Origin of the sequence: Streptomyces sp. NPDC021356, from assembly GCF_040641015.1 — a bacterium.
Lineage (GTDB): Bacteria > Actinomycetota > Actinomycetes > Streptomycetales > Streptomycetaceae > Streptomyces.
Genome location: NZ_JBFACU010000009.1, coordinates 1 through 112,307 on the forward strand (window position 1 = coordinate 1; position 112,307 = coordinate 112,307).

Consider the following 112,307-nt stretch of genomic DNA (forward strand, 5'->3'; position numbering starts at 1 on the left):
AGCGCCCCCGCGTCCCGTCAGTACCCCGTGTCACACCCCCAGCCCGACCGCCGGGGGGCCCCCCCCTACCCCCCGCCCCCCCCCCCTCGTCGTACGACGTCATCGCGTACGTCATTCCACGTCTTGCTCCACGCCACGCGGACGTCCGGCTCGTGGACGTCCGGCTCGTGGACGTCCGGCTCGTGGACGTCCGGCGCGTGGACGTCCGGCGCGTGGACGCTACATCCGCACCTCGACCGTCCCCGCCAGCCGGTCGTGCAGACCGCGGCCGTCACGGTCCCAGATCAGGGCAGGGAGCGCGACGCACAGCAGGACCGTGCGCAGCAGGGCGCGCAGCGGCTGGACGCCGCCGGTGCGCAGGGCGACCACGCGCAGGCCGAACAGGCGCTTGCCGGGGGTGCAGCCGACGGTGCCGACGGTCAGGACGCCGAGCAGGAAGAAGATGAGCAGGCCCCAGTTGCCGGTCGCCTGCTCGTAGCCGTGGGTGATCAGGCCGTATGCGATCAGCATGCACAGCGCCCAGTCGACGGCGACGGCGCCGAGGCGCCGACCCGGGCGGGCGATCGAGCCCGGTCCGTCCTCGGGCAGCCCCAGTCGTTCGCCCCGGTAACCGAGGTCGGCGCCCGCGTCTTCCATGGCTGCGCGCGGCCCGGAGAGCCACGATCCCACTGCTTGCCTGTTGTCCACCCGTCCACGGTACTGCGAGGCTGGATGGAGGAAGGCCGCCGGGGTGTCCGCGGCGTGACCCCGCCCGGGCCGGTTAACTTCTGCGAAACAAATGGGTCACGCCCGGGAAATCACCCGTCCCTAGGGTCGAGGCACCGTGTGCCACCGCACTGGCCGCACGCACGATCTACCACCCCGGCGGGACGGTCGGGAGTAGGAGGAGCTGGATGTTCCAGAACGCCGACGAGGCCAAGAAGTTCATCGCGGACGAGGACGTCAAGTTCGTCGACGTCCGCTTCTGCGACCTTCCGGGCGTCATGCAGCACTTCACGTTGCCCGCCGAGGCGTTCGACCCCGACGACGAGCAGGCCTTCGACGGATCCTCGATCCGTGGTTTCCAGGCCATCCACGAGTCGGACATGGCCCTGCGCCCCGACCTGTCCACCGCGCGCGTGGACCCGTTCCGCCGGGACAAGACGCTCAACATCAACTTCTTCATCCACGACCCGATCACGGGCGAGCAGTACTCCCGTGACCCGCGCAACGTGGCGAAGAAGGCCGAGGCGTACCTGGCCTCCACCGGGATCGCCGACACCGCGTTCTTCGGCCCCGAGGCCGAGTTCTACGTCTTCGACTCCGTCCGCTTCCGGACCGCCGAGAACGAGTCCTTCTACCACATCGACTCCGAGGCGGGCGCCTGGAACACCGGTGCGGTGGAGGACAACCGCGGCTACAAGGTCCGCTACAAGGGCGGCTACTTCCCGGTCCCGCCGGTCGACCACTTCGCCGACCTGCGCGCCGAGATCTCCCTGGAGCTGGAGCGGTCCGGCCTGAAGGTCGAGCGCCAGCACCACGAGGTGGGCACCGCCGGGCAGGCCGAGATCAACTACAGGTTCAACACGCTGCTCGCCGCCGCGGACGACCTCCAGCTCTTCAAGTACATCGTGAAGAACGTGGCCTGGAAGAACGGCAAGACCGCGACCTTCATGCCGAAGCCGATCTTCGGTGACAACGGCTCGGGCATGCACGTGCACCAGTCGCTGTGGAGCAACGGCGACCCGCTGTTCTACGACGAGGCCGGGTACGCGGGCCTGTCGGACACCGCCCGCTACTACATCGGCGGCATCCTCAAGCACGCCCCGTCGCTGCTGGCCTTCACCAACCCGACGGTGAACTCCTACCACCGTCTGGTGCCGGGCTTCGAGGCCCCGGTGAACCTGGTGTACTCGCAGCGCAACCGCTCCGCCGCGATGCGTATCCCGATCACCGGTTCGAACCCGAAGGCCAAGCGCGTGGAGTTCCGCGCCCCCGACGCCTCCGGCAACCCGTACCTGGCGTTCTCCGCCCTGCTGATGGCGGGCCTGGACGGCATCAAGAACAAGATCGAGCCGGCCGAGCCGATCGACAAGGACCTCTACGAGCTGGCTCCCGAGGAGCACGCGAACGTGGCGCAGGTCCCGACCTCCCTCGGCGCGGTCCTCGACCGCCTGGAGGCCGACCACGAGTTCCTCCTCCAGGGCGACGTGTTCACGCCGGACCTGATCGAGACGTGGATCGACTACAAGCGCGCCAACGAGATCGCCCCGCTGCAGCTGCGCCCGCACCCGCACGAGTTCGAGCTGTACTTCGACGTGTGATCGACCCCGGCACCGGTGCCGTCCGGTGCCGCCGCAGAGCCGCCCCCCGTGCATTCCTCGCACGGGGGGCGGTTCTCGCTGGTGGTGCCGGTCGTGGGCCGCTCGCCGGCGTCACGGCACGATCACGATCACGGAGCCCGGGTTGTAACCGAACCCGTAGCCGTACCCGTACCCGGGGCCGTAGAGGGCGCCGCGGCCGCTGCGGTGGCCGTAGCAGTTGCTGCTCCACCAGCCGCAGCCGTGGTGGGACGTGGCCGAGGTGGTCCGGGGCGTGGCCGCCGAGGCGGTGCCCGCCGTGCCGATCGCCGCGCCGCCCGCCAGCAGGACGCCGGCGGCGGAGAGTGCGAGCAGACGCCTCGCGCGTGGTGCTTTCATGGAATACCTTCCTTCCACCCACTCCTGCAGCTTCTCGGGGAACGTGACGGAAGGCCGCGGCCGCAGCGCGATCACACTCACTGAGGCTAGCGGCCCCCCGACGGCTCAGCATCTTGAGCCGAACGGGGGACGTCCCCGCACAACCTTCCGGCGTCTCGCGGGTCTCCTACTGACGGGAGTCGGCCCCGGCCGGGCCCCAGGAGCCAGCCAGAGGCAGGAAGGGTCAAGAGGATGACCGGACACGACGAATTCGAGCGTGAGTTCGATCACCACTGGGTGGGCGCCGCCGAGCACAAGGAGCCCTCCGCGCGGGCCCGGATGCTCGCCGCCCGCTGGAAGGACGACCCGCCGGGCCCGGTCCCCTTCCGCGGCGATCCCGGCCCGGCGGCCCCCCGCCGCTCCTCGTGGATGTCGACGGCCGTCGTCCTCGGCTGCGTGGCCGCCCTCGTCCTCCTCATCGGCTACGCCCGGACCCGCTCCGTGTACTGAGCCGAACAGGACCGGACCGGGCCGGTCCGAGGCGGCCCCGCAGGTGCACACTGGATGGCGGGACGAGTGCCTGACTGCGGGGTGATGCAAGATGCAGAGCCGCTTCCGGAGCGACCGGCGGCTGACCGTGCGCATGGGGCTCACGCTGTTCCTGCTCGGGTTGCTGTACGTGGCGTTCGTGGCCGCGCTGATCGTGCTGCTGAAGTCGTGGGTGCTGGTCGTGGTGATCGCGGCCGGGGTGCTCATCGCCCAGTACTGGTTCTCCGACCGGATCGCGCTGTTCGCGATGCACGGCCGGGTGGTGGAGCGGGAGGAGTTCCCCGAGCTGCACGCGGTGGTCGACCGGCTGTGCGCCATGGCGGACATGCCCAAGCCGGTGGTCGCCGTGTCCAACATGGACATGCCGAACGCGTTCGCGACCGGCCGCAACCCGGACAACGCCGTGGTGTGCGTGACGACGGGCCTGCTGCGGCGGCTGGAACCCGCCGAACTGGAGGGCGTCCTCGCGCACGAGCTGTCGCACGTGGCCCACAAGGACGTCGCCGTCATCACGGTCGCGTCCTTCCTCGGCGTGCTCGCCGGACTCGTCGTCCGGTTCGCCTTCTACTCGGAACTCCTCGGCGGCCGGGGCCGCAAGGACCAGAACACCCTGGCCGTGTTCGCCATGGTGATGGGCGTGTCCGCGGCCGTGTACGCGATCAGCTTCCTGCTGATCAGGGCGCTGTCGCGGTACCGGGAGCTGGCCGCGGACCGGGCGGCGGCCCTGCTGACCGGGCGGCCCTCCGCGCTGGCGTCCGCGCTCACCAAGGTCACGGGCGACATCGCCCGGATCCCCTCGGAGGACCTGCGCACCGCCCAGGCCTTCAACGCGTTCTACTTCACGCCGGCGCTGGGCTCCGACCCCGGCATCGCCCGGCTCTTCTCCACCCACCCGAGCCTGGAGCAGCGTCTTGAGCAGCTGGGGCGGATCTCCGCCGAGCTGGGCGAGGCCGCCGCGCCGGGGAAGGCGGGCTGAGGATGGGTCTCTGGGACATCCTGCTCGGCCGCACCAGACCCGCCCCGCCCGACCTGGACCAGCTCTTCGCGCTGCCCTCCGCGGCGGTGACGCTCCAGGCGGCGGCCGGTTTCACGCCGACCGGGCAGGGCGCGGTGTGCTTCGCCACGGTGGAGGGCGCGGCCTTCGAGCAGGCCCACCGCGAGGTGCAGGCCCTCCTGGACGCGGACGCCGACCGCCCGGGCCCGCCGGTGGAGCTGAGCCGGGACTCCTACGGCTACTCCTGGCTGCTCTCCCGCCGCACCCCGGACCAGCTGCCCGAGCTCGTCAACGACCTGCACGCCGTGAACAGCGCCATGGAGGTGGACGGCTTCGGCCCCCAGCTCCTGTGCTCCCTGGCCGCCTTCGAGGACGACACGGGCCGCCGGCTGGCGCTGGTGTACCTGTACAAGCGGGGGACCTTCTACCCGTTCGCCCCGCTGCCCGGCCAGGACCGGCGCCGCGACAACGCCCTGGAGATCCAGGTCAGGGCCGCGCTCGCGAGCGATCTGCGCGTCGAGGAGGACCTGAGCCGCTGGTTCCCGGTGTGGGGGGCCCCGGGGCTGTGAGCTGCCCGGCCGGGCCGCGCAGCCGCCGGGACGCCGGTCCCCCGTCGTCGGCGGGGCGGACCGCCGGCCCCGAGGCGGGTGACCCCGCGTTTCCGCACGCCGCCGAAGAAGGAACCGGCGACGGCGGTCCAGGCGGTCGGCGGCGCCCCACCGGGTGCCCCGCACGGCGCGGGGCACCCGGTGGGATGCGGCGGGCGGGTCAGCGGGCGTAGCGCATCAGGGCGCGGACCATGTGGCAGGTGGTGTCCGACGGCGGGTGGACGCCGATGAGTTCGGCGGTGCTCCGTATCGTCTCGTTGCGCGCCTGGTTCGGCATGTGGACGCCGGAGTCGAGCAGGGCGATGGCGAGTCGCATCGCCTTCAGCCGGCGGTTGTGCGTGACGTACCACTCGCGCGGGCGTCCGGGCGGCAGCGGGCGCTTGTGCACGGGTGCGTAGGGCTGGTCGAGCTGGACGGGGCGCTTGGCGGTGGACTGGGTCGGCGACGGCTTCGGCTTCAGTGCGGCAGCGGGCACGGGCATCCTCCTGTCGCGAGGGGCGCCGGCCGGAGACGGAGTCTTCCGTGACGCCCTCGAACACTGCCTCCATTCTACTGCCGGGCACTGACAACGGGATGGCCCCAGCACCCCGCAAATGCCCAGGTGAGCAGGGAAATTGTCGCCCTGTCAGCCGAGGTTCGCACGGGGCTGACGGGACGGAAGAAAATCGAACAGAGTCTCATCGGGCGGGCGGCTGGACGTAGTCCTCCAGCCGGGCCACGGCGAACCCCTGCTCCTGGATGCGCTTGAGCAGGTTGGCGAACATCGTCGTCATGCTGGTGCCCTTGAGTTCGGAGGGCCCGCGGAAGTGGGCCAGGATGATGTCGCCGGGGCGCAGCTTCTTGTCCGCGGTCTGGTACTGCATGTTGCGGATCTGCATGGACTCCCGCCACCACACGATCGCCCGGGGGCCGCACGCGTCCACCGCGGCCTTGGTGGCGGCGTCGTACGCGCCGTAGGGCGGCCGGAACAGCAGCGGGGCGGTGCCGTAGTTGCGGGTGAGGATCTTCTGGTCGCCGCAGATCTCCTGCTTCTGGCGGGTGAGCGGGAGGGTGTTCATGACGGGGTGGTGCAGGGTGTGGTTCTGGATGTGGTTGCCCATCGCCTGCAGCGGCTTGAAGTAGGCGTAGTCCGACTTCACCGCGTCGTTCATCAGGAACATCGTGACGGGGACCTTCAGGTCCCGCATCATCGCGATGAACCGGGGGTCCTTCTCCTGCCCGTCGTCGAGGGTGACGAAGACGACCTTCTGCCGGGTCGGTATGTGGGTGAGGACCGGCACGGTGCCGTGCGCGGAGAGTTTGACGGGCTTGTCGGCCGGGGGCGCCGGCGCGGCGGGCAGGGGCTTCAGCCCCCACATGTGCCAGGCGGCGGCGGGGGCGCCGGACGCCTCCCGGTGGGTCCCGGCCGTGGGGGCGGGGCGCTGGGCCCCGGTCGTGGGCGGGACCGCGCCGTCCGTGCTCCCGCCGTCGTCCCCGCCCGTGCCGCAACCGCCGGCCGTCAGCGCCAGGACGGCGGTGCCCGCCAGCGCTCCGTAGAACCTGCTGCCCCTGTGGTGCCGCTTCACCGCGCCGTTCTCCCTCTGATGTGTGTCGAGATGTGCCGTACCGGCGCCCATGAAGACGTGTCGTACGCACGTTCGGTGCCGTTCCCGGCCGAGGGGAACGCTGCGCGGGCCGCCGGCGGGAGTTCGGCGGCTACCGTGGCCCTATGGAGATCTGGATCAACCCGGCCTGCTCGAAGTGCCGCAGCGCGATCGGCCTGCTCGACGCCGAGGGCGCCGAGTACACCGTGCGCCGCTACCTGGAGGACGTACCGACTCAGGACGAGATCCGGGCGGTGCTCGGCCGGCTCGGGCTCGAACCGTGGGACATCACCCGCACCGAGGAGGCCGCCGCCAAGGAGCTGGGGCTGAAGGAGTGGCCGCGGGACGCCGGGGCACGCGACCGCTGGATCGCCGCGCTGGCCGCGCACCCGAAGCTGATCCAGCGCCCGATCATCACGGCCGACGACGGCACGGCGGTGGTGGCGCGGACGGAGGAGGCGGTACGGGACGCGCTCGACCGCGGGTGAGCGGACCGCCGGGCGCCGCTCGCGCTCGCGGTCGCGGTCACGGTCACGGGTAACACGGGGTTCACACTCGGGCAACGGCCGGGAAACCGGCCGTTGACAGGCTGCGGGCATCCACCGCGGCGCCCTGCCGCAGCGCCGCCGGTCGCGCCACGCACCGCGAGTGCGCCCGTGACACCCCGAAGGATGTGACCCCCGTGAGCTTCAAGGCCGAGTACATCTGGATCGACGGCACCGCGCCGACGGCCAAGCTGCGCTCCAAGACGAAGATCCTCGGTGACGACGCCAAGGGTGGCGAGCTGCCCCTGTGGGGCTTCGACGGCTCCTCCACCGACCAGGCCGAGGGGCACTCCTCCGACTGCGTGCTCAAGCCGGTCTTCTCCTGCCCGGACCCGATCCGCGGCGGCGGGAACGTCCTCGTCCTGTGCGAGGTCCTCGACATCGACCTCGCCCCGCACGCCTCCAACACCCGGGCCGCGCTCGCCGGGACCGCCGAGCGGTTCGCCGCGCAGGAGCCGGTCTTCGGCATCGAGCAGGAGTACACCTTCTTCAGCGGCGGCCGCCCGCTCGGATTCCCCGCGAACGGCTTCCCCGCCCCGCAGGGCGGCTACTACTGCGGGGTCGGCGCCGACGAGATCTTCGGCCGCGACATCGTCGAGGCCCACCTGGACAACTGCCTGAAGGCGGGCCTGGGCATCTGCGGCATCAACGCCGAGGTCATGCCGGGCCAGTGGGAGTTCCAGGTCGGCCCGCTCGCCCCGCTGGAGGTCGCCGACCAGCTGTGGGTGGCCCGCTGGCTGCTCTACCGCACGGCCGAGGACTTCGGTGTCCGCGCCACCCTCGACCCCAAGCCGGTCAAGGGCGACTGGAACGGGGCCGGCGCGCACACCAACTTCTCCACGAAGGCGATGCGCGAAGGGCCCGAGGGCTACGCCGCGATCATCACGGCGTGCGAGTCGCTGGGCGAGGGCTCGAAGCCGCTGGACCACGTCAAGAACTACGGCGCCGGCATCGACGACCGCCTCACCGGCCTGCACGAGACGGCACCGTGGGACCAGTACTCCTACGGGGTCTCCGACCGCGGCGCCTCGGTCCGCATCCCCTGGCAGGTCGAGAAGGACGGCAAGGGCTACATCGAGGACCGCCGTCCGAACGCCAACGTCGACCCGTACGTCGTGACACGGCTGCTCGTCGACACCTGCTGCGCCGCGCTGGAGAAGGCCGGCCAGGTCTGATCCACCCGGGGCGACCCGGCTCTTTCCGCAGGGCGCTCACCGTCGGGTGGGCGCCCTGCGGGCTGTCCGGGACCCGTCCAAGCTGTGAGAGGAGGGTCCTGTCCGGGCGCGGTGTCTGCTTCAATGGACTCATGGCCGGCTTCCAGCAGAACACCTCGACAGGTCGCCATGACCTCGAGCCCTTCTGGCCTTCCCGTCAGCACCACGACTTCGACCGGGTGTGTTGCCGCGCGACGAACGCGCGGGCCCTCTGAAGCCGTACACCCCGGCCTTCGGCCAGCGCGGAACGACGTACGTCCCCCGGCGCGCCCGACCACGAACTCGCGGCCGCCGCCTCGTCCGACGAACTCCTCGCGCGAAAGAGCTGACCTCTCATGGCGACCACTCGTTCCCTGACCACCGCAGCCCTCCCCGCCGCATCGGCCTCCCCCTCCCCCGCTCCCCCCGCAGCACGGCACCGGCTGCGGGCCGTGGACCTGGACGAGGTCGTGGAGGTGGCGGACCTCCTGCCGCCGGGCGCCACCTGGCTGCCGGCTCCGCCGCACGCCCTGCCCGCGCTGCCGGGCCGGCCCCCGATGGTCGGCTACCTGGTGCTCGTCCCGGCCGACCAGCAGCCGCCGTTCGCCCCGGTGGCGGCCGTGCCGGACCAGCCGCAGGACCTGCCGTCCGCGGGCACCGCACCGGCCGCGACGGCCGCCGACGGCGGTGACAGCGCCGACAGCCCCGACAGCGGTGACCCGCTCGTCCGGGTCGACCCGGTACGGCGCGTCGCCGACGTGGGCGGGCGTGAACTCGACCTCACCTACCTGGAGTTCGAACTCCTCGCCCACCTCGTCGCCCACCCGCACCGGGTGCACACCCGCGACCAGCTGGTCACCACGGTCTGGGGTTACGGCCACGTGGGCGACGGCCGCACCGTGGACGTCCACGTGGCCCGGCTGCGCCGCAAGCTCGGCACCGAACACCGGGGCGCCATCCAGACGGTGCGCCGGGTCGGCTACAGGTACGCGCCGCCGACCGGCCGTTGATCCGCCGGGCCGCTCTGCCGACAGCAGAGGCCTGTTCCCTCCCGCCGCCGGGCCGGGCACAGTCACCGGTATGAGACTTCTGGTGCTGGGTGGTTCGGATTTCGCGGGGCGGGCCGTCGTCGAGGCGGCGGTCGGGCGCGGCTGGGACGTGACGGTCCTGAACCGGGGGCAGCGGGCGGAACCCGTCCCCGGGGTGCGGTCGCTGCGCGGCGACCGCACCGCGCCCGACGGGTTGGCCGCCCTCGCCGCGCACGACGGCGACTGGGACGCGGTCGTCGACACCTGGTCGGCCGCGCCCCGGCCGGTCCGTGACGCGGCACGGCTGCTGCGGGAGCGCGCCGGGCGGTACGTGTACGTGTCGACGTGCTCGGTGTACGCCTGGGCGCCGCCCGCCGGGTACACCGAGGACGCGCCGCTGGTGGAGGGCGCCGCCGCGGACGCGGACGCCACCGACTACGCCCGGGACAAGCTGGGCGGCGAGCTGGCGGTGACCGGCGCGTTCGGGGCGGACCGTGCGGTGCTGGTGCGCTCGGGGCTGATCCTCGGGCCGTACGAGAACATCGGCCGACTGCCCTGGTGGCTCGGCCGGATCGCCCGGGGCGGCCCCGTACTGGCGCCCGGTCCGCGGGACCTGCCGTTGCAGTACGTCGACGCCCGCGACCTGGCCGAATGGATCCTCGGAGCGGTGGAGCAGGAGCTGAGCGGCCCCTACAACCTGATGAGCCCCCAGGGCCACGCCACCATGGGCTCCCTGCTGGAGGCGTGCGTGGAGGCGACCGGCGCCGACGCCGAGCTGCGCTGGACGGACCCCGAGGTGATCGTCGACGCGGGCATCGAACCGTGGACGCAGCTCCCGGTGTGGGTCCCCCCGGGCAGCGAGGGCCACGACGCCCTGCACGGCGCGGACGTCTCCCGGGCCGTCGCCACGGGCCTGCGCTGCCGGCCCGTCACCGAGACGGTCACCGACACCTGGGACTGGCTGAGCCGCATCGGCGGCACCGCACCCCAGCGCCCCGACCGGCCCCCCGTGGGACTCGACGCCGCCGTGGAAGCGAAGGTGCTGGGGCTCGGGCAGGTGTAGTCGCGGGCGCCTCACCGGCACAGGGGTGGGGCTGGCGACACCCCCGGTGCGGGGGACCGGCCCCGTGACGTGCGACCGCGGGCCGGGACAGACTGGCGGCATGGACACGAAGAACGGGAGCAGCACAGGCGTCCGGGCCACCGGGGACGGGGACGCGGCCGGGCGGGCGAGGGCGGTCGGGACGGCCGGGCTGCGGGGGCTCGTCCTCGCCGTCGTCTCGCTCGCCGGGTCGCTCACGCTGTTCGTGCTGTCCGTCCTGTCGCTCGCCTTCATCCTCCTCGGTGTCGGTGTGCTCACCACCCCGGTGGTGCTCGGCGCGGTGCGCGCGTTCGCCGACCGGCGGCGGGTGGCGGCCGCCGAGTGGGGCGGCGTACGCATCCCGCGCGCCTACCGGCCGCTGCCCGAGGGCGCCGGCCCCTGGCGCCGCACGGTCGGCATGCTCGGCGATCCGGCGACCTGGCGGGACCTCGGATGGCTGGCGGCCGACATGACGGCGGGGTTCGTGACCGCGCTGCTGCCCGCCGCCCTGCTGTTGTACCCGCTGGAGGGCCTCGCGCTGGCAGCGGGCCTGTGGCGGGTGTTCACCGACGGCACGCACATCGGGTACTGGTACGCGTTCGTGCCGATCTCGGGCCAGGGCTCCGCCCTCGGCGCGGCCGCCCTCGCGGTGGCGTTCCTCGTGGCCGCCTGGTTCCTCACCCCGCTCCTGCTCCGGGGCCACTTCCTGCTCACCCGGGCCGTGCTCGCCGGTGACGGCGGCGAACTGGCGGAACGGGTGCGGGTGCTGACCGAGACCCGCCGCGACGCCGTCGACACCTCCGCCGCCGAACTGCGGCGCATCGAACGCGACCTGCACGACGGAGCCCAGGCCCGGCTGATCGCGATGGGCCTGGACCTCGGCACCGTGGAGACGCTCATCGACCGGAACCCGCAGCGGGCCAAGGAACTGCTGGCGCAGGCCCGGAAGAACTCCGCCGACGCCCTGGTCGAACTGCGCGACCTGGTGCGCGGCATCCATCCGCCGGTGCTCGCCGAGCGCGGCCTCGGCGACGCGGTCAGGGCCCTGGCGCTGCGGATGCCCGTCGGCACGGAGGTGACGGTAGACCTCCCCGGCCGGGCCGACGCCCCGGTGGAGTCGGCGGCGTACTTCGCGGTCAGCGAGGTGCTCACCAACGCCGTCAAGCACTCCGGCGCCGACCGCGTCTGGATCGACCTGCACCACCGCGAGGGGACGCTGCGCATCGCGGTCACCGACAACGGCGGGGGCGGCGCGGTGGCCGGGGCGGGTTCGGGTCTGTTTGGCGTCGAGCGGCGGCTCGGTACATTCGACGGCGTCCTGGCCGTCAGCAGTCCCGCGGGCGGCCCCACCATGGTCACCATGGAGATTCCGTGCGCGTTGTCCTAGCCGAAGACCTCTTCCTGCTGCGTGACGGGCTGGTCCGCCTCCTGGAGGCCCACGACTTCGAGATCGCGGCGGCCGTCGGGACCGGCCCCGAACTGGCCCGTGCGCTGGCCGAGCTGGAGCCGGACGTCGCCGTGGTCGACGTACGCCTGCCGCCCACGCACACCGACGAGGGGCTGCAGTGCGCGCTGCGGGCGCGGCAGGACAGGCCGGGGCTGCCCGTGCTGGTCCTCTCCCAGCACGTGGAGCAGTTGTACGCGCGCGAGCTGCTGGCCGACGGCAACGGCGCGGTGGGGTACCTGCTCAAGGACCGGGTGTTCGACGCGGCCCAGTTCGTGGACGCGGTGCACCGGGTCGCCGCGGGCGGTACGGCCATGGACCCGCAGGTCATCCAGCAGTTGCTGGCCCGGCGCTCCGGCGCGGACCGGCCGCTGTCCCGGTTGACGCCGCGCGAGCTGGAGGTGCTGGAGCTGATGGCGCAGGGGCGTTCGAACACGGCGATCGCCACGCAGCTCGTCGTCACCGAGCGGGCCGTCGCCAAGCACACCTCGAACATCTTCGCCAAGCTCGGTCTGGAGGTCTCGGACGACGACAACCGCCGCGTGCTGGCCGTCCTCGCCCACCTCGACCGCGACCGCTGATCCCGCCCGGACCCGGGCCACCGGGAGGCGGACGGTGTGCGACAGCGATGGCCGACGGTGTGCCACTGGCGGAGGCTGTGGTCAGTGGCCGCCGCTCGGGGGCTCGCAGGCGGTGCCGTCGGGATAGCCGCCGAAGGCGTCGGCCCTGGTGGACTCACTGTTCATCGTGCCCTCCACACACCAGGGAGAGGCACCGATGTCGATGAGGAAGCCGGCCCCGGACCCGTTCTGGTACGCCTGCACCTTCCCGGTGGGGTAGCCGAGGCGGGTGAGCGCGTTGCGGATGCCGGCCGGGGTGAAATCACCTCGCCGGCGCAGCGGTTCGAGTGCACTCCTGACGCGTTCGACGGCGGTGAGTCCGTCGCAGCGGCTCTGGCCGTGGAGCGGGATGGGAACCCTGAAGCCGTGGTTCTCGGCGTAGTGGTCGGTCGGCGGCGCGGTCGAGCCGGGGGAAGCGGCAGCCGTGGGCGCCGTCGGCCTCGGGCTCTCGCCGGGGCAGGGGAAGTCCGCCGGCGTACTCGGCGTCGATATGCCGGTCGGCGTCGGATGCGAACGCCGGTACGCGTCGGCGGTGTCTCCTGCCCGCTGGGTGCCGCACCCCGCCGCCGCCAGCAGAGCCACCACCGCCAACGGCAGCATCCCGAGACGGGCTCTCGTCTTCCTCGCCGTAGTCATCCCCCGATCCTTCACCGCGGCTCGGTGGGTGTCATGAGTACTTCTGCTCATCGTGCCCCAACTCCGAAGCCGACAGCCCCGGTCGGATCTCCTGGCGGGTCAGCTGAACACTTCCGCGAGGGCTCGTCTGCCGCTCCTCCGGTCGCTGGGGCAGGCCGCGGGCCCGGCCGGGCCCGCCCTTCGATACGGCCGCACCGCACGCCCCGCTCACATCCCCCGCCCCCGCAGCACACGTGTGCGAAAGTGGGCCGATGAACCAGGACTGGGAAGACCGCGTGGCCGCCGTCTGGGCCCGTATCGGCGAACTCCCCGAGAGCGAGGCGCCCGCCTTCCGCGCGCGCATCGACGCGCTCGTCGCGGAACTGCCCGCCGACAGCCCGATCGGGCCGTTCGAACAGGCCGGCGCGTGGGATTCCACGGGTCACCCGGACCGGGCCGTGCCGCTGTACCGCCAGGCGCTGGAGCGCGGGCTGGGCGGATACCGGGGCCGGCGCGCGAAGATCCAGCTGTCCAGCTCGCTGCGGAACCTGGGCCGGCCGGAGGAGGGAGTCAAGCTGCTCACCCCCGAACTGGACGCGCCCTCCGACGAGTTGGACGACGCCGTACGCGCGTGCCTGGCGCTGTGCCTGTCGAGCCTCGGCCGCGACCGCGAGGGCCTCTCCCTGGTCCTGGGCGCCCTCGCGCCCCACCTGCCCCGTTACCAGCGGTCGATGGCCAACTACGCGCGGCTGCTGGTGGATCCGGGCGACTGACACCACCGGGTGGCGGTGACCAACGGCCGATTCGCTCGTTCTGCTGAACGTGCAGTCACAGGATGTCGCCCCGCGCCGCCCCTCGTCCTCCTCCCGCCCCGTCGTCGACGTCGAACAGGCCGAAGCCGCGCTCGTCGAGCACTACCCCCGGCTGGTCCGGCTCGCCTACCTGGTGCTGCCGCCGGGCGCGGGCCGGAGCCGGCGTGTCCTGGCCGCGCACTCCCTGGTGCAGCGCGCGCTGCCCCGGGGCCGTTCCTCGGCGCCCGCGATCCCCGCGCAGGCGGCCGGCCACGACGGCGACCCGGGCTACACCTACCTCCGCCTCCAGGTGCTCCGTACGGCCCTGGAGGCCGGCCGGGCGAACGGGCGCGGCCGGCGGCGCGGACGCCGCCCGCTGCCGCCGCTGCTCCCGCAGGTGTGGGGGTTGCGGCTCTTCCCGCGGTCGGGCGGGACCGAAGAACTCGCCCTGGACCGGCAGCTCGCGTCGCTGGCCGCCCCCGTCCGCGCCGCCTACGTCCTGCGCGGTCTCGAACGGCTCCCGGACGCGGCCGTGCGCCAGGTGCTGTCGGCCGCGGGCGTGGCCGACCCGGGGGCCGCGCTGCGCGAGGCCGACCGGCTGCCCGCCCGGCACGCGCTGCTCGACTCCCCCGAGTTCGACCCGTGCTCGCTCCAGGCACGGCCCACCGATCTGGTGCGGCGCAGGCAGCACACCCGGGCCGCGCTCGCCGCCGCCGCGGCGCTCGCCGTGTGCGGTGCGCTGGTCGCGCTGCCCGGCGGCGGCTGGGGCCCGGACGGCGCCGCCGCCCCCGCCTACGCGCGAAACCCGTCCGCCGAGGCGGCCCTCGACCCGGCCCGGCTGACCCGGATCGACCCGGCCGCCTGGCGGACCTCCAGCCGTCTGGACTTCTCCGTGTGGCCGGCGCGCGGCAACCTCACCGGGGACGCGGCCCTGCTGCGCCGGGCGCTGGCCGTCTGGGCCCGCCCCGGCGGCTCCGTCCGGGTCTCGGCGACGCCCGGCACCGCGTCCGGCGGCCCCGCCGGACCGCCGCAACTGCTCTACGCCGGTGACGTCGACGGCGCGCACGTGGTGATCCTCTACGACGGTCTGCGCATCGCCCGCTACGCCGAACCGAAGGACTCCACGGCCGGTGCGGCCCTCGACTTCGCCCGGGTCGACGGTGCGAGCGGCGCGGAGGCGTCCGCGGTGGTCCTGGACCGCTCCGACGGCAACGTCCGTTATCTGACAGCGCCCTGGGTCCGCAAGGCCGCCCAGCGCGACCTGCTCAAGCCCGCGTCCGCCGCGCTGGACCTCGCTCTGGCGGACGGGGTGACCGGGCCGCTGGCCAGTGCGGTCCAGCAGACCGGGGCGTGCACCTCGTGGCGTGGGCTCCAGCTGACCGGCGACGGCGGCACGCAGGTGCTGAGCGATCTGGGCGAACTGGTCCCCGCGCTCCTCACCACGGGCAGGCCGACCGCACCGCACGGGGCGGCGGGCGCGGCGGGGCTGCGCGCGTGGGCGCCGTTCGCCTGTTCGCTGGGCGCGGTGCGCGGGCAGGGCGTCCGCTCGGTCAACGCCTGGCGGTTCGCCGAGCAGCCGCTGCCCGGGGCGAGCGGCACGGCCGCGTGGGCGTGCACCCGGGCCGAGACCTGGCGCGGCGGCGACCCCCGGGTGCTCGCCCAGGTCCGGGTGCCGGGCGGGACGTACGGGGCGGTCGCCGCCAAGGGCGAGGACGTGCCGGCGTGCGGCGCCCGTGACCCGCACGTCCTGGCCGGAGTGCTGTGGAAGTCGCGGGCCGGCACCTGGTACCTGCTCGCGGCCGGCGGCAAGGGCACGGCGTCGATCACCGCGACGGGCGGGGTCACCGCGTCCGCCCAGGGCAACCTGCTCGCCGTCCGGGCGAAGCAGGGAGCGCGGGCGGAGCTGAAGGGCACGCTGGCGGACGGCGGCTCACTGGCGGCACTGCACTAGACCTGCCAGGACCCCCGCGCCGGAACTGCGGCATCTCCCCCTCGGGCCTCGTGCTCGACATGTGACGGCCGGCGCCCCCGGACGGACGGCGCAGCGGGCCGCCGGGACGAACACCTCGCCCGGACCTGACCGTTCGCGGCCGGATCCGATCGGTAGGGTGGGCGTATGACTACCGGGGTGCGTCGCAGAATGGGAGTGGAGGAGCGGCGGCAGCAGCTGATCGGCGTCGCCCTCGAACTGTTCAGCCGGCGCTCGCCCGAGGACGTGTCCATCGACGAGATAGCGTCCGCGGCGGGCATATCGCGCCCGCTGGTCTACCACTACTTCCCCGGCAAGATCAGCCTGTACGAGGCCGCGTTGCAGCGCGCCGCCGACGACCTGGCGGGCCGGTTCGCGGAACCGCGCGAGGGGCCGCTGGGCGCGCGGCTGCTGCGCGTGATGCGCCGGTACTTCGACTTCGTGGACGAGCACGGGCCCGGTTTCGCGGCCCTGATGCGCGGCGGACCGGCGGTCGGCTCGACCACGGCCAACGCCCTCGTCGACTCCGTCCGGCAGGCCGCCCACGACCAGCTCCTGTCCCACCTCGGCGTCCAGGACCCGCCCGCCCGGCTGGACCTGGTGGTCCGTTCCTGGATCTCCCTGGCGGAGTCGACGGCGCTGATCTGGCTGGACGGCCGGCGCATCCCGCGCGCCGAGCTGGAGGTCCAGCTGGTGCACGACTTCGCCGCCCTCGTGGCCGTCGCCGCGGCCCACGACGAGGAGCTGACCGCGCTCCTGCGCGGCGTCTTCACGACGGAGCCGGCCGACGGCCCCTTCGGGGACCTGCTCGGCCGGCTCCTGAGACTGGCTTCCTGACTTCCCGGGCTTCCTAGGCGTCGAACTTGCGGTAGGAGGCGTCCAGGTCGCGTGCCTCGGCCGAGGCGTGCAGGGCCAGGCCACCGACCGGTTTCACATGGTCGCGCAGCGCGTCGAGCACGGCCTCCGCCAGCCGTGCCTTGGTCTCGTCGCTGCGCCCGGCCAGCAACCCGATCGTGACGTGCACGATCGCGTGCCCCTCGGCATCGGGACCGACGGTCGTGTCCTCGGTCCGCCGGAACTGCGTCTTGCACGCCGCAGGCTTGGCGTCCGCGATCTCGACGGTCCGCGCATGCACGTCCCGGGCGAAGGCGCCCCGGTCGAAGGCGTCCGCCAACTGCTCGGAGTAGTCGACGGTGATCTGCGGCATGAGCGCTCCTGTTCTGCTTCTACGACGACTTCCATGACGACGGGGTCACCCTAGTTCGTGAACACCGCCACCGTCCGGGCCGGGACCGTGAAGGTGCCGGTCCTCGGGGTGTACGTCGCGGTCTTCACCACCGGGTCCGTGCCGTGGGCCTGGGCCGGGTGCAGGCGGTAGGGGGCTCCCGTGAGGCCGGGGACGTGCTGGCTCCGCTGTTCGGGCGTGGCGTTGAAGACCACGATCAGGTTGCCGAGCTTCATGGTGATCACGCCGGGGGTCTCGTCCTTGCCGGACAGCGGGAAGGACAGCCGGGACTGCACCTGGGCGGCCGTGGCGAGGGAGAAGGCCTTCTCGCTCGTACGGATCCGCAGCAGGTCCCGGTAGGCGGCCGAGGCGCCCTGGATCTGCGGGCAGCCGACCTTGACGGAGGTGAGCAGCGGCTTGGCGTAGGGCCATTTGGCCTGGTTGCCGGCCGCCATCGGCAGGCCGCGGCCGAAGCCGTTGCCGTCCGCGCAGTTCCAGTGGATGGCGTTGAACCAGTCACCGCTGTCGAAGGAGTCCCGGTCCAGGGACTTGGAGCGCAGCAGGTCGGTGCCGGCCTGGGAGAGCGCGGGGCCCTGCGAGAGCGCGGCCGTGGCCATCGCCAGGACCTGCATCCGGGCCCGGTCGGCGGCGGAGGTGTCCTTCGGCAGTTTGTAGGCGAGGGTGTCGAACAGCGTCTCGTTGTCGTGCGCGTCGGCGTAGGCGACGGCGTCGCCGGGTGCGTCCGCGTAACCGGCGGGCGCGCCGTTGTAGTCGACCTGGGCGCCGGTGACCTCCTTGCCGTCGGAGTCGGTGAAGCGGTACCCGGCGAGGCTGCCGCTCAGGCCGACCTTGATCAGGTCCTGGTAGTGCAGCAGGCGGGCCTTCTGCTCGGCCTTCGTGCCGTTGGCCGTGGAGGAGTTCGGGTCGGTGTAGAGGCCGGATGCGAAGCCCTGGACGCCGGGGTCGGCGTCGAAGGGGCTGCCGCCGCGCACCGCGTCGCGGGCCCGGTCGGAGAAGGTGGCGATGCCGGTGCCCGCCATGTTCTTCTGCGTGGCCTGCACGAAGCGGGCGTCGTCGGCGACCTCGCCGAAGTTCCAGCCCTCGCCGTAGAGGATGATCTTCTTGCCGTCCACGCCGTCCTTCTTCAGCGTGAGGGCGTCCAGTGCCTTCCTGACCGCGAGGATGTTGGCCTTGGGGTGGTGGCCCATGAGGTCGAAGCGGAAGCCGTCGACCTTGTACTCCTTGGCCCAGGTGACGACGGAGTCGACGACGAGCTTGCCCATCATGGCGTTCTCGGGCGCGGTGTTGGCGCAGCAGGTGCTGTTCGCGACGGAGCCGTCGGCCAGCAGCCGCTGGTAGTAGCCGGGCACGACCTGGTCCAGGACGGACGTGGCGGCCTGGCCGCTGGCCGCCGTGTGGTTGTAGACGACGTCCATGACGACCCTGAGGCCGTCCTGGTTGAGGGACTTGACCATCTGCCGGAACTGGAGCGTGCGGGCGGTGCCGTCGGGGTCGGTGGCGTAGGACCCCTCGGGAACCGTGTAGTGGAAGGGGTCGTAGCCCCAGTTGTAGGCGTCCTTCGCCGCGGTGGCAAAGACGCATTTCTGCTGCTGGTCGGAGTCGGCCGGGTAGGAGGCGAGGTCGCAGGCCGGGGTGGCCTGGTCGGTCTTCTTCTCCGGGACGGTGGCGATGTCGAAGGCCGGCAGCAGGTGGACGTAGGAGGTGCCCGCCTTCGCCAGCTCCCGCAGGTGCCGGGAGCCGTCGCTGCCCTGGTCGGTGAAGGCGAGGTAGGTGCCCCGGTCCCGGGCCGGGACGGTCTTGTCGGCGGTGGAGTAGTCGCGGATGTGCAGTTCCTGGATCTGCGCGTCGCGCAGCGGTACGGCCTCGGGTTTGGCCAGGTGCGACCAGCCGCCGGGGGCGAGCCGGCGGTCGTCCAGGTCGACGACGAGGCTGCGCCCGCTGTTCGCGGTGAGGGCGAGCGAGTACGGGTCGGTGACCTTGTTGGTGACGATCCGCCGCACGCTGGGTGCCCACACCTTCACGACGTACCGGTACGGCTTGCCCTTCCAGGACGCCGGGCCGGTCACCGACCACACGCCGGTGGTGTCGTCGCGGCGCATGGCGACGGCCCTGCCGTCCAGTTCCAGGGCGACGCTCTGCGCGGTCGGCGCCCACACGCTCAGGGTGGGCCGCCCGTGGCGGAAGACCGGGCCGAGCCGGGCCGAGGCGGCGGCGGTGGCGTAGACGTCGTCGAGGACGCCCGCGAGCTGGACGCCGGTCGCCGTGAGCACGGCCCCGTCGGCGGCTCGCTGCGAGGCGACGACCTGGCCGCGCAGCGCCTCGCGGACCCGGCCGCGGTCGCGCGGGTCGACGGACCAGGCGGTGTAGTCCTTCAGGTGCGGGAACTTCGCCTTCTGCGCATCGCTCAGCGTGGTCTGCGTGAGCCGCAGCCAGCGCTCGTCGTCGCTGGTCAGCGTCCCGTCCTTGACGGTGATCGAGCCGTCGTGGGAGTAGACCAGCTGGGTGGAGGCGGCGCCCGCGGAGCCGTTCAGGGCGACCGTGTCGCGGTCGATCCAGACGGCTTCGGAGGTGGACAGGTCCAGGTCGGCGGCGCTGCCCGCGGGCTGCGGCAGCAGGGGTTCGGCCCGGCCGCCGAGCAGCCACACCTCGTGGCCGTCGGCCGCCTTGAGGTCGAGCGCCCCGTCCTGGGACACGTCCTTCTCGTCGCCCTTGTGGACGATGTAGCTGAGGCTGGTGGCGCCGTCGGCGAGCGGGACCTCGAAGACCGCGCCGTAGGCGTCGGTGCGCACGGGTGCGAGGGGCTCGGACCAGTCGGTGGGCTGCGCGGCGCCGGTCCACACGTGCAGGCCCCAGCCGTCGTAGTTCCCGTCGGCGCGGTGGTAGTGGATGACGGCCTTGGTCTGGTCCTGCGCCGGGTAGTCGGCGGTGGGCCGCTCGGTCCGTACGGTGTCCTCGCCCTGTTCGATCCAGACCTCGCCGGTCTTGGTGACGTCGATGGTCCGGTCGGCGGCGACGTCCTTGTTGCCGTCCTTGTCGATGACGAGGAAGCCGACGCCGGAGGCGCCCGGCTTCAGCTTGACGTAGGCGAAGGCGCCGTAGGCGTCGCGGCCGGTGAACGGGTGGGCAGCGGGCCAGGTGGTCGCCTCGCCGTCGGCGAGGTCGCCCCAGGCGTACAGGCCCCAGTCCGCGTAGTCGCCGTCGGCGCGCTTGTAGTGGACGATCGCGTAGTCGCGGGAGGATGCGGTGGGGACCTCGGGGGACGGCGGGGTGCCTGCGGCGGAGGCGGCGGTGGCGCTCGCGGTGTGCCCGGCCGTGTCGACGGCGACCGCCTTGTAGCGCAGCGCGGTCCCGGCCGGTACGTCCGTGCCGAGGGTCTGGGTGACCTTGTACGGCGCGTGGTCGGCGGAACCGAGCACCTTCCAGGGGCCGTTGCCGACCTGGGCGGCGAAGACGACCCGGTTGAGCCGGCCGCCGGTGACGTCGGCGCTCAGGTCGACGGTGCCGGTGGCGCCGGCGGCCGGGGCGGTCAGGGTGACGGCGGGCTTCGCGGCGGGGGCGTCGAGCCGCCCGGCCGCCTTGAGGACGACGGCGGACCCGGCCGGGACGGTGACGGTGACCCGGTTGTCGGCGCCGGAGGTCACGGTGGCCCGGGTGCCGTAGACGCCCCGGTAGGTCATGTCCGCCGAGCCGGTGGCGAAGCCGGCGGTCTTCGCCTCGCCCGCGTTGTTGAAGGCGACGACGTACTCGGCGCCGCTCTTGGCGTCGGTGCGCGTGAAGGCGTAGACGCCGGGGCCGTCGGCCGCGTACCGCTCGGTCTGGACGCCGTCCGCGAGGGCCGGGTTCGCCTTGCGGAGCCGGGACAGTTCGGCGATCTGCCGGTAGAGGGGCGCGGTGGTGTCGTAGGAGTCGCTCGCGTGGGTGCGGTCGGTGCCGATCTCGTCGTCGGCGAGGTAGTCGGGGACCTTGGAGGCGAACATGGTCTGGCGGGCGTCCTTGTCGCCGCCGGCGCCGGTGAAGCCCTGTTCGTCGCCGTAGTAGACGACCGGGTTGCCGCGGCTGAGGAACATCAGCTCGTTGGCGAGCCGGTCCCTGCGCAGCAGTTCGGCGTCGGAGGCCTTCGGGTCGTCCTGCTTCAGGAAGGACCCGATGCGGCCCATGTCGTGGTTGCCGAGGAAGGTGACCTGCTCGTACGCGTTGGCCTTGTCGGTCGTGTACTCGTAGTCGTCACCGAAGACGGTCGCGAGTTTGCGGGCGCTGCCGCCCTGGGAGGCGTAGGCGCGGGCGGCGTCCTGGAAGGGGAAGTCGAGGGTGGCGTCCAGGCGGCCCCGGGTGACGTACGGGGACGTCACGGAGGCGTCGGCGGAGAGGACCTCGCCGAACATGAAGAAGTTCGGGCGGCCGTGCCGGGCGGCGTAGGCGTCCAGTGCCGTGGCCCACTGGGTCCAGAACTGCATGCCGACCTGTTTGACGGTGTCGATGCGGAAGCCGTCGACGTCGAAGTCCCGCACCCAGCGTTCGTAGATCTTCTCCATGCCGCTGACGACCTCGGGGCGCTCGGTCCACAGGTCGTCCAGGCCGGTGTGGTCGCCGTAGAGGGCGCTCTCGCCGACGAAGGTGGAGTCGCCGCGGTTGTGGTACATCGCCGGGTCGTTGAGCCAGGCGGGGACCTTGAGGTTCTTCTCGGCGGGGGCGACGGCCGGGGGGTGCGGGAAGGAGGAGGTTCCCACGGCGGGGAACTTCGCCGTGCCGTCCGCGTAGTCGGTGTCGTCGAAGGGCCGACCGTCCTTCGTCAGGTACGGGAAGGCGCCCTTGGAGAGGTACGCGTGGGACTGGTCCGTGGTGGTGAGGACGTCGGCGGTGTGGTTGGTGATGACATCGAAGAAGACCTTCATGCCCTTGGCGTGCGCCTTGGCGATGAGGGTGGTCAGGTCCGCGTTGGTGCCGAAGTGCGGGTCGACCTGGGTGAAGTCGGTGATCCAGTAACCGTGGTACCCCGCGGAGGCGGCGCTGCCGGTGCCCTGCACGGGCCGGTTCTTGAAGATCGGCGCCAGCCAGATGGCGGTGGTGCCCAGGCCCTTGATGTAGTCGAGCCGACGGGTCACGCCCTTGAGGTCGCCGCCCTGGTAGAAGCCCTTGTCGGTGGGGTCGTAGCCGGTGGCGAGGCGGGAGCCGGTCAGTCCGCCGCGATCGTTGGACCGGTCGCCGTTCGCGAAGCGGTCGGGCATGACGAAGTAGAACTGCTCGCGCGTGGCCTCGTGCCGGGCAGGCACGGCGGCGAGCCGCGCGTTCGAGGGCGGCGCGGGGGGCGCGGCGGGTGCGGCGGCCCTGGCGGCCTGCGGCTGGACGAGGGTGGCGGCGAGTGCGGCGGCGGCGAGGGCCGCGACGCGTCTGGCCCGTCCGCCGGGACCTGTCGTCAGGAAGCGGCGCCTGAGGGGCGCCGGCCATCTGGGTATCACGAGCGTGAACTCCTTGCGGTGACGGCTCGATCGGGTCCGTGCCCGCGCCGCGGTTCGGCTTCGTGGCCGGACGCCGGGCGTGACCGTAACCCCGACGAATCGTTTACAGCAAGGGTCTTGAAAACCGTGGCAAGAATTTTCACGGCGGAGGCCCGACACCCACCCTCCGCCCGCCGTGCGGGTCCCGACGCCCGGCAGAGCGGTACGGCAGCCGCGGGCAGCCCGCCCTGACGGAGCGTCCGGTGACGGCGGCCGGCCCCTCGTTCCCGGGCGCCCGCGGCGCGAGCCGGACCGCGCCGGCGGGGCGGTGTGGGCGCGGCGGGGAAAGCGGAGGCGGGCGAGGAGCAACCCCTCCCCGACCGGCCCGCCGCCCGCTAGGGTGCGAGGCGGTACGTGACCGCCCGCGACCGACCACGACACCTGGCGGTAACGAAAACGTCACGCTTGCAGGATCTTGCGGAAATTTTCTTGCAACGTCTTTCGCAAGGGATTGCAGCCTTGCTACGTTCCTCCCGCGCCCGGCGGCCGTCGATCGGGACAGACGGCACCCGCGGTCTCCCAAGGGATGATCCGGGCACCCATATCTAGGGAGTTCATATGCGACGTGGCATATCGATCGCCGCCGCGGTCACCGTGGTCGCGCTGGCCGCCTCGGCCTGCGGCGGGTCGGGCAGCGACTCGTCCAGCAAGCCGAAGGACCCCAAGGACATCTCCGGGACGATCACGTACTGGGACACCTCGGACGCGGCGACCGAAGCCCCGACGTACAAGGCCCTGGTCAAGCAGTTCGAGGCCAAGTACCCGAAGATCAAGGTGAACTACCAGAGCGTTCCGTTCACCGACGTCGAGCAGAAGTTCAAGTCGGCCGCCAAGAGCGGCAAGGGCGCGCCCGACGTGGTCCGCACCGACGTGGGCCTGATGGCCGAGTACGCCTCGCTGGGCTACATCGCCCCGCTGGACGGCACCGCGGCCCTCAAGGACACCTCCGACTTCAACGCCACGCCGCTGAACACCGCCAAGTACAACGGCAAGACCTACGGAGTCCCGTCGGTCACCGACACCCTCGGCCTGCTCTACAACAAGAAGCTCCTCAAGCAGGCCGGCATCGACAAGCCGCCGGCCACCTGGGACGAGTTCGTGGCGGACTCCAAGACCATCAAGCAGAAGACCGGGGCCTACGGCACCTACGTCAACCCCGACTCCTACTTCCTGCTCCCGCTGCTCTACAGCAACGGCGCGGACCTCGCCGACCCGTCCGGCAAGAAGATCACCATCAGCAACGAGGCCGCCGTCACCGCGCTCACCACCGCGAAGAAGATCAACGACGAGGCCTCGATGAAGGTCGACTTCGCGAACGCGTACCAGAACATGCAGACCGCCTTCAAGAACGGCAAGGTCGCCATGCTGATCCAGGGTCCCTGGTCGGTCAGCGACGACCTGACCGGCTCGGCGTTCAAGGGCGACGAGGCCAACCTGGGCTTCGCGAACGTCCCGGCCGGCGCCGGCGGCAAGGCCCAGGCACCGACCGGCGGCCACAACCTCACGGTGTACCAGGGCTCCAGCAACCTGGACGCCAGCTACCTGTTCACCCAGTTCATGACCTCCACCGAGAGCCAGATCGCCATCGCCAAGGGCACCGGCACCCTACCGACCCGCAAGTCGGCGTACACCGGCGAGGTCACCGCGAACGCCAAGATCGCCGGCTTCAAGCCGATCCTGGAGCAGACCGCCCGCCCGCGCGTGGCCCTGCCGCAGGTCGGCTCGCTCTTCACCCCGCTCCAGCAGAACTACGTGAAGATCCTCCAGGGCGACCAGTCGGTCAAGAGCGGTCTCGACTCCACCGCCAAGGAGTTCCAGAAGCTCCTGCCCGGCTTCTCCATCGGCTGACCCGCGCCCGCCGCAGGCCGTGCCGCCGCCGTACGGCAGCCGGCCATGGCCGTGCGGCGGCCCGCCGTAGCCCTACGGCAACCGAAGGACACGCAGCCCCGGGGGAAGAAACTCCCCGCTGCCGCCCCGACCGGGGCTCCCCGGGGCTGCGGAACCACCCGACTTCGTCCGCGAAAGAGCCGATGAGTATGACGACCGCAGCGAGCACCGGACAGACCCACAAGACAGCGAGCGGCGACAGGTCCCCGCGCCCCGCACGTGCCTCGGCGCTCAGGCGATCCTGGGACAAGTACTGGTACGCCTGGGCCATGGTGGCCCCGGTCGCCATCGTCATCACCCTGCTGGTCCTGTATCCGCTGGGGTACGGCTTCTACCAGTCGCTGACGAACGCGAACGAGTCGAACGTCGCCACCACCATCGGCGCCTTCCACCGCCCGGCGACCTACGTCTTCGTCGGCCTCGACAACTACTGGCACGTCCTGTCGGGCGCGGACGGCGACTTCTACCCGCGCCTGGTGTGGACGGTCGTGTGGACCGTGTGCTGCGTGGTGCTCCAGGTCGGCCTGGGCATGGCGCTCGCCGTGCTGCTGAACCGCAAGATGCGGCTGCGGGGCTTCTACCGCGCGATGCTGGTCCTGCCGTGGGCCGTCCCGTCGTTCATCGGCGTCTTCGCCTGGCGGCTGATGCTCAACTCCCAGTACGGCGTCTTCAACGACGTCATCACGGCCTTCGGCCTGCCTGCGCAGAACTGGCTGGGCACCCCGCTGGCCCAGAAGATCGCCGTCATCATGGTGAACGTCTGGATCGGCATCCCCTTCAACATGGTCGCCCTGCTCGGCGGTCTCCAGTCGATCCCCAAGGAGCTGTACGAGGCCGCCGAGATGGACGGTGCCTCCCCCTGGCAGCGCTTCGTCAACGTCACGCTGCCCGGCCTGAAGCCGGTCTCCAGCACGGTGATCCTGCTGGGCTGCATCTGGACGTTCAACATGTTCAACGTCATCTACCTGCTGCTGGGCAACAACACCACCGGCGACACCGACATCCTCGTCACCTTCGCCTTCCACAAGGCCTTCAACGGGATCTCGGACTACGCGGGAGCGGCCACCTACGGCATCATCATCCTCGCTCTCCTGCTGGCCTTCTCGACCTTCTACCGCCGCAGCACCCTGAAGTCCGAGCAGGCGTAAGGAGCCATCGCCATGACCGCAGCAACGCACGAGACCGGCGCCGCCACGCCCGCTGCCGCCCCCGCCCGCCCCGCCGTCGCCGCCGCGCGCCCGCGCAAGGTGCGCGGCCGGGAGGAACGCAGCCCCTGGGCCTCCGTCGTCCTGCACTGCACGCTGATCCTCGCCACCGTGATCGCCGCGTTCCCCGTGGTGTGGATCCTGTTCATCTCGCTGGGCCCGAAGAACGCCTGGCAGGAGCCGGGGCAGGTGCTCAAGCACCTGAGCCTGCACAACTACAGCGACGTCCTGGCCCATTCGGACCTGGCCAAGTGGTTCCTGAACACCGTCATCGTGGCGGGCGGCACCACCCTGCTCGGCGTCTTCCTCGCCTCGACCGCCGGGTACGCCGTGTCCCGCATGAAGTTCCCGGGCAGCCGGCAGCTGATGTGGACGTTCCTGGTCACCCAGATGTTCCCCAGTATCGTACTGATCGTGCCGCTGTACCTGCTGATGTCCGAGTTGCACCTGCTCGACAACTACTTCGGGCTGATCCTGGCGTACGCGACCACGGCGGTGCCGTTCTGCGCCTGGATGATGAAGGGCTACTTCGACACCATCCCCAAGGAGATAGACGAGGCGGGCCGGGTGGACGGGCTCACCCCGATCGGCACGTTCTGGCGGCTGATCGTGCCGCTGGCCAAGCCGGGCCTGGCGGTGACCGCGTTCTACAGCTTCCTCACCGCCTGGGGCGAGGTCGCCTACGCGACGCAGTTCATGCAGTCCGACCACTACACGCTCGCCGTCGGTATCCGCACCTTCGCGCAGGACCAGCGCCCCGACTGGGCGTGGACCTCCGCCACGGCCATCATCATCACCATCCCGGCGGCCCTCGTGTTCATGCTGGTCCAGCGCAGCCTGGTCTCCGGGCTGACGGCCGGCGGCACCAAGTCCTGAGCGCACCCGGCTCCCCGGCCGGCCCCGCGGGCCGGCCCCCGGCGCCCGGCCGCGACCCCGGCCCCGCCCGCCGGACCAGCGCCTTCGTCGTTCCCCTCGTACCCCTAAGGGAATCCATGACCCAGCACGTCACCGACACAGTCCCCACCGAAGCCTCCGCCGCCGCCCCCGGGCGCCGGGAGTGGTGGCGCGACGCGGTCATCTACCAGGTCTACCCGCGCAGTTTCGCCGACGGCAACGGCGACGGCATGGGCGACCTGCCCGGCATCCGCGCCCGCCTGCCGTACCTGAAGAAGCTCGGGGTCGACGCCGTCTGGCTCTCGCCGTTCTACGCCTCCCCGCAGGCCGACGCCGGGTACGACGTCGCCGACTACCGGGCCATCGACCCGATGTTCGGGACCCTCACCGACGCCGACGACCTGGTCCGCGACGCCCACGCGCTGGGCCTTCGGGTCATCGTCGACGTCGTCCCCAACCACTGCTCCGACCAGCACGAGTGGTTCAAGCAGGCGCTGCGCGAGGGCCCCGGCTCGCCGCTGCGCGACCGCTTCCACTTCCGCGCCGGCAAGGGTGAGAGCGGCGAACTGCCGCCCAACGACTGGGAGTCCATCTTCGGCGGCCCCGCCTGGACCCGGGTGACCGAGCCGGACGGCACCCCGGGCCAGTGGTACCTGCACCTGTTCGCACCCGAGCAGCCCGACTTCAACTGGGACCACCCGGCCGTGCACGACGAGTTCCGCTCCATCCTGCGGTTCTGGCTGGACCTGGGCATCGACGGCTTCCGCATCGACGTGGCGCACGGCCTGGTCAAGGCCGCCGGGCTGCCCGACATCGGCCACGACGAGCAGGTCAAGCTGCTCGGCACGCAGGCCGTCCCGTACTTCGACCAGGACGGCGTGCACGAGATCTACCGCAGCTGGCGCCGCATCCTGGAGGAGTACGCCGGGGACCGTATCGCGGTCGCCGAGGCGTGGACGCCGACCGTGGAGCGCAGCGCCCTGTACCTGCGCCCCGACGAGCTGCACCAGGCGTTCAACTTCTCCTACCTGACCACCGGTTGGGACGCGGACGAACTGCGTGACGTCATCGACCGCTCGCTGCGCGCCATGAACGCCGTGCACGCGCCCGCCACCTGGGTGCTCTCCAACCACGACGTCGTACGGCACTCCACGCGCCTCGCGGAAGGGGACGAGGCGCGTGGTCAGCGCCGGGCCCGGGCGGCGACGCTGCTGATGCTGGCGCTGCCCGGCTCGGCGTACCTCTACCAGGGCGAGGAACTGGGCCTGCCCGAGGTCGTCGACCTGCCCGACGAGGTCCGCCAGGACCCGGCGTTCTTCCGCAGCTCGGGCCAGGACGGCACCCGCGACGGCTGCCGGGTGCCGCTGCCCTGGTCCGGGCAGCTCCCGCCGTTCGGTTTCGGTCCCGTCGAGGGCGGCCCGAGCTGGCTGCCGCAGCCCGCCGACTGGCGGACCCTGACCGTCGAGGCGCAGGAGGGCGACCCGGGCTCCACGCTGGAGTTCTACCGCAGCGCGCTCGCCGTCCGCCGCGAACACCCGGCGCTGGGCGCCGGCCGCCAGATCACCTGGCTGGACAGCCCCGAGGGCGTGCTCGTCTTCCGCCGCGACACCGACGAGGGCTCCTTCGTCTGCACGGTCAACCTCACCGCCTCACCCGTCACCGTGGCCACACCCGGCACACTCCTGCTGGCCAGCTCCGACGTCGAGCCCGGGGCCGACTTGACGCAACTTCCCGGGGACTGCGCCGTCTGGTGGGCAGCCTGACATGCAACCGGTACAGTCCACTCCTGTGACCACACGGCTTGCCGACATCGCTGCGCAGGCGGGGGTGAGCGAAGCGACCGTCAGCCGCGTCCTGAACGGGAAGCCGGGCGTCGCCGCCACCACCCGCCAGTCCGTGCTCGCCGCACTCGACGTGCTGGGCTACGAACGTCCGGTGCGGCTGCGCCAGCGCAGCGAGGGGCTGGTCGGCCTGATCACCCCGGAGCTGGAGAACCCCATCTTCCCGGCGCTCGCCCAGGTCATCGGGCAGGCGCTGACGCGGCAGGGCTACACGCCGGTGCTCGCCACCCAGACCCCGGGCGGGTCCACGGAGGACGAGCTGACCGAGATGCTGGTGGACCGCGGGGTCGCGGGCATCATCTACGTCTCCGGGCTGCACGCGGACACCACGGCCGACATGGAGCGCTACGAGCGGCTGCGCGCCCAGGGCGTGCCGTTCGTCCTGGTCGACGGCTTCTCGCCGAAGGTGCAGGCGCCGTTCATCTCCCCCGACGACCGGGCGGCCATGACGCTCGCCGTCACCCACCTCGTCTCCCTGGGCCACAACCGGATCGGCCTGGCCCTCGGGCCGAAGCGGTTCGTGCCGGTGCAGCGCAAGATAGAGGGCTTCGTCCGCGCGATGCAGGACCAGCTCGGACTGGCCCCCGACGCCGTCGAGACGGAGCTGGTCCAGCACTCCCTCTACACGCTGGAGGGCGGTCAGGCCGCCGCGACGGCGCTCATCGGGCGGGACTGCACCGCGATCGTGTGCGCCAGCGACATGATGGCGCTCGGCGCCATCCGCGCGGCCCGGCAGCAGGGCCTGGCGGTCCCGCGGGACTTCTCCGTCGTCGGCTTCGACGACTCCCCGCTGATCGCCTTCACCGACCCGCCGCTGACCACGGTCCGCAAGCCGGTCCCGGCGATGGGACAGGCCGCGGTGCGCACACTGCTGGAGGAGATCGGCGGGACGCCCGCGCCGCACAGCGAGTTCGTGTTCATGCCCGAGCTGGTGGTCCGCGGCTCGACGGCGTCGGCGCCGGGGGCCCGGTCCTAGCAGGCGGCTCCCGGGGCGCTCCCCCGGGGCGGCTCCCGCGGGGAACATGCGGGCGGGGCCCGGCCGGGGGATGAGCGGCGCAAGAGGGCTTTTCTGGCAGACTCTGTGCCTATGGGTGATACGGCCGTGACTCGACCGGAGGGTACCGAAGAGGCCCTTCCGTACCCCGTCACGGTCGACGAACGCACCCCGCCCGCCCGGCGGCCGCACGCCCCGCGCCGGCCCCGCCTCTGGTTCGAGATCCTGCTGATCGCGGTCAGTTACTGGACGTACTCGCTGATCCGCAACGCGGTCCCGGAGCAGAAGGCGGCGGCCCTGCGCAACGCCCGCTGGGTCTGGCGCACCGAGCACCACCTGGGCATCGCCGTCGAGCGTGCGGTCAACCACGCCGCAGACTCGGTGACTTGGCTGATCGTCGGCATGAACTACTACTACGCCACCCTGCACTTCGTGATCACCGTGGGCGTCCTGGTGTGGCTCTACCGCGTCCATCCGGGCCGGTACGCGGCGGCCCGCCTCGCCCTCTTCGCGACCACGGGCGTGGCCCTGCTCGGCTATTACCTGTATCCGCTGGCGCCGCCGCGCCTGATGACGGGCGGCCGCTTCGTGGACACCGTCCAGGTCCACCACACGTGGGGCTCCATGGCCTCCGGCGACCTCAAGCACATGTCCAACCAGTACGCCGCGATGCCGTCGATGCACATCGGCTGGTCCCTGTGGTGCGGCCTGACGATCTTCGCCCTGACCGCGCTGCCCTGGGCACGCGTCCTGGCCGCCCTCTACCCCGCGGCCACCCTGGTCGTCATCATCGCGACCGCCAACCACTTCTGGCTGGACGCGGTCGGCGGCGCGGCCTGCCTCGCCTTCGGCTTCGCCGTCGCGCGGGCCTGGTACGGCGCCCTGCCGCACACCCTGCCGAGGGCGGCCCGGCAGGCGGCGGCACGGGCGTAGGCCCCTGCCCCGGCCGCTCACGTGCCGTAGAACAGCGTCTCCACCACACCCCTGGCCCGGCGCGCGGTGCGCCGGTAGGCGTCCAGCATGTCGCCGACGTGACCGGGCCCGTAGCCGAGGTAGCGGCCCACGGCGGCCAGTTCCCGCGGCTCGGTGGGGAACGTGTCGCCCGCCCGCCCGCGCACCAGCATCACCGCGTTGCGCACACGGGTGGCGAGCACCCACGCCTCGTCCAGGACGACGGCGTCCTCCTCGGAGACCAGATCGGCCGCGCGGGCCGCCGCGAGCGCCTGCCGGGTCCGTGTCGTGCGCAGCCCCGCCAGCTCGGCACCGTGCCGCAGTTGCAGCAGCTGCACGGTCCACTCGACGTCGGACAGCCCGCCGGGCCCGAGCTTGGTGTGCAGCTTCGGGTCGGCGCCGCGCGGCAGCCGCTCGGACTCCATCCGGGCCTTCAGCCGCCGGATCTCGCGCACCGCGTCCTCGCCGAGGCCGCCGCGCGGGTGGCGCAGCGGGTCGATCAGCTCGGTGAACCGCCGCCCCAGCTCCTCGTCCCCGGCCACCGGTTCGGCCCGCAGCAGCGCCTGCGACTCCCACACCAGCGACCAGCGCCGGTAGTAGGCCTCGTACGCCTTCAGGGTGCGCACCAGCGGCCCGGACTTGCCCTCGGGGCGCAGGCCGGCGTCGATGAGCAGCGGCGGGTCCGCGCTCGGGATCTGGAGCAGCCTGCGCATCTCCGCGACGACCCGGTTGGCGGCGTCCGCGGCCTCGCGCTCGTCGGCGCCCTCCCGGGGTTCGTGCACGAACAGCACGTCGGCGTCGGAGCCGTAACCCAGTTCGTGACCGCCGAAGCGGCCCATGCCGATGACGGCGAACCGGGTCGGCAGCGTGTCCCCCCAGCCTTCGCGCACGACCGCCCTCAGGGTGCCCGCGAGCGTCGCCGCCGTCAGGTCGGAGACGGCGGCGCCCACCCGGTCCACGAGCGGGCCCGGGTCGGTCTCGGCGGGCTGGGCCTCGGTGCCGTAGGAGGCGACGATGTCGGCGGCGGCGGTGCGGAACAGTTCCCGCCGGCGCACCCCGCGCGCCGCCGTGACGCCCTGCTCGGCGCTCTGGGCGCGGCCGACGGCGGCGAGGATCTCCTGCTCCAGCTGGGCCCGGCCGCGCGGTCCGAGGCCGCCGCCGTCGCCGCCGCCGTCCCCGAGCAGCGCCACCGCCTCCGGCGCCCGCATCAGCAGGTCGGGGGCGAGGCGTCCGGCGGACAGCACGCGGGCCAGGTTCTCGGCGGCGGCGCCCTCGTCGCGCAGCAGCCGCAGGTACCAGGGGGTCTTGCCGAGCGCGTCGGAGACCTTGCGGAAGTTGAGCAGCCCGGCGTCCGGGTCGGCGGAGTCCGCGAACCAGCCGAGCAGCACGGGCAGCAGGGTGCGCTGGATGGCGGCCTTGCGGGTGACGCCCGAGGCCAGCGCCTCCAGGTGGCGCAGGGCGGCGGCCGGGTCGGCGTACCCGAGCGCGACCAGCCGCTCGCGGGCCGCCTCGGTGCTCAGCCGGACCTCGCCGGGGGCGAGCTGGGCGACCGCGTCGAGCAGCGGCCGGTAGAAGATCTTCTCGTGCAGGCGCCGTACGACACCGGTGTGCCGCTTCCACTCGCGGGTCAGGTCGGCCACCGGGTCGGCGCGCAGGCCGAGCGAGCGGCCGAGGCGGCGCAGGCCTGCGTCGTCCTCGGGCAGCAGGTGGGTGCGGCGCAGCCGGTACAGCTGGATGCGGTGTTCCATGAAGCGAAGGAAGCGGTAGGCCTCGTCGAGCCGGCCGGCGTCGGCGCGGCCGACGTAGCCGCCCGCGGCGAGGGCCTGGAGGGCGTCCAGGGTGGTGCCGCTGCGCAGGGAGGCGTCGGCGCGGCCGTGCACGAGCTGGAGCAACTGCACGGCGAACTCGACGTCCCGCAGCCCGCCGGGCCCGAGTTTCAGCTCGCGCTCGACCTCGCCGACGGGGATGTTCTCGATGACCCGGCGGCGCATCTTCTGCACGTCGGCGACGAAGTTCTCCCGCTCGGCGGCCTGCCAGACCAACGGGGAGAGCGCGGCGGCGTACTCGGCGCCCAGCCGCTCGTCCCCGGCGACCGGGCGGGCCTTCAGCAGCGCCTGGAACTCCCAGGTCTTGGCCCACCGCTGGTAGTAGGCGACGTGGCTGCTCAGGGTCCGTACGAGCGGTCCGTTGCGCCCCTCGGGCCGCAGGTTGGCGTCGACGGGCCAGATGCTGCCCTCGACGGTCGTCTCGGAGCAGACGCGCATCATGCGCGAGGCCAGCCGGGTGGCGGCGCGCAGCGCCTCGGTCTCGTCCGCGCCGCCCTCCTCCGGGCTCTCCCCCACGAAGATGACGTCGACGTCGGAGACGTAGTTCAGCTCGTGGCCGCCGCACTTGCCCATGGCGATCACGGCGAGCCGGCACCGCGCGGCGTCCTCGGGGGCCTCGGCGGCGGCGATGCGCAGAGCGGCGCGCAGCGTGGCGGTGGCGAGGTCGGCCAGTTCGGCCGCGGTCTCGGCGACGCCGGTGGTGCCGCACACGTCGCGCGCCGCGATCGACAGCAGGCAGCGGCGGTAGGCGACGCGCAGGGCGACGGGGTCGCAGGCCTCGGCGAGCCCGCGTTCGAACTCCGCGACCCCCGGGTGCAGGTCGTGCGGCTCGTAGGTGACGAGGGCGTGCCAGTCCCCGGCGTGCCGGGCCAGGTGCTCGCCGAGCGCGACGGACGCGCCGAGGACGCCGAGCAGCCGGTCGCGCAGCGGTTTGGCCGCTATCACCGTGTCGAGCAGTTCCCGCCGGGCGGTGGGCGAGGGCTGCGCCTCCAGCAGCCGCACCAGCCCGTCCAGGGCGAGGTCGGGGTCGGCGGTGGCGCCCAGCGCCTCCAGCAGCACCGGGTCGTTGCGCACCGGCGCCAGCTCCGGGCTGTCCAGCAGCCGCTCGGCGGCGGAGGCATCGGTGAAGCCGTGCCGCAGCAGCCGAGTGAAGGTACTGCTCCTACGCCCCGGCGCCGTCATCCCGGCCTCCCGTCGAATCCCGCCTGCCCTGGCCAGAGCCTAGCGGGAGCGGGAGGGGTCGGCTGCGGGGCGTCTCCGCGCTCGCGGGTGGAACTTCCCGGTTTCCATCACTGATGGTTGCCTCCTTCTCTACGGTGAGCCACATCGCGATAGGACGCGTACGGCGCGAACGGCGCGTACGAGGAGGGGTGCGGCGGATGCCGGTGGACGGTGCGGTGGAGGAGACGGACGAGCCGGGCTGGGAGGTGGACCCGGACGACGACTGGGCGCTGGCGGTCGTGGCCACGGTGGGACGGCAGCTGAGGCTGCGGCGGGAGGCGGCCGGGCTGCGGGCCTGTGAGTTCGCGGTGGCCACCGGGTACGGCGAGGACCTCGTCTACAAGGTCGAGTCCGGCAGACGGATCCCGCGCCCCGAGTACCTGGACCTGGCGGACGAGCTGCTGGACGCGGGCGGTCTCATCGCCGCGATGAAAGAGGACGTGCGAAAGGTCCGGTACCCGAAGAGGGTGCGGGACCTTGCGCAGATGGAGGCGCGGGCGGTCGAGATCGGCGTCTATGTCGGGCTCAGCATCCACGGCTTGTTGCAGACCCCGGAACACGCCCGGGCGCTCTTCGAGGCCTGGCAGCCCGCTTACTCGCCCGACGAGGTGGAGCGCATGGTCGCCGCCCGCATGGCACGAAAGGCCATTTTCGAGCGCATGCCCGCTCCGTCCCTCAGCTTCGTCCAGGAGGAGGCCACGCTTCGACGGCCCGTCGGCGGCACAATGGTGTGGCGTCGGCAGCTCGAACACCTCCTGGAGGCAGGGCGGTTGCGCCACGTCACGCTCCAGGTGATGCCCACGGACACCGAGGCCCACCCTGGGCTCGACGGAAAGATCGAAGTACTCAAGTTCACCGACGGCACGGCAGTGGGCCGCTCCGACGGCGCGTATCACGGCCGCCCCACGACGGATCCGAGGCAACTGCGCATCCTTGAGCTGCGCTATGGCACGATCCGGGCGCAGGCTCTCACGCCCCGGGAGTCGCTGGCCTTCATCGAGAAACTGCTGGGAGAATCATGATCCGCAAGGCCTCCACAGGAGCCGGCTCCGAGCCGCAGTGGTTCAAGAGCAGCTACAGCGACGGCCCCGACGGGAACTCGTGCGTGGAAGTGGCCATATCCCCCGCCACCATCCACATCCGCGACTCGAAGAACACCTACGGCCCCCGCCTGGCCGTCACCCCGGAGGCCTGGGGCGGGTTCGTGTCGCTGGTGCGCGGGGTCTGAGTCCGGCCCCGGACCCCGCTGCACGTCCCCGTCTCCCATGGGCTGGGCCCCGGCCGCCGCTCGGCGTGCCGGGGCCCGTACCCCGTTGCGGCGTCTAGTTGTCGGGGTTGATCGGGGTGTTGCTGTCGGAGTGGTGCCAGTCGAACTGCAGGGTGGCGTCGGGAGCGGGGCTCACCCCGTGGCCGAACAGGTGGTAGGAGTTGCGCGGTCCGGGCATGCCCGTGTTCGCGATGCACGCGCCGGCGGCGTTGCAGGCGGCGCGGTCGGTGCCGAGGGTCCAGCGCTGGTGGGTGTCGTTGCCGTTGCAGTCGCGGGCGGACGCGTCCGGGTTGTCGCTCGGGCCGCTCGCCCAGTGGGCCCACAGGCACCGGCCGTCGTTGGTGCTGTGGATCAGGCCGTTCTCGTCCCAGAACCAGAACTGGTTCCACGTGCCGTCGCAGGGCCGCAGGACGACCGGGCGGCCGTTTCCGTTGACCTGCCGCAGTTCGTCCATGCAGTAGTACGTGCCACCGCCGGCCGGTCTGGAGAGCGAGGCGAGGAAGCCGTAGGCGTAGGGCTGGGGGCTGGCCGGTGTGGCGTCGGCGGTGGCCGGCAGGGCCAGTCCCAGGCCGAGCGCCAGCGCCAGTGGGGCGACGATCCTCTTGATGAAGCGCTTCATCAGGTCCCCTTTCTTACCCGGGTGTCGGACGTTCGTGTCGATCCGAGTGCGGGCCGGTGCGCGGGCGTGCGGCTCCTGGCACGCCGGCGGCGCCGGCCGACGCGGGCCAGCCTCACGCGGGGCGCCGGTCCCGGGCGAGCATCCCGAACGAACCCGAACAGCCGTACGTCCACGATGCGTTGCCTACGTGGGTTCCAGCGCGGCACCGGGCCGCCGGACCGCCTCCGTGAGCCTGGCCGGGCGCTCCGGGATCAGGCCGCGGCCGGGCAGCGCCCCGGCCGGGTCGGCGGTCGTTCGCGCGTCCTGGGCGTGGCGTTGCAGGGTCTCGGCCGCGTCGCCGTGACCGGCGTCCCTCAGGTGGCGGCCGAGCGTCCGGGACAGCGCACGCGCGTGTTCCGTGCGGCCGACTTCGGCCGCGCGGGCGGCGACGGCGACGGCGGTGGCCCACTCCCGCTCCAGCCAGGCGAGGGCGGATCGCGCATCCGGGAAGTGCGGGGGCGGAGCGGGGCGGCGCTCGTCGCGCGCGGGCCCGGACACGGCGGCGACGGCCGCCGCAGCAGTGCTGCTGTAGTGCTCGAACAGCCCTTCCAGGGCGGCGACCTGGACCGAGTACGGGTCTTCCTCGACAGTCAGGTGCAGGGCGAACTCCCGGACCAGGCACGGGTATTCGTACGTACCGTCGCCGACCGGCCGGAGCAGGTGCTCGTGGCTGAGGCGTAGCAGCGACTCGGCCGCCTGTGCGGCGGGCCGTCCGGCGAGCGCGCCCGCGGAGGCGGCGTCCGCCCGGCCTCCCGGATGCAGGGCGAGGAGCCGGAACAGCCGCCGGTCGGTCGCGGTCAGCTGTCTGTAGGAAGCAGCGAGGGCCGGCCTGACCGCCGACCCGCGTGGCAGTGCGGCCAGTCTGCGGGCCTGGTCGGCCAGTGACCAGGCCGGGGTGCCGGCGATGCGCGCCGCGTTGACCGCGAGGTCCAGGGGCAGGTTGCCGCAGAGCCTGCCCAGTTCGGCGACGGCCTCAGGCTCGGCGCGGACGCGGTCGGCGCCGACCACCTGGCCGAAGAGTTCGGCCACCTCCGTGCAGGCCAGCGGCTGTAACTCGACGCGCCGCACGCCGGCGGCCCCGACCAGGCCGTTCCGGGCGGTGACCAGCGTCACCCCGCGCCCGGTGCCGGGTAACAGCGACCGTAACTGGTCGTCGTCCGCTGCGTCGTCCAGGACGATGAGGACGTCGCGCTCGGCGAGCAGTTCGCGGTAGCGGGTCGCGCGCGCGAGGAGGGTCAGCCGGTGCACCCGCTCAGCGGGCTGCCCCAGGGCGACGAGCAGGCCGGCGAGGACGGCGGCGGGTTCGGCCGGAGGCAGATGGGGGTGGTAGCCGTGGAGGTCGACGAACAGGCGGCCGTGCGAGCCGTGCCCGGCGGCGGCCAGCATGTGGGCGGCCCTGATGGCGAACTGGGTCTTCCCGACACCCGGCATACCGGTGACCACCACGGGGCGTGAGTCCGGCACGGTCACCGCACGCAGTTCGGCGCCGCGTCCGGCGAACGGTTCGGCCGGTGCGGGCAGTTCCGTACGGATCCGGCCCCCGCTGCCGCTGCCCGGCCGGCCCAGCATCGCCCGCACAGCCCGGCGCCACTGCTCGCGCGCCGGGCCCTCGACCCCGAGAGCGGTCACGATGTCCAGCACCAGGTCCATGTCGATGCGGCGTCGGCCGGTCCGGAAGCAGTCGTAGACGGTGACCCTGCCCGGCATGCGTTCCGAGGCGGGCACCCCGCGGGCCGCGCGGACGACGCCGATCCGCCGGGCGAGTTCGGCGTACGAGGGGTTCCCGGCCCAGCCGCGCAGCGCCCGCAGGAGATCCGCGAGTTCGTCGGGCGTACGGGGACTGCCGGGGTCCGGTATCGGTAAGAGATCCATCGCCTCGTCCCGTCGGTCGGGGCCGGCCCCGACCGCCGCTGCAACCCGGTGCGGCCGACTCCGGCGTCACGGTGGCACTCCCGGACCAGCGAGCGACACCGTCGCTCCCGGCGCCCGGACATCTACGCAGAGTAGCAGGGATTGATCCAGCTCAAGGGGAATCCCCCCACGTAGTAACACGTAGTACATGGAGACTACTGCCCGAGAGTTCAATCAGAGGTCTTCCCAGATCCTCGCCGCGGCAGCGCGGGGGGAGACGGTCACGGTCACCAAGAACGGCGTCGCCGTCGCCCGCGTCGTGCCGATCAGCGAGGACGACGTCCCGCCATACCCCACGGAGCCCATGGGGGAGATAGACCTTCCCGATCTCGGACTGCCCGACCTCGGCGATGACGAGATCGAGGAGACACTCCGGGGAACGGGTTCATGAGTCTGATCGCCATTGCCGGCACCAACGCGCTGTACCGGCTGCTGGATCCCAGGCTGAGTGGCCACGCGTCGCACCGGAAGGCGCTGGCCGGCATCAGCCACCTCGTCGTCTCCCCCATGGTCCTGGCCGAACTGGACCACCTCGTCGCCACCAGGGCCGGAGCCGACAAGGCTGTCATGGCCGCACGGTTCGTGGAACGCCACGTGGTCACCCGCCGGTTCGAAGTCCCGTCCGTCGGCGAACACCTGAGCGCCGCGATCGCCGTCGCGGAGGGATACCGGGACACTGACGGCGGCGAGGGCATCGGACTGACGGACGCGATGAACGTCGCGCTCGCGGCGGCCTACCGCACCGAGGCGATGTTCACCTCGGACGCGCACTTCCGCATGATCCGCCCGCTGACCGGCCACAAGGCGTTCCGGCTACTGCCCGAGGATCTGTAGCGCTCCCCGAGCCCCGGCTCCCGCACCCCCAGCGGGCGCGGGCCCGTCACCCCTCGGCGCCGCGGGGGCTCACAGCACCGGCAGATGCTTCCGCAGCTCGTACGCCGTGACCTCGCTCCTGTACTCCTCCCACTCCTGCTTCTTGTTGCGCAGGAAGAAGTCGAAGACGTGTTCGCCGAGGGTCTCGGCGACGAGGTCGCTGTTCTCCATGAGGGTCAGGGCCTCGCCGAGGTTCTGCGGGAGGGGTTCGATGCCCATGGCACGGCGTTCGGCGTTGGAGAGGGCCCAGACGTCGTCCTCGGCGCCGGGCGGGAGTTCGTAGCCCTCCTCGATGCCCTTGAGGCCGGCGGCCAGGAGGACGGCGTAGGTGAGGTACGGGTTCGCGCCGGAGTCGATCGAGCGGACCTCGACGCGGGCCGAGCCGGTCTTGCCGGGCTTGTACATGGGCACGCGGACCAGGGCCGAGCGGTTGTTGTGGCCCCAGCAGATGTAGGACGGGGCCTCGCCGCCGGCGCCCGCGGTGCGCTCGCTGCCGCCCCAGATGCGCTTGTAGGAGTTGACCCACTGGTTGGTGACCGCCGAGATCTCCGCCGCGTGGCGGAGCAGGCCCGCGATGAAGGAGCGGCCGACCTTGGAGAGCTGGTACTCGGCACCGGACTCGTAGAACGCGTTCCGGTCGCCCTCGAAGAGGGAGAGGTGGGAGTGCATGCCGGAGCCCGGGTACTCCGAGAACGGCTTCGGCATGAAGGTGGCCTGGAGGCCCTGCTCCAGCGCGACCTGCTTCATGACCAGGCGGAACGTCATGATGTTGTCCGCGGTGGAGAGCGCGTCGGCGTAGCGCAGGTCGATCTCCTGCTGCCCGGGCGCGCCCTCGTGGTGGGAGAACTCCACCGAGATGCCCATCGACTCCAGCATGGTGATCGCCTGGCGGCGGAAGTCCATGCCGATGGCCTGCGGGGTGTGGTCGAAGTAGCCGGAGTTGTCGGCGGGCGTGGGGCGGGAGCCGTCCAGCGGGCGGTTCTTCAGCAGGAAGAACTCGATCTCCGGGTGCGTGTAGAAGGTGAAGCCGAGGTCGGAGGTCCGGGCGAGGGCGCGCTTGAGGACGTAGCGGGGGTCGGCGAAGGACGGGGAGCCGTCCGGCATGAGGATGTCGCAGAACATGCGGGCCGTGCCCGGGGCCTCGGCGCGCCACGGGAGGATCTGGAACGTGGACGGGTCCGGCTTGGCGATCATGTCGGACTCGTAGACCCGGGCGAAGCCCTCGATGGCGGAGCCGTCGAAGCCGATGCCCTCGTCGAAGGCCTGTTCCAGCTCGGCGGGGGCCACGGCCACGGACTTGAGGAAGCCCAGCACGTCCGTGAACCACAGGCGTACGAACCGGATGTCGCGCTCCTCCAACGTCCGGAGCACGAACTCCTGCTGCTTGTCCATCTTCCGCTTCCCCATCCTTGCTGGTCAGGCCGCCTGTGTCCGTATGTCTTCACGGGAGGCGGTCGGGCACGCGAGCATCACACCACATCACCGTTTCACACGCGTTGCGGACCTTGATCGTCCGGCTGTTCCGCGCCCGGCCGTGCCGCCTCGCCGGGTGTGCCGCTCTGCCGCCCATCTTGCCCCCTGAGCGGCCCCCTCGTAACGGCCGAAGCCGCACCCGCGTGCACGACATGTGAAGTGCCCGACATGTGGAGGAAACGTGAGCGATACCACGCCCGCTTAATTTGCATCTCAAATGCAAGTTTCCCTACCGTTTCGATCAGACGAGCGATCGAGCAGTCGAACCATCGAGGAGTCCAACGATGCTGTCCGAGCAGTCAGCAGCCACCGTCCGCGCCACCCTGCCCGCCGTGGGCGCGGCCATCGGCGAGATCACCGAGCTGTTCTACGCCAAGCTGTTCGACGCCCACCCCGAACTGCTGCGTGACCTGTTCAACCGTGGCAACCAGGCCTCCGGCGCCCAGAAGCAGGCCCTCGCCGGCTCGATCGCCGCCTTCGCCACCTACCTGGTGAACAACCCGGACCAGCGTCCCGACCTGATGCTGCACCGCATCGCCCACAAGCACGCCTCCCTCGGCATCGTCCCCGAGCAGTACCCGATCGTCCACGAACACCTGTTCGCCGCCATCGCCGAGGTGCTGGGCGACGCCGTCACCGAAGAGGTCGCCGCTGCCTGGACCGAGGTCTACTGGCTGATGGCCAACGCCCTCACAGCCATCGAGAAGCGGCTGTACGCCCAGAGCGAGCAGACCGGCTGGCGCGAGTGGAAGGTCGTCGAGCGGACCGAGGAGACGGCCGACGTCGCCACCTTCAAGCTCCGCCCCGCCGACGACGGCCCGGTGCCCGGCTACCGCGCCGGCCAGTACGTCTCCGTCGGCGTCACCCTCGCGGACGGCGCCCGGCAGATCCGCCAGTACAGCCTGACCGCGGCCCCCGGCTCCCCGGAGCGGCAGTTCGCCGTCAAGCGGGTGAGCGGCGACGCCGCGACCCCCGACGGCGAGGTCTCCAACCACCTGCACGCCCACGTGCGCGAGGGCGACGTCCTCCAGCTGTCCGCCCCGTACGGCGACCTCGTCCTGGAGGACACCTCCGCCCCGCTGCTGCTCGCCTCCGCGGGCATCGGCGTCACCCCGATGATCGCCATGCTTGAGCAGCTCGCCGACGCCGGGCACGGCGCCCCGGTGACCGTCGTCCACGCCGACCGCTCCCCCGCCACGCACGCCCTGCGCGGCGACCACGAGGCCTACGCGGCCAAGCTGGCGGACGCGCGCACGGTCTTCTTCTACGAGCAGTACGACGAGGACGCCGCGGGCGCCGGGCGGCCCGGCCGGGTCGACCTCGCCGAGGTCGCGGTACCGGCCGGCACCCAGGCCTACCTGTGCGGCCCGCTGCCGTTCATGCGGGCGGTGCGCGAGCAGCTCATCGGCAAGGGCGTGGCCCCCGCCGACATCCACTACGAGGTCTTCGGCCCGGACCTGTGGCTGGCCAAGGAGGCCGCTGACGCGGCCTGACGTGGTCCGAGGCGGCCTGACGCGGCCTGACGCGGCCCGACGGCTGCACGGCGCGATGGCTGCGCAACTCGATGGCGGCGCGGCTCGACGGCTGCGCGGCTCGACGGCTGCGCGGCTCGACGGCTGCGCGGCTCGACGGCTGCGCGGCTCGACGGCTGCGCGGCCGGCCCGGCCCGGCGTGAAAGCTGCCGGCCGGAGGTGGTTCCCCCGACCGCCTTCGGCCGGCTTTTCGCGTTCGCGTACGTCCTGACGATGTGGGTCACGGTCGGATGCCGGTTACGGTCCCATGCCGGTCCCGGTCGCATAACCGGCTCCGGTCACGCACCGGTCCGGTCAGATGCCGGCCCCGCTCAGAACCCGGCCCCGCTCAGATCCCGGTTCCGGTCAGATCCCGGGCCGGTAACGGTCAGATCCCGGTAGCGGTCAGATTCCGGTTCCGGTCAGTTCCCGGTTCCGGTCAGATGTCGGCCCGCTCAGAACCCGGTTCCGGTCAGATCCCGGTTCCGGTCGGCGTCACGCGCCGGACGCGCCGCGCGCGCTCGGCAGCCCCAGCAGCAGCGGGCCCGTCGGGGCGGCGACCATGTCGGCGACGGTGAGCGGGTCGAGGGCGGCGTAGAACGCCTCCTGGGCCCTCCGCAGGGCGCCGCGCAGCCGGCAGTCGGAGTTCAGCGGGCAGGGGTTCGCGCCTTCGCAGTCGGCGACGTCGCCCTCGCCCTCCAGGGCGCGCACGATCGCGCCGACCGACGCGCCGCGGCCCGCCTCGGTCAGGGTCAGGCCGCCGCCCCGGCCGCGGCGGGCGGCGAGCAGTCCGCGGTGCTGGAGTTCGGCGACGACCTTCGCGGCATGCGTGTACGGCACGCCCATGTCCGCCGCGACCTCCCGGGTCGTGGGGCTGGACTCGCCCGCGACGGCGAGCCGCATCAGGACGCGCAGCGCCATGTCGGTGGAGCGCAGCAGCCGCATGCGGCAAGCCTAAATAATGCGCATCTGCGGTTCAACTTATCTGGCGCTCACCTCTGGCCCGGCCCCCTCCACGGGCAGCCCGCGGCCCGTCCCCCTTCCCCGGCTCACCTCTGACGCTTCGAGGCCTCCCCCTCGCCCCGCCACCCCCACTACCATCAGCGCGCACCCTCTCCCCGCTCCACCCTCCCGCGCCCCCCGCGCTCCTCTCCCCGCCCCACCCTCCCGCTCCACCCCCCGCTCCTCTCCCGCTCCATCCGACCGTGACACGAAGGGCTCCCCCATGGGCTCCGCCAACCAGCCGGACAGCACCGTCGCCGGGCAGCGCAAGGCGCGCATCGAGGAGATGCGCCGTGCCGACCGGGCCCGGCAGCGCCGCGACCGCGCCCTCGCCGTCGCGGCGAGCGTGGTCGTCGTCGCGGGCCTGGCCGTCGGCGGCGTGGTGCTCGTCCAGTCGCGGTCCGACGACACGGAACCGGCCGCGAAGGCGAGCACGTCCGCGGCGGCACAGACCCCGGGCGGCATGACCGACAAGAGCGCCAAGAACGACCAGAGCGGCAAGAACGGTCAGAGCGGCAAGGGTGCTTCCGGCCACTTCGTCACCGGCGCGGACGGCGTGCGGACCTGGCAGGGCACGCTCGGCCGTACCCACACCACCGCCCCCGTGACCTACCCGATGGAGCCCCCGGTCGGCGGCGACCACAACCCCGTCTGGCAGAACTGCAACGGCGACGTCTACACCGCGCCGCTGAAGAACGAGCACGCCGTGCACGCGCTGGAGCACGGCGCGGTCTGGGTGACGTACAACGCCAAGGCGCCCAAGGCGGACGTGGCCGCGCTCGCGGCGAAGGTGCGCAGGACGCCGTACACGCTCATGAGCCCGGTGGCCGACCAGAAGGACCCGATCATGCTGTCGGCGTGGGCGCACCAGCGCACGGTGACGGGCGCGGCCGACCCGAACGTGGACGCGTTCTTCGCCAAGTTCGTCCAGGGTCCCCAGACGCCGGAGCCGGGGGCCGCCTGTACGGGCGGGGTGGGCCAGTGAGGGTCGCCGGGCTGGTCGCGGGTGCCGTGGCCACGGCGCTGGTCGCGGCCGGGGCGATCGCCTACGGGGTCGCCGCGGGCGAGGACGGCGCGCACGGCCGGTCCGGTGGCCCCGGGGGCGCCCCGGCCGCCTCGGCGCCGGCCCTCGCCGTGCCGGCCGCCGACTCCCCGGACGCCGGGTTCGCCCGGGACATGGCGGTCCATCACCAGCAGGCCGTCGAGATGTCGTACATCGTCCGCGACCGCACGGACGACACCGAAGTGCGCCGTCTCGCCTACGACATCGCGCAGACCCAGGCCAACCAGCGCGGCATGCTGCTGGGCTGGCTGGACCTGTGGGGGCTGCCGAAGGTGTCGGCAGCCCCGCCGATGGCGTGGATGGGGATGGAGACGGGGACGGGGGCGGGGGCGGGGGCGGGGAGCGCCGCCTCGGACGAGGCCGGTGCCGCCGGTGCCGCCGGTGCCGCCGGAGCCGCCGGAGCCGCCGGAGCCGCCGGAGCCGCCGGTGCGGACGGCGCGGACGGCGCGGACGGCGCGGACGGCGCGCTGATGCCCGGCATGGCCACCGACACCGAGCTGCGAAAGCTCGGCCGGCTCCGCGGCCGACAGGCCGAGGTGTTCTACCTCCGGTTGATGACGGCCCATCACCGGGGCGGTATCCACATGGCGCAGGCGTGTGCCGCCCGGTGCACGGTGGGGGTGGAGAAGAGGCTGGCGCAGGGCATGGTGGACGCGCAGCAGTCGGAGATCCGGCTCATGGCCGACATGCTCAAGAAGCGCGGTGCGGAACCCCGTTAGGCCCCGTCAGGCCCCGTCAGGGCCCTTCTGCCGGGTACTGGCCGCCGCCAGGCGTCCGCACGGCGCCCGGTTCTTGGCCACGGACGACCGGAATCCGGGGAACGAAGTCCGCAATTCATCTGCTATGCATTGCTCCTGACGGTTCCTTGGGTTTCTCTTGGCCTGCCCATTCCCCTGGCATGAACGGTTCTTCGGGAAGAGTGGCACTCGATCGTGTGATCCATTCAGGGGCCGAACCGCCGCGGCCGTCACGCGGATCACGCGAGGTCCGACCACTCATTGCGTTACATGCGATCCGCATCGCAGGGGGTTATATGAGATCCAACCGCGCCACCGTGCGTACCGGAGTGAGCCTGGCAGCGACACTGCCGATGGTCGCCGGTGCGCTGGTGCTCGGCATACCCGCGGCCCACGCCGCGGGCCACCCGGACGCCCGCAACGCGATCGCGGGCACCAAGCCCGCGTGGGCGACGGCCAAGGCGGACAAGGGCGCCACCGCGAACAGCGCCCAGGTCAACGCCCGGGTGTACCTGGCCGGCCGCGACGCCGCGGGCCTGGCGGCGTACGCCAAGGCGGTCGCCGACCCGTCCTCGCCGCAGTACGGCAAGTACCTGAGCGCCGAGCAGGCACAGGCGCGCTTCGGCGCGACCGAGGCACAGGTGGCCGCCGTCAAGTCCTGGCTGAAGTCGGCGGGTCTGAAGGTCACTTCGGTCACCGCGCACTACGTCGCCGTCTCGGGTGACGTCGCCGCCGCCGAGAAGGCGTTCGGCACCGAGATGCACAACTTCGCCAAGGGTTCGAAGACCTACCGCGCGCCGGCCCGGTCGGCCTCCGTGCCGGCGGGTCTGCAGGGCACCGTCCTGACCGTCACCGGCCTGGACAACGCCCCGCACAAGTCGAACCACGAGGACCAGTTGCCGCCGCCGGACGCGGTCTTCAAGAACTCCGGGCCGTTCTCCTCGTACTACGGCTCGAACGTCGCGAAGACGCTGCCGTCCGCCTACGGCCAGAAGATCCCGTACGCCGTCAAGGGCTACACGGGCAAGCAGCTGCGCTCGGCCTACGGCGCGGGCAAGTACACCGGCAAGGGCGTCCGCGTCGCCATCACCGACGCCTACGCCTCGCCGACCATCGCCTTCGACGCGGCCGCGTACGCGAAGAAGAACGGTGACAAGGCCTGGAAGACCGGCCAGCTGCGCCAGGTGCTCCCCGCCGACTACACGAAGACCGAGGAGTGCAAGGCGTCCGGCTGGTACGGCGAGGAGACCCTCGACGTCGAGGCCGTGCACGCGGTCGCGCCGGACGCGAACGTCACCTACGTGGGCGCCGCCTCCTGCTACGACGACGACCTGCTCGACTCGCTCAGCAAGGTCGTCGACAACCACCTGGCCGACATCGTCTCCAACTCGTGGGGCGACATCGAGGCCAACCAGACGCCGGACCTGGCCGCCGCCTACGACCAGGTGTTCCAGTTCGGCGCGGTGGAGGGCATCGGCTTCTACTTCTCCTCCGGTGACAACGGCGACGAGGTCGCCAACACCGGCACGAAGCAGGTCGACACCCCGGCCAACTCGGCGTGGGTGACCGCGGTCGGCGGCACCTCGCTGGCCGTCGGCAAGGGGAACAAGTACCTGTGGGAGACCGGCTGGGGCACCGACAAGGCGACCCTGTCGGCCGACGGCAAGAGCTGGGAGGGCTTCCCCGGCGCCTACACCTCCGGCGCGGGCGGCGGCACCAGCAAGACGGTGCCGCAGCCGTTCTACCAGAAGAACGTCGTCCCCGGCGCGCTGGCCACGGCCAACAACGCGGCCGGCAACCGCGTCGTCCCTGACATCGCGGCCATCGCCGACCCGAACACCGGCTTCCTCGTCGGCCAGACGCAGACCTTCCCCGACGGGTCGCAGCAGTACGCCGAGTACCGCATCGGCGGCACCTCGCTGGCCGCGCCGGTCATCGCGGCCGTCCAGGCCCTCGCCCAGCAGGCCCAGGGCGGCAAGGCGATCGGCTTCGCCAACCCGGCGATCTACTCGAAGTACGGCTCGAAGCTCTACCACGACGTCGTGGACAAGCCGACCGGCAAGGACCTCGCGGTCGCGCGCGTCGACTTCGTCAACGGCATCGACGCCACCGGTGGGCTGAGCGTCTCCGTCCGCAGCCTCGGCAAGGACAGCTCGCTCCAGGCCGTCAAGGGCTACGACGACGTCACCGGCGTCGGCTCGCCCGCGAAGGGCTACGTCGACTCCTACGGCCGCCGCCACTGACCCACCCCGGCACCGGCCACGCGCCCGCTCCTCTCCCGAGGGGCGGGCGCGCTCGCGTGTCGGCACCGGACCCCGGCGCACGCGAGTGCTGGTCGGCGGTGCGGGGCTCAGCGGCCCGGTGCGCGGGCTTCCTTCGGCGGCGCGGGGTGGGCCGGGGGGTGCAGGACCGCCTCGGCTACGGCCTCGGGGACGTCGAGCATGAGGAGGTGGCCGGCCGGGGCCGTGCGGAAGGCGGCGTCCAGGAGGGTGGCGAGCCGCTGCTGGCGGGTGCGCCACTGCGCGCGCCGGGGTGCGGGACGGCGCGGGTCGTCGGCGGCGAGCACGGTGACGGGCAGACCGGGCGGCAGGGGGCGCCCGCGGCGCAGGGCGGCGAGGTCGACGGCCTGGTCGCTGTAGGAGGCGTTCTCCGCGAGGGCCGCGTACAGCCAGCGGCTCGTGGAGTAGGCGCGGCGGACGAGGTCGTACGGCGCCGGTTCGCCGCCCCCGGTCCGGCCCGCCCGGACGGCCGCCCGGCGCAGCGCGGGCCCTGCCACGCGCGGGAGCCCGGTCACGCTCGCCAGCGTCGCGCCCGCGCGCGTGGCGGCGTCGCGGACGGCGCGCGCCCGGCGGGGCCGGGGGGCCTCCTCCACGCTGGCGTCCACCAGGACGAGACCGGCCGTGCGCGCGGGACACAGCCGGGCGAACGCCTCCGCGTGGAAGGCGGCCATCGAGTGCCCGACGACCGTGGCGGGCCCGGTCAGGCCGAGCGTGTCGAGGACTGCCGCGATGCGCCGGGCCTCCCCCGCGAGCGTCGGCCACGCGCGCGTGGACGCGCTGAGCCCGAGGCCCGGCCGGTCGAAGCGGACGACCGTGCGGTGCGGGGCCAGCAGCGCGACGACGGGGTCCCAGTCGAACCAGCACATGCCGAGCCCGGGGCTGAGCACGCACAGCGGTCCGCTGCCGTCGACCACGACGTGGTGGACGACGCCGTCGATGCCGACGAAGGTCATGGCCGCCTCCCCTGGGGGTCCGTGCACATCATCGCGCCTCGCGCGCGCCGGTGCGGGCGTGGGGCGGGCGTGGGGCGGCCCACACCCCGCACCACCCCATCGCGTCGCTCTGACGATTACACTGGTGCGCGTGCCTCAACTACGTCTCGCCCTGAACCAGATCGACTCGCGCGTCGGCGACCTCGCCGCGAACGCCGAGGCGGTCCTCCGCTGGACCCGGCACTCCGCCGAGCAGGGAGCGCATCTCGTCGCGTTCCCGGAGATGGTGCTGACCGGGTATCCCGTCGAGGACCTGGCCCTTCGGTCGTCCTTCGTGGAAGCCTCCCGCGCCGCGCTGCGCGGCCTCGCCGGCCGGCTCGCCGAGGAGGGCTTCGGCGAGCTGCCGGTCGTCGTCGGCTACCTCGACCGCTGCGAGACCTCCCAGCCGAAGTACGGCATGCCGGCCGGCGCCCCGCAGAACGCGGCGGCGGTGCTGCACCGCGGCGAGGTGGTGCTGAACTTCGCCAAGCACCACCTGCCGAACTACGGCGTCTTCGACGAGTTCCGCTACTTCGTGCCCGGCGACACCATGCCGGTCCTGCGGGTGCACGGCATCGACGTGGCGCTCGCCATCTGCGAGGACCTGTGGCAGGACGGCGGGCGCGTCCCGGCCGCGCGCACCGCGCGCGCGGGGCTGCTGCTCTCCGTCAACGCCTCCCCCTATGAGCGGGAGAAGGACGACACCCGCCTGGAGCTGGTCCGCAAACGGGCCCAGGAGGCCGGCTGCACCACGGCCTACCTGGCCATGACGGGCGGCCAGGACGAGCTGGTGTTCGACGGCGACTCGATCGTCGTCGGCGCGGACGGCGAGGTGATCGCGCGGGCGCCGCAGTTCAGCGAGGGCTGCTTCGTCCTGGACCTGGACCTGCCCGCCGCGGCGGCCGACGCGCCGGCGGGCGTGGTGGACGACGGGCTGCGCGTCGACCGCGTCGTCCTGTCCGAGGAGCCGCTGCCCGCCTACGAGCCCAAGTTCACGGGCTCCTTCGCCGAGCACCTGGGCGACGACGAGGAGGTCTACTCGGCGCTGGTCGCGGGCCTGCGCGCGTACGTCCGGAAGAACGGCTTCCGCTCCGTCCTCGTCGGCCTGTCCGGCGGCATCGACTCCGCCCTCGTCGCGGCCATCGCCTGCGACGCGATCGGCGCGGAGAACGTGTACGGCATCTCCATGCCGTCGAAGTACTCCTCCGAGCACTCCAAGGACGACGCGGCCGAGCTGGCCCGGCGCACCGGTCTGCACCTCCGCACGGTGCCGATCGAGCCCATGTTCGACGCGTACATGGGCTCGCTCGGGCTGACCGGCCTGGCGGAGGAGAACCTGCAGTCCCGGCTGCGCGGCACCCTGCTGATGGCGGTCTCCAACCAGGAGGGCCACATCGTCCTCGCCCCAGGCAACAAGTCGGAGCTGGCGGTGGGCTACTCGACGCTGTACGGCGACTCGGTGGGCGCGTACGGCCCGATCAAGGACGTGTACAAGACGTCGGTCTTCCGGCTGGCCGAGTGGCGCAACCGGGCCGCGGCCGAGCGGGGCCAGACCCCGCCGATCCCGGAGAACTCCATCAGCAAGCCGCCGAGCGCGGAGCTGCGCCCGGGCCAGGTGGACACGGACTCGCTGCCGGACTACCCGGTCCTCGACGCGATCCTGGAGCTGTACGTCGACCGGGACCGGGGCGCCGACGAGATCGTCGCGGCGGGCTACGACCGCGAGCTGGTCGTCAAGACGCTGCGGATGGTCGACCGGGCCGAGTACAAGCGGCGCCAGTACCCGCCGGGCACCAAGATCTCCGCGAAGGGCTTCGGCAAGGACCGCAGGCTGCCGATCACCAACGGCTGGCGCGAGCAGGCGTAGGGCACGGACGACAGGGCCCGGCCGCCGCCCACGGCAGGAGCCCCGGCCGACGGGGGAAGATCGGCCGGGGCTCCTCGGTGTCACCGCAGTGGTCCAGGTGGTGACCGCGGGGCCGGTGCGACCCCGGGGTCACGTGTGACCGCGATGGCCTAGTGGACGGAGTGCTCCTCCAGCGGGAACGTTCCGCCGACGACGTCCTGGGCGAAGGCCCGGGCCGCGTCGCCCATGACCGTGCGCAGGTCGGCGTACTTTTTCACGAACTTCGGCACCCGCCCGCCGGTCAGCCCGAGCATGTCGGTCCAGACCAGGACCTGCGCGTCCGTCTCGGGCCCGGCGCCGATGCCGACGGTCGGGATGTGCAGCACCCGTGTCACCTCGGCCGCCAGCTCGGCGGGGACCAGTTCCAGCACGACGGCGAACGCGCCCGCGTCCTGCACGGCCTTGGCGTCGCGCAGCAGTTGCTGGGCGGCCTCCTCGCCGCGGCCCTGGACGCGGTAGCCCATGGCGTTGACGGACTGCGGGGTCAGGCCGATGTGGGCCATGACCGGGATGCCCGACTCCACCAGGAGGCGGATCTGCTCGTGCGAGCGCTCGCCGCCCTCCAGCTTCACGGCGCCGACGCCCGCCTCCTTCACCAGGCGGGTGGCCGAGCGCAGCGCCTGCACCGGGCCCTCCTGGTAGGAGCCGAAGGGCAGGTCGCCGACGATCAGGGCGCGCCGGGTGCCGCGCACGACCGCGGCCGACAGCATGGTCATCTCGTCGAGGGTGACGGGCACGGTCGTCTCGTACCCGAGGTGGCAGTTGCCCGCCGAGTCCCCGACCAGCATCACCGGGATGCCGGACTCGTCGAAGACGGACGCGGTCATCGCGTCGTAGGCGGTGAGCATGGGCCACTTCTCGCCGCGTTCCTTGGCGAGGGTGATGTCGCGGACGGTGATGCGGCGGGTGCCCTTGCCTCCGTACAGCGTCTTGCCACTGCCGTCGGAGGGGCTGTTCTGCGCAGGCTGGGCAGCCGGAAGCTGCGTCATTGCAACGGCTCCTTCAGTCATCTCGAGGCGCCCTGACGGCGTCCCCGGACTCCCCTCCATGGTGGCACCTCCGCCCGCGGTGGACCAGAGCACCCCCCTGTGCCTCAAGTCTCGGTCCGTTCCCGGTCCGTTCGCACGACGGGTTCCGGCGGGGACGGCCGCGCCGGGTTCCGGGGAACGGCAAGGACACCGGTCGTAAGATCTGAGTAAAAGATTTCCGATACGAGACGGTCTCGTATCGGAAATGCCCTAGGCTCGACGGCATGACTACTCCTGCCGACAGCGCCACCGCCGGCTCCCGGATACCGGAAGCGGTGCACCGCCGCCGTTGGGCGATCCTCGGCGTGCTGATGCTGAGCCTGCTGATAGTGGTGCTCGACAACTCGATCCTCAACGTCGCCATGAAGACGATCGCGACGCCGGCCCCGACCGGGCTCGGCGCGACCCAGAGCGAGCTGGAGTGGGCGATCAACGCCTACACGCTCGTCTTCGCCGGTCTGCTGTTCACCGCGGGCCTCGTCGGCGACCGGGTGGGCCGCAAGAAGGTCCTGCTCGGCGGCCTCGTCGTCTTCGGCATCGGCTCCGCCCTGGCCGCCGAGTCCGGCTCCCCGGGTCAGCTGATCGCCTACCGCGCGCTGATGGCCCTGGGCGCCGCGTTCGTCATGCCGGCCACCCTGGCCGTCCTCATGAACGTCTTCGAACGCGAGGAGCAGCCCAAGGCCATCGGCATCTGGGCCGGCGGCGTGGGCCTCGCCATCGCCATCGGCCCGATCACCGGCGGCCTGCTCCTGGACCACTTCTGGTGGGGCTCGGTCTTCCTCGTCAACGTGCCGATCGTGATCGCCGCGGTGGTACTGATGGTGTGGCTGGTGCCCGACTCCCGCGACCCGCGCCCCGGGCGGCTCGACCCGATCGGCGTCGTCCTGTCCGTGGTCGGCCTGGTCCTGCTCGTCTACGGCATCATCAAGGGCGGCGAGCTGGCCGACTTCACCAACGGGACCGTCCTCGCCACCATCGTCGCCGGTGTCGTCGTCCTCGCGGCGTTCATCGTGTACGAGAAGCGCAGCGACCACCCGTCGCTGGACGTGACCTACTTCAAGAACAAGGTCTTCTCGGCCGCCATGGCCGCCATCGCGCTGGTCTTCTTCGCGCTGATGGGCGTGACCTTCTTCTCCGTCTTCTACACGCAGAGCGTGCGCGGCTACTCCCCGCTGGAGTCCGGCCTGCTCATGATCCCGCTGGCCGCCGCCCAGATGATCTTCGCGCCGCGGGCCCGGCTGGTCGTCGACCGCTTCGGTTACAAGGCCACCACCACGGCCGGTCTGGTCGTGCTGGCCGGCATGCTGGCCGCGTTCGCCGGGTTCGAGGCGGACACGCCGATCTGGGTCCTGGAGGTCGTCTTCTTCCTCATGGGCACCGGCATGGCGCACATCATGACCCCGACCAGCGTGGTCATCATGCAGGCGCTGCCGCGCGAGAAGGCCGGCTCGGCCTCCGCGCTGAGCAACACCTTCCGCCAGGTCGGCGGCGCGCTCGGTATCGCGGTGCTCGGCTCGGTGCTCTCCACCGCGTACCGCAACTCCATCGAGGGCAAGCTCGGGATGCTCCCGGCCGGCCTGCGGGACACGGCCGGCGAGTCCATCGAGGCCACGCTCGGCATCGCCGGGAAGCTCGGCGCGCGCGGGCAGGCCCTGGTCGGCCCGGCCAACGACGCCTTCCTGCACGCCATGCACGTCACCGCGCTGTGCGGCACCGTGGTCGCGCTGATCGGCGCGGTCGTGGTGGCCGTGTTCCTGCCGGGCCGGACGCCGAAGCAGGCAGCGGGCCAGGAGGAACCGGAACTGGTCGCGGCGGCCGACTAGTACGGGAGCGGTGGACACCGGCCGGCCCGGGAGCGGGGACGCCGACGAGCACGGCAGCGGTGGACGCCGGGCCGGCACGGGAGCGGTGGACAGGGGGACACGGGGGCAACGGGGCGGGAGCAGTCGACGGGGGCGACCGGCCGGCGGTGGGCGGGACCACCGCCCGGCCACCGGGGGACAATGACCCGGTACGACGAAAGGACGTCTCAGGTGAGCCTCGCCGACAGCCAGACCGCTCCGGAGTTCCCCGTACGGGGGCGGCCCCGCAGCGAGGCGGTGGAACGCGCCATCGTCGAGGGCGTGATGAAGCTGCTGGAGGAGGGCGTACCGCTCGCCGAACTCTCCATCGAGCGCATCGCCCGCACGGCCGGTGTCGGCAAGGCCACGATCTACCGCCGCTGGAGCGGCAAGGACGAGCTGTTCGTCGACGTCGTGCGCGCCGCCGAACCACCCGAGGCCGACCTGCCCGGCACGTCCATGCGCGACGACCTCGTCGTCCTCCTGGAGCAACTGCGCCGGCGCGGACTGGTCAGCCGCTCCTCGGCGATCCTGCACAACGTCTACGCCCAGATGAAGAGCAGCCCGAAGATCTGGTGCGCCTACCACGCCACGGTCGTCGAACCCCGGCGCAGGCTCCAGGTCGAAGTCCTGCGCCGCGGCCAGCTCAACGGAGAACTGCGCGCCGACGTCGACGTCGAACTGCTCAACGACCTCCTCGTCGGCCCCATGCTGGTGCGCAGCGTCATGCGGCCCGACGCGGACCTGCCCGAGGGGCTGGCGGAGCAGATCGTGGACACGGCGCTCGAAGGGCTGCGCCCCGACGTACGCCCCACCGCACCACCCGCCCCACGGCCCGTCAGTCCCCCGCTGGACCCGTCAGGGACCACCCCTTCGGCCCCCTAGGACCCGTCGGCTCCCAGATCTGTCCGCCTTTGGCCGCTTCGGACACCGGCGGCCCGGCGGACGCGGAGAAACGGGCCACGCCGGTCACTCCGTCCCAAGCCGGCCGCTCCCTCGTAATGTGCTCGTTTCGTCACAGAACACGCCTGGGGCACCGCAACCGGAACTCCCCCCGCCGGCTCGTTCGTCCTCGTGCCCGTACGGCCGTCGTGGACGGCGGGAACGGAACCGATCATCCCCTAGGGTCGTAGCCCACGGGGCGAACGGTGTGCACAGCAGGCAGTGAGGCGACGGTATGGCGCAGCAGGCGTACTTGACGGAGACGGACGACGACGGCTCGGGGCCCGAGCGTCCGGAGAACCGGTTTCGTCGCCTGGTGGACCGGCTTTTCGGCGGCTGGCGCGGCGACCGGCGGATCTGGCGCCGGGGCGTCGTCCCGGCCGTGCTGGCGGCGCTGCTGGCGCTGGTGATGCTGCTGCACTCGCACATCCCCAACCGCGTCGGCAACCTCGGCAGTCTCACCGAGACCTTCCTGCCCTGGCTGGGGCTGTTCGTCCCGGTGCTGCTCGTCGTGGCGCTGGCGCGGAAGTCGGCGACCGCACTGCTGGCGCTGGTGCTGCCCGTCGCCGTCTGGCTGAACCTGTTCGGCGGTCTGCTCATCGACAGGACCGGTGGCGGCGGTGACCTGACGGTGGCCACGCACAACGTCAACGCCGACAACCCCGACCCGACCGGCACCGCCCGCGAGGTGGCCGCCTCCGGCGCGGACGTGCTCGCGCTGGAGGAGCTGAAGGCGTCCGCGGTGCCGGTGTACGAGAGGGCGCTGGCGTCGACGTACAAGTACCACGCCGTGGAAGGCACGGTCGGTGTGTGGAGCAAGTACCCGCTCAGCGCGGTCCGGCCGGTGAACATCCGGCTCGGCTGGACGCGGGCCATGCGCGCCACGGTGGCGACGCCCGAGGGCGCGATCGCGGTGTACGTCGCCCACATGCCCTCCGTCCGGGTGAAGATGAACGCCGGGTTCACCGCCCAGCAGCGTGACCAGAGCGCGAGCGCGCTCGGCGCGGCGATCGCCCACGAGCGGCTGCCGCGGGTGGTGCTGCTCGGCGATCTCAACGGCACGATGAACGACCGCTCGCTGGGCTCCGTCACCTCCCAGATGCGCTCCACGCAGGGCGCGGCGGGCAGCGGGTTCGGGTTCAGCTGGCCGGCCTCGTTCCCGATGGCCCGGATCGACCAGATCATGGTCAGGGGTGTGGAACCGGTAAGCTCCTGGACGCTGCCGCGCACGGGCAGCGACCATCTGCCGATCGCGGCGCGTGTGAAGGTCACCACATCGGCAACCGGCTCGTAACCTGCCGGAATACCAGGCCCGAGAGACTTTGTTCCGCAGCTGAACATATAACGCGCACGCTGTACGGAACCCCACCCCGAAAGGTCTCTCATGCCCCTGGCCCTGCTCGCCCTCGCCGTGGGCGCCTTCGGCATCGGCACGACCGAGTTCGTGATGATGGGCCTGCTGCCCGACGTCGCGGACGACCTGCACATCTCGATCCCCACCGCCGGGCACCTGGTGTCCGCGTACGCGCTGGGCGTGGTCATCGGCGCACCGCTGCTGGCCGCGCTCACCGCGCGGATGTCCCGCCGGAACGTCCTGATCGGCCTGATGGCCCTGTTCGTCGTGGGCAACGCGCTCTCCGCGCTCGCCCCCGGCCACGGCTGGCTGCTGGCCGCCCGGTTCCTGAGCGGTCTGCCGCACGGCGCCTTCTTCGGCGTCGGCGCGGTGGTCGCGACGGGCATGGTGCCGCCCGAGCGCAAGGCCCGCTCGGTGTCACTGATGTTCCTCGGCCTCACCGTCGCCAACGTCGCCGGGGTCCCGGTCGCCACGCTCATGGGCCAGCACCTGGGCTGGCGGGCGACCTTCCTCGGCGTGAGCGCGATCGGCGTGGCGGCCATCGCCGCCCTCGCCCTGCTCATCCCCCGCGACCACGCCCACGCCGCCCCGGCCACCGGCCTGCGCGGCGAACTGGCGGCCCTGCGCTCCCTGCCCGTCTGGCTGGCCCTGCTGACGACCGTCGCCGGTTTCGGCGCGCTGTTCGCGGCCTACAGCTACATCACCCCGATGCTCACCGGCGCCGCCGGTTACGCCGAGGCCAGCGTGACCCTGCTGCTGGCGCTGTTCGGGGTGGGCGCGACGGCCGGCAACCTGCTGGGCGGCCGGCTGGCGGACCACTCGCTGCGGGGCACCCTGTTCGGCGGTCTGGCCTCGCTGGCGGTCGTCCTGTTCCTCTTCCCGCTGCTGATGCGGGCCGAATGGAGCGCGGCCCTGGCGGTGACCCTGCTGGGCATGGCCGCCTTCGTCACCGGCTCCCCGCTCCAGCTCATGGTCATGGAGAAGGCGTCCGCGGCCCCGTCCCTGGCCTCCTCCGCCAACCAGGCCGCCTTCAACCTGGCCAACGCGGGCGGCGCCTGGATCGGCGGCCTCGCCCTGGCCGCCGGGTTCGGAGCGACCTCCCCGGCCGTGGCCGGCGGTGCCCTGGCCGTGCTGGGGCTGGTCGTGGCCGCCGCCTCCTACACGGTCGACCGCCGCCGCCCGGAACCCGCGCACACCGCCCGGGTCGTCACCGGCCACGTCCCGGAACCGACGGAGGCCATGCACCGGTGAGGGCACCGGAACGGGCCATCGGCCCGGACACGGCCCCGTGCCCGGCCGGCCGCCGTGCCCCCGGCAACCCTCGTCCCCCGACAGCCGTCCCCCGGTAGCCGACACTCCCGGCGACCGCCCCCCGACGCCCGGCCGCGGCACACGCGGCCGGGCGTCGGCGCGTCGGCGGCGGGGCGGTGCGTCGGTGGCAGGCAGTGCGTCTCGGCGGCAGGGCGGTGCGTCGGCGGCAGGGGCACCGCTGAGGGCGCCGGGCCACCGGCCCGGGCACGGCCCGCGGCGGGCCGGGGCACCGCACCACCGAAAGACCTCGGGGCACCGGCCGGGCGCGTGTCACCCCGGCCGACCACCGGCAGCCGGGCCTCCCGGCCGCGGCCCGCCCGTACGAGCGTCGGAGCGTCCTCGTCCCCGGGGCCCGGGGTCCGTGGCGGGTCGTCGCATCGGCGCGATGTCGGGGGCCGGGCGCGGGCGTCGGTGGGCTGTCGGCGGTTTGTCGGTGGCGGCTGGGATCGTCTTCGGCATGACGCGAATCGACAAGAACCCCGGCGGCGCCGGCGACGCCGTCACGGTGCGGGGGCTGGTCAAGCACTACGGCGAGACCAAGGCGCTGGACGGCGTGGACCTGGACGTGCGCGAGGGCACCGTGATGGGCGTGCTCGGGCCGAACGGGGCCGGCAAGACGACCCTGGTCCGCATCCTGTCCACCCTGCTCACCCCCGACTCCGGCCGGGCCACCGTGGCCGGCTACGACGTCGTACGGCAGCCCCGGCAGCTGCGCCGGGTGATCGGGCTCACCGGGCAGTACGCCTCCGTCGACGAGAAGCTGCCCGGCTGGGAGAACCTGTACATGATCGGGCGGCTGCTCGACCTGTCCCGCAAGGACGCCCGCACCCGCGCCGACGAGCTGCTGGAGCGGTTCTCGCTCACCGAGGCGGCCCGGCGCCCGGCGAGCACGTACTCCGGCGGCATGCGGCGCCGCCTCGACCTCGCCGCCTCCATGATCGGGCGCCCCGCCGTCCTCTACCTGGACGAGCCGACCACCGGCCTCGACCCGCGCACCCGCAACGAGGTGTGGGACGAGGTCAAGGAGATGGTCGGCGAAGGGGTCACCGTCCTGCTGACCACCCAGTACATGGAGGAGGCCGAGCAGCTGGCCTCCGAGCTGACCGTGGTCGACCGCGGCAAGGTCATCGCGAACGGCGGCATCGAGGAACTCAAGGCGAAGGTCGGCGGGCGCACCCTGCGCGTGAAGCCGGCCGATCCCCGGGAACTGACCCCGCTCGCCGGGATGCTCGACGAGCTGGGCATCACCGGGCTGGCGACCACCACCGTCGACCCCGACAGCGCCTCCCTGCTCGTGCCCGTCCTCAGCGACGAGCAGCTGACCGCCGTCGTCGGCGCCGTCACCGCGCGCGGTATCACCATCAGCTCCATCACCACCGAACTTCCCAGTCTGGACGAGGTCTTCCTGTCCCTCACCGGCCACCGCGCCAGTGCCCCGCAGGACGCCCGCCCCAGCGACGACCGCGAGGAGGTCGCCGTATGAGCACCGCCACCGCCACCGCCCCGGCCACTGCCGACGTCCGCATCCCGCTGCGCGGGCACCTGCGGCACACCGGCGCGCTGATCCGCCGCAACCTGCTGTGGATCCGCCAGGACCCCGAGTCCATGTTCGACGCGCTGCTGATGCCGATCGTCTTCACGCTGCTGTTCGTGTACGTCTTCGGCGGCTCGATCGGGCAGGCGCTGGGCGGCGGCCAGAAGCAGTACGTCCAGTACGTCATCCCGGGCATGCTGGCGATGAACAGCATGACGCTGTCCCAGGGCGTCGGCACGGGCTTCAGCCAGGACTTCAACAGCGGTGTCATGGACCGCTTCCGGTCCCTGCCGATCGGCCGCGGCTCGGTGCTGTTCGCGAAGATCGCGGTGGAACTGTTCCGGATGATCTTCGCCACGGTCGTGCTGATGATCGTCGCCGTGCTGGTGGGCTTCCACATCGGCAACTGGCCCGGCCTGTTCGCGACCGTGGGCCTGTCCGCGCTGTTCGCCTCGTCGATCATGTGGGTGTTCCTCACCCTCGGCGTCATGCTGAAGAACGCGCAGTCCGTGCAGGCGATGGGCTTCCTGGTGCTCTTCCCGCTCCAGTTCGGCTCGTCGATCTTCGCGCCGACCCAGTCGATGCCGGGCTGGCTCCAGCACTTCACCGACTACAACCCGCTCTCCACACTCGCCGACGCGGCCCGCGGCATGATGCTGGGCGGCCCGGTCGCGCACGACCTGTGGGTGACCGTGGCCTGGTCCGTCGGGATCACCGCCGTCGCGGCCCCGCTCGCCATCCACAAGTTCCGCACCAAGACCTGAGGCCCGCGGCCTCAGATCAGGGCGGTGGCCTCCTGTGGGGACAGGCCACCGCCCTCGGCGTACGCCGACTCGAACTCCGCTTCGTCGAGGGTGTCCCGGATCCGCTCCACGACCAGGTCACGGACGTGGCGCTCCAGGGCGGAGACGAAGTGGCCGGGCGGCAGCAGGGCGTCGGCGACGGCCAGGCACCGCGCCGCGTCCCGGGCGCGCGCCCCGCCGTCCAGTCCGGCCAGGGCCACCGCCCCGGTGGTCAGGTACGCGGACCGCATGTGCGGCGCGATGGCCAGCGACAGCGGATCGTCGGCCCGCGCCAGCGCCTTGCGCGCCTTGGCCAGCGACTCCTGCACACGACCGTCGACGGCGTCGAGCCAGGCCTCCACACCGAGGATGAAGGCGTCGAAGACGACGAAGCGCGAGATGCCGAACTCCTCGCGCAGCGACCGCAGTTGGTCCCGCGCCTCGGGGACGCGGCCGGTCATGCCGAACCAGCCGGCCAGGCACAGCCGGGCGGCGGGCATCGCCTCGTTCGCGGCGCCCTGCCCCCCGTCGATCACCTCGCGCAGGAGCCGCTCGCCCCGCTCGCTCTCGCCCGCCTCGATCAGGCAACCGCCCAACCGGGCCTCCAGCACCGCCACCTGTGCCCGGGCACCGAGCCGTTCGGCGTGCTCCACGGCCGCCTCGTAGTCGGCGGCTGCCTTGTGGTGGTGTCCGACGCGTTCGTGGGCCTCGCCGCGCGCGGCGAGCGCCTCGGCGGTGCCCCAGACGTCCCCGAGGCGCCGGAAGATCTCCAGCGCCTCGTCCGCGTCGCGGGCCGCGCCGGCCGCTCCCTCGGCGCGGTTGGCCAGCAGGTTGGCCCGCATCTGGAGGGCGCCGCCCAGCTCCCACTCGAAACCCGGGGTGGAGCGGCAGGTCTCCACGGACGCGTCGAGGACCGCGCGCAGCCGCGTCACGTCGCCGCTCAGTATCACGGCGAAGAACCACAGCATGCCGGGGTAGCGGCAGCTCTGCGGGAGACCTGGTTCGTAGACCTCGGTGATGATCCGCAGCTTGCGTTTGGCCTCGGGGGTCTCCCACGCGTCCAGTTCGGTGTCCATGCAGGCGAGGTGGAGGAGGTGGAGGCCGCGGCGGGCTTCGGCGAGGACCTCGTCCGTCATCGGTGGCGGAGCGTCCGTGCAGCGCTGCCACACCGGGGCGGCGCGGCGCACCGGCTCGGTGAAGGGGTCGGGGGTGAAGGCCATCACGTCGGTGCACCAGTTGCGGGCCTCGATGCGCACGTCACGCATGTGCCAGTACACGGCCAGGGAGTGGATCAGGCACAGCGCCTCCTGCTCGTCGCGTTCGGCGACGGCGAGCCGCAGGGCGGTGCGCAGGTTCTCGTACTCCAGCTCGTAGCGGGCGATGGCGGCCTGCTGGCGGGGGCCGCGCAGCAACGGGTCGGTGGTGCGGGCCAGTTCGCGGTAGTGGACGAGGTGGGCGCGCTCGGCGGGGCCGCGTCCGCCGCTCTGCGCCAGCCGCTCTGCGGCGTACTCCGCGACGGTCTCAAGCAGCCGGTAGCGCATCTGGCCCTCGGCGGCGGGCGCGGCCACCACGAGGGACTTGTCGACGAGGGAGCCGAGGGCGTCGAAGGCGGCGGGCCCGCACACGGCCTCGGCGGCGGCGAGGTCGCAGCCGCCGGCGAAGACGGACAGGCGGCTCAGTACGTCCCGTTCGCCCGCATCGAGCAGGTCCCAGGACCAGTCGACGACGGCACGCAGGGTCTGCTGGCGGGGCAGGACGGTGCGGCTGCCGGAGGTGAGCAGGCGGAAGCGGTCGTCGAGCCGGTCGGCGATCTGGCGGGGGGAGAGCATCCGCAGCCGGGCCGCGGCCAGCTCGATGGCCAGGGGCAGGCCGTCCAGGCGGCGGCAGATCTCGGCGCAGGCGGCGGCGGTGTCCTCGTCGGTGTCGACGCGGAACCCGGGCCGTACGGCCGCGCCCCGCTCGGCGAACAGGCGCAGCGCCACCGGGTCGGGCAGCGGTTCGACCGGCCGCAGCAGTTCGCCGGGTACGCCGAGGGGTTCGCGGCTGGTGGCGAGGACGGTGAGGCCGGGGCAGCGGGCGAGGAGTTCCTGGACGAGGTGGGCGGCGGCGTCGACGACGTGTTCGCAGTTGTCCAGGAGCAGGAGCATGCGGCGCCGGGAGCAGTGTTCGACGAGCCGTTCGACCGGGCCGTCGTGCCGGTCGGCGACGGCGGCGCGTATCTCCTCGGCGCCCGCGCCGTAGAGCACGGTCTCGCGGGCTCCCACGGCGGTCAGTACGGCCTCGGGGACGGCGTCCGGGCCGTCGACCGGAGCCAGTTCGGCCAGCCACACCCCGTCGCGGGGCGCCGGCCGCAGGGCCTCGGCGACCTCCTGCGACAGCCGTGTCTTGCCGGCCCCGCCGGGCCCGAGCAGCGTGACCAGCCGTGCCTCGCCGAGGTCGGCGCGCAGCGCCTCGATGTCGGCCTCGCGGCCCACGAAGGAGGTGAGCCGGGCGCGCAGGTTGCTGGGGGGTGCGGCCGGGGCCGGGTGCCCGGCGGGCGCGGCGGCGCGGGCCGGGATGTCGTACCGCCGACCGCTCGCGCCACCGTCCCCCGGGTCCAGCAGCCACTCGTGCAGCGCGCGCAGCTCCGGGCCGGGGTCGGAGCCGAGGCGGTCGGCCAGCAGCCGCCGTACGTCCTCGTAGGCGGCCAGCGCCTGGGCGGTGCGGCCCGCCCCGTGCAGGGCGCGCAGCCGCAGGGCCTGGAGGGATTCGTCCAGGGGGTGGGTGTCGCACAGGGCCGTCAGCTCGGGCAGGGCGTGCTCGGCCTCGCCGAGGGCGAGGGCAGCGGCGAGGCGGGCCCGGCGCACGTCCATCCGGCGGGTCTCCCACCGGGCCGCCTCGGCGGTGCGGTCGGGCAGGTCGGCGAGGGCGGGGCCGTGCCACAGGGCGAGGGCGTCGTCGAGGGCGGCGGCGGCCTTGGCGGGGTCGCCGTCGGCCAGCGCGGCCCGGCCCTCGCCGGCCAGCCGTTCGAAACGGTGCAGGTCGATGTCGTCGGCCGTCGCGGTGAGCCGGTAGCCGCCGTCGGCGGAAGCCACCGCGTCCGTGCCGATCGCCCGGCGCAACCGCCCGACCAGCGCCTGCAGCGCGCCCGTGGCGTCGGCGGGCGGGTCGTCCTCCCACACCTCGTCGACCAGGACGGACACCGGGACCGTCCGTCCGGGCCGCAGGGCGAGCACGGCCAGCAGGGCACGCAGCCGCGCCCCGCCGACCGGGACGGCGGTGCCGTCGGGGCGGAATGCCTGGGTGGTGCCGAGGATGCGGTAGCGCACGGGGTCCATTGTCCCTGGGGACGCGGGGGCACCGCCCGGGGTTTCCCCGGTACCGGGAGCGCCCGTCTCAGATCCGTACGAACTGGGAAGAATCGAGCGCCAGCATCTGGTCGGCGACGGGAATCCGGACCTCGTCCCCGAAGACACCCGACTCCTCGTGCCGGTACTCGCCGCCGGCGGGGCGGGTCAGCAGGTCCAGCGGGCCGCGAGCACGTCGACGACGCCGGCCGTCTCCTCGGTCGACTCGATGACAGCGTGACGACAGCCGGGAACCGGACCCCGTCCGCAGGACGTTCCCTTCGCACCACCGGTACGGTCGACCCACCCGCCGATCGTGGCGGCACCGGCCCACCACCTCCAGGAGTGCCCTGCCCATGACCACCGCCACCGCCCGTCGCGGCGACCGCCGGATCAGTCCCGTCTTCCTGGGGATCCTGGCCGTCACCGCCGTCACCGGGTGGGCCACCTGGACCGGGTTCGCCGAGCGGCCGGGGGTCGCGGTGTTCCTGTTCGTGACGGCGGCCTGGATCGTCTCCCTGTGCCTGCACGAGTACGCGCACGCCCGCACCGCGCTGCACAGCGGTGACATCACGGTCGGCGCGAAGGGCTACCTGACGCTCAACCCGCTGAAGTACACGCACGCCCTGCTGAGCATCGTGCTGCCGGTGGTCTTCCTGATCCTGGGCGGGATCGGTCTGCCCGGCGGCGCGGTCTTCATCGAGCGGGGCCGGATCCCCGGCCGCTGGCGGCACAGTCTGGTCTCGGCGGCGGGACCCCTGACGAACGTGCTGTTCGCGGTGGTGTGCACGGCGCCGTTCTGGCTGCACGCGCTGGACGGCGTGCCCTCCGCGTTCCGCTACGCGCTCGCCTTCCTCGCGCTGCTCCAGGTGACGGCCGCGATCCTGAACCTCCTGCCGGTGCCGGGCCTGGACGGCTACGGCGTGATCGAGCCGTGGCTGTCGTACGGGGTGAAGCGGCAGGTGGAACCCTTCGCGCCGTTCGGTCTGCTGTTCGTCTTCGCGCTGCTGTGGGTGCCGGCGGTCAACAGCGCGTTCTTCGACGTGATCGACGCGCTCCTGCGCCATCTCGGCGTCGGGGGCCTGGAACAGGACTGCGGCCGGATCCTGTACCAGTTCTGGCAGGGCCCGGACGAGTTCTGCGCAGTCAGCCGGTGACGGACCCGCTCCTGCTCGCCGCCCGGCCCCGGCGCGCGTAGTACCAGGTCATGTTGGACGACACGCCCGCGAGCAGGATCCACACGACCCCCAGCCAGCTGCCCTGCACGAAGGAGACGACGGCCGCGGCCACGGCGAGCACGCAGACGATCAGGGCGTAGAGGGCGAGGCGGGGCATGACGGTGGGCTCCTGTCGGGAACACGGGACACTGCGGGAAGGCGGGGGCACTGCTCGGGACTGCTTCGCCGACCAGTGTCCCCCATGCGCCTCCCGGACCGGTGCCGGGGCGGCTCAGACGTCCGTGAGCCGCAGCCCGGCGTGCGCCTTGTAGCGGCGGTTGACCGAGATCAGGTTGGCGACGAGCGACTCGACCTGGTGGGCGCCTCGCAGCCGCCCGGCGAAGATGCCGCGCATCCCCGGGATGCGGCCGGCCAGCGCCTGGACGGTCTCCACGTCGGCGCGCTCCTCGCCGAGGACCATCACGTCGGTGTCGATGCGCTCGGTCTCCGGGTCCTGAAGAAGCACGGCCGACAGGTGGTGGAAGGCGGCGGTCACCCGCGAGTCGGGGAGCAGTGCGGCGGCCTGTTCGGCGGCGCTGCCCTCCTCGGGCGTGAGCGCGTAGGCGCCCTTCTTGTCGAAGCCGAGCGGGTTGACGCAGTCCACGACGAGCTTGCCGGCCAGTTCGCCGCGCAGCGCCTGGAGGGTCTTGCCGTGGCCCTCCCAGGGCACCGCGACGATCACGACGTCGCTGCGCCGTGCGGTCTCGGCGTTGTCGGCGCCCTCGACGCCGTGGCCGATCTCCTCGGCCGCGGCCCGCGCCCGCTCGGCGGCCCGGGAGCCGATGATCACCTTCTGGCCGGCCCGGGCGAACCGGTAGGCGAGGCCCTTGCCCTGCGGGCCGGTCCCGCCGAGCACGCCGACGACCAGCCCGGAGACGTCGGGGAGGTCCCAGGGGTCCTTGGCGGGGGCCTTCTGCGCCCTGTCTGCACTGTCGGTGGGGGTCGTAGAGGTCATGGGCCGACTCTACGTCCGCGGGGCGTCCCCCACCCGCCCGGGTGAGCCGCGTCACGGGCGTGCTGCCGGGGTTCCCCGGTGCGGGCGAATTGGGGCCGAACTGCACATCGGGCGGCGCCGTTTGGGGCACCATGCGCTCGTATGGACGCCGTACGGGTCGCGTTGCTGCGCGAAGTGCTCGCCGGGACCGAGTGGCTGGACGCCACCCGGCGGTTCGCGGGGGCGCTGCGCGGGTCCGTGGTGTCGCACGGGGGCGGGCTGCTCCTGGTGGGCACCCCTGACCACGAGCCGTGGCACCTGGCGGCCCACCTGGTGGACGAGGCCGCCTGGTCGGGCACGCCCGAACTGGCCCCGACCCTGGTACGGCACGGCGCGTGCCGCTCGGACCCGGCGCACCTCGCCGTCGGGCTCGGCCGGCTGGAGGCGGCCCGGCGCGGCGAGACCCTGCTCGTCGTGGCCCCCGAGGAGCCGGTGCCGCTGCTGGCCCGGGTGCACGAGGCCCGGCGGGCCGGGGCGACGGTGCTGGCCCTGGGCGCGGGCACCGGCGAACTGGCGGCGATGGCCCACGAGTCCCTGGCGGTGCCGGCCGGCGCCGAACTGGACCTGGACACCGTCCAGCACCTGGTCAGCGCGGCAGCCGGCGAGAACGCCCGGCCCGGCCCACGCGGCCGCGGCCGCTGGCGGGACCGCCTGTCGAAACTGGCGGAAACCCTCACGGCCCCGCCGCCCGCACGCTGGTAGCGCGGGAGCGGACGGCGGCGCGGTGGGCGGGGGCCGACGGGGTCCTGGCTGGGCCGGGGAGAGGCGTGGCCCCTGCGGAAAACCGGTTGCCCCCCGCCCGGTGCCCGCCCGAGCATGACCCGACGTGACCGACCACGTCCCCGCGCCTTCCTCGGCCCCCTCGGCCCCCTCGGCCTCCTCGGCCCCCTCCCCCGCCGCGCCCGTCGCGGAGGCCTCCGGGCCGCGGGCGCTGTTGCCCGATCTCGCTCCGTGGCGGGCCTCGCGGGACTTCCGCAGGTTGTGGGTGTCGGGGCTGGTCTCCAACTTCGGGACCTTTCTCACCTTCGTCGCGCTGCCCGTGCAGATGAAGGAGCTGACCGGCTCCGCGGCGGCGGTCGGGGCGGTCGGGGCCGTGGAGCTGGTGCCCCTGATCGTGTTCGGGCTGTACGGCGGGGCGCTCGCCGACGCGCTGGACAAGCGGCGGCTGATCCTGTGGACCGAGGCCGGTCTGGGCGTGCTCAGCGCCGGACTGCTGGCCGACGCGCTGCTGCCGCACCCGGCGGTGTGGCCGCTGTACGCGGTCGCCGCCCTGTCGTCCGCGCTGACCGCCGTGCAGCGGCCCGCACTCGACGCGCTCTGGCCGCGGATCGTCGCCCACGACCACCTGCCCGCCGCGACCGCGCTGAACTCGCTGCGCTGGACGGTGGGGGGTGTGGCGGGACCGGCGGTGGCGGGCGTGATCGTGGCGTACGCGGGCCTCGCCCCGGCCTACGCGGCGGACCTGGCGACCTTCGCCGTCTCCCTCGTCCTCGTGGTCCGCATCGCCGCCCAGCCCGCCGCCCACGAGGCCGCGAAACCGTCGCTGCGTGCGATCGCCGAGGGCGCCCGGTACGCGTGGGGCCGCAAGGAACTGCTCGGGACGTACGCGGTGGACCTGGCCGCGATGTTCCTGGCGATGCCGCTGGCGGTGCTGCCGTTCCTCGCGGACGAACTGCACGCCCGCTGGTCGCTGGGGATGATGTACGCGGCCGTACCGCTGGGGTCGCTGCTGGTGAGCGTGACCAGCGGCTGGACCTCGCGGGTGCACCGGCACGGCCGGATGGTGGTGCTGGCGGCGCTGCTGTGGGGACTGGCCGTGGCCGCCGCCGGGGTCGCCGGCGACGTGTGGCTGGTGCTGCTGTGCCTCACCGTGGCGGGCGGGTGCGACATGGTGAGCGGGATCTTCCGCGGCGCCATGTGGAACCAGACCATCCCGGACGCGCTGCGCGGCCGGCTGGCCGGCATCGAACTGCTGTCGTACTCGGTGGGGCCGCAGCTGGGGCAGGTCCGTTCCGGTTCTGTCGCCGCCTGGTGGGGTGTACGGGCGTCCGTGTGGTCGGGCGGGGTGCTGTGCGCGGGCGCGGTGGGACTGCTGGCGCTGTGCCTGCCGGGACTGATGGCGTACGACGCCCGGACGAACGAGCACGCGGTACGGCTGCGCGCGGCCCGCACGACCCGCACGACCACAGCACAGTCACCCGCCTGATCGGCCGCGGCCGCCCACGGCCCCGTTCAGCCCGGCGCCGTCCGTTCGGCCAGGGGTCGCGCCGCCGCGCGGGTCGTTCGGTCAGGTGCTCGCGCCGGGCGGCCGGTCAGTCCTGGGGGCCCGGCCGGTCCTCTTCCTGCTGTCCGCCGGACGTCGCGTCGTGCCAGCGGGGGTCGGTCTCCCACTGGAGGTTGCGTTCCCGGGCGGTGTCCATCGCGTGCTGGGCCTCCTGCCGGGAGGCGTACGGGCCGAACCGGTCCTTGGCCGGGCACTCGGGGCCCTCCTCGACCTTCTGGTGCTCCAGGCAGTAGAACCACTCCCCCGGCTTGCCCGCGGTGCGCTTCTTGAACAGGGCCATGACCAGCTCCTCTCGCCACCGACATGTTCCCCCATCGGCGCTCGATAGACTCACCGGCATGTCTGGCCAGTCGCTGCTCGTCCCCGGGGAGCTGTCCCCCGCCCGTTCCGTGCCCGGAAACATCCGCCGCCCCGAGTACGTCGGCAAGCCCGCGCCGAAGCCGTACACCGGGCCGGAGGTGCAGACCCCACAGACCGTCGAGGCGATGCGCGTCGCCGGGCGGATCGCCGCGCAGGCGATGGAGGAGGCGGCCAGGCACATCGCGCCGGGCGTGACCACGGACGAGCTGGACCGGGTGGCCCACGCCTACATGTGCGACCACGGCGCCTACCCGTCCACGCTCGGCTACCGCGGCTTCCCCAAGTCGCTGTGCACCTCCGTCAACGAGGTGATCTGCCACGGCATCCCCGACTCGACGGTGCTGCGCGACGGCGACATCGTCAACCTGGACGTGACGGCGTACATCGGCGGTGTGCACGGCGACAACAACGCCACGTACCTCGTCGGCGACGTCGACGAGGAGAGCCGCCTGCTCGTGGAGCGCACCCGCGAGGCGTTGAACCGCGCGATCAAGGCGGTCCGGCCGGGCCGGCAGCTCAACGTCGTGGGCCGGGTCATCGAGTCGTACGCCAAGCGCTTCGGCTACGGCGTGGTCCGCGACTTCACCGGGCACGGCATCAACACGTCCTTCCACTCCGGGCTGATCGTGCCGCACTACGACAGCCCGCACGCCACCACCGTCATGCGGCCCGGCATGACCTTCACCATCGAGCCGATGCTGACCCTCGGCACCATCGAGTACGACGTCTGGGACGACGGCTGGACCGTCGTCACCAAGGACCGCATGCGCACCGCCCAGTTCGAGCACACCCTGGTGGTCACGGAGACGGGCGCGGACATCCTGACGCTGCCGTAGGGCCGTCGCTGCCGTAGGCCGTCGCTGCCGTAGCGCCTGGACAGGCTGTCGAAGAGCCCGACGCGCGGGTCGCCGGGCCGCCCCGCCGTCAGCGTTCCAGGACCACGCGCCCGCCGACCTCCACCCACCCCTGTGGCTGAGGTGCCGTCAGGATCTGGGAACCCGCTCCCTGGGTGATGTTCAGGGCGCGGCCGAGCCGGGCCGTCAGCAGCAGGGCCGCCGCGCCGGTCGCCTCGTCCTCGTCGATGCCGTCGTCGCGGCCGGGGAAGGCGCGGGCTCGGACCCGGCCGGCGGGTTCGTCCTCCCAGGACCATGCGTAGATCCACTCCCCGGGCGGCGGGACGGGGAGGTCGTCGACCTCGGCCGGAGTGGCGTACTGGCGCAGGGTGCGGGGCGGGGCCCACTCGGGGCGCGCCTCGATCCAGGTGAACTCGCCGTCCAGGCGGGTGCCGACCCGGCCGGCCGTGGTGACCAGTTCCGGTACGTCCAGGAGCCAGGCGGTGCCGACGCAGGGGTGGCCCGCGAAGGGCAGGCGCAGGGTGGGGGTGTAGATGTCGAGGACGCCGCGCTCGGGGTCGTCGACGAACACCGTCTCGCTGAAGCCGAGTTCGGCGGCGAGCGCCTGGCGGTCGGCGCGGCCGGGGAGCAGGGTGCCCTCGCGGACCACGCCCAGTTCGTTGCCGTAGCCGCCGCGGGGTCCGCAGAAGACGCGGAGCACGTCGTAGTCAGTCACCGGGGAATTGAAGCATCACCGGGGCGGCGGCCCGCCTCCGTGCCGCCATTGCCCACACTTGCCCTTCTCTTGGCTTCTGCTTTGCGATGCCGAGACCAAGCCGTGCCTGTGACCTTTCCGTACGGGCCGGTGCGAGCTGAATCACGGACGGGTTGGGTATGAGTGAGGTAAGCCTCAGGTAAGTTAGGGTAGCCTCACCAACCGTTCTCACCTGGAGCCTGCATGCGAGCCGTCCGACTCTCCGTCGTCACCGCCGCCGCCACCGCGGCCGCTCTGACCGCCGTGACGGCCTGCACCGCCAAGAGCGACGCCGCGGACGGCGAGGCGATCCAGGTGACCGCCGCCGACTCCACCTGCGAGACCTCCGCGAAGAGCGTCCCGGCCGGCCAGGTCACCCTCAAGATAGAGAACAAGGGGTCCCGGGCGACCGAGGTCGAGATCGTCTTCCCGGACGACCGGATCGTCTCCGAGAAGGAGAACATCGGCCCCGGCACCAAGTACACGCTGACCGCCGAGGTCAAGGCGGGCTCGTACGAGATCGCCTGCCGCCCGGGCATGAAGGGCCACGGCGTGCGGCAGAAGCTGACGGTCACCGGCAAGGGGACCACCGCCGCGCGCAACCCGGAGCTGGACAAGGCCGTCGCCGACTACCGCCAGTACGCGCAGGACCAGGCCGACGAGACCCTGCCCCGCGTCGAGGCGTTCGTGAAGGCCGTCAAGGCCGGGGACCCGGCCGCCGCCAAGAAGGCCTACGCCCCCTCGCGCCTGGGCTGGGAGCGCACCGAGCCGGTCGCCGAGTCCTTCGGCGACATCGACCCCAAGGTCGACGTCCGCGAGGACGGCCTGGAGGACGGCCAGAAGTGGACCGGCTGGCACCGGCTGGAGAAGTCGCTGTTCGAGGACGGGAAGATCGGCGCGGAGGAGAAGACCCTCGCCGACCGGCTCGTCACCGACCTGAAGGACTGGCAGAAGCGGGTCGGCACCGCCGAGATCACCCCGACCTCCATGGCCAACGGCGCCAAGGAACTCCTCGACGAGGTCGCCACCGGCAAGGTCACCGGCGAGGAGGACCGTTACGCCCACACGGACCTGGTCGACTTCAAGGGGAACGTCGAGGGCGCGCAGAAGGCGTACGACCTGCTCAAGCCGGTCGCCGCGAAGAACGACCCGGCCCTGACGAAGGAACTCGACAAGCAGTTCGCCGCGCTGGACGCCCTCCTCGACGGCTACCGCACCAAGGGCTCGGACAAGGCGCAGTACGACTTCGTCTCCTACGACAAGGTCGGCAAGGACGGCCGCAAGGCGCTGTCGGACGCGGTGAACGCGCTGGCCGAGCCGCTGTCCAAGCTCGCCGCCACCGTGGTGAAGAAGTAGGGAGAGGGGCCATGGGACAGGAGCAGGCTCAGGGCGCCGCGCCCTCCCGGCGCGCGCTGATCGGCTGGGGCGGGGCCGGGCTCGCGCTCGGCGCGGTCGCGGCCGGCGGCGCGGTGGCGATGGCGAGGAACGGGGACGGCGCGGACGCGTCCGGCACCGACGGGGCCGGCGCGGTGGAGTTCCACGGCGCCCACCAGGCGGGCATCGCCACGCCCGTCCAGGACCGGCTGCACTTCGCCGCGTTCGACGTGAAGACCGACGACCGCGCCGAGTTCGTGCGGCTGCTGAAGGACTGGACGGCCGCCGCGCGCCGGATGACCGCGGGCAAGGCGGTCGGCGAGGGCGCGTACGGCGGGCTCGCCGAGGCGCCGCCGGACGACACCGGCGAGGCGCTGGGCCTGCCGCCCTCCCGGCTCACCCTCACCCTCGGCTTCGGACCGTCGCTGTTCGAGAAGTTCGGGCTGGAGGAGAAGCGGCCGGCGGCCCTGGTGGACCTGCCCAAGTTCCCCGGCGACAACCTCGACAAGGCCCGCACCGGCGGCGACCTGTGCATCCAGGCCTGCGCCGACGACCCGCAGGTCGCCGTGCACGCCATCCGCAACCTGGCCCGCATCGGCTTCGGCAAGGCCGCCATCCGCTGGTCCCAGCTCGGCTTCGGCAAGACCTCCTCGACCACCCCCGGCTCCCAGACCCCGCGCAACCTGTTCGGCTTCAAGGACGGCACCCGCAACATCGCCGGGACCGAGACGGACCGGCTGGAGAAGTACGTGTGGGCCGGGGACGGGGACGGCGGGGCGAAGGACGCCTGGATGAACGGGGGTTCGTACCTCGTGGCCCGGCGCATCCGGATGAACATCGAGACCTGGGACCGGACCTCGCTGCAGGAGCAGGAGGACGTCTTCGGCCGGGACAAGGGCGAGGGCGCGCCGGTCGGCAAGGCCAAGGAGCACGACGAGCCGTTCCTGAAGGCGATGAAGCCCGACGCGCACGTCCGGCTCGCGCACCCCGACGCCAACGGCGGCATCACCATCCTGCGCCGGGGCTACTCCTTCACCGACGGCACCGACGGCCTGGGCCGCCTCGACGCCGGCCTGTTCTTCCTGGCCTACCAGCGCGACCCCCGCAAGGGTTTCATCCCGCTCCAGCGCAGGCTGGCCACGCACGACGCGCTCAACGAGTACATCCAGCACGTGGGTTCGGCGGTCTTCGCGATCCCGCCCGGCGTCCGTGACGCGGGCGACTGGTGGGGCCGCACACTGCTGTCCGAGGAGGCGTAGGTCCGTGTTCTCCAACTATCTGATCGGTCTGCGCGAGGGGCTGGAGGCCAGCCTCGTCGTGTGCATCCTCATCGCCTATCTGGTCAAGACCGGCCGCAGGGACGCCCTGCGGCCGATCTGGACCGGCATCGGCATCGCGGTCGCCATCGCGATGGGCTTCGGCTGCGTCCTCGAATTCGGCTCCCAGGAGCTGACGTTCGAGGCGCAGGAGGCGCTGGGCGGCTCGCTGTCCGTCATCGCGGTCGGCCTGGTGACGTGGATGGTGTTCTGGATGCGGCGCACCGCCCGGCACCTGAGGTCCGAACTGCACGGCAAGCTGGACGCGGCCCTCGCGATGGGCACCGGCGCGCTGGTCGCCACCGCGTTCCTGGCGGTGGGCCGCGAGGGCCTGGAGACCGCGCTGTTCGTGTGGGCGTCCGTGCACGCGGCCTCCGACGGCACCCCGCGCCCGCTGATCGGCGTGGCCCTCGGCATCGCCACCGCGGTCCTGCTCGGCTGGCTGTTCTACCGGGGCGCGCTGAAGATCAACCTGGCCAGGTTCTTCACCTGGACCGGCGCCATGCTGGTCGTGGTCGCGGCGGGCGTGCTCGCGTACGGCTTCCACGACCTCCAGGAGGCGAACTGGCTGCCGGGGCTGACGAACCTGGCCTTCGACATCAGCGGCACCATCGCGCCGGACAGCTGGTACGGCACGCTCCTGAAGGGCGTGTTGAACTTCCAGCCCGACCCGACCGTCCTCCAGGTCACGGTGTGGCTGCTGTACCTGGTCCCGACGCTCACCGTGTTCTTCGCCCCGGTAGGGTTCGCCTCCGGGAAGGGGAAGGTGACGGTAGCTGATGAGCAGGGGTCGCGGCCCTCGAAGGCTTCGCAGGCTTGAGCGGACGGCCGCGCTGGCGGCCTCGGTGACCGCGCTGGCGCTGACCGCCGGCGGGTGCGTGGTGGTGCACGGGGAGCGCGAGGTGCTCCCGGCCGCCACCCGGGCCGAGGCCGCGACGGCGCTGGCGCAGTTCACGTCCGCGTACAACAAGGCCGACAAGGCGTACGACAGTTCACTGGACGCCGCACACGTCACCGGCGCGCTCGGCGCGATCGACGGGGCCCGGCTGAAGGCAGGGCACGTCAACAGCCCGGCCGGCAACCCCGCGCACACGCCGCTGACGCTGACGGACGTGAAGTTCACGATCCCGAAGAAAGCCGGCTGGCCGCGCTGGTTCCTCGCCGACGCCAAGGGAAACAAGGGCGGCGGCGCGCGCTGGCTGCTGGTGTTCACGCGGCACGCGCTCACCGAGAAGTGGCAGGTGGCGTACCTGACGCTGGTGGCCGACGGCCAGGTGCCGAAGTTCCGCGTGGACGCGGACGGCTGGGCCGAGGCCGTGCCCGCCGACTCCCCGGGCCTGGCCGCCGCGCCCGGCGGGCTGAGCCGGCAGTACGCGGCCTGTCTGAAGGACGGCGGCGCTACGTTCGCCCCCGGTGTGCACACCTCGGGCTGGCGCGCGCTGCGCGCGAAGAACGCGGTCCGGCCGGGCCTGGCCAACCAGTACATCGACGAGCCGCTGACCGGCGGCGACTACGCCCCGCTCGCGCTGCGCACGGCCGACGGCGGGGCCCTGGTGTTCTTCGCCACGCACCATTACCAGAAGCAGACGGCCGCCGCGGGCGCCTCGGTGCCCACCCCGAACAAGGGCGTACGGGCGCTCACCAAGGGGGAGATCAAGCAGTCGCTGACGATGGAGTTCGTCTCCAACGAGGTGGCGCTGGACCCGGCCGCGGGCGCGGGTGCGGCGGGCAGGAAGGTGTCGGTCGTGGGCCGCGTGCAGGGCATGACGTCCGCGCAGGGCGGCTGAGGCACCGAACGCCGGGTTCAGTGGTCCGAGGGCCCGCGGCCGGGTTCAGTGGTCCTGGGGCCCGCGGTCCTAGGTCCCGCGGCCGGATTCAGTGGCTCAGGGGCCAGGCCGCGTTCGTGTCGGTGGGGTCTTGCGCGGTGTGGCGGGCGCAGGCGTCGGTGAGGGCTTCGAGGAGCGTGAGGGGGTCCGGGAGGGGGTGTTCCGGGCCCTGGCCCGTGACCCAGCGCACGGCCCGGCCCGTGTCGCCGGGCAGCCGGGCGGGGGGAACGAGGACGTAGGAGCCGCGGCAGTGCCAGCGCAGCCCGGGGTGCTCGTCCATGGTCTCCGGGTGGCAGTCCAGCTCGCACGGCCACCACTCGTCCTCCTCCTCGGGGGTGCCCCGGGTGAGGGTGAAGAACAGCATGCGCCCGTCGTCGCTCTCCGCGACCGGGCCGACCTCGACCCCGTTGGTCCGCAGCCGCTCCAGGGCCTCCTGCCCGGCCTCCAGCGGCACGTCGAGGACGTCGTGGGTCATGCCGGTGGCGGTGATGAAGTTCGCCTGCGGCTGGTGCCTGGCCCAGCGCTCGACCTGGGCGCGGTCGGTCGTGGACTGCGTCTGCCAGGCGAACGACACCGGGTGCCGGGCGGGGGTGGGACAGCCGACGCGGTCGCAGGAGCAGCCGTAGCCGGACCCCGGGTGCGCGGCGGGCGCGAGGGGCAGTCCCGCGTCGGCGGTGGCGACCAGCAGGGCCTCCCGGCCGCCGTCGCCGGGGGCCTCCTTCGGGCGGCGTCCGCGCAGCCACTGGGAGAGTTTGCCCTGCCGGCCGGTACGGCCGCCGAACTCCGCGCCGCTCATCTATCCCCTCGCCTCGCTGGTTGGACAGCATGCTCCGTGGTTCTCCATGGTCCCACCATCCTGCGCCTTCGGTGACCGGAGCCCGTATCCGGGGTGGGCGGGGCGAGGCCACGGCGCTCCGCGCGGGGCGGAGCACGGGGGCGCAGCGCGGGCGCAAGGGGCGCTGCGCCGGGGCTGCGCGGGGGCTCGGCATGGGGGCCGGGCGGGGGGGCGGGCCGGAGGCGGCCCGGGGTTCGGTGCGGGGTTCGGTGCGGGGGCTCGGCACGGATGCCGGGAGCGGACCGGGGGCTCGGCACGGGTGCGGGCCGGGGGCTCAGCGCGAGGGCTCGACACGGGTGCCCGGCGCGGGAGCGGGCCGGGGGCTCAGCGCGAGGGCTCGACACGGGTGCCCGGCGCGGGAGCGGGCGCAGAGGCGGGCCTGGGCTCGGTGCGGGGCGCTGTGCGCGGGTCCGGGGGCTGGGCTCAGCGCGGGGTGAGGCCGTGCAGCGCGTAGTCGACGAGGGTGTCGGTGTACTCGTAGGAGAGGGGGCCGGTGTACTGGAGCCAGCGCTGGGCGAGCGGGGAGACGAAGAGTTCCAGGGCGATGCGCGGATCGACGTCGGGGCGTACGGCTCCGGCTTCCTGCGCGGAGCGCAGTCTGCGCACGTACAGCTGCAGCTGCGGCTCCAGCAGGCGGGCCACGAGTTGCCGGGCGAGCTGCTCGTTCACCAGGCCCTCGGCGGCGAGCGCGCGCGAGGGCGCCTCGAACTTCGGGTCGAGGAGTCCGTCGACGGTGGCGCGCAGCACGGCCTTCAGGTCGGCGGCGAGGTCGCCGGTGTCCGGGATGCTGCCCTGCGCCTCCCCCAGCTTCTCGCCGCTCTGCCGTGCGCCCTGCTCGGAGAGGTCGAGGAAGGCCTCCAGCAGGACGTCCGCCTTCGACGGCCACCACCGGTAGATGGTCTGCTTGCCGACCCCCGCCCGTGCGGCGATGCCCTCGATCGTGGTCCTCGGGTAGCCGGCCTCGGCGACGAGCGCGAGGGCGGCGTCGTAGATCGCGCGGCGGGACCTCTCACTGCGGCGGGCGGCGTCGGGGGCGGGCTTCTTGGCCATGGGCCGACGGTAGCAGGCACGTGAGACGGGCCGTCTCGCCAGTCGGCAGTAGCGGGGACGACGGGACGGTCCGGGACGGTCCGGGCCGGCCCGCCGGTCGGTGGCAGGGGGCTCCCTCTCACCGCGCGCGTGTCGCCTGTGCCACCCGCGCGGGCGAAGGCGGCCCCCCGGCCCGCGCGCGACGGCCGTGTCCGGCGCACCATGGCACCAAGCGACCCGGCCACCGAGCACGCAGGTACGACGTCCCTGTCCCTGTGGTATCTCCCCGAGGAGCCCGCCTTGGCCCGTACCCGCAGCGCCCGTCCCCGGCGCTATCTGATGTGCCCGCCCGCGCACTTCGCCGTCGGGTACTCCATCAACCCGTGGATGGACCCGGACAAGCCGGTCGACGCGCCGCTGGCGCTGGCCCAGTGGGAGCAGTTGCGCGAGGTGTACCGGTCCCTCGGCCATGCGGTGGAGGTGCTGGTCCCGCAGCCGGGGCTGGTGGACATGGTGTTCACGGCGGACGGCTCCCTGGTGGTGGACGGGCGGGTGTTCGGCGCCCGGTTCGCCCACGCGCAGCGGGAGCCGGAGGCCGAGGCGCACCTGCGGTGGTACGCCGGGAACGGCTTCGCGCACCTGCACGTGCCCGTGCACATCAACGAGGGCGAGGGCGACTTCACGGTCACCGCCTCCTGGGTGCTGGCCGGGCGGGGCTTTCGCACCAACCCGCTCGCGCACGGCGAGGCGCAGGAGTTCCTGGGCCGCCCGGTGGTCGGCCTGGAACTGGTCGACCCCCGCTTCTACCACCTCGGGCTCGCCCTCGCCGTCCTCGACGACGCGGCGGACGAGGTGGCGTACTACCCGGGCGCCTTCTCCCCCGGCAGCCGGGAGGTGCTGCGCCGGCTGTTCCCCGACGCCCTGGTGGCGACCGGGGAGGACGCCGCCGCGTTCGGTCTGAACGCCGTCTCCGACGGTCTGCACGTGGTGCTGCCGCAGGCGGCGGCGGGGCTGTGCGACGCACTGCGGGAGCGCGGTTTCACACCGGTCGGCGTGGACCTGAGCGAGCTGCACAAGGGCGGCGGCGGGGTGAAGTGCTGCTCGCTGGAGCTGCGCGACTGAGGAGGGCCTGCGCGTACGGCCCGTCGGCCGGAGCTGCACCTGCGGCCCGTCCGCCACACCTGCGGCCCGTCCGCCGCACCTGCAGTCCGTCCGCTACACCTCCGGCCCGTCCGCCACACCTGCGGCCGTCCGCCACACCTCCGGCCCGTCCGGCGCACCTGCAGTCCGTCCGCCACACCTGCGGCCGTCCGCCACACCTGCGGCCCGTCCGCCACACCTGCGGCCCGTCCGCCACACCTGCAGTCCGTCCGCCACACCTGCGGCCGTCCGCTACGCCTGCGGCCCGTCCGCCACACCTGCGGCCCGTCCGCTACGCCTGCGGTCCGTCCGGCGGCCAGGCGTCGCCCCAGTCGGTGTCCCGGGCCGCCTTGTACAGGTCGCCGTGGCGTTTGGTGACCGTACGGCGGCGCAGCTGCTCGTCCGGCTCGCACAGGTCGAGCAGGACCTGTCCCTTGCGGATCTGCGGGCGCCGTACGACGCGGGCGGGCGCGGGCGTGGCGTCCGGCAGGCGGGTGGCGGCGACGTAGCCGAACTTCTCGTCCTCGTAGGCGAGGGAGCCGCCCTTGACCTGCCGGTGCAGCGAGGACCGGCTGACCCGGGCCGAGAAGTGGCACCAGTCCGTGCCGGGCACGATCGGGCAGGCGGCGCTGTGCGGGCAGGGCGCGGCGATCCGGAAGCCGGCGGCGACGAGCCGGTCGCGGGCCTCGATGACGCGGGCGTAGCCGTCGGGGGTGCCCGGTTCGACGACGACGACGCTCTGCGCGGCGTTCGCGGCGGCGTCGACGACGGCCGTCCGGTCGGCGGCGGTCAGTTCGCCGAGGACGTAGGAGACGGTGACGAGGTCGGTCGTGCCGAGGTCGAGCGCCGCGCCGATGCGGGCCCGCTGCCAGCGGGCGCCGCGCAGGTCGGGGTGGGCGGCGGCGATCTCCCGGCCCAGGGCGAGCGCGGGTTCCGCCCAGTCGAGCACGGTGACCGGCCGCCGACCGGCCCAGGTGGCGGCGACGGCCCAGGTCGCGGCCCCGGTCCCGCCGCCCACGTCGACGTGGCTGCCGGGCGTCCAGCCGGGCACGGTCCGCGCGAACGCCGCCAGCGCCGAGCGCACCGCCTCGAAGGTGGCCGGCATCCGGTACGCGGCGTACGCGGCCACGTCGGCGCGGTCGCGCAGGATCGGGGTGTCGGTGGGGGTGCTGCCGCGGTAGTTCGCGATCAGCCGCTCCACGGCCCCGGCGGCCTGCCGCGGCGGCAGCCCGTCGAGCAGCCCCAGGAGCGCGGCACGGAGGGTCTCCGACGGAAGTACGACGTCGTTCACCGCACGATTCTCTCAGCCCGTACGGGGTGCTCGGCGCCCCGCGGCGGGTGGCCGGGGCGCGCTCACGTCCCGCGTACGGCCCGCGCGAGGCGGGTGGCCGCCGCCGCCCGCGGGCGGTTGTCGGGGCGCCGTCTGCGCGGGTGCACGGTGGTGGCCAGCAGCACCAGGAAGGTGTCCGTCGCCGGGTCGAGGACCACGGAGGTGCCGGTGAAGCCGCAGTGGCCCGCCGCTCCCCGTCCGGCCAGCTCGCCCATGAACGACGGCTGGTCCACGGCGAAGCCGAGACCGGGCGGGGCCAGGAGGAGTTCGACGAAGTCGGGGCCGAGGATGCGGGCGGACCCGTAGGAGCCGCCCGCGAGGAGCGCGCGGCAGAAGACCGCGAGGTCGGGGGCGGTGGAGAACAGCCCCGCGTGCCCGGCCACGCCGCCCAGCGCCCAGGCGTTCTCGTCGTGGACCTCGCCGCGCAGCATCCCGCGGTCCGCCTTGGCCCAGGGCCGCCGCTGGTCCTCGGTCGCCGCCGCGCCGGGGCAGGGGCCGAAGCGGGTGTCCGTCATGCCGAGCGGGCGGGTGATCCCCTCGTGGATCAGGTCGTCCAGGGAACGGCCGGTGATGCGCTCCAGGATGTGCTGGAGGAGCAGCAGGTTGAGGTCGGAGTAGGTGTAGGTGCCGGGCACCCCCACCGGCGGCTCGGCGCGCAGCCGCGCGAGCCGGGCGGCGTGGTCCGGGCAGTCGTACAGCGGGATCTCGGGCCGCAGGCCGGAGGTGTGGGTGAGCAGCTGCCGTACGGTGACGCCGTGCGCGGCGGCGGCGTGGAACTCCGGCAGGTACGCCCCCACGCGCGCGTCGACGCCCAGCGTGCCCCGTTCGATCTGCTGCATCGCGGCGACAGCCGTGAACAGCTTGGTGACGGAGGCCAGGTCGAAGGGGGTGTCCACGGTCATGGGGACCCGTGCTTCGGGCGGGAGTTCGATGCCGCGGTCGGTGTCGGGGTCGTAGGACCCGTACCGCAGGGCCCAGCCCGCCGCATGGGTCGCGGCGATCACCGGGCCGCGCCCGGCGACCACGACGGCGCCCGCCGCCCAGGGTCGCCTCCCGGCGGTGAGGGCGTGCACCTCGCGGACGAGTTCGTGCAGTTCGGCGGGGTCGAGCCCGGCCCTGGCCGGAGTGTCCCGGCGCAGTCTCGACACGCTCAGCTCTCCGCTCCCTCTGTTCCCTGCGCCGGTTCCGCCGGCGTGGACGCGTTCCACGGACGGCACATTCCCAGGAAGCAGCCCAGCGCGACCACGGCCGCCACCAGTTGGACCACGGCCATGGGCACGGCGGTGTGCTCCCCGGCGATCCCGACGAGCGGGGAGGCGATCGCGCCTATGAGGAAGGAGGACGTGCCGAGCAGCGCGGAGGCGGAACCGGCGTTGTGCTTGGTGCGCATGAGCGCGAGCGTCTGGGTGTTCGGCATGGTGATGCCCATCGCGGACATGAGCACGAACAGCGCGGCGGCCACCGGCACGAGGCCCACCGTTCCGAAGGCGCCCGCCGCCATCAGCAGCAGCGCGGTCGCCGCCACGATGACGACGACGAGTCCGGCTCCCAGCACCCGGTCCATGCGGACCCGGCCGACCAGCACCTTGCCGTTGATCTGGCCGACGGCGACCAGCCCGATCGAGTTGAGCCCGAACAGCAGGCTGAACGTCTGCGGGGAGGCACCGTAGATCTCCTGGATCACGAACGGCGACGCGGACACGTAGGCGAACAGGGAGGCGAAGGCGAAGCCGCCCGCGATCATGTAACCGGTGAAGACACGGTCGGCGAGCAGCCGCCGCATCGAGCCCAGCGCCTCGCCCACGCCGCCCTCGTGCCGTTCGGCGGCCGGCAGGGTCTCCGGGAGCTTCGTCCACACCACCGCGGCCAGCAGCGCGCCGACCACGGTGAGGACGACGAACACGCCCCGCCAGTCCGTCACCCGCAGGATCTGCCCGCCGATCAGCGGCGCGACGATCGGCGCGACCCCGGAGATCAGCATGAGCGTGGAGAAGAACCGGGCCATGGCCACGCCGTCGTACAGGTCGCGGACGACCGCCCGGGCGATCACGATGCCGGCCGCGCCCGCCAGGCCCTGCGCCAGCCGGAAGGCGACCAGGATCTCGACGTTCGGCGCGAGGGCGCACAGCGCGGTGGCGAGGACGTAGACCGCGAGTCCGGCGAGCAGCGGGCGGCGGCGCCCCCACCGGTCGCTCATCGGGCCGACCACGAGCTGTCCGAGCGCCATGCCGGCCAGACAGGCGGTCAGGGTGAGCTGGACGGTCGCGGCGGGCGCGTGCAGGGACCGGGTGACCTCCGGCAGCGAGGGCAGGTACATGTCCATCGCGAGCGGAGGCGTGGCGGTCAGGCTGCCGAGGATCAACGTCACCAGGAGACCGGCCCGGCGGGCGGCGCGGACCGGCGGCGGTGTGGGTGCCGGTGGCAGTGTGGGTGCCGGTGGTGGCGTGGGTTCGGGTCTCGCCCGCGGTACGGCCGTTTCCCCCGCGGCCGGCTTGTGCGGTGCCGACGCCCCTCCCTCGGACATGTGTCCCTCCCTCTCCGACTGGTCCGCCACCTATGCTCTCAGCTCGTACACCGTGCCGAGGAACGCATGAGCGAGGGTGGGGTCCGGTAATGCCTGGAATATCCGCTGGGGCGTCTGCTGGAACGTCCGGTGGGGCGTCCGGAGGGGCGTGTGACGGGGCGTCCGGTGGGGCACCTGACGGGGCGTCCGGTCGGGCATCCGCCGGACCGTCCGGCCAGGCATCCGCCGGTCCGTCCGGTGGGGCGGGAGGGAAAGTGCGCTGGGGGATCCTGGCCACCGGCGGGATCGCCGCCGCGTTCACCGCTGACCTGGTGGACCTGCCGGACGCCGAGGTCGTGGCGGTGGCCTCGCGCCGCGCGGAGCCGGCCGAGGCGTTCGCGGAGCGGTTCGGGATCGAGCGGGCATACGGCACCTGGGACGAACTGGCGCGGGACGCCGGCATCGACGTCGTCTACGTCGCCACCCCGCACGTCGCCCACCGCGCCGCTGCCGGTCTGTGCCTGGAGGCCGGGCGGAACGTGCTGTGCGAGAAGCCGTTCACGCTGAACCTGCGCGAGGCCACGGAACTGGTCGCGCTGGCCCGCCGCCACGGGCGCTTCCTGATGGAGGCCATGTGGATGTACTGCAACCCGCTGGTGCGGCGGCTGAAGGCCCTCGTCGACGACGGGGCGATCGGTGACGTGCGCACCGTGCAGGCCGACTTCGGACTGGAGGGACCCTTCCCGCCCGCGCACCGGCTGCGCGACCCGGACCTGGGCGGCGGGGCGCTGCTCGACCTGGGCGTCTACCCGGTCTCGTTCGCCCACCTGCTGCTCGGCGAGCCGTCGGACGTCTCGGCGAAGGCCGTGCTCTCCGCCGAGGGCGTCGACCTCCAGACCGGCGCCCTGCTCTCCTGGGACGGCGGGGTGCTGGCCCAGCTGCACTGCTCCATCACCGGCGGTACGGGAACGACCGCCTCGGTCACCGGCTCCCGGGGCCGCATCGACGTGCCGTCCGGCTTCTTCCACCCGGAGCGGTTCGTGCTGCACCGCGACGGCCGCGACCCCGAGGAGTTCACGGCCGACCCGGCCGACGGCCCGCGCTCCAGCCTGCGGCACGAGGCGCTGGAGGTGATGCGCGCCCTGCGCGCGGGGGAGACGGAGTCGCCGCTGGTGCCGTTGGACGGCACGCTCGCGGTGATGCGGACGCTGGACGCGGTCCGGGAGCGGATCGGGGTGCGCTACCCGGGGGAGGCGGCGGAACCCGGAGCTGAGCCCGCGCTCGTGTGACGTGCCGCTGCCGCACACCGCCCGGCATCCGTATGGCGGACCCGGGATTCCGTATGGCGGACCGTGCTCGTACGCTCCGGTGCCATGACTGAGACCCCATCGAAGATCGCCGTGGTGACGGGCGCGGGCTCCGGCATCGGCCGGGCCGTCGCCGTGGAGCTGCTGCGCGCGGGCTGGTCCGTGACCCTGGCGGGGCGGCGCCCGGAGCCGCTGGAGGAGACGGCGGCCCTCGCTCCCGGGGCCGCCTCGCTCGCCGTACGCGCCGACGTGGCGCGCCCCGAGGACGTGACGGCACTGTTCGCCGCGACCGTCGAACGGTTCGGCCGGGTGGACCTGCTGTTCAACAACGCGGGCACCTTCGGCCCCGGCGGCGTCCCCGTCGAGGACCTGTCCTACGAGGCGTGGCGGCACGTGGTGGACACCAACCTCAACGGGGCGTTCCTGTGCGCGCAGGCGGCGTACCGGCAGATGAAGGAGCAGGACCCGCAGGGCGGCCGGATCATCAACAACGGCTCGATCTCGGCCCACACGCCCCGGCCGCACTCGGCGCCCTACACCGCCACCAAGCACGCGCTGACCGGCCTGACCAAGGCGCTGTCGCTGGACGGGCGGCCGTACCGCATCGCGGTCGGGCAGATCGACATCGGCAACGCGGCCACCGACATGACGGTCGGGATGCAGACCGGCGCCTTGCAGGCGAACGGCCAGGTGGCACCGGAACCCGTGATGGACGTCGCCGACGTGGCACGCACGGTCCGGCACATGGCGGAACTGCCGCTGGAGGCCAACGTGCAGTTCGCGACGGTGCTCGCGACGACGATGCCGTACGTGGGCCGGGGCTGAACGCGACGACGATGCCGTACGTGGGCCGGGACCGAGCGCGGGGCCTGGGCTGAACGTGGGGCCTGGGCTGAACGTGGGGCCTGGGCTGAACGTGGGGCCTGGGCTGAACGTGGCGCGCGCTCCGGCGCGCGCGGCAGCCGTTCCACGGCCCGGTGCGCACCCCGCGTCTCGCGCGGGATCCACCCCCAGCCGGTGCCGTGGAACGGCTTCCGCACCCCTCCCCTGAATGTGGCCGAAGGGAGCACCGGACGGGTGCGGACGGCCCGGAAAGTCTGGACCGCCCGGGCAGCCCAGGCGGCCCAGGCGGCCCAGGCAGTCCGAAAGGTGCGGACAGACCGGACAGTCCGGGGCGGTGGACGCTCGGTGCTCCAACTGTGAAACTCTGGTGAAGGAGAGGTCGAGCATATGCCGTCGACCGGCTCGTACGGTACGGAGTTACCTATTCCGCTTGTGTAGATCGCGGTCCGGCCCCGGGGCCTCCGGGCACGCTCCGCTCCTCAACGGCGGTGACGGCCCCCCGAGTCCCCCGCCCGCGCCGCGGCCCGGCGCCTGCGCAGCGCCCACACGCCGCCCGCGAGCAGAGCGGCCGTGCCACCCGCCCCCTCCAGCAACCGCCAGGCCGAGGGGCCGCCGCCGGCCACGGAGTCCGTCGCCCCCGCTTCGGACCCGGCCGCGGCCTTGGGGCCGGGCGCCCCACCCGCCTTCGCCCCGCCCTCGCTCAGCGGTTCGACCAGGATGCCCACCGCCCGCGCCGAACCGCCCTGCGCGAAGCCCCAGTCGAGCAGGGCGGCGGTCTCCTCGTAGACGGCGTTGCTGCCGATCCCGGGGTGCATCACGGTGACGAGCAGGGTGCGGCCCCCGCGGACCGCGGCCCCGGTGAAGGTGTTCCCGGCGTTGCTGGTGTAACCGTTCTTCACCCCGATCATGCCGTCGTACGACTTCAGGCCCCACGAACCGGTCAGCAGGCGGTCGGTGTTCTGGATCTGGAACGTCTTCTTCCTGCCGGCCGGGAAGTCCGCGGTGCGGGTGCCGCAGTAGCCGTGGAAGTCGGCGTTGCGCAGTCCGTGCCGGGCGAACAGGGTCAGGTCGTAGGCGGAGGAGATCTGCCCCGGGTGGTCGAACCCGTCCGGGCTGACCACGTGGGTGTCCAGGGCCTGCAGGTCCTCCGCCTTGGCCTGCATCTCCGCGACCGTGCGGGCGACACCGCCGTTCATGTGGGCGAGGACGTGCACCGCGTCGTTGCCCGAGCGCAGGAACACGCCCTGCCACAACTGCTCGACGGTGTACGTGGTCCCGGCCTGGATGCCGACGAGGCTGGAACCGGAGGGGATGTCGGCCAGTTCCGCCTCCGTGACGGTGTGCCGCTCGGTGCGGTCGAACTTCTTCAGCACGGTGTCCGCGAAGAGCATCTTCAGCGTGGACGCGGGCGCGAGGCGCTGGTGCGCGCGATAGGAGGCCAGGACCTCTCCGCTCGCCCAGTCGGCGACGAGCCAGGCGCGGGCGGAGAGCTTGCCGGGCAGACCGCTCACACCCCGCACCTGGACGCCGGCATGGGCCAGCCGCTCACCGCCGATGACCGTGGCGGGTGCGGCTGGGGCGGCTGGGGCCGCCTGGGTGGCGGCCGAGGCGGGGCCGCCCGTAGCGACGGCCACGGGGGCCGCGGCGGCCAGGGCGAGCAGGGAGCGACGGGACGGCGAGGGGGGCGGAAAGGGGGACGGCCGGGGGGACGGAGAGGAATCGCGCACTCCGGGACCGTACAAAGTGAGAGCGGGCCGGTGCACGACGGGTCTTCAAAGGCTGATCAAAAGATCACCGAAGGAGGGACGCCGTGTCACTCATGTCGCTCACCGCACACGGCCTCCCACGCGGCCCCTTTCGCCCGCTCCCCCTCCCCCGTCCTCACCTGCCGAGGAGCTGGTCCACCTCCGCGAGCTGTGCGGCGGTGAGCGGCCCCTTCGCGAGGGCGCCCGCGTTGTCCTCGGCCTGGGCCACCGACCGGAAGCCCGGGATCGGCACGGTCCGCGGGCTGCGCGCCCACAGCCAGGCGAGGGCGCCCTGGGCGAGCGTACGGCCGTCGCTGCTCAGGACGGAGCGCACGGCCTCCACGCGCTCCAGCCACCGCGGGTCGGCGCCCGCCCCTGCCCGGAAGCCGGGGAGCCAGACGGGCGGGCGGCTGCGGATGTCCCCCGCCTCCAGGGGCGCGCCGCCCGCGTGCTTGCCGGTGAGCAGGCCCATGGCGAGCGGGCTGCGGTTGACGCTCGCCTGCTCCGCCTCCTCGCACAGGGCGAGCATCGCGGGCGCGTCCTGGAGCACGTTGAGCGCGTGCTGTACGGCCGTGCAGTGCCGGCCCCGGGCGAAGAGGGCGGCGCGGTCCGGGTCGTCGGTGCTCCAGGCGTACGCACGGATCAGCCCCTCGCGCACGAACTCCTCGCAGGCGTCGCGGAGTTCCGCGGCGGCTTCCGGCTCGGCGTCGGAGATGTGCAGCTGGTACAGGTCGATGCGGTCGGTGCCCAGCCGGGCGAGGGAGGCGGTGAGCGCGCGCCGGGCGAACTCGGGGGTGGCGTCCTGGCCGTCCGCGGTCCGGGTGCGCTCGTCGAAACGGTTGCCCCACTTCGTCGCGACGACGACCTCGTCACGGCGGCCGGCGAGGGCGCGCCCGAGCAGCCGCTCACTGTGCCCACAGCCGTAGACGTCAGCCGTGTCGAAGAAGGTGATGCCGAGATCGAGGGCGCGGTGGATCGCCCGTACGGACTCCTCGTCGTCGACCTTCCCCCAGCCGCAGGGCTGCCCGTCCGGGGTCTGCCACTCCCCGCCGACGGCCCAGCAGCCGAAGCCGAGCGCACTGACCTCGATACCGCTGCGTCCGAGCACCCTGGTCCCGGTGAAGGCGGTGGTCCCCGTCAAGTCGGGGTTGATGTTCTCCATGGCCGAGGAGGCTAGGAGTTGAAGCGCACACGAGCGCAAGAGCTCCCGCGCACCGCGGGCTCGGCGGACGGCCGGGGCATCGGCTCGGCGGACAGGCGGGGCGTCGGCTCGGCAGACAGGCGGGGCGCGGGATCGGCGGACAGGCGACGCCTCGGCTCGGCGGACAGGCGGGGCGCGGGATCGGCGGACAGGCGGCGCCTCGGCTCGGCGGACAGGCGGGGTGTCGGCCCGGCGGACGGCGACGCCCTCTCGGCCGACGTCACACCACGTCAGGCAGGGCCCGGCCCCTGTCCCCACCCGAACGCCACGCAGGACGGGCCGACGCGACACGGGAGTGGAAGGGTGCAGAAAAGCCCCTCAGTCCAGCTTGCCCCTCTTGACCCCATTAACCCCTTTCATCAGTCCTTCATACCTTCCGACCCTCCCGGGGAGTCACGGTGACCTGTTACGACCGGCGTGATCTCGGCCTGCTGCTGCTCCGCCTGGGGACGGGCGGCGTCCTGGCCGCGCACGGCGCCCAGAAACTGCTGGGCTGGTTCGGCGGGGCCGGCCTGGAGGGGACCGGCCGGTTCATGGAGTCCGTCGGCTACCGTCCGGGCAGGGCGAGCGCGACGGCGGCGGGCCTCGCGGAGGCGGGCGGCGGTCTCCTGCTGGCCCTGGGCCTGGCCACCCCGGCGGCGGGTGCGGCGGCGGCCGGCGCGATGGCGGGCGCCGCGGCGCTGCACGCCCCCAACGGGTTCTTCGCGCAGAGCGGCGGCTACGAGTACGCCGCCTCACTCGGCCTGACCGCCACCGGCCTCGCGGTCACCGGCCCCGGCCGCCTCTCCCTGGACCACGCCCTCGGCCACACGGTCAACCGCGGCTGGATGGTCCCCGCCGCCTTCGCGGCGACGGCCGCGGGCACGGCGGTGGTCCTGGGCGCCCGGGTCAGGCACCTGCGCCGGCAGAAGGAGGGACGGCAGGAGACCCTGTTCGAGGGCGAGGGATAGCGGCGGCGGGCTCGTCCCGCGCTCGACCCGTTCGCCCCGCGTCCGGCCCGTTCGTCCCGCGTCCGGCCCGTTCGTCCCGCGCTTCTCCCCCTCCCGGGACCATGGGATGCTGCGCCCATGACCGACCCCGACCCGGACCGCCCCACCGCCGAGCCCTGGGCATCCATCGACGCCCTGTGGGCCTGGCTCGACGGCCACCGCGCGCACGACTCCCGCGAGACCCTTCTCATCCGGATGCTGAAACTCTCCGAGGAGGTCGGCGAGGCCGCCCAGGCGGTCATCGGCGCGACCGGCCAGAACCCCCGCAAGGGCACCACGCACACCTGGCAGGACGTCGAGGCGGAGCTGTGCGACGTGGTGATCACAGCCCTGGTCGCCCTGCGCACCCTCACCCCGGACGCCCGAGAGGTCTTCGACCACCACCTGGCAAGGGTCAGGGAACGGTCCCTGGCAACCAAGGGGACGGGGAGGACGGCGGAGACGGACGGAACGGCCCAGGACTGACGCCCGGCAGCGGGGCCGGGGGCCGGGCTCTGGGGCAGGACAACAGCAGACGAGTCGGGCTGTACGCCGGGTTCTGTTCCGGAGGGTCCTCGCGGGCCCTCCGGCGACGGCCATCCATCTAGGGCCGGCGTTGCCGCCGGCCTCGTGCGGTCTACCCGCGGACTCGGGCGGGCAGCCCTCGAACGTCCGCGCAGAGCGCTTTTGACGGCGCTCCTCTTGACCTTGCTCCGGGTGGGGTTTACCTAGCTGCCCAAGTCACCTTGGGCACTGGTGGTCTCTTACACCACCGTTTCACCCTTACCGAGCACCGAAGCGCCCGGCGGTCTGCTTTCTGTGGCACTGTCCCGCGGGTCACCCCGGGTGGCCGTTAGCCACCACCCTGCCCTGTGGAGCCCGGACGTTCCTCGGGAGGTTCCCTCTCGGGAACTTCACGCGGCCGCCCGCCCGGCTCGTCTGCCGTGCCGACCATGATACCGGCCGGGAAGGGGGCCGGGCGCCGGGACGTGGTCTCGTCACGCGGTGGGGGCGGGGAAGGCGCGTTCCAGGGCGTCGAAAGCGGCGGTCAGGCGCCGGCGGTGGTCGTCGACGATGCCGGCGGCCCGCTCGCCCGCCAGCAGGCGGCCCGCGGAGGTGACGCAGACCGTGCGGTACGCGGCGACGGCCAGGGCGGCCAGGAGCCGGGGCTCGGGCAGGTCCGGTGCGGTCTCGGCGAGGGCCCCGGTCAGCGCGTCCTCCAGTTCCTCCACCGCCTCGCGGGCGCGGGCGCGCAGCGCCGGTGAGGCGGCGGCGACCCGCAGGAAGGGGACGAAGCGGTCGCGTACGCCGGACAGCGGGTGCCCGGCGTCGAGGAGGCCGAGGACGAGGCGGCGGAGCGCGGTGAGCGGGTGCTCGTCCGGCGCGCGTCCGCGCACGGCCCCCGTGACGAGGCCGATCGCCTCGGGGATGCGGTCGAGGAACAGGTCCTCCTTGCGCGGGAAGTAGTTGAAGACCGTCATCGGGGAGAGGCCCGCAGCACGGGCGATCTCCGTCACGGTCACCTGCTCGAAACCGTGTTCCAGGAAGAGTCCGGTCGCCACGTCGGAGAGCCGCTGCCGGGTCTCCCGTTTCTTGCGCTCCCTCAGGGACGGCTCCGGTGCGGACGGCTCCTTCGGGGTGGGTGCCGGTTCCGGTGAGGGCCTCTCGCCGGGCTGCTGCTGGGCGTTCATGAAGAAAATATAGCCGATATAAATTTTTAGTGGCTACAGTGACGCCATGACGGACTACGACGTGGTGGTGGCCGGCGCCGGGCCGGTGGGACTCTTCCTCGCCTGCGAGCTGCGGCTCGGCGGGGCCCGGGTGCTGGTCGCGGAGCGGCTGGCCGAGGTGGACGAGACGATCAAGGCGGGTTCGATCAACACGCCCAGCGCCGTGGCGTTCTACCGGCGGGGCCTGCTGCCCGAGCTGACCCAGGTGTGGGAGCGGACGCTGGACCGGATCCGCGGTTTCCTGCAAGAGGCCGGCCCGAACGGCGGCAACGGCGGGGACGGCAGCGGCGGTGGCGGTGGTGGCTCGGATCGGCTGCCGCCCAAGTTCGCCGGGCACTTCGCCGGGATCATGATGAGCGCGGACCTGTTCGACGACTCCGACCCGGCCTTCGCCGGCGTCGGCCCCGCGGCCGAGGCCGGGCTCGGCGTCCCGCAGGCGGAACTGGAGCGGATCCTCGCCGCGCGGGCCGAGCGGGCCGGTGTCGAGGTGTGCCGCGGTGTCGAACTGACCGGGTTCGAGGACCGGGGCGACGACGGCGTCACCGTGGATCTCGTCCCGGCCGACGGCTCCGCCCCGCGACGGGTAAGGACCGGCTGGCTCGTGGGCTGCGACGGCGGGCGCAGCACGGTCCGCAAGCTCGGCGGGTTCGACTTCCCCGGCACGCCCCCGGAGATCACCGGCTACCAGGCCGTCGCCGACCTGACCGGCGCCGAGAAGCTGGGCAAGGGCTGGAACACGACCGAGGTCGGTACGTACGTCCACGGACCCTTCCCGGGCCGGGTCCTCACCGTCGAGTTCGACGGGCCGCCCGCCGACCGGTCCGCGCCCGTCACCGCCGAGGAGGTGCAGGCCAGTCTGCGCCGGGTCTCGGGCGTCCCGGACGTGACGGTGACGAAGGTGCACTCGGTGACCCGCTTCACCGACAACGCCCGCCAGGCGAGCACGTACCGCAGGGGCCGGGTGCTGCTCGCCGGTGACGCCGCCCATGTGCACTCCCCGTTCGGCGGGCAGGGGCTGAACCTCGGCATCGGGGACGCGCTGAACCTCGGCTGGAAGCTGGCGGCCGTGGCGCGCGGCCGGGCGCCCGAGGGGCTGCTGGACACCTACACCGCCGAACGGCATCCGATCGGCGCCTGGGTGCTGGACTGGACCCGCGCCCAGATCGCCCTCATGCGGCCGGACCGGCACGCCCGCGCGCTGCGCCGGGTCGTGACCGGCCTGGCGCTGACGACGTCCGGGACGACGTACCTGGTGAAGCAGATCTCCGGCGTCTGGCAGCGCTACGACCTGCCCGGCGACCACCCGCTCGTCGGCGCGAGCGCGCCCGACCTGGAGCTCGCCGACGGCAGCCGTCTCGGCGACCACCTGCACGAGGGCCGGGGACTGCTCCTCGACCTCGCCGACGACCCGCAGCCGCGGGCGTGCGCCGAGGGGTACGGCGACCGGGTCGCCGTCGTCAGCAGCCGGTGCACCGGGACCGGCCACCCGGATCTCGCCGCGCTGCTGGTGCGGCCGGACGGATTCGTGGCCTGGGCGGCGGACACGAGGGCGGCCGGGAGCAGCGGTACGAGTACGGGAGCGGCGGAGGGCGCCGATTCCCTGTCGGCAGCGCTCGAACGCTGGTTCGGCAGGCCTGCCGGACGCGTTTGACCTTGGGCTCGCTCTGCTGGTGACCGCGGTCGGTCCGGCGGACCGCGAGCGCCTGCCGACCGGGTGCGCGAGGCCCTGGGCCCCCCGGGGCGCCGGCCAGGGCGCGTGGGGGCGTACGCGCTGCTGGACGCCTCGCCGGCGCCGGTCCCTGCGGCCCGGGCGATCCGCGCGTCACCCGGGCCGCCCGCGTCCTGGCCGGGCTGACCCCCGCCGCCCTGCTGCCGGAGGCCGCGGTCGACCACGACCACGGCTTCCTGCGCGCGATGTGCGCGGACCTCGCGCCCCCAAGCAGCCGCCGTACGCGGCGCGTTGGGCATGATCTGGAGGAACGACAGGAACGACAGGAACGACGCAGGCGGCGAGGGCGGCGGGAACGGCCCTGCTCGCCGGGGGAGGAAGCGCGATGAGGACCGCGTACGTGCTGATGCGGCACGAGCTGCGACTGCTGGGCAGTCTGGCGCTGTGGCTGGGCCGGCGCACCCACGCCGGGGGCGACGGAAGGACGTTCGGGCACGCCCGCGGGCAGGGGGCGAACATGTTCGGACTGGCTTTCGTGTGCGTGATCGAGCTGCTGGGCACGTCCGTGATGCTGCGCGACTGGCCCACGGTCGAACAGACCATGCTGGTGCTGGACGTGTACACCATCCTCCTCGTGGTGGCCCTGCACGCCGCCTCCGCCGTCCGCCCCCACGTGCTCACCGCCGACACCCTGCGGATCCGCCGGGCCGCCCACGTCGACCTGCGCGTACCGCTGGAGCGGATCGCCTCCGTACGCCGTGAGGCGTGCACCCCGAAGTCGCGGCAGGCCGACCGCGAACTGGAGCTGGCGGTGAACGGGCAGACCACCCTCACCCTGGAACTCACCGAGCCGGTCGTGCACACCACCTTCTTCGGCCGCCGCCGTCAGGTCCGCGTCGTCCGTTTCCACGCCGACGAGCCCGACCGCCTGGTGGCGGCCCTCGGGCGGGGGTGAGGCCGCGTCCGGCCGCCCGCGCCGGAAGGCCCAGCGCCCTCCCCGTACGCTGACCGGGAGCCCTACCCGAAGGAGAACCCGTGCTCGTCCTGCTGCCGCCCTCCGAAGGCAAGGCCGCTCCCGGCCGAGGCGCCCCGCTGAAGCTGGACTCGCTGTCCCTGCCGGGGCTCACCGAGGCCCGCAGGGCCGTGCTCGACGAGCTGGTCGACCTCTGCTGCGGCGACCCCGACGCGAACGACAAGGCGCGCGAGGTGCTCGGGCTGAGCGAGGGGCTGCGCGGCGAGGTCGCCAAGAACGCCGGGCTGCGCACGGCGGGCACGCGGCCCGCCGGTGAGATCTACACCGGTGTCCTCTACGACGCCCTCGACCTGGCCTCCCTCGAGACCGCGGCCAAGCGGCGCGCGGCGCGCTCGCTGCTGGTCTTCTCGGGGCTGTGGGGCGCGGTCCGGGTGAGCGACCGGATCCCTTCCTACCGTTGTTCGATGGGGGTGAAGCTGCCCGGGCTCGGCGCGCTGGGCGCGTACTGGCGCGCGCCGATGGCGGCGGTGCTGCCCGAGGCGGCCGGGAGCAAGCTGGTGCTGGACCTGCGGTCCGCCGCGTACGCCGCCGCGTGGAAGCCGAAGGGCGAGGTGGCCGGGCGGACGGCGACCGTACGGGTGCTGCACGCGCCCACCCGGAAGGTGGTCAGCCACTTCAACAAGGCCACCAAGGGACGGATCGTCCGGAGCCTGCTGTCGGCCGGGGCCGCCCCGACGGACCCCGCCGAGCTGGTCGAGGCGCTGCGCGACCTCGGGTACGAGGTGGAGGCCCAGGCCCCCGCGGGCGCGGGACGGCCCTGGTCGCTGGACGTGCTGGTGACCGAGGTCCACTGACGGGAGCGACATTCCGCCGGGCGTTGCATCATGCGCAACAGCCTTTGCGCAGGGTGTTCCGGGCGGGCAGGATGGCGCCATGCCCGCATCTCTGCCTGCCTCCGTACTGGACCTCGCCCCCGTCCTGCCCGTCGTCGTCCTGGAGGACGCCGCCGACGCGGTGCCCCTCGCCCGGGCGCTGGTCGCCGGGGGGCTGCCCGCGATCGAGGTGACCCTGCGGACGCCGGCCGCGCTGGAAGGCATCGGGGCCATGGCCGCCGAGGTGCCGGACGCCGTGGTGGGCGCCGGTACGGTCGTCACGCCCGCGCAGGTGGCCCAGTGCGTGGACGCGGGCGCGCGGTTCCTGGTCAGCCCCGGCTGGACGGACACCCTGCTGTCGGCCATGACGGCGTCCGGTGTGCCGTTCCTGCCCGGGGTGTCGACCGCGTCGGAGGTCGTGGCGCTGCTGGAGCGCGGGGTGCGCGAGATGAAGTTCTTCCCGGCCCAGGCGGCGGGCGGCACGGCCTACCTCAGGTCGCTGGCCGGGCCGCTCCCCCAGGCGCGTTTCTGCCCGACCGGCGGCATCGGGCCCGGCATCGCCCCCGAGTACCTGACACTGCCCAACGTCGGTTGTGTCGGCGGCAGTTGGATGGTCCCGGCGGACGCGCTCGCCGCCCGCGACTGGCCCCGGATCGAACGGCTGGCCCGCGAGGCGGCGGGGCTCAGCGCAGGTGGGACGTGTCGTTGAGGAGCCGGACGCTCGCGTTGCCGTCCGCGTAGTAGGCCACCGCCGACAGCGAGGCCGCCGAGAGTTCCATCCGGAACAGGGACTCCGGCGGGGCGCCGAGGGCGAGACGGACGAACGTCTTGATCGGCGTCACATGGGTGACGACCAGGACGGTGCGCCCGGCGTGGGCGGTGACCAGCCGGTCCCGGGTCGCGGCGATCCGCACGGCGGTCGCCGCGAAGCTCTCGCCGCCGCCGGTGGGTTCGGCGTCCGGGGAGGCCAGCCACGCGTTCAGGTCGGCCGGGTGGCGGTCGCGCACCTCGGCGAAGGTGAGCCCCTCCCAGGCCCCGAAGTCGGTCTCGCGCAGCCCGTCGTCGACCGTCACCGCAAGGCCGAGGCGGGCGGCGACGATCGCGGCGGTCTCGCGGGTGCGGGCGAGCGGGGAGGACACCACGGCCTGGATCGTGCCGCGCCGGGCCAGCGCCACCGCCGCCTTCTCGGCCTGCTCGCGACCGATGGCGGAGAGCGAGGGATCGGTGCCGCCGCTGCCGGAGAACCGCTTCTGCGGGGTCAGCGGCGTCTCCCCGTGCCGCAGCAGCACGAGCGTGGCCGGCGCCCCCAGGTCAGCGGGCGCCCACCCGGGCGCGGCAACGGCCTGCTGCGCTTCGGCAGCGTCCGGCCTCGGCCCGGCGACGGCGGCCTGCGCGCCGGAGACCGCCCGCGCGGCCCGCACGTCGGCGACGGCCCGCACATCGGCGGCGGCTCGCGCGTCGGCGTCGGCCTTCGCGCCGGAGGCGGCGCCTTCCGCGTCTGCGGCGACGGCGTGAGCGTCGCCGGCAGCCTGCACGTCGGCAGCGGCCGGCCGGGGTCCGGCTGCGGCCCGCGGGCCGCAGGCACCGCCTTCCGCGTCGGCGGCAACGGCCTGCGCTTCGGCAGCGTCCGGCCTCGGGCCGGAGGCGGCGCCTGCGGGCTCGGCGCCGATCGCGACGCCTTCCTCGTCGGTGGCGGGGGGCTGCGCCCCGGCGGTGCCGGGCCTCTCGGCGACGGCGCCGGGCATCGCCGTACCCGCGGCGTCCGAGGCGGGTGCCGCGCCCGATGCACCTGACGCGTCCGAAGCGTTCGTACGGGCCGTCGGGGTGGGTCGTGCCGCGGCGGCGGCCGGTGCCTGCGCCCCCCGTGTCCCCGCGTCCAGTTCCGCCGTCGACGTCGACGGCGACCACTGCTCGCCCCGGGCGCCCGCGTCCATCGCCTCGTTGGCGAGGCGATCGGCGTGCTTGTTGCGCTCGCGCGGGATCCACTCGTACGTGACCCGCTCGGCCGGGTACGCCCGGGCCGCCTCGGCGGCGAGCGGTCGCAGGGCCGGGTGCTTGATCTGCCAGCGGCCGGACATCTGCTCGACGACGAGCTTGGAGTCCATGCGGACGTGCACCGTCGCCGCCGGGTCCAGGCCGTGCGCGGCCCGCAGGCCGGCCAGCAGGCCGCGGTACTCGGCGACGTTGTTGGTGACGGTGCCCAGGTACTCCGCGGCCTCCGCCAGCACCTGGCCCGTCGTCGCGTCGAGCACGACCGCACCGTAGCCCGCGGGCCCCGGGTTGCCCCGTGACCCGCCGTCGGCCTCGACGATGAACTCCCGCACGTCCGCGGCCCCTTCGGCGCCTAGAGGCCCGACTCGGCGGTGCGCACCAGGATGCGGCGGCAGTTCTCGCAGCGCACGACCGTGTCGGCGGCGGCGGCGCGGATCTCGTTCAGCTCGGTGATGGCCAGCTCCTGGCGGCAGCCCTGGCAGGTGCGCTGGTACAGCTTGGCCGCGCCGATGCCGCCCTGCTGCTCGCGCAGCTTGTCGTACAGCTTGAGCAGGTCGGCGGGGACGGAGGCGGCGACGACCTCGCGCTCCTTGGTCACGGAGGCGGCCTCGCCGTCCAGTTCCTCGAAGGCCGCGTCACGGCGGGCGGCGGCGTCGTCGGCCTTCGCCTGGACGGAGCCGACGCGCTCGGTCAGCTCGGCGACCCGCTCCTGCGCGGACTCGCGGCGCTCCATGACCTCCAGGACGACGTCCTCCAGGTCGCCCTGGCGCTTGGCGAGGGAGGCGATCTCGTGCTGGAGGTTGGCCAGGTCCTTCGGGGAGGTGACCGCACCGGAGTCCAGGCGCTGCTGGTCGCGGCCGGCGCGGGTGCGCACCTGGTCCACGTCCTGCTCGGCCTTGGTCTGCTCGCGGGCGCAGTCGCTCTCCTCGGTCTGCGCGGCCACGAGCAGGTCGCGCAGCTGCGTGAGGTCCTTGGTCAGCGACTCGATCTCGGCGTGCTCGGGCAGCGACTTCCGCTTGTGCGCGAGCTGCTGCAGGCGGACGTCGAGGGCCTGGACGTCGAGGAGTCGGATCTGGTCGGCGGGCGCGGCGTTCAGTTGGGGGCTCCCGGTGTTTCGTCGGTGGTGGCGGTGGACGCCGCGTGGGCGGTCCAGGGGTCGGTGACCGTCTTGGAGACGTGGACGCGCAGGCCCCATCCGTGCCGGTCGGAGATCTCGTCGAGCTGGGCTGCGGCCAGCTCGCACCAGGGCCACTCGGTGGCCCAGTGCGCCGCGTCGAGCAGCGCGAGAGGACTGTGGGCGCGGGCCTCCGAGGCCGGGTGGTGGCGCAGGTCCGCGGTGAGGAAGGCGTCCACGCCGGCGGCCCGTACGTGGTCGAAGAGGCTGTCGCCGGAGCCGCCGCTGACGGCGACCGTGCGGACGACCGCCTCGGGGTCGCCGGCGACGCGGATGCCCTGCGCGGTCGCGGGCAGCCGCTCGGCGGCGCGGGCGGCCAGTTCGCGCACGGTCAGCGGGTGGTCGAGTGCGCAGACCCGGCCGAGTCCCCGGCGGCCCTCCGGGTCGCCCGGGTCCGGGACGAGGGGCCGTACGACCCTGAGGTCCAGCGCCCCGGCGAGGGCGTCGCTGACGCCCGGGTCGGCCGTGTCGGCGTTGGTGTGGGCCACGTGCAGCGCGATGTCGTTCTTGATGAGGGTGTGCACGACGCGGCCCTTGAAGGTGGAGGCCGCGACCGTCGTCGTACCGCGCAGGTAGAGCGGGTGGTGGGTGACGAGCAGGTCGGCGCCCAGCTTCACCGCCTCGTCGACGATCTCCTGGACCGGGTCGACGGCGAACAGGACCCTGCCGGCCTCCTGGCCGGGGTCGCCCGCGACGGTGCCGACCGCGTCCCAGGACTCGGCCCGCTCCGCGGGCCACAGGGTCTCCAGCGCGGCGATGACTTCAGACAGACGGGGCACGGGTGCAAGGCTACCTGGGTGTTCGGCGCGGCTGAACCGGTGCCGCCGCCTCGGGGGGAGTCGTCCCGGCCGGGGGTCCCGTCCGGGACCGGCCCGGGGTCCGGCCCGCGGTCCGGCCCGGAGGCCCATCGGGGTCCCGTCGGGGTCCGGTGGGGGCGCGGTCGAGGTCCGGTCGGAGCCGGTCGGGGGCGGACCCGCAGTTCCCGTCAGGGTCCCGTCAGGGTCCCGTCAGGGTCCCGCCCGGCTTCCGCTCGGAGCCCGCCCGGCTTCCGCTCGGAGCCCATCCAAGCCCGACCGGAGCCCGGCCGGGTCCCGGATGAGTCACGCCGCGTTCAGTCCGGGGATCCGTCCGGGTCCCGTCGGTCCGTCGGGGGTCCGTCCGGGGCTCGGGGTCGCACAGCAGTTTCGTTTTCCTTCAGCACAAACGTTCCGCTTTTCTCAGGCGAATCGTTCCTGGGCCACCCGTATGTGTGAAGCGCCCGCCCGCCGGTCCTCCGCCTGTGCGTACGAAAACTAGCGTCCTCACAGGAGGTGACCGAATAATGACAGTCTGTGCCTCTCCGGGGCTCTCGGCAGCACTTGAACAGGAGGGCGCCCCACCGCCTTCGGCGGCGGGCGAGGACGGCGCGAGACCGGCGGCGGGCTGCGCGATCACGGTGGACGGCGCCTACGCCGCCCGGCTCGCCCGCAGCGGCGGCTCCTGGTACCCCGAGCGCTGGACGCTGGACGGCCCCGAGCCGTACGCGGTGCCGCTGCCCGCCGACCAGCCCGAGGAACCCGGCACCGAGGTGCAGCCGATGAGCGACGGCCGGGTCCTCATCCGGCGCCTGGTCGAGGGCCGCCACACCTTCTCCCTGCTGTACCCCACCGACCCCGGCACCGGCGAACTGCCGCTGGGCGCCGTCGAGTGCCCGGACCGCACCCGGATGCGGCTGCTGCCCTGCGCACCCGGCGGCGAGCGGGCGTACGCGCTCGCGGTGGGGCCCCTGTCCTCTGCCGTGTGGCTGGTGGCGGGCGGCGCCTTCGGGCCCGAGCTGCTGGCCGAGGTGCCGGGCCACTGCTCGGGCGGGGTCTGGCTGGACCGGGCGGGGCGGATGCTGGCCCTGGACCGGCGGACCGGCGGGCGTACCAAAGCGGTCGTGGTGGACCTCGGAGGTGGCGGAGAGGTGTCGCCGCTGCTCCAGATCGCTCCGCACAGCGACGACCGGCTGCTCCTGGCCGACCCCGACAGCGGGCTGCTGCTGATCCGCTCGGACGCTCCCTCCCCCGGGCGTGCCCGGCTGGGGTGGGGGGTGCTCGGCAGCACGTTGCCGGTCCGGTTCCCCCGGTGCCTGCAACTGCCCGACTGCGTGGTGACGCCGTTCGCGATCCAGCCGGGGCAGGTGCTGACTCCTGAGCAGTGCGCGGTGGCGCTGCGCTGCGACGGCCCGTTCGGCGACTGGGTCGGCGTGTGGCGGCCCGCGGAGCGGCGGCTACGTCACGTGTCCGCGCCCGAGGGGTGGCTGACCGGTGCCGGGGTGTGGACGGACGAGGGCACGCTGCGGCTGCCGTTCAGCACGGGCGCGGTGCCGTGCGGGGTGGCGCGCTGGACCGCCTCGGCGAGGGAACCGGCGGACGCGCGGGCGGCCCTGCCCGGCCCCCTGCCGGCGGCCCTCCCCCCGGCCCCTCCGCCGGCCCTCCCCCCGGTCCCTCCGCCGGCCCTTCCGTCGCCTCTTCCGGCGGCTCTTGCCCCGGCCGCCCGCCCCGGGCCCATGCCTCCCGCCCTCGCGCCCCTTCCGGTGCCGCTCCCGGCGGCCCGCCGGGCGTCCCCGGGGATCCGCGGGGCGCGGTGGGTGCCGGTGCGCCGCGCGTCGGCACTCCCGGCCCCGGCGGGCGCAGCGGACGGCGGACCTGGGGGCGGGCCGGACGGCGGCCCGTGGGACACCGACCCCGGCGACGGCAACCCACACCCCGTACCGCCCGCGCAGACCCCGCAGGCAGCACAGCCCTCGCACGCACCACAGCACTCACAAGCGCCACAGCGTTCGCAGACACCGCAGGGTCCGCACCAGCAGACGGTCGGCCCGCGCACGGCGAACGCGCGGTCCCCGCACCCCTCCGCCGCCCTCCCGACCTCCGCCCCGCCCCCGCCCGACGGCCTCCCCCAGCCTCCGGAACCGGAGCCTCCGACACCGGTCGCCCCCCGTCCCGTGACCCTCCAACAGGCCGCGCGCACAGGGCGGATGACGGGCCCGGTGACAGGGCGCGTAGCGGGCAGGTAACGAACTCGTGCCGGTTGGCGTGGCCGCCTGGATTTCGCCCGAGGTGTGCCGGTTACACTCGCCCGGCTGTACGAAAGATGATGTTGACGGGGTGAGTTCTTTCCGATGACCGACGCCAGCACGACCCAGCAGCTCACGACCGATGTCAAGGACGCCAAGGGCCACGGCAGGCACCGCGGCCCGGTCTCCTCCCGGGACGGCGAGACGGCCCCCAGCGGCCGGCACCGCAAGACGGGCGAGGAGCAGACCGAAGTGGCGGCCTGACAGCGCGGAGAGCGAAGCGCACGGCCCCGTCCTTTCAGGAGGACGGGGCCGTTCCGCGTCCCGGTCCGGTCGGCGGGCCGTCCGCTCAGTCGTGGTCGACGACCGTGTCGGCCAGCACGGGCGCGTCCTCACGCTCCACAGCGCTCACCACCACCCGCACCCTGCCCGACCCCGACCCCGACGCCGACCCCCGCGACGGCGACGGCAGGGACGGCGGCAGCGACGGTGGCAGAGATGGTGACGGCCACATGCGTACGCGCAGGGTCTCCCCCGGGTACACCACCCCGGCGAAGCGCGTGCCGTAGGAGCACACCCGGGTCACGTCCCCGTCGAGCAGCGTGTCGACGACCGCCTTCAGGGTCATGCCGTAGGTGCACAGGCCGTGCAGGACCGGCCGGTCGAACCCGGCGGCCCGCGCGAAGGCGGGATCGGCGTGCAGCGGGTTGCCGTCGCCGGTCAGGCGGTACAGCAGGGCCTGGTCCTCGCGTACCGGCCGCTCCACGGTGCGCAGCGGGGCGCCCGCGGGCGCCTTTGGCCGGGCGGCGGGGCCGCGGTCGCCGCCCCAGCCGCCCTCTCCGCGTACGAAGATCCGCGCCTCCTCGGTCCACAGCGGTCCGCCGGGGTCGGCGGCCTCGGTGCGCAGGACGAGGACGGCCGCCGTTCCCTTGTCGTGGACGGCGGTGATCCGGCTGGTGGCGGTGGCGGTGCCCGCGGTGGGCAGCGGGCGGTGCACGGTCAGCGACTGGCCGCCGTGCAGCACGCGGGCGAGGTCGACGTCGATGCCGGGCATGGACAGGGCGCCGATCACGCCGGGTGCGCCGCCGCCGGCGACGGTGGCGAAGCTGGGCAGGACGTGCAGCCGGGTCTCCAGGGTGTAGCGCAGTTCGCCGGGGTCGGTCGCGGGGACGCCCGCGCCGAGGCCGAGGTGGTAGAGCTGGACGTCCCGGGGCGTCCAGGAGATCTCACGGGTGCGGGGTGCGGCCGCGAGGGCGCGGGCTGCGTCGATGGGCATGCCTCTCTGTACACCCGGGGCTCCCGGCCCGTGAAGTTCCTGACGGGGGATCAGTTGCGGGGGCGGCGGCGCCGGTGCCGCCGTGACATTTGTCCTGCCCGGGGTGGTGCGGACGTCCCGTCCGAGTCCGTACAAGCGCATCTGCCGTAGGCCCGGCCCGGATCCGTAGCGTCGCTGTCATGACACAGACACGAAGTGCCGTGTCCTTCAGGGGGACGGCCAAGGTCTACGGCGCGGTACGTGCCGTAGACGGCATCGATCTCGACATCATGCGCGGCGAGACGGTGGCCCTCCTTGGCCTCCCCCAAGCTCCGAAGAGCAGGGGGCACCCCCATCGGCGCAGGCAAGTCGACGGCGATCTCGCTGCTGCTGGGGCTGAGCGCGCCCGACGCGGGCTCGGTGGAGCCGTTCGGCGCGCCGCCCGAGCAGGCGGTGCGGGCCGGGCTGGCCGGGGCGATGCTCCAGGAGGGGCGGGCGGTGCCGCGGGTCACGGTCGGCGAGCTGGTGGGCTTCGTGGCGGGTCGCTACCCCGATCCGCTGCCCGTCGCCCGGGCGCTGGAACTGGCCGGGATCGCCGGGCTGGCCGGGCGGCGCGTGGACCGGCTCTCCGGCGGCCAGACGCAGCGCGTGCGGTTCGCGGTGGCGCTCGCCGGGAGCCCGGCACTGCTGGTCCTGGACGAACCGACGGCGGCCCTCGACGTCGAGGCGCGGCACGCCTTCTGGGACGCGATGCGGGCGTATGCGCGCGGCGGGCGCACGGTGCTGTTCTCCACGCACTACCTGGAGGAGGCGGACGCGTACGCCGACCGCATCCTCGTCCTGGACCGCGGCCGCGTCGTCGCGGACGGCACCGGGGAGGAGCTGCGGCACGCGGCGGGCGGCAGCCTGGCCGCCTTCGACCTGGCCGGACGCACCACGGCCGGCCTGGAGCTGTTGCCGGGGGTGCGCTCCCTCGAGGTGCGCGGCGACCGGGCGCGGCTGCGCACCGACGACCCGGACGCGACGGTGGTCGCCCTGGCCGGGCTGGACGCGATCCGCGGCCTGGAGGTCGCCCCGGCCTCACTGGACGAGGCGTTCCTGGCACTGACCACAGCCGCCGCCGACGGCGACGACGGTGCTGCGCACGAACGGGAGGCGGTCTGATGTGGGACTACGTGCGCCTGGAGGTGCGCCGCACGCTGCGCACCGGGTTCTTGATCGGCGGGGTCGCCGTCCCGGTGATGATGTACCTGCTGTTCACCAACATCGGCGAGGACGGCGACAGGGCCTGGCGGACGGCCGCCATGGTGGGCATGGCCGCCTACGGCGCGGTCGGTTCCACGCTCAACACCGGTGGCGGGGTCGCCGAGGACCGCGCACTGGGCTGGCTGCGGCAGCTCAGGGTGACGCCGATGCCCCCCGCGCGAGGTGGTCGTCGGCCGGGCGCTGAGCGCGGCGGTGACGGTGCTGCCCGCCGTCTGCGTGGTGCTGCTGGCGGGCGGCCTGGTCAACGGCGTACGCCTGGCGGTGTGGCAGTGGGTCCTGACGGCGCTGCTGCTGTGGCTGGGCTCGATCCCGTTCACGCTGCTGGGTCTGGGCAACGGCTACGGGCTGACCTCGCAGACCACGGCCGTGGCGAACATCGTGTGCAACCTGGGGCTCGCGGTGCTCGGCGGCCTGTGGTTCCCGGTCGACCTCTTCCCGCGCTGGCTGCGCTCGGTGTCGGCGTACACGCCGACGAACCGGTTCGCGCAGGTCGGCGTCGCGATCACCGAGGGGCATGCCCCGGCCATGAGTGCCATCCTCGTGCTGGCGGGCCGGCTCGTCGCGTTCGGTTCGTACGCTGTGCTGTCTTACCGCCGCAACGCGGAAACCGTCTGATCGGGGGAACGGAATGAAGTGGGCGCGCGGTGTCTCGTGCCAGGTGGAGTCGTGGCGGGAGGCCGTCGGGGAGGCGCGGGAGGCGCAGCGTCTCTGGAAGGAGAACAAGGAGCAGCTGAAGGCCGACTGGAAGGCCGCGCAGAAGGCCGGGCGGGTGCCCGAGAACCCGGGGCCGCCGCCCACCGGCTTCGCCCTGCTGCCGTGGCTGCTGATGGGGCTGGGTTCGCTCTCCAACATCTTCCAGGGCAGGACCCCGAACCCGTGGATCGGCGGCCTGGGCCTGCTCGTCTTCAACTCGCTGTACATCTACGTCGTCTTCAACGCCTTCGACAGGAAGCGGCGGGAGGCGACCGCGACACGGACGGCGCTGCTGCTGATGGGCCTGGTCACCACCGCGCTGGGCCTCGGCTACGGCGGCAACTGGCTGCTGTTCTTCCCGCTGCTGGGGCTGGCGGCAGGTTCCATCATGCGGGGCCCCTGGCTTGGGCGGACGGGCATGTCGCTGGCGGTGTTCTCCGGCTTCGTCGCCGCCTTCCACGAGGGCTGGGACGGCATCAACATCGCCTACGCCACGTTCCTGTCGACCATGGTGACGGCCGCGATCCTGAGTCTGAGCGAGGCCGTACGGGAGCTGCGGGCGGCCCGTGAGGAACTGGCCCGGCGGGCGGTGGAGGAGGAGCGGCTGCGGTTCTCCCGCGACCTGCACGACCTGCTGGGGCACACCCTGTCGGTGATCGTGGTGAAGTCCGAGGCGGCCCGGCGCCTGGCGCCCCGGGACATGGACGCCGCGCTGACGCAGGTGTCCGACATCGAGGCGGTCGGCCGGCAGGCGCTCACCGAGATCCGCGAGGCGGTCACGGGCTACCGCGAGGGCAGTCTGAGCACGGAGCTGGACCGGGCGCGTTCGGCGCTGACCGCCGCCGGCATCGAACCCGTCGTACGCCGCTCGGGACCGCCGCTGACCCCGCAGACGGAGGCGCTGCTGGGCTGGGTGGTGCGCGAGGCGGTGACGAACGCGGTCCGCTACAGCGCCGCGGACCGCTGCGAGATCACGGTCTCCGGTGCGGCCGAACACGTCCGCCTCACGGTCTCGGACAACGGCTCCGGCCCACCGGCCGCCCCCGCCCGGCCGGCCGCGCCCGGCATCGGCGGGACCGGCCTGAAGGGCCTGACCGAACGCCTCTCGGCAGCCGGCGGTTCCCTGCGGGCCGGCCCGTCACCGCGCGGCGGCTTCACGGTCACCGCGCAACTCCCCACCAGCACGGAGGACCTGACGGCCGCGGCCCTGGCCGCCGCCACGAAGGGCGGCGGGGGCGCGACTGAGGGGTGAGGGGCGGCCGCCGACGGCCGGGGGGCCAACGTCGGTTGACCAACCGGCGCTTGCCAACGTCCGTTGGCCAACCGGCGTTTGCCTACCGACGTCAGCCGACCGACGCGTGTCTACCGACGTTTGCCAACCAACGTTTGCCAACCGACGTTTGCCAACCGACGTCAGCCGACCGACGCTTGCCTACCGACGTTTGCCAACCAACGTTTGCCAACTAACGTTGGCCCACGGACGGAGGCCAACAGACGTTGACCAACCGACGGCACCCAACCCACCTTTGCCAACTAACGTTGACCAACGGACGTTGACCAACCGACTTTGACCAACCGACGTTGACCAACGCACGGCGGCCAACGGACGTGGACTCAATACCCTTGGTCCGTGAACGAGATGCCCCGGGACCACCGGCCCGCCAAGTCCGTCCGCGTCCTGCTCGCGGAGGACCAGGGAATGATGCGGGGCGCGCTCGCCCTGTTGCTCGGTATGGAGGAGGACATGGAGGTCGTCGCCCAGGTGGCGGCGGGGGACGCCATCGTGGACGCCGTGCTGGCCCACCGTCCCGACGTGGCCCTGCTGGACATCGAACTGCCCGGCAGGAGCGGGCTCGACGCCGCCGCCGAGCTGCGCGAGCAGGCACCCGGCTGCCGGGTGCTCATCCTGACCACCTTCGGCAGGCCCGGTTATCTACGCCGGGCGATGGAGGCGGGCGCGGCGGGGTTCCTCGTCAAGGACGGGCCGGTGGAGGAGCTGGCCGCCGCGATCCGCCGGGTACTGGCGGGCGAGACGGTGGTCGACCCGGCGCTCGCCGCCGCTGCCCTCAGCGCCGGTCCGAGCCCGCTCACGGCCCGCGAGTGCGATGTGCTGAAGGCGTCCGTGGACGGAGCGACGGTCGCCGACATCGCCCTGAAACTGCACCTGTCGGAGTCCACCGTCCGCAACTACCTCTCCTCGGCCATCGGCAAGACCGGCACCCGCAACCGCATGGAGGCGATGCGCGAGGCCCGGCAGCAAGGGTGGCTGTAGGGGGACGAGGGCGGGACGGGGACGGGACGGGGACGGAGTCAGGTCCCGGCCTCGGCCCCGACCTCGGCACCCGCATCCCCACCCGCACCCGCACCCGCACCCACGCCCGCACCCGCACCCGCACCCGCACCCACGCCCGTACCCGCACCCGCCGGCTCCTTGCGGAACAGCGCCGTCCACAGGAAGTCCTCCCCGAAGCACGGCGATCCGTCCGCCTCGTCGCGCATCCGGCGCAGCTCCACCTCCCCCAGCCCGGAGAAGATCCGGCGCAGTGACGTGGGGGTGTAGGCGAGTCCGCCGTGCAGCCGGGAGGTGCGGTACAGCTCGGCGTCGGACAGTTCCGAGCCCATGGCGCCCGCGGCGAAGCAGGTGAGGGCGAACCGACCGCCGGGGGCCAGGACCCGCTCCAGCAGGGCGAGGTAGCTGATCCGGCGGTGCGGCGGCAGGTGGTGGAAGCAGCCGGAGTCGTAGACCAGGTCGTAGGGCCCGGTGAGCCGGTCCCCGGCCGCCCCGAAGGCGTCCCCGCACAGGAACCGCACGTCGGCACCGGCCTCCCGCGCCCGTTCACTCCCCCAGGCCACGGCGGCGGGCGAGAGGTCCACGGCGTCCACTTCGAAGCCCCGGGCGGCGAGGTGCACGGCGTTGCGGCCCGGCCCGCACCCCAGGTCCAGGGCGCGGCGCCCGCCGATCAGCCCCTGGTCCAGCCACTCCACCAGGTTCTCGTCCGGCCGGGCGGCGAAGAACGGCACCGGCCGGGCCCGGTCGGCGTAGAAGCCGTCCCACCAGTCGGCCGCGCCGTCCGTCCACCGGTCGGCGTCAGGTGCGAACAGCCTGTCCAGCAGCCGCAGTACGTCATCCACGGTACGGATGTCCCGGTCCATGCGGTTCCCCTCTCGCCAGGCCCTGCGCCGGGCCCGTTCCGGTGGCGCGCGCGACAGTAGCGGCGTACGCCGGGAAAGGCGAGGTCAGACGGGGTTCGTCGGGTGTTCGACGCGGTTCGCGGACGGCCTGTGCCGGGCGGCGTGGGGCCGGGGCGGACGCCGCGGGAGAACATGTCGCCGGCGCGGGGAAGTCGCGCCGGGGGGCGCGCCGAGGGCCTGCGCGGCACCGGCCAGAGCCGCGCCGGGCCCTCTTTCTCCCCGCAGTCGCTCATTCCTCAGCCGCTCAGCCCTCAGCCCTCAGCCCTCGGCCCTCAGCCCTCGGCCCTCGGCCCTCAGCCGCTCAGCCCGCCGCCCGCTTCTCGAGCCCCCGTCCAGCGCTGCGCGGCAGCCATGCCAGCATCAGCACGGCTCCGCCGAGCAGTACCGCCGTTCCGGTGCGGAAGACCAGGGCGTAGCCGTCCGTCAGGCCCACCGGTGTGGTGCGTCCCGCCGTGCGGGACGCGGCGAGGGTGGACATGACCGCGAGGCCGAGCGAACCGCCCATCGTGCGCGAGGTGTTGATGAGCCCGGAGACGAGCCCGGCGTCGCCGGGGGCGGCCCCGGAGGTGGCCAGCGCGGCCAGCGGCGTGCCGGCCAGGCCCGCGCCGAGCATCATCAGGATGCCGGGGAACATGATCGCCGTCAGGTAGGCACTGTCCGCGCGCATCGCCGACTGCCAGCCGAACCCGGCCGCCGCCACCAGCGTGCCCAGTACGGCGACGTGGCGCGCGCCCGCCGCCCGCATGAGGCGCGGCGCGATCTTGGAGCCGAGGACGACGGCGAGGGAGCTGGGGACGAGGGCGAGTCCGGCGTCCAGCGGGGAGTAGCCGAGGACGTTCTGCGCGTAGAGCGTCATGAAGAACCACATGCAGAACATCGCCGAGCCGGAGACGAGCATCGCCGCGTTCGCGGACGCCACCGAGCGCACGCGCAGCAGGGCGAGCGGCATCAGCGGGGCGGCGGTGCGTGCCTCCACCGCGAGGAAGGCGGCGACGAGGGCGAGTCCGCCGAGCAGCGGGGTCAGGGTGGCCGCGGCGGTCCAGCCCTGGGCCTCGGTCTGCGAGATGCCGTAGGCGAGGGTGGCCAGGCCCGCCGTGACCAGCAGCGCGCCCGGCAGGTCGAGCCGCCTGCGGTCACCCGCACGGCTCTCGGTCAGCCAGCGCGCCGAGCCCGCCAGGACGACGGCGCCGATCGGCACGTTGATCAGCAGCACCCATCGCCACGACAGTCCCTGCACGAGGATCCCGCCGACCAGGCCGCCGGCCGCGCCACCGCCCGCGCCGACCGCCGTCCAGGTGGCTATGGCACGGGCCCGGGCGGCGCCCTCGGGCACGGCGGCGGTGAGCAGGGTCAGGGTGGAGGGGGCGAGCACGGCCGCGCCGAGGCCCTGCACGGCCCGCGCGAGCAGCAGCTGCCAGCCTTCCTGGGCGAGGCCGCCGCCGAGCGAGGCGAGGGTGAACAGGCCGAGCCCGACCAGGAACATCCGCTTGCGCCCGTAGAGGTCGCCGGCCCGGCCGCCGAGCAGCATGAACCCGGCGAACGCGATGGCGTAGGCGTTCACCACCCATTGCAGGCCCGGGCCGCTGAGTCCGAGGTCGGTGCGCATCGAGGGCAGGGCGACGTTGACGACGGACACGTCGAGGACGACCAGGAACTGCCCCGCGCAGGCGAGGGCGACGACGAGCCAGGTGGGCGGTGCGGGGGATCGGCGGCGGGTGGCCTGGGTGCGGCCGGCGGCGGCTTCGAGCATGAGTGTCATGGTCTCAAGCCACGCGTGCCCCTTGCATCGGGATTTCGCGCCAGGCCGCCTGGTCCTGGAGACCTACGTCTTCCGCACCCCCTGCCCCCTCGTGCGCTGCCTCCCCGCCACCACACCTGACGTCCAGTCAGATTCTTTCGGAACGGTCAAGAATTCGTTAGTACGCCGAAGCATCGGAATAGGTGCCCGGGCGTACGAGGTTTACCCCGCACTTACTTCGCACGGATGATCGCCGATCCCTCTTCTCAAGGCCTGGAGGCCGCCCTCAATGACGCTCACGACGACCAGCCGGCCCACCCGGAGCGCGAGCGGGGCCGTCGTCCCGGTGCTCGCCTTCGCGGGCATCGTTGTCGCGGTGATGCAGACCCTGCTCGTCCCGGTCATCAAGGACCTGCCGCAGCTGCTGGGCACCTCTCCCAGCAACGCCACCTGGGTCCTGACCTCCACTCTTCTCTCGGGCGCCGTGGCCACGCCGATCATGGGCCGCCTCGGCGACCTCTACGGCAAGCGCCGGATGCTCATAGCCAGCCTCGCGGTCATGGTCGTGGGCGCGCTCGTCAGCGCGTTCACGAGTGCGCTGCTCACCATGATCGTCGGCCGCACCCTCCAGGGCTTCGCCATGGGCGCGATCCCGCTCGGCATCGGCCTGATGCGCGACATGCTGCCCCGCGAGAAGCTCGGCTCGGCGATGGCCCTGATGAGTTCCTCGATCGGCGTCGGCGGCGGACTCGCGCTGCCCGCCGCCGCCCTGGTCGCCCAGCACACCGACTGGCACGCCCTCTTCTACGGCGCCGCCGGGCTCGGCGTCCTGTCCATCGCCCTCACCCTCCTCACCGTCCCCGAGTCCCCCATGCGCGCCGAGGGCTCCTTCGACCTGCCGGGCGCGCTCGGCCTGTCCGCCGGACTGGTGCTGTTCCTGCTGCCGATCACCAAGGGCAGCGACTGGGGCTGGTCGTCCGGCACCACGCTCGGCCTGTTCGCCGCCGCGCTCGTCGTCCTGCTGCTGTGGGGCCTGATGGAGCTGCGCAGCAAGGCCCCGCTGGTCGACCTGCGCACCACGGCCCGCCGCGAGGTGCTGCTGACCAACCTCGCCTCGATCATGGTCGGCGTCGCCTTCTACGTCGTCTCCCTCGTCCTGCCCCAGCTGCTCCAGCTGCCCGCCGCCACCGGCTACGGCCTCGGTCAGTCGATGGTCGTCGCCGGCCTGTGCGTGGCCCCGCTGGGCCTGACGATGATGTTCACCGCGCCGGTCTACGCCCGCCTGTCCGCCCGCTACGGCCCCAAGGTCACCCTGATCACCGGCCTGCTGATCATCGCGATCGGCTACGGCGGCGGCCTCGGCCTGATGAGCGCGGCCTGGCAGACGGTCCTCACCTCGGTCCTGCTGGGCGCGGGCATCGGCCTCGCCTACTCCTCGCTGCCCGCGCTGATCGTCGGCGCGGTCCCGGCTTCCGAGACCGGTGCGGCCAACGGCCTCAACACGCTGATGCGGTCCATCGGCACGTCGGTGTCCAGCGCCGTGATCGGCATGGTGCTGGCCAACACCGCCGACCACGTGAACGGCGTCGCCGTCCCGACGATGCACGGCTTCCGGGTCTCCTTCCTGATCGCCACCGCCGCCGTCGCCCTCGGTCTGGTGCTCGCCGTCTTCCTGCCCCGGCCGAACCGTTCGACCGCCCCGCAACTGCGCGCCAGCAGCGAGGAGGACGCCGGCCTGGCGCACGCCGAGGAGGTGCTGCGGGGCTTCCGCGGCCGGGTCCTGGACGCCACCGGCGCCCCGGTCGCCCGCGCCAAGGTCACGCTGATCGACCGGCACGGCCGCCAGGCCGGCGCCACGCTCTCGACGGCGGACGGCAGGTACACCCTCGCGGTCCCGGCCCAGGGCCCCTACGTCCTGGCCGCCCGCGCCTCGGGTCACGGCCCTCACGCCTCCGCGGCGACCCACGCGGGCGACGACCGCCCGGTCGACATCGACCTGTCCCTGCCGACCGAGACGGTCACCGCCTGACGCCCGGCGCCTCTTTCCCCCTCCCCCCTTCCCCCCTTCCCCCGCACCCGCTGTCGCCCGCCCGGCAGCGGGTGCGGCAGCATGGGCGCCCGGAACGCCCGTACCACCGGAAGGACCCGCCGCATGACCGCGGTACCGAAGCCCGACATCCTGGCCGCGTTCGAGGCCGCGAAGGGGTTCATGCCCACGGACGAGGGGCTCGCGCTGTACGCGGCGGCGGTGGAGGCCGGGCGGCTGGGGCTGCCCCTGCTGGAGGTCGGCACGTACTGCGGGCGCTCCACGGTCCTGCTCGCCGACGCCGCGCGGCAGGCCCAGGTCACCGCGCTCACCGTCGACCACCACCGCGGCAGCGAGGAGCAGCAGCCCGGCTGGGAGTACCACGACCCGGAGACGGTCGACCCGGAGATCGGCCTGATGGACACGCTGCCCGCCTTCCGGCGCACGCTGCACCGGGCCGGCCTGGAGGAGCACGTGGTGGCGCTCGTCGGACGGTCGCCGCAGGTCGCCGCCGTGTGGAACACCCCGCTCGGGCTCGTCTTCGTCGACGGCGGCCATACCGACGAGCACGCCGGCGCCGACTACGCGGGCTGGGCCCCGCACGTCGCCGTGGGCGGGCTGCTGGTCATCCACGACGTGTTCCCCGACCCGGTGGACGAGTTCACCGGGCAGGCGCCTTATCGCGTGTACCTGCGGGCCCTGGAGTCCGGAGAGTTCGCCGAGGTGTCGGTGGCGGGCTCGCTGCGCGTCCTGCGGCGAACCGGCGCGGCCGGCCCGGTCGGCCCGGTCGGCCCGGTCGGCCCGGTCGGCCCGGTCGGCCCGGTCCGAGGCTAGAGTCGCAGTCGTGTCGTACGCAGGCCCCGGCTTCGAACCCCCACGTCCCGATCGCCCCGACCGCCCCGACCGTCCCTGGCGCGCGCGGCGCGGGCCGGCCGTCGCCGTCGCCGCTCTGGTGTGCGGCGGGCTGCTGGGCTGGCTCGGGTACGAGGCGGTGGGCGCCTCGGGAGACGCGGACGGCGGCTCGGGCCGAGCGGCCGGAGCCGCCCCGTCCCCTTCGTCGTCCTCGCCCTCGCCCTCGCCCTCGGGGAAGGTGTCGGCGCACTCTTCTTCCCCGTCGTCGGCCGCTCCCTCCGGTGACGACGGGAAGCCCGCCGGCGGTGCCCCGGGCACCCTCCGGGGCAAGGTCGTCGTCATCGACCCGGGCCACAACCCCGGCAACTTCCGGCACACCTCCGAGATCGACCGCAAGGTGAACATCGGCACCAACTGGAAGGAGTGCGACACCACCGGCACCTCCACCAATTCCGGTTACGCCGAGGCCCGGTTCACCCTGGACGTGGCCCACCGGCTGCGCACCCTGCTGGAACGGCAGGGCGCCACGGTGAAGCTGACCCACGACGACGGCTCCCCCGGCTGGGGCCCGTGCGTGGACGAACGCGCCCGGATCGGCGACACCGCGCACGCCGACGCGGCGATCTCCATCCACGCCGACGGGTCGGCGGCCGGCAACCGCGGCTTCCACGTGATCCTCCCGGCGGCCGTCCACGACGGCGCGGCCGACACCCGCCCGATCGCCGCCGCCTCCCGCGACCTGGGCGAACGGGTGGCGGGCACCTTCCTGCGGGCCACCGGGGAGCCGCCCTCCAACTACCTGGGCGGCGGCACCGGGCTCGTCACGCGGAAGGACCTGGGCGGTCTCAATCTGTCAACGGTTCCGAAGGTGTTCATCGAGTGCGGCAACATGCGCGACAGGACGGACGCGTCGCTGCTGACCAGCGGAGCCTGGCGGCAGAAGGCGGCGGAGGGAATGTCTGAGGGAATCGTGAGTTTCCTGCGCCAGTCGTGACCGGCGCCCCCATCCCGGCGGACAGGTCCGCCGTACGGGCGATAGTGTCACCCGTACGATGAGGGGCCACCCCCGCGCTTCACGCCAGGACCCGGCAACAGCGACCTGGCGACAGCGACGCCTCTACGACGACGAGACGACCTGAAGGACCTGAAGTGAACATCCGCTCCCTCACTCGGGGCGACGGCGTGGTGATCGGAGCAGCGGTGTTGCTGTTCATCGCGTCGTTCCTCCGCCTCTACGACACCTACCTCAACCAGAACGCCTGGGACGGTCTCGGTACGGGCCTCGGCGTCTACATGGGCGGGGTGATCGGTGCGGCTCTGGTCGTCGTGCAGCGCTGCCTGCCCCAGCCGCGCAAGGTGGCCGGTCTCGAACTGGGCACAGTGGGCTCGGCGTTCACGGTGCTCGTGGCGTGGATCCTGTTCTGGACCCTGGTGGACTCCACCGCCGCGGGTTCGGGCCTGGTCCTCGGCTTCATCGCCGCCCTCGTCCTCGCGGGCGCGGCGATCGCCACTCCGCTGGTCCCCGCCCTCCAGGCCGCGCTCGTCCCGGCGCCGAAGCCGGTCGCCCCGCACCCCTACGGCGCGCAGCCGCAGGACGGTTACGGCTACCCGGGGGCCCCGGGCGCCCCGCAGCCGTCGTACGGCGGTCAGCCGCAGCCCGGCGCGTCCTTCGGCGGTCAGCCGCAGCCGGGCCAGCCGACTCCGGCCGCGGCCCCGGCCGGCGGTGCGCAGCCGGCGCCCGCCTTCTCGCCGTTCTGGTTCGCCGTGCCGGCGCCGCGTCCGCTGTTCGCGGAGGACAGCGCGCCGACGCCGATGGCCGAACTGAACCCGGGTGTCTGGTACTTGGCGGTCGAGCAGCGCGGCCAGGGCCTGCTGACCGAGATGCAGGACGGCCGCCGGGGTGTCCTGCGGGACACCTCGAACATCCAGCGCGGCTGACGGTCGACGGCCTCTTCGCCGCTACGGCTCCACGGCCCCCCGTCCCCGCGGACCTCGCGGGAACGGGGGGCCGTCGCCGTGTTCGAACGGGCCGTCAGGAGCTGGAATTGGCGCCGCTCCTCAGTTGGGAGGGGGTGGGCACCTTGTCCTTGACCGGGGCACCCGCGCTCTTGCCGGCGTCCTTCACCTTGCCGATGGTGTCGTTGAAGCTGTTCGCCGCCGAGCCGTCGCCCTTGCGCAGCTTGGACGGCAGGTCCTTCAGGTTGGCGATGGCCGCGCTGAGCGGTGCGAGCGCCTTCGACAGCGTCGGGTCGCCCTTGGCGTTGCGTTCGGCCGCCTTGAGCCGGTTGTACGTGAACGCGCCGGCCAGGGCGGCCTTGGCGAGGGACGTCTTGCGATGCTTCGCGCCCTTCTTGAACTTGCCTTCCTTGTACGGTTTGACGATCCACTTGTAGGTCGCGCCGGCCGCGAGGCCCGCGTTCGCCACGAAGCGGGTCTTGGCGAACTTCTGCCGCTCGGCAGAGGTGCTCGGGCTGGGCGTGGCCGCGGCGACCGCGACCGTGGGACTGGTCTGCCTCCCGTCGCCCTGGCCCGTGGCCCACGCGGTGGTGGAGCCGGCGAGCAGGGCGCAGCACAGGGTGAGCGCCACAGCGAGGCGCCGTATCGGTACGGGCACGGTGTCCTCCGAAAGGTGTTGCTCCGGGTACTCCAGAGGTCCGTGTGAACCACGTCATACCGACCGAAACAGGACACCTTCCGTGAGGTGCGACTGACTTTCCGTAGGCGCCCGGGGTTTCAACCGGGCACACGCGGCCAGACGCAAGGGCATGTCCCCTCGATATCGCACGGGTTCCGGCTCCGCCGGTACGGTCATCGCGGTGGTCGCCGACATCATGGCCGTCATCCTCGGACTGTGGATCCTGATGTACCTGTTGGACGCGAACCGGGCCAACGACCTGGTGCGGTTCGTCCATCACGCGGCCGACTGGCTCGCCGGCTGGTCCCGTGACCTGTTCACCTTCGACGCGGCCTGGGCACGGGTGGTCGCGGGCTACGGCCTGGCCGCCGTCGTGTACCTCTTCGTCGGCCACGCCATCGCCAACCGCATCCACCGGGGCTGACGACCGGACGGACGAAGGGCCGCCGGTCCTCGGTCGCGGCGGTCCGGCTCCGGCGTCAGTCGCTGCGGTCCGGCTCCGGCGTCAGCCGCAGCAGTCCGGCTCCGGCGTCAGCCGCAGCAGTCCGGCTCCGGCGTCAGCCGCAGCAGTCCGGCTCCAGCCCCCTGGGCAGGCCCTCCTGCGCGAAGACCGTGCAGGTGGCCTCGTGGCCGCCGAGCGCGGCGACCGCGAGGAGCAGGGACCCGGCGGTCCACGTGGTCAGCTCGCGCGGCCATATGGCGTCGTCCTCGAAGACGTAGCCCGTCCAGTACAGGCCGCTCTCCGCGTCGCGCAGGTGCTGGATGGACTTCAGGACGTCGAGCGCGCGGTCGGACTCGCCCACCGCCCACAGGGTGAGGGCGAGTTCGGCCGACTCGCCGCCGGTCACCCACGGGTTGGGCACCACGCAGCGCACCCCGAGGCCGGGCACGACGAAGCGGTCCCAGTCCGCCTCGATGCGCGCCTTGGCCTCCACGCCGGTCACGGCGCCGCCCAGCACCGGGTAGTACCAGTCCATCGAGTAGCGGTCCTTGTCCAGGAACCGCTCCGGGTGCCTGCGGATCGCGTGCCGCAGCGCGCCGGCCGCCAGCTCCCAGTCGGGCTGCGGCTCCTCGCGCTGCTCGGCGATGGCGAGGGCGCAGCACAGCGCGTGGTGGACGGAGGAGGAGCCGGTCAGCAGCGCGTCCGTGGCCCCCGTCCCGTCGTCCTCGCGCTTCCAGCCGATCTGTCCGCCGGGCTGCTGCAGGCGCAGCACGAACTCGACGGCGGCGTAGACGACGGGCCACATGCGGTCGAGGAAGGTGTCGTCGCCGGTGGACAGGTAGTGGTGCCAGACGCCGACGGCCACGTAGGCGACGAAGTTGGTCTCCCGGCCGCGGTCGGTGACGTGGTCGTGGGCGCCGTCGGCGTAGGCGGCGTGCCAGGAGCCGTCGCCCAACTGGTGCCGGGCCAGCCACTCGTAGGCGCGTGCGGCGGCCTCGTGCTCGCCCGCCGCGTCCAGCGCCATCGCCGCCTCGGTGTGGTCCCACGGGTCGAGGTGGTGGCCGCGGAACCACGGGATGGCGCCGTCCTCACGCTGGGCGGCGAGGATGCCGTCCACGGTCGCGGCGGCCTGCTCGGCGGTGAGGACCCCGGGCAGGACGAGGTGTTCTGTCCGGGGCGTGGTCACTTGGCGTCCGCCCGGGGCAGGTGCGGCTTGGTCGCGTACGCCACGAAGCTCTTGCCGATCAGCGGGTTCAGCGCCTGCTCGGCGACCCGGGTGGCCAGCGGTTTCTTCATGATGTCCCAGACCAGCAGCTTGTGGTACGCCTTGACCGGGAGCGCCTGGTCGTTGTCGACGCCGAAGGCGCACTTCAGCCACCAGTACGGCGAGTGCAGCGCGTGCGCGTGGTGCGTGCCGTACGGCTTCAGGCCCGCCTCGCGGATCCTGGCGAGCAGTTCGTCCGCCTTGTAGATGCGGATGTGGCCGCCCTCGACCTCGTGGTAGGCGTCGGACAGGGACCAGCAGACCTTCTCGGGCCCGTAGCGCGGCACGGTGATCGCGATCCGGCCGCCCGGCCTGAGGACGCGGACCATCTCGGCGAGGACGCCCTTGTCGTCGGGGATGTGCTCCATCACCTCGGAGATGATGACCACGTCGAAGGACTCGTCGGGGAAGGGCAGCGCGAGGGCGTCGCCCTCCATGGCGGTGGCGGTGGCGCCGGCGGGGGCCTCCCCGGCCTCCTTCATCGCCGCGAACCACTTGGCGACCTCGCGGATCTCCTCGCCGTTCTGGTCCAGGGCCACCACCTGCGCGCCGCGCCGGTAGCACTCGAACGCGTGCCGGCCCCCGCCGCAGCCGAGGTCCAGGACGCGGTCGCCCGGGGCGAGCGGGAA

Annotated in this window: 96 protein-coding genes, 1 other RNA gene and 2 pseudogenes (1 of these 99 running past the window's edge); 62 read left to right on the top strand and 37 right to left on the bottom strand. The window is 73.2% G+C overall.

Annotated features, from left to right (window positions below):
* Positions 1–219: 219 nt before the first annotated feature.
* Positions 220–687 (bottom strand): RDD family protein, encoded by a 468-nt coding sequence (locus AB0G56_RS13810; RefSeq protein WP_360968417.1) that lies wholly within the window; start codon positions 685–687, stop codon positions 220–222.
* A 206-nt stretch (positions 688–893) separates the two neighbouring features.
* Here AB0G56_RS13810 and glnA (AB0G56_RS13815) point away from each other — a divergent pair, with 206 nt between their 5' ends.
* Entirely contained in the window at positions 894–2,303 is a 1,410-nt protein-coding gene (gene glnA, locus AB0G56_RS13815) for a type I glutamate--ammonia ligase (RefSeq protein WP_360968420.1), read from the top strand.
* Between the two features lie 111 nt (positions 2,304–2,414).
* Here the strand turns inward: glnA (AB0G56_RS13815) and AB0G56_RS13820 are convergent, their stop codons facing one another.
* Positions 2,415–2,678: a hypothetical protein gene (locus tag AB0G56_RS13820; RefSeq protein ID WP_360968423.1), complete on the bottom strand. Its 264-nt coding sequence runs from the start codon at positions 2,676–2,678 to the stop codon at positions 2,415–2,417.
* A 231-nt stretch (positions 2,679–2,909) separates the two neighbouring features.
* On the opposite strand from AB0G56_RS13820, the gene AB0G56_RS13825 reads away from it, so the two are divergent.
* The 3 genes from AB0G56_RS13825 to AB0G56_RS13835 all read left to right on the top strand — a co-directional run bounded on the left by AB0G56_RS13825 (position 2,910) and on the right by AB0G56_RS13835 (position 4,769).
* On the top strand, positions 2,910–3,167 hold the full coding sequence (locus AB0G56_RS13825) for a hypothetical protein (RefSeq protein ID WP_360968425.1): 258 nt from the start codon (positions 2,910–2,912) through the stop codon (positions 3,165–3,167).
* 91 nt (positions 3,168–3,258) lie between these two features.
* Positions 3,259–4,182, top strand: coding sequence for a zinc metalloprotease HtpX (gene htpX, locus AB0G56_RS13830; RefSeq protein ID WP_360968428.1), 924 nt, complete (start codon positions 3,259–3,261; stop codon positions 4,180–4,182).
* Positions 4,183–4,184: 2 nt separating this feature from the next.
* On the top strand, positions 4,185–4,769 hold the full coding sequence (locus AB0G56_RS13835; protein ID WP_360968431.1) for a hypothetical protein: 585 nt from the start codon (positions 4,185–4,187) through the stop codon (positions 4,767–4,769).
* 199 nt (positions 4,770–4,968) lie between these two features.
* On the opposite strand, the gene AB0G56_RS13840 is transcribed toward AB0G56_RS13835, so the two are convergent.
* Both AB0G56_RS13840 and AB0G56_RS13845 read right to left on the bottom strand, forming a co-directional pair.
* Complete coding sequence (locus AB0G56_RS13840; protein ID WP_360968434.1) at positions 4,969–5,283, bottom strand: hypothetical protein; 315 nt, start codon at positions 5,281–5,283, stop codon at positions 4,969–4,971.
* Positions 5,284–5,485: 202 nt separating this feature from the next.
* Entirely contained in the window at positions 5,486–6,373 is an 888-nt protein-coding gene (locus AB0G56_RS13845) for a polysaccharide deacetylase family protein (RefSeq protein WP_360968436.1), read from the bottom strand.
* A 143-nt stretch (positions 6,374–6,516) separates the two neighbouring features.
* On the opposite strand from AB0G56_RS13845, the gene AB0G56_RS13850 reads away from it, so the two are divergent.
* The 6 genes from AB0G56_RS13850 (at position 6,517) to AB0G56_RS13875 (ending at position 12,263) form a co-directional block, all read left to right on the top strand.
* Positions 6,517–6,879: an arsenate reductase family protein gene (locus AB0G56_RS13850; RefSeq protein ID WP_360968439.1), complete on the top strand. Its 363-nt coding sequence runs from the start codon at positions 6,517–6,519 to the stop codon at positions 6,877–6,879.
* A 194-nt stretch (positions 6,880–7,073) separates the two neighbouring features.
* Positions 7,074–8,111, top strand: coding sequence for a glutamine synthetase (glnII, locus tag AB0G56_RS13855; protein ID WP_360968441.1), 1,038 nt, complete (start codon positions 7,074–7,076; stop codon positions 8,109–8,111).
* A 374-nt stretch (positions 8,112–8,485) separates the two neighbouring features.
* On the top strand, positions 8,486–9,139 hold the full coding sequence (locus tag AB0G56_RS13860; RefSeq protein ID WP_360968443.1) for a winged helix-turn-helix domain-containing protein: 654 nt from the start codon (positions 8,486–8,488) through the stop codon (positions 9,137–9,139).
* A gap of 70 nt (positions 9,140–9,209) precedes the next feature.
* The gene (locus AB0G56_RS13865; RefSeq protein WP_360968446.1) at positions 9,210–10,220 is read left to right on the top strand and encodes an NAD-dependent epimerase/dehydratase family protein; all 1,011 of its coding nucleotides are present in this window, start codon (positions 9,210–9,212) and stop codon (positions 10,218–10,220) included.
* A gap of 100 nt (positions 10,221–10,320) precedes the next feature.
* A complete protein-coding gene (locus tag AB0G56_RS13870; protein ID WP_360968448.1) occupies positions 10,321–11,625 on the top strand; it encodes a sensor domain-containing protein in 1,305 nt (434 codons plus the stop codon).
* Positions 11,610–12,263, top strand: coding sequence for a response regulator transcription factor (locus AB0G56_RS13875; RefSeq protein WP_360968451.1), 654 nt, complete (start codon positions 11,610–11,612; stop codon positions 12,261–12,263). The genes AB0G56_RS13870 and AB0G56_RS13875 overlap by 16 nt, the downstream gene beginning before the upstream one ends.
* A gap of 81 nt (positions 12,264–12,344) precedes the next feature.
* Here the strand turns inward: AB0G56_RS13875 and AB0G56_RS13880 are convergent, their stop codons facing one another.
* Positions 12,345–12,938 (bottom strand): hypothetical protein, encoded by a 594-nt coding sequence (locus AB0G56_RS13880; protein WP_360968454.1) that lies wholly within the window; start codon positions 12,936–12,938, stop codon positions 12,345–12,347.
* A gap of 251 nt (positions 12,939–13,189) precedes the next feature.
* Here AB0G56_RS13880 and AB0G56_RS13885 point away from each other — a divergent pair, with 251 nt between their 5' ends.
* From AB0G56_RS13885 to AB0G56_RS13895, 3 genes are all read left to right on the top strand, one after another.
* The gene (locus AB0G56_RS13885) at positions 13,190–13,690 is read left to right on the top strand and encodes a tetratricopeptide repeat protein (protein ID WP_360968457.1); all 501 of its coding nucleotides are present in this window, start codon (positions 13,190–13,192) and stop codon (positions 13,688–13,690) included.
* 49 nt (positions 13,691–13,739) lie between these two features.
* Entirely contained in the window at positions 13,740–15,659 is a 1,920-nt protein-coding gene (locus AB0G56_RS13890; RefSeq protein WP_360968460.1) for a hypothetical protein, read from the top strand.
* Between the two features lie 165 nt (positions 15,660–15,824).
* Positions 15,825–16,514, top strand: coding sequence for a TetR/AcrR family transcriptional regulator (locus AB0G56_RS13895; RefSeq protein ID WP_360968463.1), 690 nt, complete (start codon positions 15,825–15,827; stop codon positions 16,512–16,514).
* Between the two features lie 13 nt (positions 16,515–16,527).
* Here AB0G56_RS13895 and AB0G56_RS13900 read toward each other — a convergent pair whose 3' ends face one another.
* Entirely contained in the window at positions 16,528–16,884 is a 357-nt protein-coding gene (locus AB0G56_RS13900) for a 5-carboxymethyl-2-hydroxymuconate Delta-isomerase (protein WP_360968466.1), read from the bottom strand.
* Positions 16,885–16,934: 50 nt separating this feature from the next.
* Positions 16,935–22,379: a pullulanase-type alpha-1,6-glucosidase gene (gene pulA, locus AB0G56_RS13905; RefSeq protein WP_360968468.1), complete on the bottom strand. Its 5,445-nt coding sequence runs from the start codon at positions 22,377–22,379 to the stop codon at positions 16,935–16,937.
* A 597-nt stretch (positions 22,380–22,976) separates the two neighbouring features.
* Here pulA and AB0G56_RS13910 point away from each other — a divergent pair.
* The 6 genes from AB0G56_RS13910 (at position 22,977) to AB0G56_RS13935 (ending at position 30,172) form a co-directional block, all read left to right on the top strand.
* Positions 22,977–24,266 (top strand): extracellular solute-binding protein, encoded by a 1,290-nt coding sequence (locus tag AB0G56_RS13910; protein ID WP_360968471.1) that lies wholly within the window; start codon positions 22,977–22,979, stop codon positions 24,264–24,266.
* A 188-nt stretch (positions 24,267–24,454) separates the two neighbouring features.
* The gene (locus tag AB0G56_RS13915; protein ID WP_360968474.1) at positions 24,455–25,453 is read left to right on the top strand and encodes a sugar ABC transporter permease; all 999 of its coding nucleotides are present in this window, start codon (positions 24,455–24,457) and stop codon (positions 25,451–25,453) included.
* A gap of 12 nt (positions 25,454–25,465) precedes the next feature.
* Positions 25,466–26,386: a carbohydrate ABC transporter permease gene (locus tag AB0G56_RS13920; RefSeq protein ID WP_360968476.1), complete on the top strand. Its 921-nt coding sequence runs from the start codon at positions 25,466–25,468 to the stop codon at positions 26,384–26,386.
* Between the two features lie 116 nt (positions 26,387–26,502).
* Entirely contained in the window at positions 26,503–28,167 is a 1,665-nt protein-coding gene (locus tag AB0G56_RS13925) for a glycoside hydrolase family 13 protein (protein ID WP_360968479.1), read from the top strand.
* Between the two features lie 25 nt (positions 28,168–28,192).
* Entirely contained in the window at positions 28,193–29,221 is a 1,029-nt protein-coding gene (locus tag AB0G56_RS13930; RefSeq protein ID WP_360968481.1) for a LacI family DNA-binding transcriptional regulator, read from the top strand.
* Between the two features lie 111 nt (positions 29,222–29,332).
* Complete coding sequence (locus tag AB0G56_RS13935) at positions 29,333–30,172, top strand: phosphatase PAP2 family protein (RefSeq protein WP_360968484.1); 840 nt, start codon at positions 29,333–29,335, stop codon at positions 30,170–30,172.
* 17 nt (positions 30,173–30,189) lie between these two features.
* Here AB0G56_RS13935 and AB0G56_RS13940 read toward each other — a convergent pair whose 3' ends face one another.
* Complete coding sequence (locus AB0G56_RS13940) at positions 30,190–33,198, bottom strand: bifunctional [glutamine synthetase] adenylyltransferase/[glutamine synthetase]-adenylyl-L-tyrosine phosphorylase (RefSeq protein ID WP_360968487.1); 3,009 nt, start codon at positions 33,196–33,198, stop codon at positions 30,190–30,192.
* A gap of 197 nt (positions 33,199–33,395) precedes the next feature.
* Here AB0G56_RS13940 and AB0G56_RS13945 point away from each other — a divergent pair, with 197 nt between their 5' ends.
* Together AB0G56_RS13945 and AB0G56_RS13950 are read left to right on the top strand one after the other, a co-directional pair.
* The gene (locus tag AB0G56_RS13945) at positions 33,396–34,259 is read left to right on the top strand and encodes a helix-turn-helix transcriptional regulator (protein ID WP_360968490.1); all 864 of its coding nucleotides are present in this window, start codon (positions 33,396–33,398) and stop codon (positions 34,257–34,259) included.
* A complete protein-coding gene (locus tag AB0G56_RS13950; protein WP_360968493.1) occupies positions 34,256–34,465 on the top strand; it encodes a DUF397 domain-containing protein in 210 nt (69 codons plus the stop codon). The genes AB0G56_RS13945 and AB0G56_RS13950 overlap by 4 nt, the downstream gene beginning before the upstream one ends.
* 94 nt (positions 34,466–34,559) lie before the next feature.
* Here AB0G56_RS13950 and AB0G56_RS13955 read toward each other — a convergent pair whose 3' ends face one another.
* Positions 34,560–35,123 carry a ricin-type beta-trefoil lectin domain protein gene (locus AB0G56_RS13955; RefSeq protein WP_360968496.1) on the bottom strand — a complete coding sequence of 188 codons (564 nt, stop codon included), beginning with the start codon at positions 35,121–35,123 and terminating at the stop codon, positions 34,560–34,562.
* Positions 35,124–35,306: 183 nt separating this feature from the next.
* Entirely contained in the window at positions 35,307–37,034 is a 1,728-nt protein-coding gene (locus tag AB0G56_RS13960) for a hypothetical protein (protein WP_360968499.1), read from the bottom strand.
* A 187-nt stretch (positions 37,035–37,221) separates the two neighbouring features.
* On the opposite strand from AB0G56_RS13960, the gene AB0G56_RS13965 reads away from it, so the two are divergent.
* Both AB0G56_RS13965 and AB0G56_RS13970 read left to right on the top strand, forming a co-directional pair.
* Positions 37,222–37,464 (top strand): type II toxin-antitoxin system prevent-host-death family antitoxin, encoded by a 243-nt coding sequence (locus AB0G56_RS13965; protein WP_360968502.1) that lies wholly within the window; start codon positions 37,222–37,224, stop codon positions 37,462–37,464.
* Positions 37,461–37,907, top strand: a complete 447-nt coding sequence (locus AB0G56_RS13970; protein WP_360968505.1) for a PIN domain-containing protein — start codon at positions 37,461–37,463, stop codon at positions 37,905–37,907. Before AB0G56_RS13965 ends, AB0G56_RS13970 begins: the two co-directional genes overlap by 4 nt.
* 69 nt (positions 37,908–37,976) lie before the next feature.
* Here the strand turns inward: AB0G56_RS13970 and glnA (AB0G56_RS13975) are convergent, their stop codons facing one another.
* Complete coding sequence (gene glnA, locus AB0G56_RS13975) at positions 37,977–39,338, bottom strand: type I glutamate--ammonia ligase (protein ID WP_037855769.1); 1,362 nt, start codon at positions 39,336–39,338, stop codon at positions 37,977–37,979.
* Positions 39,339–39,703: 365 nt separating this feature from the next.
* Between glnA (AB0G56_RS13975) and AB0G56_RS13980 the strand changes: the two genes are divergently transcribed.
* The gene (locus AB0G56_RS13980; RefSeq protein ID WP_360968508.1) at positions 39,704–40,912 is read left to right on the top strand and encodes a globin domain-containing protein; all 1,209 of its coding nucleotides are present in this window, start codon (positions 39,704–39,706) and stop codon (positions 40,910–40,912) included.
* A gap of 513 nt (positions 40,913–41,425) precedes the next feature.
* Here the strand turns inward: AB0G56_RS13980 and AB0G56_RS13985 are convergent.
* Positions 41,426–41,875: an Rrf2 family transcriptional regulator gene (locus tag AB0G56_RS13985; protein ID WP_360968510.1), complete on the bottom strand. Its 450-nt coding sequence runs from the start codon at positions 41,873–41,875 to the stop codon at positions 41,426–41,428.
* Positions 41,876–42,155: 280 nt separating this feature from the next.
* Between AB0G56_RS13985 and AB0G56_RS13990 the strand changes: the two genes are divergently transcribed.
* The 3 genes from AB0G56_RS13990 (at position 42,156) to AB0G56_RS14000 (ending at position 45,975) form a co-directional block, all read left to right on the top strand.
* A complete protein-coding gene (locus AB0G56_RS13990) occupies positions 42,156–42,917 on the top strand; it encodes a DUF3105 domain-containing protein (RefSeq protein WP_360968513.1) in 762 nt (253 codons plus the stop codon).
* Entirely contained in the window at positions 42,914–43,714 is an 801-nt protein-coding gene (locus AB0G56_RS13995) for a DUF305 domain-containing protein (RefSeq protein ID WP_360968516.1), read from the top strand. The genes AB0G56_RS13990 and AB0G56_RS13995 overlap by 4 nt, the downstream gene beginning before the upstream one ends.
* Before the next feature lie 314 nt (positions 43,715–44,028).
* Positions 44,029–45,975, top strand: a complete 1,947-nt coding sequence (locus tag AB0G56_RS14000; RefSeq protein WP_360968519.1) for a S53 family peptidase — start codon at positions 44,029–44,031, stop codon at positions 45,973–45,975.
* Positions 45,976–46,082: 107 nt separating this feature from the next.
* On the opposite strand, the gene AB0G56_RS14005 is transcribed toward AB0G56_RS14000, so the two are convergent.
* Complete coding sequence (locus AB0G56_RS14005; RefSeq protein WP_360968521.1) at positions 46,083–46,964, bottom strand: alpha/beta hydrolase; 882 nt, start codon at positions 46,962–46,964, stop codon at positions 46,083–46,085.
* 130 nt (positions 46,965–47,094) lie between these two features.
* On the opposite strand from AB0G56_RS14005, the gene AB0G56_RS14010 reads away from it, so the two are divergent.
* Positions 47,095–48,849, top strand: a complete 1,755-nt coding sequence (locus tag AB0G56_RS14010; protein WP_360968524.1) for an NAD+ synthase — start codon at positions 47,095–47,097, stop codon at positions 48,847–48,849.
* Between the two features lie 149 nt (positions 48,850–48,998).
* Here the strand turns inward: AB0G56_RS14010 and panB are convergent, their stop codons facing one another.
* Positions 48,999–49,877 (bottom strand): 3-methyl-2-oxobutanoate hydroxymethyltransferase, encoded by an 879-nt coding sequence (gene panB, locus AB0G56_RS14015; protein ID WP_360968527.1) that lies wholly within the window; start codon positions 49,875–49,877, stop codon positions 48,999–49,001.
* 263 nt (positions 49,878–50,140) lie between these two features.
* On the opposite strand from panB, the gene AB0G56_RS14020 reads away from it, so the two are divergent.
* From AB0G56_RS14020 to AB0G56_RS14045, 6 genes are all read left to right on the top strand, one after another.
* Entirely contained in the window at positions 50,141–51,739 is a 1,599-nt protein-coding gene (locus tag AB0G56_RS14020) for an MFS transporter (protein ID WP_360968530.1), read from the top strand.
* Positions 51,740–51,949: 210 nt separating this feature from the next.
* Complete coding sequence (locus AB0G56_RS14025; RefSeq protein ID WP_360968532.1) at positions 51,950–52,642, top strand: TetR/AcrR family transcriptional regulator; 693 nt, start codon at positions 51,950–51,952, stop codon at positions 52,640–52,642.
* Positions 52,643–52,934: 292 nt separating this feature from the next.
* Positions 52,935–53,993 carry an endonuclease/exonuclease/phosphatase family protein gene (locus tag AB0G56_RS14030; RefSeq protein ID WP_360968534.1) on the top strand — a complete coding sequence of 353 codons (1,059 nt, stop codon included), beginning with the start codon at positions 52,935–52,937 and terminating at the stop codon, positions 53,991–53,993.
* A gap of 90 nt (positions 53,994–54,083) precedes the next feature.
* Complete coding sequence (locus tag AB0G56_RS14035) at positions 54,084–55,304, top strand: MFS transporter (RefSeq protein WP_360968536.1); 1,221 nt, start codon at positions 54,084–54,086, stop codon at positions 55,302–55,304.
* 517 nt (positions 55,305–55,821) lie between these two features.
* Positions 55,822–56,847: an ATP-binding cassette domain-containing protein gene (locus AB0G56_RS14040; RefSeq protein WP_360968539.1), complete on the top strand. Its 1,026-nt coding sequence runs from the start codon at positions 55,822–55,824 to the stop codon at positions 56,845–56,847.
* A complete protein-coding gene (locus AB0G56_RS14045; RefSeq protein WP_360968542.1) occupies positions 56,844–57,662 on the top strand; it encodes an ABC transporter permease in 819 nt (272 codons plus the stop codon). Before AB0G56_RS14040 ends, AB0G56_RS14045 begins: the two co-directional genes overlap by 4 nt.
* A gap of 11 nt (positions 57,663–57,673) precedes the next feature.
* On the opposite strand, the gene AB0G56_RS14050 is transcribed toward AB0G56_RS14045, so the two are convergent.
* Positions 57,674–60,997 carry a BTAD domain-containing putative transcriptional regulator gene (locus AB0G56_RS14050; RefSeq protein ID WP_360968545.1) on the bottom strand — a complete coding sequence of 1,108 codons (3,324 nt, stop codon included), beginning with the start codon at positions 60,995–60,997 and terminating at the stop codon, positions 57,674–57,676.
* Between the two features lie 365 nt (positions 60,998–61,362).
* Between AB0G56_RS14050 and AB0G56_RS14055 the strand changes: the two genes are divergently transcribed.
* Complete coding sequence (locus tag AB0G56_RS14055; protein WP_360968547.1) at positions 61,363–62,163, top strand: site-2 protease family protein; 801 nt, start codon at positions 61,363–61,365, stop codon at positions 62,161–62,163.
* Here the strand turns inward: AB0G56_RS14055 and AB0G56_RS14060 are convergent.
* Positions 62,153–62,341: a hypothetical protein gene (locus AB0G56_RS14060; RefSeq protein WP_360968550.1), complete on the bottom strand. Its 189-nt coding sequence runs from the start codon at positions 62,339–62,341 to the stop codon at positions 62,153–62,155. The genes AB0G56_RS14055 and AB0G56_RS14060 overlap by 11 nt on opposite strands.
* Positions 62,342–62,455: 114 nt before the next feature.
* Entirely contained in the window at positions 62,456–63,178 is a 723-nt protein-coding gene (npdG, locus tag AB0G56_RS14065; RefSeq protein WP_360968552.1) for an NADPH-dependent F420 reductase, read from the bottom strand.
* A gap of 141 nt (positions 63,179–63,319) precedes the next feature.
* On the opposite strand from npdG, the gene AB0G56_RS14070 reads away from it, so the two are divergent.
* Together AB0G56_RS14070 and AB0G56_RS14075 are read left to right on the top strand one after the other, a co-directional pair.
* Positions 63,320–63,919: a hypothetical protein gene (locus AB0G56_RS14070; protein WP_360968555.1), complete on the top strand. Its 600-nt coding sequence runs from the start codon at positions 63,320–63,322 to the stop codon at positions 63,917–63,919.
* Positions 63,920–64,148: 229 nt separating this feature from the next.
* Positions 64,149–65,423 carry an MFS transporter gene (locus AB0G56_RS14075; protein WP_360969086.1) on the top strand — a complete coding sequence of 425 codons (1,275 nt, stop codon included), beginning with the start codon at positions 64,149–64,151 and terminating at the stop codon, positions 65,421–65,423.
* 106 nt (positions 65,424–65,529) lie between these two features.
* Here AB0G56_RS14075 and AB0G56_RS14080 read toward each other — a convergent pair whose 3' ends face one another.
* A complete protein-coding gene (locus AB0G56_RS14080; protein WP_360968557.1) occupies positions 65,530–65,781 on the bottom strand; it encodes a hypothetical protein in 252 nt (83 codons plus the stop codon).
* A 58-nt stretch (positions 65,782–65,839) separates the two neighbouring features.
* On the opposite strand from AB0G56_RS14080, the gene map reads away from it, so the two are divergent.
* Positions 65,840–66,697 carry a type I methionyl aminopeptidase gene (gene map / locus AB0G56_RS14085; protein WP_360968560.1) on the top strand — a complete coding sequence of 286 codons (858 nt, stop codon included), beginning with the start codon at positions 65,840–65,842 and terminating at the stop codon, positions 66,695–66,697.
* Between the two features lie 88 nt (positions 66,698–66,785).
* Here map and AB0G56_RS14090 read toward each other — a convergent pair whose 3' ends face one another.
* Positions 66,786–67,430, bottom strand: a complete 645-nt coding sequence (locus tag AB0G56_RS14090) for a PhzF family phenazine biosynthesis protein (RefSeq protein WP_360968563.1) — start codon at positions 67,428–67,430, stop codon at positions 66,786–66,788.
* Positions 67,431–67,652: 222 nt separating this feature from the next.
* On the opposite strand from AB0G56_RS14090, the gene efeO reads away from it, so the two are divergent.
* The 4 genes from efeO to AB0G56_RS14110 are packed head-to-tail and all read left to right on the top strand — an operon-like array spanning position 67,653 to position 71,925.
* The gene (efeO, locus tag AB0G56_RS14095; protein ID WP_360968566.1) at positions 67,653–68,804 is read left to right on the top strand and encodes an iron uptake system protein EfeO; all 1,152 of its coding nucleotides are present in this window, start codon (positions 67,653–67,655) and stop codon (positions 68,802–68,804) included.
* Between the two features lie 11 nt (positions 68,805–68,815).
* Positions 68,816–70,081 (top strand): iron uptake transporter deferrochelatase/peroxidase subunit, encoded by a 1,266-nt coding sequence (gene efeB, locus AB0G56_RS14100; protein ID WP_360968569.1) that lies wholly within the window; start codon positions 68,816–68,818, stop codon positions 70,079–70,081.
* A 4-nt stretch (positions 70,082–70,085) separates the two neighbouring features.
* Positions 70,086–70,958 carry an iron uptake transporter permease EfeU gene (gene efeU, locus AB0G56_RS14105; RefSeq protein WP_360968571.1) on the top strand — a complete coding sequence of 291 codons (873 nt, stop codon included), beginning with the start codon at positions 70,086–70,088 and terminating at the stop codon, positions 70,956–70,958.
* Entirely contained in the window at positions 70,918–71,925 is a 1,008-nt protein-coding gene (locus AB0G56_RS14110; protein WP_360968574.1) for a hypothetical protein, read from the top strand. Before efeU ends, AB0G56_RS14110 begins: the two co-directional genes overlap by 41 nt.
* Before the next feature lie 88 nt (positions 71,926–72,013).
* Here AB0G56_RS14110 and AB0G56_RS14115 read toward each other — a convergent pair whose 3' ends face one another.
* On the bottom strand, positions 72,014–72,760 hold the full coding sequence (locus AB0G56_RS14115) for a bifunctional DNA primase/polymerase (protein ID WP_360968577.1): 747 nt from the start codon (positions 72,758–72,760) through the stop codon (positions 72,014–72,016).
* A gap of 462 nt (positions 72,761–73,222) precedes the next feature.
* Entirely contained in the window at positions 73,223–73,849 is a 627-nt protein-coding gene (locus AB0G56_RS14120) for a TetR/AcrR family transcriptional regulator (RefSeq protein ID WP_360968580.1), read from the bottom strand.
* A gap of 279 nt (positions 73,850–74,128) precedes the next feature.
* On the opposite strand from AB0G56_RS14120, the gene ddaH reads away from it, so the two are divergent.
* On the top strand, positions 74,129–74,950 hold the full coding sequence (gene ddaH / locus AB0G56_RS14125; protein ID WP_360969089.1) for a dimethylargininase: 822 nt from the start codon (positions 74,129–74,131) through the stop codon (positions 74,948–74,950).
* Between the two features lie 310 nt (positions 74,951–75,260).
* Here ddaH and AB0G56_RS14130 read toward each other — a convergent pair whose 3' ends face one another.
* The 3 genes from AB0G56_RS14130 to AB0G56_RS14140 all read right to left on the bottom strand — a co-directional run bounded on the left by AB0G56_RS14130 (position 75,261) and on the right by AB0G56_RS14140 (position 78,822).
* Entirely contained in the window at positions 75,261–76,259 is a 999-nt protein-coding gene (locus AB0G56_RS14130; RefSeq protein ID WP_360968583.1) for a small ribosomal subunit Rsm22 family protein, read from the bottom strand.
* 62 nt (positions 76,260–76,321) lie between these two features.
* Complete coding sequence (locus AB0G56_RS14135; RefSeq protein WP_360968586.1) at positions 76,322–77,446, bottom strand: serine hydrolase domain-containing protein; 1,125 nt, start codon at positions 77,444–77,446, stop codon at positions 76,322–76,324.
* 2 nt (positions 77,447–77,448) lie between these two features.
* Positions 77,449–78,822 (bottom strand): multidrug effflux MFS transporter, encoded by a 1,374-nt coding sequence (locus AB0G56_RS14140; protein WP_360968589.1) that lies wholly within the window; start codon positions 78,820–78,822, stop codon positions 77,449–77,451.
* Positions 78,823–79,076: 254 nt separating this feature from the next.
* Between AB0G56_RS14140 and AB0G56_RS14145 the strand changes: the two genes are divergently transcribed.
* Entirely contained in the window at positions 79,077–80,090 is a 1,014-nt protein-coding gene (locus AB0G56_RS14145) for a Gfo/Idh/MocA family oxidoreductase (RefSeq protein WP_360968592.1), read from the top strand.
* Between the two features lie 84 nt (positions 80,091–80,174).
* On the top strand, positions 80,175–80,933 hold the full coding sequence (locus AB0G56_RS14150) for an SDR family oxidoreductase (protein WP_360968595.1): 759 nt from the start codon (positions 80,175–80,177) through the stop codon (positions 80,931–80,933).
* Between the two features lie 497 nt (positions 80,934–81,430).
* Here AB0G56_RS14150 and AB0G56_RS14155 read toward each other — a convergent pair whose 3' ends face one another.
* Complete coding sequence (locus AB0G56_RS14155) at positions 81,431–82,678, bottom strand: serine hydrolase (RefSeq protein WP_360968598.1); 1,248 nt, start codon at positions 82,676–82,678, stop codon at positions 81,431–81,433.
* 154 nt (positions 82,679–82,832) lie between these two features.
* On the bottom strand, positions 82,833–83,858 hold the full coding sequence (locus AB0G56_RS14160; protein WP_360968601.1) for an aldo/keto reductase: 1,026 nt from the start codon (positions 83,856–83,858) through the stop codon (positions 82,833–82,835).
* Positions 83,859–84,295: 437 nt separating this feature from the next.
* On the opposite strand from AB0G56_RS14160, the gene AB0G56_RS14165 reads away from it, so the two are divergent.
* Positions 84,296–84,847, top strand: a complete 552-nt coding sequence (locus AB0G56_RS14165) for a DoxX family membrane protein (protein WP_360968603.1) — start codon at positions 84,296–84,298, stop codon at positions 84,845–84,847.
* Positions 84,848–84,964: 117 nt separating this feature from the next.
* The gene (locus AB0G56_RS14170; protein ID WP_360968606.1) at positions 84,965–85,351 is read left to right on the top strand and encodes a MazG-like family protein; all 387 of its coding nucleotides are present in this window, start codon (positions 84,965–84,967) and stop codon (positions 85,349–85,351) included.
* 46 nt (positions 85,352–85,397) lie between these two features.
* Here AB0G56_RS14170 and rnpB read toward each other — a convergent pair.
* An RNA gene (gene rnpB / locus AB0G56_RS14175) (RNase P RNA component class A) lies at positions 85,398–85,803 on the bottom strand.
* A 60-nt stretch (positions 85,804–85,863) separates the two neighbouring features.
* Positions 85,864–86,556 (bottom strand): TetR/AcrR family transcriptional regulator, encoded by a 693-nt coding sequence (locus tag AB0G56_RS14180; RefSeq protein WP_360968609.1) that lies wholly within the window; start codon positions 86,554–86,556, stop codon positions 85,864–85,866.
* A 46-nt stretch (positions 86,557–86,602) separates the two neighbouring features.
* On the opposite strand from AB0G56_RS14180, the gene AB0G56_RS14185 reads away from it, so the two are divergent.
* The 4 genes from AB0G56_RS14185 (at position 86,603) to AB0G56_RS14200 (ending at position 90,818) form a co-directional block, all read left to right on the top strand.
* The gene (locus AB0G56_RS14185) at positions 86,603–88,246 is read left to right on the top strand and encodes an FAD-dependent monooxygenase (protein WP_360968611.1); all 1,644 of its coding nucleotides are present in this window, start codon (positions 86,603–86,605) and stop codon (positions 88,244–88,246) included.
* A 403-nt stretch (positions 88,247–88,649) separates the two neighbouring features.
* On the top strand, positions 88,650–89,219 hold the full coding sequence (locus AB0G56_RS14190) for a hypothetical protein (protein WP_360968614.1): 570 nt from the start codon (positions 88,650–88,652) through the stop codon (positions 89,217–89,219).
* Positions 89,220–89,299: 80 nt separating this feature from the next.
* Positions 89,300–90,091, top strand: coding sequence for a peroxide stress protein YaaA (gene yaaA / locus AB0G56_RS14195; RefSeq protein ID WP_360968617.1), 792 nt, complete (start codon positions 89,300–89,302; stop codon positions 90,089–90,091).
* A gap of 79 nt (positions 90,092–90,170) precedes the next feature.
* Positions 90,171–90,818 carry a bifunctional 4-hydroxy-2-oxoglutarate aldolase/2-dehydro-3-deoxy-phosphogluconate aldolase gene (locus AB0G56_RS14200; protein ID WP_360968620.1) on the top strand — a complete coding sequence of 216 codons (648 nt, stop codon included), beginning with the start codon at positions 90,171–90,173 and terminating at the stop codon, positions 90,816–90,818.
* On the opposite strand, the gene AB0G56_RS14205 is transcribed toward AB0G56_RS14200, so the two are convergent.
* Genes AB0G56_RS14205 through AB0G56_RS14215 form a run of 3 tightly spaced genes read right to left on the bottom strand, consistent with a single transcriptional unit; the run spans position 90,793 to position 94,054 of the window.
* A complete protein-coding gene (locus AB0G56_RS14205; RefSeq protein WP_360968623.1) occupies positions 90,793–92,433 on the bottom strand; it encodes a histidine phosphatase family protein in 1,641 nt (546 codons plus the stop codon). The two genes, AB0G56_RS14200 and AB0G56_RS14205, sit on opposite strands and share 26 nt — an antisense overlap.
* 20 nt (positions 92,434–92,453) lie before the next feature.
* Positions 92,454–93,197, bottom strand: coding sequence for a C4-type zinc ribbon domain-containing protein (locus AB0G56_RS14210; RefSeq protein WP_360969091.1), 744 nt, complete (start codon positions 93,195–93,197; stop codon positions 92,454–92,456).
* Complete coding sequence (locus AB0G56_RS14215; protein ID WP_360968626.1) at positions 93,194–94,054, bottom strand: Nif3-like dinuclear metal center hexameric protein; 861 nt, start codon at positions 94,052–94,054, stop codon at positions 93,194–93,196. The genes AB0G56_RS14210 and AB0G56_RS14215 overlap by 4 nt, the downstream gene beginning before the upstream one ends.
* 542 nt (positions 94,055–94,596) lie before the next feature.
* Between AB0G56_RS14215 and AB0G56_RS14220 the strand changes: the two genes are divergently transcribed.
* Positions 94,597–96,315, top strand: a complete 1,719-nt coding sequence (locus AB0G56_RS14220; protein WP_360968629.1) for a hypothetical protein — start codon at positions 94,597–94,599, stop codon at positions 96,313–96,315.
* Between the two features lie 105 nt (positions 96,316–96,420).
* On the top strand, positions 96,421–96,579 hold the full coding sequence (locus tag AB0G56_RS14225) for a hypothetical protein (protein WP_360968631.1): 159 nt from the start codon (positions 96,421–96,423) through the stop codon (positions 96,577–96,579).
* 85 nt (positions 96,580–96,664) lie between these two features.
* On the opposite strand, the gene AB0G56_RS14230 is transcribed toward AB0G56_RS14225, so the two are convergent.
* Positions 96,665–97,591 carry a MaoC/PaaZ C-terminal domain-containing protein gene (locus tag AB0G56_RS14230; RefSeq protein ID WP_360968634.1) on the bottom strand — a complete coding sequence of 309 codons (927 nt, stop codon included), beginning with the start codon at positions 97,589–97,591 and terminating at the stop codon, positions 96,665–96,667.
* A 179-nt stretch (positions 97,592–97,770) separates the two neighbouring features.
* Between AB0G56_RS14230 and AB0G56_RS14235 the strand changes: the two are divergent.
* The 4 genes and pseudogenes from AB0G56_RS14235 to AB0G56_RS14250 all read left to right on the top strand — a co-directional run bounded on the left by AB0G56_RS14235 (position 97,771) and on the right by AB0G56_RS14250 (position 101,801).
* Positions 97,771–98,734: pseudogene (locus AB0G56_RS14235) on the top strand (ABC transporter ATP-binding protein).
* A pseudogene (locus AB0G56_RS14240) lies at positions 98,734–99,451 on the top strand (ABC transporter permease). The pseudogenes AB0G56_RS14235 and AB0G56_RS14240 overlap by 1 nt, the downstream one beginning before the upstream one ends.
* Before the next feature lie 13 nt (positions 99,452–99,464).
* Positions 99,465–100,781, top strand: coding sequence for a sensor histidine kinase (locus tag AB0G56_RS14245; protein WP_360968637.1), 1,317 nt, complete (start codon positions 99,465–99,467; stop codon positions 100,779–100,781).
* Between the two features lie 387 nt (positions 100,782–101,168).
* Positions 101,169–101,801, top strand: coding sequence for a response regulator transcription factor (locus tag AB0G56_RS14250; RefSeq protein ID WP_360969094.1), 633 nt, complete (start codon positions 101,169–101,171; stop codon positions 101,799–101,801).
* 38 nt (positions 101,802–101,839) lie between these two features.
* Here the strand turns inward: AB0G56_RS14250 and AB0G56_RS14255 are convergent, their stop codons facing one another.
* On the bottom strand, positions 101,840–102,682 hold the full coding sequence (locus AB0G56_RS14255) for a class I SAM-dependent methyltransferase (protein WP_360968640.1): 843 nt from the start codon (positions 102,680–102,682) through the stop codon (positions 101,840–101,842).
* Positions 102,683–103,022: 340 nt separating this feature from the next.
* Positions 103,023–104,480 (bottom strand): DHA2 family efflux MFS transporter permease subunit, encoded by a 1,458-nt coding sequence (locus AB0G56_RS14260; RefSeq protein ID WP_360968642.1) that lies wholly within the window; start codon positions 104,478–104,480, stop codon positions 103,023–103,025.
* A gap of 268 nt (positions 104,481–104,748) precedes the next feature.
* Here AB0G56_RS14260 and AB0G56_RS14265 point away from each other — a divergent pair, with 268 nt between their 5' ends.
* The 4 genes from AB0G56_RS14265 (at position 104,749) to AB0G56_RS14280 (ending at position 109,275) form a co-directional block, all read left to right on the top strand.
* Positions 104,749–106,488 (top strand): MFS transporter, encoded by a 1,740-nt coding sequence (locus tag AB0G56_RS14265; RefSeq protein ID WP_360968645.1) that lies wholly within the window; start codon positions 104,749–104,751, stop codon positions 106,486–106,488.
* Between the two features lie 123 nt (positions 106,489–106,611).
* Positions 106,612–107,319 (top strand): class I SAM-dependent methyltransferase, encoded by a 708-nt coding sequence (locus AB0G56_RS14270; RefSeq protein WP_360968648.1) that lies wholly within the window; start codon positions 106,612–106,614, stop codon positions 107,317–107,319.
* Between the two features lie 10 nt (positions 107,320–107,329).
* A complete protein-coding gene (locus AB0G56_RS14275; protein ID WP_360968651.1) occupies positions 107,330–108,331 on the top strand; it encodes an N-acetylmuramoyl-L-alanine amidase in 1,002 nt (333 codons plus the stop codon).
* A gap of 155 nt (positions 108,332–108,486) precedes the next feature.
* Positions 108,487–109,275 carry a hypothetical protein gene (locus tag AB0G56_RS14280; protein WP_360968653.1) on the top strand — a complete coding sequence of 263 codons (789 nt, stop codon included), beginning with the start codon at positions 108,487–108,489 and terminating at the stop codon, positions 109,273–109,275.
* Positions 109,276–109,369: 94 nt separating this feature from the next.
* Here AB0G56_RS14280 and AB0G56_RS14285 read toward each other — a convergent pair whose 3' ends face one another.
* The gene (locus AB0G56_RS14285) at positions 109,370–109,951 is read right to left on the bottom strand and encodes a hypothetical protein (protein ID WP_360968656.1); all 582 of its coding nucleotides are present in this window, start codon (positions 109,949–109,951) and stop codon (positions 109,370–109,372) included.
* Between the two features lie 151 nt (positions 109,952–110,102).
* Between AB0G56_RS14285 and AB0G56_RS14290 the strand changes: the two genes are divergently transcribed.
* Complete coding sequence (locus AB0G56_RS14290) at positions 110,103–110,396, top strand: hypothetical protein (protein WP_360968659.1); 294 nt, start codon at positions 110,103–110,105, stop codon at positions 110,394–110,396.
* Positions 110,397–110,529: 133 nt separating this feature from the next.
* Here AB0G56_RS14290 and AB0G56_RS14295 read toward each other — a convergent pair whose 3' ends face one another.
* Positions 110,530–111,600, bottom strand: a complete 1,071-nt coding sequence (locus AB0G56_RS14295) for a prenyltransferase/squalene oxidase repeat-containing protein (protein WP_360968662.1) — start codon at positions 111,598–111,600, stop codon at positions 110,530–110,532.
* Positions 111,597–112,307: the 3' portion of a class I SAM-dependent methyltransferase gene (locus AB0G56_RS14300; protein ID WP_360968664.1), read on the bottom strand. Its footprint extends 24 nt past the window's final position; 711 of the gene's 735 nt are visible here — the last part of the coding sequence; its start codon lies off the right edge, out of view; it ends in the stop codon at positions 111,597–111,599. The genes AB0G56_RS14295 and AB0G56_RS14300 overlap by 4 nt, the downstream gene beginning before the upstream one ends.

Excerpts from the sequence above, each read along its gene's own strand:
- AB0G56_RS13865 (WP_360968446.1), top strand. The coding sequence starts at position 9,210 with ATGAGACTTCTGGTGCTGGGTGGTTCGGATTTCGCGGGGCGGGCCGTC.
- AB0G56_RS13945 (WP_360968490.1), top strand. The coding sequence starts at position 33,396 with ATGCCGGTGGACGGTGCGGTGGAGGAGACGGACGAGCCGGGCTGGGAG.
- AB0G56_RS13920 (WP_360968476.1), top strand. The coding sequence starts at position 25,466 with ATGACCGCAGCAACGCACGAGACCGGCGCCGCCACGCCCGCTGCCGCC.
- AB0G56_RS14160 (WP_360968601.1), bottom strand. The coding sequence starts at position 83,858 with ATGGAGAACATCAACCCCGACTTGACGGGGACCACCGCCTTCACCGGG.
- AB0G56_RS14260 (WP_360968642.1), bottom strand. The coding sequence starts at position 104,480 with ATGACACTCATGCTCGAAGCCGCCGCCGGCCGCACCCAGGCCACCCGC.
- AB0G56_RS14245 (WP_360968637.1), top strand. The coding sequence starts at position 99,465 with ATGAAGTGGGCGCGCGGTGTCTCGTGCCAGGTGGAGTCGTGGCGGGAG.
- AB0G56_RS14055 (WP_360968547.1), top strand. The coding sequence starts at position 61,363 with ATGACCACCGCCACCGCCCGTCGCGGCGACCGCCGGATCAGTCCCGTC.
- AB0G56_RS13850 (WP_360968439.1), top strand. The coding sequence starts at position 6,517 with ATGGAGATCTGGATCAACCCGGCCTGCTCGAAGTGCCGCAGCGCGATC.
- glnA (WP_037855769.1), bottom strand. The coding sequence starts at position 39,338 with ATGGACAAGCAGCAGGAGTTCGTGCTCCGGACGTTGGAGGAGCGCGAC.
- AB0G56_RS14140 (WP_360968589.1), bottom strand. The coding sequence starts at position 78,822 with ATGTCCGAGGGAGGGGCGTCGGCACCGCACAAGCCGGCCGCGGGGGAA.
- AB0G56_RS13895 (WP_360968463.1), top strand. The coding sequence starts at position 15,825 with ATGACTACCGGGGTGCGTCGCAGAATGGGAGTGGAGGAGCGGCGGCAG.
- AB0G56_RS13870 (WP_360968448.1), top strand. The coding sequence starts at position 10,321 with ATGGACACGAAGAACGGGAGCAGCACAGGCGTCCGGGCCACCGGGGAC.
- AB0G56_RS13935 (WP_360968484.1), top strand. The coding sequence starts at position 29,333 with ATGGGTGATACGGCCGTGACTCGACCGGAGGGTACCGAAGAGGCCCTT.
- htpX (WP_360968428.1), top strand. The coding sequence starts at position 3,259 with ATGCAGAGCCGCTTCCGGAGCGACCGGCGGCTGACCGTGCGCATGGGG.
- glnA (WP_360968420.1), top strand. The coding sequence starts at position 894 with ATGTTCCAGAACGCCGACGAGGCCAAGAAGTTCATCGCGGACGAGGAC.
- AB0G56_RS14170 (WP_360968606.1), top strand. The coding sequence starts at position 84,965 with ATGACCGACCCCGACCCGGACCGCCCCACCGCCGAGCCCTGGGCATCC.
- AB0G56_RS14070 (WP_360968555.1), top strand. The coding sequence starts at position 63,320 with ATGGACGCCGTACGGGTCGCGTTGCTGCGCGAAGTGCTCGCCGGGACC.
- AB0G56_RS14255 (WP_360968640.1), bottom strand. The coding sequence starts at position 102,682 with ATGGACCGGGACATCCGTACCGTGGATGACGTACTGCGGCTGCTGGAC.
- AB0G56_RS13940 (WP_360968487.1), bottom strand. The coding sequence starts at position 33,198 with ATGACGGCGCCGGGGCGTAGGAGCAGTACCTTCACTCGGCTGCTGCGG.
- panB (WP_360968527.1), bottom strand. The coding sequence starts at position 49,877 with ATGACGCAGCTTCCGGCTGCCCAGCCTGCGCAGAACAGCCCCTCCGAC.
- AB0G56_RS13880 (WP_360968454.1), bottom strand. The coding sequence starts at position 12,938 with ATGACTACGGCGAGGAAGACGAGAGCCCGTCTCGGGATGCTGCCGTTG.
- AB0G56_RS14110 (WP_360968574.1), top strand. The coding sequence starts at position 70,918 with ATGAGCAGGGGTCGCGGCCCTCGAAGGCTTCGCAGGCTTGAGCGGACG.
- AB0G56_RS13985 (WP_360968510.1), bottom strand. The coding sequence starts at position 41,875 with ATGCGGCTGCTGCGCTCCACCGACATGGCGCTGCGCGTCCTGATGCGG.
- AB0G56_RS14270 (WP_360968648.1), top strand. The coding sequence starts at position 106,612 with ATGACCGCGGTACCGAAGCCCGACATCCTGGCCGCGTTCGAGGCCGCG.
- AB0G56_RS13965 (WP_360968502.1), top strand. The coding sequence starts at position 37,222 with ATGGAGACTACTGCCCGAGAGTTCAATCAGAGGTCTTCCCAGATCCTC.
- efeO (WP_360968566.1), top strand. The coding sequence starts at position 67,653 with ATGCGAGCCGTCCGACTCTCCGTCGTCACCGCCGCCGCCACCGCGGCC.
- AB0G56_RS13820 (WP_360968423.1), bottom strand. The coding sequence starts at position 2,678 with ATGAAAGCACCACGCGCGAGGCGTCTGCTCGCACTCTCCGCCGCCGGC.
- AB0G56_RS14180 (WP_360968609.1), bottom strand. The coding sequence starts at position 86,556 with ATGAACGCCCAGCAGCAGCCCGGCGAGAGGCCCTCACCGGAACCGGCA.
- AB0G56_RS14190 (WP_360968614.1), top strand. The coding sequence starts at position 88,650 with ATGAGGACCGCGTACGTGCTGATGCGGCACGAGCTGCGACTGCTGGGC.
- AB0G56_RS14060 (WP_360968550.1), bottom strand. The coding sequence starts at position 62,341 with ATGCCCCGCCTCGCCCTCTACGCCCTGATCGTCTGCGTGCTCGCCGTG.
- AB0G56_RS13960 (WP_360968499.1), bottom strand. The coding sequence starts at position 37,034 with ATGGATCTCTTACCGATACCGGACCCCGGCAGTCCCCGTACGCCCGAC.
- AB0G56_RS14000 (WP_360968519.1), top strand. The coding sequence starts at position 44,029 with ATGAGATCCAACCGCGCCACCGTGCGTACCGGAGTGAGCCTGGCAGCG.
- AB0G56_RS13980 (WP_360968508.1), top strand. The coding sequence starts at position 39,704 with ATGCTGTCCGAGCAGTCAGCAGCCACCGTCCGCGCCACCCTGCCCGCC.
- AB0G56_RS13910 (WP_360968471.1), top strand. The coding sequence starts at position 22,977 with ATGCGACGTGGCATATCGATCGCCGCCGCGGTCACCGTGGTCGCGCTG.
- AB0G56_RS14035 (WP_360968536.1), top strand. The coding sequence starts at position 54,084 with ATGCCCCTGGCCCTGCTCGCCCTCGCCGTGGGCGCCTTCGGCATCGGC.
- AB0G56_RS14050 (WP_360968545.1), bottom strand. The coding sequence starts at position 60,997 with ATGGACCCCGTGCGCTACCGCATCCTCGGCACCACCCAGGCATTCCGC.
- AB0G56_RS14005 (WP_360968521.1), bottom strand. The coding sequence starts at position 46,964 with ATGACCTTCGTCGGCATCGACGGCGTCGTCCACCACGTCGTGGTCGAC.
- AB0G56_RS13835 (WP_360968431.1), top strand. The coding sequence starts at position 4,185 with ATGGGTCTCTGGGACATCCTGCTCGGCCGCACCAGACCCGCCCCGCCC.
- AB0G56_RS13970 (WP_360968505.1), top strand. The coding sequence starts at position 37,461 with ATGAGTCTGATCGCCATTGCCGGCACCAACGCGCTGTACCGGCTGCTG.
- AB0G56_RS13900 (WP_360968466.1), bottom strand. The coding sequence starts at position 16,884 with ATGCCGCAGATCACCGTCGACTACTCCGAGCAGTTGGCGGACGCCTTC.
- AB0G56_RS13990 (WP_360968513.1), top strand. The coding sequence starts at position 42,156 with ATGGGCTCCGCCAACCAGCCGGACAGCACCGTCGCCGGGCAGCGCAAG.
- AB0G56_RS13860 (WP_360968443.1), top strand. The coding sequence starts at position 8,486 with ATGGCGACCACTCGTTCCCTGACCACCGCAGCCCTCCCCGCCGCATCG.
- AB0G56_RS14185 (WP_360968611.1), top strand. The coding sequence starts at position 86,603 with ATGACGGACTACGACGTGGTGGTGGCCGGCGCCGGGCCGGTGGGACTC.
- npdG (WP_360968552.1), bottom strand. The coding sequence starts at position 63,178 with ATGACCTCTACGACCCCCACCGACAGTGCAGACAGGGCGCAGAAGGCC.
- AB0G56_RS14150 (WP_360968595.1), top strand. The coding sequence starts at position 80,175 with ATGACTGAGACCCCATCGAAGATCGCCGTGGTGACGGGCGCGGGCTCC.
- AB0G56_RS14225 (WP_360968631.1), top strand. The coding sequence starts at position 96,421 with ATGACCGACGCCAGCACGACCCAGCAGCTCACGACCGATGTCAAGGAC.
- AB0G56_RS14040 (WP_360968539.1), top strand. The coding sequence starts at position 55,822 with ATGACGCGAATCGACAAGAACCCCGGCGGCGCCGGCGACGCCGTCACG.
- AB0G56_RS14115 (WP_360968577.1), bottom strand. The coding sequence starts at position 72,760 with ATGAGCGGCGCGGAGTTCGGCGGCCGTACCGGCCGGCAGGGCAAACTC.
- AB0G56_RS14265 (WP_360968645.1), top strand. The coding sequence starts at position 104,749 with ATGACGCTCACGACGACCAGCCGGCCCACCCGGAGCGCGAGCGGGGCC.
- AB0G56_RS14020 (WP_360968530.1), top strand. The coding sequence starts at position 50,141 with ATGACTACTCCTGCCGACAGCGCCACCGCCGGCTCCCGGATACCGGAA.
- AB0G56_RS14030 (WP_360968534.1), top strand. The coding sequence starts at position 52,935 with ATGGCGCAGCAGGCGTACTTGACGGAGACGGACGACGACGGCTCGGGG.
- AB0G56_RS13885 (WP_360968457.1), top strand. The coding sequence starts at position 13,190 with ATGAACCAGGACTGGGAAGACCGCGTGGCCGCCGTCTGGGCCCGTATC.
- map (WP_360968560.1), top strand. The coding sequence starts at position 65,840 with ATGTCTGGCCAGTCGCTGCTCGTCCCCGGGGAGCTGTCCCCCGCCCGT.
- AB0G56_RS13925 (WP_360968479.1), top strand. The coding sequence starts at position 26,503 with ATGACCCAGCACGTCACCGACACAGTCCCCACCGAAGCCTCCGCCGCC.
- AB0G56_RS14080 (WP_360968557.1), bottom strand. The coding sequence starts at position 65,781 with ATGGCCCTGTTCAAGAAGCGCACCGCGGGCAAGCCGGGGGAGTGGTTC.
- AB0G56_RS13915 (WP_360968474.1), top strand. The coding sequence starts at position 24,455 with ATGACGACCGCAGCGAGCACCGGACAGACCCACAAGACAGCGAGCGGC.
- AB0G56_RS13825 (WP_360968425.1), top strand. The coding sequence starts at position 2,910 with ATGACCGGACACGACGAATTCGAGCGTGAGTTCGATCACCACTGGGTG.
- AB0G56_RS14120 (WP_360968580.1), bottom strand. The coding sequence starts at position 73,849 with ATGGCCAAGAAGCCCGCCCCCGACGCCGCCCGCCGCAGTGAGAGGTCC.
- AB0G56_RS14220 (WP_360968629.1), top strand. The coding sequence starts at position 94,597 with ATGACAGTCTGTGCCTCTCCGGGGCTCTCGGCAGCACTTGAACAGGAG.
- AB0G56_RS14200 (WP_360968620.1), top strand. The coding sequence starts at position 90,171 with ATGCCCGCATCTCTGCCTGCCTCCGTACTGGACCTCGCCCCCGTCCTG.
- AB0G56_RS14290 (WP_360968659.1), top strand. The coding sequence starts at position 110,103 with ATGTCCCCTCGATATCGCACGGGTTCCGGCTCCGCCGGTACGGTCATC.
- AB0G56_RS13955 (WP_360968496.1), bottom strand. The coding sequence starts at position 35,123 with ATGAAGCGCTTCATCAAGAGGATCGTCGCCCCACTGGCGCTGGCGCTC.
- AB0G56_RS14230 (WP_360968634.1), bottom strand. The coding sequence starts at position 97,591 with ATGCCCATCGACGCAGCCCGCGCCCTCGCGGCCGCACCCCGCACCCGT.
- efeB (WP_360968569.1), top strand. The coding sequence starts at position 68,816 with ATGGGACAGGAGCAGGCTCAGGGCGCCGCGCCCTCCCGGCGCGCGCTG.
- AB0G56_RS14250 (WP_360969094.1), top strand. The coding sequence starts at position 101,169 with ATGCCCCGGGACCACCGGCCCGCCAAGTCCGTCCGCGTCCTGCTCGCG.
- AB0G56_RS13950 (WP_360968493.1), top strand. The coding sequence starts at position 34,256 with ATGATCCGCAAGGCCTCCACAGGAGCCGGCTCCGAGCCGCAGTGGTTC.
- AB0G56_RS14045 (WP_360968542.1), top strand. The coding sequence starts at position 56,844 with ATGAGCACCGCCACCGCCACCGCCCCGGCCACTGCCGACGTCCGCATC.